The sequence below is a fragment of the Meridianimarinicoccus sp. MJW13 genome (assembly GCF_014901205.1).
In the GTDB taxonomy this organism is placed as follows: domain Bacteria; phylum Pseudomonadota; class Alphaproteobacteria; order Rhodobacterales; family Rhodobacteraceae; genus Meridianimarinicoccus.
Genome location: NZ_JACNMU010000009.1, coordinates 1 through 114926, shown reverse-complemented (window position 1 = coordinate 114926; position 114926 = coordinate 1). Strand labels below are relative to the sequence as shown.

Annotated in this window: 96 protein-coding genes, 2 pseudogenes and 1 other annotated feature (1 of these 99 running past the window's edge); of the genes and pseudogenes, 45 read left to right on the top strand and 53 right to left on the bottom strand. The window is 64.2% G+C overall.

Features of this window, described 5'->3' with window-relative positions; all coding sequences use genetic code 11:
- Nucleotides 1-4, bottom strand: partial view of a multiple monosaccharide ABC transporter ATP-binding protein gene (gene mmsA / locus H8B03_RS16375; protein ID WP_193142968.1) — the beginning only. The gene continues 1517 nt to the left of window position 1, outside the view; 4 of the gene's 1521 nt are visible here — the first part of the coding sequence; the start codon lies at nt 2-4; the stop codon falls past the left edge of the window.
- Between the two features lie 71 nt (nt 5-75).
- Nucleotides 76-1131, bottom strand: coding sequence for a multiple monosaccharide ABC transporter substrate-binding protein (gene chvE, locus H8B03_RS16370; RefSeq protein WP_193142967.1), 1056 nt, complete (start codon nt 1129-1131; stop codon nt 76-78).
- A gap of 154 nt (nt 1132-1285) precedes the next feature.
- Between chvE and H8B03_RS16365 the strand changes: the two genes are divergently transcribed.
- Nucleotides 1286-2203 (top strand): LysR family transcriptional regulator, encoded by a 918-nt coding sequence (locus tag H8B03_RS16365; protein WP_193142966.1) that lies wholly within the window; start codon nt 1286-1288, stop codon nt 2201-2203.
- Nucleotides 2204-2220: 17 nt separating this feature from the next.
- Here H8B03_RS16365 and H8B03_RS16360 read toward each other — a convergent pair whose 3' ends face one another.
- Together H8B03_RS16360 and H8B03_RS16355 are read right to left on the bottom strand one after the other, a co-directional pair.
- Complete coding sequence (locus H8B03_RS16360) at nt 2221-3651, bottom strand: aldehyde dehydrogenase family protein (protein ID WP_193142965.1); 1431 nt, start codon at nt 3649-3651, stop codon at nt 2221-2223.
- 97 nt (nt 3652-3748) lie between these two features.
- Nucleotides 3749-5125: a glutamine synthetase family protein gene (locus H8B03_RS16355; RefSeq protein ID WP_193142964.1), complete on the bottom strand. Its 1377-nt coding sequence runs from the start codon at nt 5123-5125 to the stop codon at nt 3749-3751.
- Between the two features lie 653 nt (nt 5126-5778).
- Here H8B03_RS16355 and speB point away from each other — a divergent pair.
- Nucleotides 5779-6747: an agmatinase gene (gene speB, locus H8B03_RS16350; RefSeq protein ID WP_193142963.1), complete on the top strand. Its 969-nt coding sequence runs from the start codon at nt 5779-5781 to the stop codon at nt 6745-6747.
- A gap of 96 nt (nt 6748-6843) precedes the next feature.
- Here speB and H8B03_RS16345 read toward each other — a convergent pair whose 3' ends face one another.
- The 6 genes from H8B03_RS16345 to H8B03_RS16320 are packed head-to-tail and all read right to left on the bottom strand — an operon-like array spanning nt 6844 to nt 18941.
- A complete protein-coding gene (locus tag H8B03_RS16345) occupies nt 6844-8016 on the bottom strand; it encodes an acyl-CoA dehydrogenase family protein (RefSeq protein ID WP_193142962.1) in 1173 nt (390 codons plus the stop codon).
- Between the two features lies 1 nt (nt 8017).
- Entirely contained in the window at nt 8018-11785 is a 3768-nt protein-coding gene (locus H8B03_RS16340; RefSeq protein WP_193142961.1) for a non-ribosomal peptide synthetase, read from the bottom strand.
- A complete protein-coding gene (locus H8B03_RS16335) occupies nt 11782-15945 on the bottom strand; it encodes a non-ribosomal peptide synthetase (RefSeq protein WP_193142960.1) in 4164 nt (1387 codons plus the stop codon). Before H8B03_RS16335 ends, H8B03_RS16340 begins: the two co-directional genes overlap by 4 nt.
- Complete coding sequence (locus H8B03_RS16330) at nt 15942-16196, bottom strand: phosphopantetheine-binding protein (protein WP_193142959.1); 255 nt, start codon at nt 16194-16196, stop codon at nt 15942-15944. Before H8B03_RS16330 ends, H8B03_RS16335 begins: the two co-directional genes overlap by 4 nt.
- Before the next feature lie 15 nt (nt 16197-16211).
- Nucleotides 16212-17744 carry an amino acid adenylation domain-containing protein gene (locus tag H8B03_RS16325; protein ID WP_193142958.1) on the bottom strand — a complete coding sequence of 511 codons (1533 nt, stop codon included), beginning with the start codon at nt 17742-17744 and terminating at the stop codon, nt 16212-16214.
- A gap of 9 nt (nt 17745-17753) precedes the next feature.
- Nucleotides 17754-18941, bottom strand: a complete 1188-nt coding sequence (locus tag H8B03_RS16320; protein ID WP_193142957.1) for a HupE/UreJ family protein — start codon at nt 18939-18941, stop codon at nt 17754-17756.
- Nucleotides 18942-19104: 163 nt separating this feature from the next.
- On the opposite strand from H8B03_RS16320, the gene H8B03_RS19130 reads away from it, so the two are divergent.
- The gene (locus H8B03_RS19130) at nt 19105-20187 is read left to right on the top strand and encodes a cyclopropane-fatty-acyl-phospholipid synthase family protein (protein WP_193142956.1); all 1083 of its coding nucleotides are present in this window, start codon (nt 19105-19107) and stop codon (nt 20185-20187) included.
- Nucleotides 20188-20322: 135 nt separating this feature from the next.
- On the top strand, nt 20323-22518 hold the full coding sequence (katG, locus tag H8B03_RS16310) for a catalase/peroxidase HPI (RefSeq protein ID WP_193142955.1): 2196 nt from the start codon (nt 20323-20325) through the stop codon (nt 22516-22518).
- Nucleotides 22519-22575: 57 nt separating this feature from the next.
- Here the strand turns inward: katG and H8B03_RS16305 are convergent, their stop codons facing one another.
- On the bottom strand, nt 22576-23748 hold the full coding sequence (locus H8B03_RS16305; protein ID WP_193142954.1) for a glycosyltransferase family 1 protein: 1173 nt from the start codon (nt 23746-23748) through the stop codon (nt 22576-22578).
- Nucleotides 23749-23985: 237 nt separating this feature from the next.
- On the opposite strand from H8B03_RS16305, the gene H8B03_RS16300 reads away from it, so the two are divergent.
- Nucleotides 23986-25116, top strand: a complete 1131-nt coding sequence (locus tag H8B03_RS16300) for a glycosyltransferase family 4 protein (protein ID WP_193142953.1) — start codon at nt 23986-23988, stop codon at nt 25114-25116.
- Nucleotides 25117-25125: 9 nt separating this feature from the next.
- Here the strand turns inward: H8B03_RS16300 and H8B03_RS16295 are convergent, their stop codons facing one another.
- The 4 genes from H8B03_RS16295 to H8B03_RS16280 form a co-directional block, all read right to left on the bottom strand.
- Nucleotides 25126-26181, bottom strand: coding sequence for an SUMF1/EgtB/PvdO family nonheme iron enzyme (locus H8B03_RS16295; protein WP_193142952.1), 1056 nt, complete (start codon nt 26179-26181; stop codon nt 25126-25128).
- Nucleotides 26172-27800, bottom strand: a complete 1629-nt coding sequence (locus H8B03_RS16290; protein ID WP_193142951.1) for a GMC oxidoreductase — start codon at nt 27798-27800, stop codon at nt 26172-26174. The genes H8B03_RS16295 and H8B03_RS16290 overlap by 10 nt, the downstream gene beginning before the upstream one ends.
- On the bottom strand, nt 27797-28717 hold the full coding sequence (locus H8B03_RS16285; RefSeq protein WP_193142950.1) for a glycosyltransferase: 921 nt from the start codon (nt 28715-28717) through the stop codon (nt 27797-27799). The genes H8B03_RS16290 and H8B03_RS16285 overlap by 4 nt, the downstream gene beginning before the upstream one ends.
- 99 nt (nt 28718-28816) lie before the next feature.
- A complete protein-coding gene (locus H8B03_RS16280; protein ID WP_193142949.1) occupies nt 28817-29869 on the bottom strand; it encodes a Gfo/Idh/MocA family protein in 1053 nt (350 codons plus the stop codon).
- Between the two features lie 180 nt (nt 29870-30049).
- Here H8B03_RS16280 and H8B03_RS16275 point away from each other — a divergent pair, with 180 nt between their 5' ends.
- The 4 genes from H8B03_RS16275 (at nt 30050) to comE (ending at nt 34293) form a co-directional block, all read left to right on the top strand.
- Nucleotides 30050-31111: an NAD(P)-dependent oxidoreductase gene (locus H8B03_RS16275; RefSeq protein WP_193142948.1), complete on the top strand. Its 1062-nt coding sequence runs from the start codon at nt 30050-30052 to the stop codon at nt 31109-31111.
- Between the two features lie 65 nt (nt 31112-31176).
- Nucleotides 31177-33108, top strand: a complete 1932-nt coding sequence (locus tag H8B03_RS16270) for an acyl CoA:acetate/3-ketoacid CoA transferase (protein WP_193142947.1) — start codon at nt 31177-31179, stop codon at nt 33106-33108.
- Between the two features lie 127 nt (nt 33109-33235).
- Entirely contained in the window at nt 33236-33742 is a 507-nt protein-coding gene (locus tag H8B03_RS16265; RefSeq protein WP_193143038.1) for a sulfopyruvate decarboxylase subunit alpha, read from the top strand.
- On the top strand, nt 33739-34293 hold the full coding sequence (gene comE / locus H8B03_RS16260) for a sulfopyruvate decarboxylase subunit beta (RefSeq protein WP_193142946.1): 555 nt from the start codon (nt 33739-33741) through the stop codon (nt 34291-34293). Before H8B03_RS16265 ends, comE begins: the two co-directional genes overlap by 4 nt.
- 8 nt (nt 34294-34301) lie before the next feature.
- On the opposite strand, the gene H8B03_RS16255 is transcribed toward comE, so the two are convergent.
- Nucleotides 34302-35075 carry an IclR family transcriptional regulator gene (locus tag H8B03_RS16255; RefSeq protein WP_193142945.1) on the bottom strand — a complete coding sequence of 258 codons (774 nt, stop codon included), beginning with the start codon at nt 35073-35075 and terminating at the stop codon, nt 34302-34304.
- A gap of 197 nt (nt 35076-35272) precedes the next feature.
- On the opposite strand from H8B03_RS16255, the gene H8B03_RS16250 reads away from it, so the two are divergent.
- Genes H8B03_RS16250 through H8B03_RS16240 form a run of 3 tightly spaced genes read left to right on the top strand, consistent with a single transcriptional unit; the run spans nt 35273 to nt 39455 of the window.
- Entirely contained in the window at nt 35273-36775 is a 1503-nt protein-coding gene (locus tag H8B03_RS16250; RefSeq protein ID WP_193142944.1) for an aldehyde dehydrogenase family protein, read from the top strand.
- A 7-nt stretch (nt 36776-36782) separates the two neighbouring features.
- Complete coding sequence (locus tag H8B03_RS16245) at nt 36783-38042, top strand: FAD-binding oxidoreductase (protein WP_226926028.1); 1260 nt, start codon at nt 36783-36785, stop codon at nt 38040-38042.
- Between the two features lie 24 nt (nt 38043-38066).
- Nucleotides 38067-39455: a VOC family protein gene (locus H8B03_RS16240; protein ID WP_193142942.1), complete on the top strand. Its 1389-nt coding sequence runs from the start codon at nt 38067-38069 to the stop codon at nt 39453-39455.
- A gap of 124 nt (nt 39456-39579) precedes the next feature.
- Here the strand turns inward: H8B03_RS16240 and H8B03_RS16235 are convergent, their stop codons facing one another.
- Nucleotides 39580-40041, bottom strand: a complete 462-nt coding sequence (locus H8B03_RS16235) for an Lrp/AsnC family transcriptional regulator (protein WP_193142941.1) — start codon at nt 40039-40041, stop codon at nt 39580-39582.
- A gap of 173 nt (nt 40042-40214) precedes the next feature.
- Here H8B03_RS16235 and H8B03_RS16230 point away from each other — a divergent pair, with 173 nt between their 5' ends.
- Genes H8B03_RS16230 through lpdA form a run of 4 tightly spaced genes read left to right on the top strand, consistent with a single transcriptional unit; the run spans nt 40215 to nt 45165 of the window.
- Nucleotides 40215-41450 carry a thiamine pyrophosphate-dependent dehydrogenase E1 component subunit alpha gene (locus H8B03_RS16230; RefSeq protein ID WP_193142940.1) on the top strand — a complete coding sequence of 412 codons (1236 nt, stop codon included), beginning with the start codon at nt 40215-40217 and terminating at the stop codon, nt 41448-41450.
- Nucleotide 41451: 1 nt separating this feature from the next.
- Nucleotides 41452-42465, top strand: a complete 1014-nt coding sequence (locus H8B03_RS16225) for an alpha-ketoacid dehydrogenase subunit beta (protein WP_193142939.1) — start codon at nt 41452-41454, stop codon at nt 42463-42465.
- Nucleotides 42466-43782, top strand: coding sequence for a dihydrolipoamide acetyltransferase family protein (locus tag H8B03_RS16220; RefSeq protein ID WP_193142938.1), 1317 nt, complete (start codon nt 42466-42468; stop codon nt 43780-43782).
- Between the two features lie 3 nt (nt 43783-43785).
- Entirely contained in the window at nt 43786-45165 is a 1380-nt protein-coding gene (gene lpdA, locus H8B03_RS16215; protein ID WP_193142937.1) for a dihydrolipoyl dehydrogenase, read from the top strand.
- A gap of 7 nt (nt 45166-45172) precedes the next feature.
- On the opposite strand, the gene H8B03_RS16210 is transcribed toward lpdA, so the two are convergent.
- From H8B03_RS16210 to urtA, 7 genes and pseudogenes are all read right to left on the bottom strand, one after another.
- Nucleotides 45173-46192, bottom strand: coding sequence for an NAD(P)-dependent oxidoreductase (locus H8B03_RS16210; RefSeq protein ID WP_193142936.1), 1020 nt, complete (start codon nt 46190-46192; stop codon nt 45173-45175).
- A gap of 200 nt (nt 46193-46392) precedes the next feature.
- Nucleotides 46393-46513 (bottom strand): annotated as a pseudogene (locus H8B03_RS19010) (molybdopterin-dependent oxidoreductase); the annotation flags it as partial.
- A gap of 162 nt (nt 46514-46675) precedes the next feature.
- Complete coding sequence (urtE, locus tag H8B03_RS16205; RefSeq protein ID WP_193142935.1) at nt 46676-47371, bottom strand: urea ABC transporter ATP-binding subunit UrtE; 696 nt, start codon at nt 47369-47371, stop codon at nt 46676-46678.
- 3 nt (nt 47372-47374) lie between these two features.
- Nucleotides 47375-48121 carry an urea ABC transporter ATP-binding protein UrtD gene (gene urtD, locus H8B03_RS16200; protein ID WP_193142934.1) on the bottom strand — a complete coding sequence of 249 codons (747 nt, stop codon included), beginning with the start codon at nt 48119-48121 and terminating at the stop codon, nt 47375-47377.
- The gene (gene urtC / locus H8B03_RS16195) at nt 48118-49350 is read right to left on the bottom strand and encodes an urea ABC transporter permease subunit UrtC (protein ID WP_193142933.1); all 1233 of its coding nucleotides are present in this window, start codon (nt 49348-49350) and stop codon (nt 48118-48120) included. The genes urtD and urtC overlap by 4 nt, the downstream gene beginning before the upstream one ends.
- Before the next feature lie 3 nt (nt 49351-49353).
- Nucleotides 49354-51309 (bottom strand): urea ABC transporter permease subunit UrtB, encoded by a 1956-nt coding sequence (urtB, locus tag H8B03_RS16190; RefSeq protein WP_193142932.1) that lies wholly within the window; start codon nt 51307-51309, stop codon nt 49354-49356.
- Between the two features lie 57 nt (nt 51310-51366).
- Nucleotides 51367-52647 (bottom strand): urea ABC transporter substrate-binding protein, encoded by a 1281-nt coding sequence (gene urtA / locus H8B03_RS16185; protein ID WP_193142931.1) that lies wholly within the window; start codon nt 52645-52647, stop codon nt 51367-51369.
- Between the two features lie 448 nt (nt 52648-53095).
- Here urtA and H8B03_RS16180 point away from each other — a divergent pair, with 448 nt between their 5' ends.
- Genes H8B03_RS16180 through crcB form a run of 9 tightly spaced genes read left to right on the top strand, consistent with a single transcriptional unit; the run spans nt 53096 to nt 58650 of the window.
- Nucleotides 53096-53863, top strand: a complete 768-nt coding sequence (locus H8B03_RS16180) for an urease accessory protein UreD (protein WP_319022496.1) — start codon at nt 53096-53098, stop codon at nt 53861-53863.
- A 1-nt stretch (nt 53864) separates the two neighbouring features.
- Entirely contained in the window at nt 53865-54167 is a 303-nt protein-coding gene (locus H8B03_RS16175) for an urease subunit gamma (protein WP_193142930.1), read from the top strand.
- Nucleotides 54168-54176: 9 nt separating this feature from the next.
- Nucleotides 54177-54482, top strand: coding sequence for an urease subunit beta (locus H8B03_RS16170; RefSeq protein ID WP_193142929.1), 306 nt, complete (start codon nt 54177-54179; stop codon nt 54480-54482).
- Complete coding sequence (ureC, locus tag H8B03_RS16165) at nt 54482-56191, top strand: urease subunit alpha (protein ID WP_193142928.1); 1710 nt, start codon at nt 54482-54484, stop codon at nt 56189-56191. The genes H8B03_RS16170 and ureC overlap by 1 nt, the downstream gene beginning before the upstream one ends.
- A gap of 8 nt (nt 56192-56199) precedes the next feature.
- The gene (locus tag H8B03_RS16160; RefSeq protein WP_193142927.1) at nt 56200-56643 is read left to right on the top strand and encodes an urease accessory protein UreE; all 444 of its coding nucleotides are present in this window, start codon (nt 56200-56202) and stop codon (nt 56641-56643) included.
- Nucleotides 56615-57280 carry an urease accessory protein UreF gene (locus H8B03_RS16155; RefSeq protein ID WP_226926026.1) on the top strand — a complete coding sequence of 222 codons (666 nt, stop codon included), beginning with the start codon at nt 56615-56617 and terminating at the stop codon, nt 57278-57280. Before H8B03_RS16160 ends, H8B03_RS16155 begins: the two co-directional genes overlap by 29 nt.
- Entirely contained in the window at nt 57277-57888 is a 612-nt protein-coding gene (gene ureG, locus H8B03_RS16150; RefSeq protein WP_193142926.1) for an urease accessory protein UreG, read from the top strand. Before H8B03_RS16155 ends, ureG begins: the two co-directional genes overlap by 4 nt.
- 25 nt (nt 57889-57913) lie before the next feature.
- The gene (locus H8B03_RS16145) at nt 57914-58294 is read left to right on the top strand and encodes a CrcB family protein (RefSeq protein WP_226926025.1); all 381 of its coding nucleotides are present in this window, start codon (nt 57914-57916) and stop codon (nt 58292-58294) included.
- Nucleotides 58291-58650, top strand: coding sequence for a fluoride efflux transporter CrcB (gene crcB / locus H8B03_RS16140; RefSeq protein ID WP_193142925.1), 360 nt, complete (start codon nt 58291-58293; stop codon nt 58648-58650). Before H8B03_RS16145 ends, crcB begins: the two co-directional genes overlap by 4 nt.
- Here crcB and H8B03_RS16135 read toward each other — a convergent pair.
- Complete coding sequence (locus H8B03_RS16135; protein WP_193142924.1) at nt 58647-59900, bottom strand: Hsp70 family protein; 1254 nt, start codon at nt 59898-59900, stop codon at nt 58647-58649. The genes crcB and H8B03_RS16135 overlap by 4 nt on opposite strands.
- A 133-nt stretch (nt 59901-60033) precedes the next feature.
- On the opposite strand from H8B03_RS16135, the gene H8B03_RS16130 reads away from it, so the two are divergent.
- Nucleotides 60034-60414, top strand: a complete 381-nt coding sequence (locus tag H8B03_RS16130; RefSeq protein WP_193142923.1) for a nuclear transport factor 2 family protein — start codon at nt 60034-60036, stop codon at nt 60412-60414.
- A 276-nt stretch (nt 60415-60690) separates the two neighbouring features.
- Here the strand turns inward: H8B03_RS16130 and H8B03_RS16125 are convergent, their stop codons facing one another.
- Genes H8B03_RS16125 through H8B03_RS16105 form a run of 5 tightly spaced genes read right to left on the bottom strand, consistent with a single transcriptional unit; the run spans nt 60691 to nt 64429 of the window.
- On the bottom strand, nt 60691-61524 hold the full coding sequence (locus H8B03_RS16125) for an amidohydrolase (protein ID WP_193142922.1): 834 nt from the start codon (nt 61522-61524) through the stop codon (nt 60691-60693).
- Entirely contained in the window at nt 61521-61949 is a 429-nt protein-coding gene (locus H8B03_RS16120) for an RbsD/FucU family protein (protein WP_193142921.1), read from the bottom strand. Before H8B03_RS16120 ends, H8B03_RS16125 begins: the two co-directional genes overlap by 4 nt.
- Nucleotides 61939-62985 carry an aldo/keto reductase gene (locus H8B03_RS16115; protein ID WP_193142920.1) on the bottom strand — a complete coding sequence of 349 codons (1047 nt, stop codon included), beginning with the start codon at nt 62983-62985 and terminating at the stop codon, nt 61939-61941. The genes H8B03_RS16120 and H8B03_RS16115 overlap by 11 nt, the downstream gene beginning before the upstream one ends.
- 8 nt (nt 62986-62993) lie before the next feature.
- Nucleotides 62994-63704 carry a GntR family transcriptional regulator gene (locus H8B03_RS16110; protein WP_226926023.1) on the bottom strand — a complete coding sequence of 237 codons (711 nt, stop codon included), beginning with the start codon at nt 63702-63704 and terminating at the stop codon, nt 62994-62996.
- A gap of 2 nt (nt 63705-63706) precedes the next feature.
- On the bottom strand, nt 63707-64429 hold the full coding sequence (locus H8B03_RS16105) for a GntR family transcriptional regulator (RefSeq protein ID WP_193142919.1): 723 nt from the start codon (nt 64427-64429) through the stop codon (nt 63707-63709).
- A gap of 131 nt (nt 64430-64560) precedes the next feature.
- On the opposite strand from H8B03_RS16105, the gene H8B03_RS16100 reads away from it, so the two are divergent.
- The 8 genes from H8B03_RS16100 (at nt 64561) to adh (ending at nt 74782) form a co-directional block, all read left to right on the top strand.
- Nucleotides 64561-66084 (top strand): UxaA family hydrolase, encoded by a 1524-nt coding sequence (locus tag H8B03_RS16100; protein WP_193142918.1) that lies wholly within the window; start codon nt 64561-64563, stop codon nt 66082-66084.
- 25 nt (nt 66085-66109) lie between these two features.
- Nucleotides 66110-66856 carry an SDR family oxidoreductase gene (locus H8B03_RS16095; RefSeq protein WP_193142917.1) on the top strand — a complete coding sequence of 249 codons (747 nt, stop codon included), beginning with the start codon at nt 66110-66112 and terminating at the stop codon, nt 66854-66856.
- A gap of 30 nt (nt 66857-66886) precedes the next feature.
- A complete protein-coding gene (locus tag H8B03_RS16090) occupies nt 66887-68407 on the top strand; it encodes a sugar ABC transporter ATP-binding protein (RefSeq protein ID WP_193142916.1) in 1521 nt (506 codons plus the stop codon).
- 1 nt (nt 68408) lies between these two features.
- A complete protein-coding gene (locus H8B03_RS16085; RefSeq protein ID WP_193142915.1) occupies nt 68409-69419 on the top strand; it encodes an ABC transporter permease in 1011 nt (336 codons plus the stop codon).
- Nucleotides 69420-69481: 62 nt separating this feature from the next.
- The gene (locus tag H8B03_RS16080; protein ID WP_193142914.1) at nt 69482-70420 is read left to right on the top strand and encodes an ABC transporter substrate-binding protein; all 939 of its coding nucleotides are present in this window, start codon (nt 69482-69484) and stop codon (nt 70418-70420) included.
- Nucleotides 70421-70600: 180 nt separating this feature from the next.
- Nucleotides 70601-71785: a M24 family metallopeptidase gene (locus H8B03_RS16075; protein ID WP_193142913.1), complete on the top strand. Its 1185-nt coding sequence runs from the start codon at nt 70601-70603 to the stop codon at nt 71783-71785.
- Nucleotides 71786-71789: 4 nt separating this feature from the next.
- A complete protein-coding gene (gene argE / locus H8B03_RS16070) occupies nt 71790-72950 on the top strand; it encodes an acetylornithine deacetylase (RefSeq protein ID WP_193142912.1) in 1161 nt (386 codons plus the stop codon).
- A gap of 308 nt (nt 72951-73258) precedes the next feature.
- Nucleotides 73259-74782, top strand: coding sequence for an aldehyde dehydrogenase (gene adh / locus H8B03_RS16065; protein WP_193142911.1), 1524 nt, complete (start codon nt 73259-73261; stop codon nt 74780-74782).
- Between the two features lie 167 nt (nt 74783-74949).
- Here adh and kduD read toward each other — a convergent pair whose 3' ends face one another.
- From kduD to H8B03_RS16050, 3 genes are read right to left on the bottom strand one after another with little or no spacing between them, the layout of a single operon-like run.
- Nucleotides 74950-75678: a 2-dehydro-3-deoxy-D-gluconate 5-dehydrogenase KduD gene (kduD, locus tag H8B03_RS16060; RefSeq protein WP_193142910.1), complete on the bottom strand. Its 729-nt coding sequence runs from the start codon at nt 75676-75678 to the stop codon at nt 74950-74952.
- Nucleotides 75675-76499 carry a 5-dehydro-4-deoxy-D-glucuronate isomerase gene (gene kduI / locus H8B03_RS16055; protein WP_193142909.1) on the bottom strand — a complete coding sequence of 275 codons (825 nt, stop codon included), beginning with the start codon at nt 76497-76499 and terminating at the stop codon, nt 75675-75677. Before kduI ends, kduD begins: the two co-directional genes overlap by 4 nt.
- 8 nt (nt 76500-76507) lie before the next feature.
- Nucleotides 76508-76819 (bottom strand): cupin domain-containing protein, encoded by a 312-nt coding sequence (locus tag H8B03_RS16050; RefSeq protein ID WP_193142908.1) that lies wholly within the window; start codon nt 76817-76819, stop codon nt 76508-76510.
- A 302-nt stretch (nt 76820-77121) separates the two neighbouring features.
- Here H8B03_RS16050 and H8B03_RS16045 point away from each other — a divergent pair, with 302 nt between their 5' ends.
- Nucleotides 77122-77826: a GntR family transcriptional regulator gene (locus H8B03_RS16045; RefSeq protein WP_193142907.1), complete on the top strand. Its 705-nt coding sequence runs from the start codon at nt 77122-77124 to the stop codon at nt 77824-77826.
- Nucleotides 77823-78731, top strand: coding sequence for a sugar kinase (locus H8B03_RS16040; protein WP_193142906.1), 909 nt, complete (start codon nt 77823-77825; stop codon nt 78729-78731). Before H8B03_RS16045 ends, H8B03_RS16040 begins: the two co-directional genes overlap by 4 nt.
- A 477-nt stretch (nt 78732-79208) precedes the next feature.
- Here H8B03_RS16040 and H8B03_RS16035 read toward each other — a convergent pair whose 3' ends face one another.
- Nucleotides 79209-81281: a hypothetical protein gene (locus tag H8B03_RS16035; RefSeq protein WP_193142905.1), complete on the bottom strand. Its 2073-nt coding sequence runs from the start codon at nt 81279-81281 to the stop codon at nt 79209-79211.
- A 202-nt stretch (nt 81282-81483) separates the two neighbouring features.
- Nucleotides 81484-83085, bottom strand: coding sequence for a DUF1254 domain-containing protein (locus tag H8B03_RS16030; protein ID WP_193142904.1), 1602 nt, complete (start codon nt 83083-83085; stop codon nt 81484-81486).
- 369 nt (nt 83086-83454) lie between these two features.
- Between H8B03_RS16030 and H8B03_RS16025 the strand changes: the two genes are divergently transcribed.
- Nucleotides 83455-84498 carry a helix-turn-helix transcriptional regulator gene (locus H8B03_RS16025; RefSeq protein WP_193142903.1) on the top strand — a complete coding sequence of 348 codons (1044 nt, stop codon included), beginning with the start codon at nt 83455-83457 and terminating at the stop codon, nt 84496-84498.
- 33 nt (nt 84499-84531) lie between these two features.
- Here H8B03_RS16025 and H8B03_RS16020 read toward each other — a convergent pair whose 3' ends face one another.
- Entirely contained in the window at nt 84532-85080 is a 549-nt protein-coding gene (locus H8B03_RS16020; protein WP_319022495.1) for a methyltransferase domain-containing protein, read from the bottom strand.
- A gap of 570 nt (nt 85081-85650) precedes the next feature.
- Here H8B03_RS16020 and H8B03_RS16015 point away from each other — a divergent pair.
- On the top strand, nt 85651-87087 hold the full coding sequence (locus tag H8B03_RS16015; protein WP_226926022.1) for an NCS1 family nucleobase:cation symporter-1: 1437 nt from the start codon (nt 85651-85653) through the stop codon (nt 87085-87087).
- A gap of 111 nt (nt 87088-87198) precedes the next feature.
- On the opposite strand, the gene H8B03_RS16010 is transcribed toward H8B03_RS16015, so the two are convergent.
- Complete coding sequence (locus H8B03_RS16010; RefSeq protein ID WP_193142901.1) at nt 87199-88341, bottom strand: DSD1 family PLP-dependent enzyme; 1143 nt, start codon at nt 88339-88341, stop codon at nt 87199-87201.
- 124 nt (nt 88342-88465) lie between these two features.
- On the opposite strand from H8B03_RS16010, the gene H8B03_RS16005 reads away from it, so the two are divergent.
- Nucleotides 88466-89383: a pseudouridine-5'-phosphate glycosidase gene (locus tag H8B03_RS16005; protein ID WP_193142900.1), complete on the top strand. Its 918-nt coding sequence runs from the start codon at nt 88466-88468 to the stop codon at nt 89381-89383.
- Between the two features lie 114 nt (nt 89384-89497).
- On the opposite strand, the gene H8B03_RS16000 is transcribed toward H8B03_RS16005, so the two are convergent.
- The 8 genes from H8B03_RS16000 to H8B03_RS15965 all read right to left on the bottom strand — a co-directional run bounded on the left by H8B03_RS16000 (nt 89498) and on the right by H8B03_RS15965 (nt 99685).
- Nucleotides 89498-90655 carry an MFS transporter gene (locus H8B03_RS16000; protein ID WP_193142899.1) on the bottom strand — a complete coding sequence of 386 codons (1158 nt, stop codon included), beginning with the start codon at nt 90653-90655 and terminating at the stop codon, nt 89498-89500.
- 259 nt (nt 90656-90914) lie between these two features.
- Entirely contained in the window at nt 90915-91766 is an 852-nt protein-coding gene (purU, locus tag H8B03_RS15995) for a formyltetrahydrofolate deformylase (protein ID WP_193142898.1), read from the bottom strand.
- A gap of 22 nt (nt 91767-91788) precedes the next feature.
- Nucleotides 91789-93210, bottom strand: coding sequence for an L-serine ammonia-lyase (locus tag H8B03_RS15990; protein ID WP_193142897.1), 1422 nt, complete (start codon nt 93208-93210; stop codon nt 91789-91791).
- Between the two features lie 3 nt (nt 93211-93213).
- Nucleotides 93214-94488 carry a serine hydroxymethyltransferase gene (gene glyA, locus H8B03_RS15985; RefSeq protein WP_193142896.1) on the bottom strand — a complete coding sequence of 425 codons (1275 nt, stop codon included), beginning with the start codon at nt 94486-94488 and terminating at the stop codon, nt 93214-93216.
- 86 nt (nt 94489-94574) lie between these two features.
- On the bottom strand, nt 94575-95105 hold the full coding sequence (locus H8B03_RS15980) for a sarcosine oxidase subunit gamma (RefSeq protein WP_193142895.1): 531 nt from the start codon (nt 95103-95105) through the stop codon (nt 94575-94577).
- Between the two features lie 12 nt (nt 95106-95117).
- The gene (locus tag H8B03_RS15975) at nt 95118-98123 is read right to left on the bottom strand and encodes a sarcosine oxidase subunit alpha (RefSeq protein ID WP_193142894.1); all 3006 of its coding nucleotides are present in this window, start codon (nt 98121-98123) and stop codon (nt 95118-95120) included.
- Nucleotides 98120-98419 carry a sarcosine oxidase subunit delta gene (locus tag H8B03_RS15970; protein WP_193142893.1) on the bottom strand — a complete coding sequence of 100 codons (300 nt, stop codon included), beginning with the start codon at nt 98417-98419 and terminating at the stop codon, nt 98120-98122. Before H8B03_RS15970 ends, H8B03_RS15975 begins: the two co-directional genes overlap by 4 nt.
- Before the next feature lie 12 nt (nt 98420-98431).
- Nucleotides 98432-99685 (bottom strand): sarcosine oxidase subunit beta family protein, encoded by a 1254-nt coding sequence (locus tag H8B03_RS15965; RefSeq protein ID WP_193142892.1) that lies wholly within the window; start codon nt 99683-99685, stop codon nt 98432-98434.
- 128 nt (nt 99686-99813) lie between these two features.
- Between H8B03_RS15965 and H8B03_RS15960 the strand changes: the two genes are divergently transcribed.
- Nucleotides 99814-100800, top strand: a complete 987-nt coding sequence (locus H8B03_RS15960; RefSeq protein ID WP_193142891.1) for a GlxA family transcriptional regulator — start codon at nt 99814-99816, stop codon at nt 100798-100800.
- A 51-nt stretch (nt 100801-100851) separates the two neighbouring features.
- On the opposite strand, the gene H8B03_RS15955 is transcribed toward H8B03_RS15960, so the two are convergent.
- From H8B03_RS15955 to H8B03_RS15930, 6 genes are all read right to left on the bottom strand, one after another.
- Nucleotides 100852-102417 (bottom strand): BCCT family transporter, encoded by a 1566-nt coding sequence (locus H8B03_RS15955; RefSeq protein WP_193142890.1) that lies wholly within the window; start codon nt 102415-102417, stop codon nt 100852-100854.
- A 73-nt stretch (nt 102418-102490) separates the two neighbouring features.
- Nucleotides 102491-103612, bottom strand: a complete 1122-nt coding sequence (locus H8B03_RS15950; RefSeq protein WP_193142889.1) for an ABC transporter ATP-binding protein — start codon at nt 103610-103612, stop codon at nt 102491-102493.
- Complete coding sequence (locus H8B03_RS15945) at nt 103609-104406, bottom strand: ABC transporter permease (RefSeq protein WP_193142888.1); 798 nt, start codon at nt 104404-104406, stop codon at nt 103609-103611. The genes H8B03_RS15950 and H8B03_RS15945 overlap by 4 nt, the downstream gene beginning before the upstream one ends.
- Nucleotide 104407: 1 nt before the next feature.
- Nucleotides 104408-105253, bottom strand: coding sequence for an ABC transporter permease (locus tag H8B03_RS15940; RefSeq protein ID WP_193142887.1), 846 nt, complete (start codon nt 105251-105253; stop codon nt 104408-104410).
- 75 nt (nt 105254-105328) lie between these two features.
- Nucleotides 105329-106447: a spermidine/putrescine ABC transporter substrate-binding protein gene (locus tag H8B03_RS15935; RefSeq protein ID WP_193142886.1), complete on the bottom strand. Its 1119-nt coding sequence runs from the start codon at nt 106445-106447 to the stop codon at nt 105329-105331.
- Nucleotides 106448-106510: 63 nt separating this feature from the next.
- On the bottom strand, nt 106511-107293 hold the full coding sequence (locus H8B03_RS15930; protein ID WP_193142885.1) for a creatininase: 783 nt from the start codon (nt 107291-107293) through the stop codon (nt 106511-106513).
- 94 nt (nt 107294-107387) lie between these two features.
- Between H8B03_RS15930 and H8B03_RS15925 the strand changes: the two genes are divergently transcribed.
- The 4 genes from H8B03_RS15925 to H8B03_RS15910 all read left to right on the top strand — a co-directional run bounded on the left by H8B03_RS15925 (nt 107388) and on the right by H8B03_RS15910 (nt 110188).
- Nucleotides 107388-108284 (top strand): LysR substrate-binding domain-containing protein, encoded by an 897-nt coding sequence (locus tag H8B03_RS15925; RefSeq protein ID WP_193142884.1) that lies wholly within the window; start codon nt 107388-107390, stop codon nt 108282-108284.
- Between the two features lie 117 nt (nt 108285-108401).
- The gene (locus tag H8B03_RS15920) at nt 108402-109613 is read left to right on the top strand and encodes a M24 family metallopeptidase (protein WP_193142883.1); all 1212 of its coding nucleotides are present in this window, start codon (nt 108402-108404) and stop codon (nt 109611-109613) included.
- Between the two features lie 19 nt (nt 109614-109632).
- The gene (locus H8B03_RS15915; protein WP_193142882.1) at nt 109633-109779 is read left to right on the top strand and encodes a hypothetical protein; all 147 of its coding nucleotides are present in this window, start codon (nt 109633-109635) and stop codon (nt 109777-109779) included.
- A gap of 106 nt (nt 109780-109885) precedes the next feature.
- Nucleotides 109886-110188: a hypothetical protein gene (locus H8B03_RS15910; RefSeq protein ID WP_226926021.1), complete on the top strand. Its 303-nt coding sequence runs from the start codon at nt 109886-109888 to the stop codon at nt 110186-110188.
- Between the two features lie 442 nt (nt 110189-110630).
- Here H8B03_RS15910 and H8B03_RS15905 read toward each other — a convergent pair whose 3' ends face one another.
- Nucleotides 110631-112208, bottom strand: coding sequence for a DUF1254 domain-containing protein (locus tag H8B03_RS15905; protein WP_226926020.1), 1578 nt, complete (start codon nt 112206-112208; stop codon nt 110631-110633).
- A gap of 76 nt (nt 112209-112284) precedes the next feature.
- The gene (locus H8B03_RS15900) at nt 112285-112902 is read right to left on the bottom strand and encodes a TetR/AcrR family transcriptional regulator (protein ID WP_193142881.1); all 618 of its coding nucleotides are present in this window, start codon (nt 112900-112902) and stop codon (nt 112285-112287) included.
- 532 nt (nt 112903-113434) lie between these two features.
- Here H8B03_RS15900 and H8B03_RS15895 point away from each other — a divergent pair.
- Nucleotides 113435-114653 (top strand): annotated as a pseudogene (locus H8B03_RS15895) (IS3 family transposase).
- Nucleotides 113722-113822, top strand: a sequence feature (AL1L pseudoknot). Its footprint overlaps the pseudogene before it by 101 nt.
- Nucleotides 114654-114926: the final 273 nt, after the last annotated feature.

Sequence of the window (114926 nt, the reverse complement as noted above, 5' to 3'; positions counted from 1 at the left end):
ACATGCCCAATCCTCATCTGTCATCGCGACCTGCCCGAAGCGGTGTCCGGGCAGGTCGGAAATTGCCCGTCGGGCTTACTGGATCTGGTCCATGGTGTAGTAGCCGGAGTCGATCAGACGCTCTTCCCAGTTGGCCGCGGTCACCGGCAGCGGCTCCAGCAGATACGAGGGCACCACCTTGACGCCGTTGTCATAGGTCGAGGTGTCGTTGATTTCGGGCTCGCCGCCCGCCAGCAGCGCATCGGCCATGCCCACGGTCACACCGGCCAGCGACCGGGTGTCCTTGAAGATGGTTGAATACTGCTCGCCCGCCAGGATCGACTTGACCGAGGGCACCTCGGCGTCCTGACCGGTCACGATGGGCATCGGCTGATCGCCCGAGCCATAGCCGACGCCCTTCAGCGACGACAGGATGCCGATGGACAGCCCGTCATAGGGCGACAGCACCCCGTGCACGGTCTGGTCGGTGTAATGCGCGGACAGCAGGTTATCCATGCGCGCCTGCGCGACCGAGCCGTCCCAGCGCAGCGTGCCGACGGTGTCCATGCCCATCTGCCCCGACGCGATGTTGATCGACCCGTCGTCGATCAGAGGCTGGATGACGCTCATGGCGCCGTTGTAGAAGAAATAGGCGTTGTTGTCGTCGGGCGAGCCGCCGAAGAGTTCCACGTTCCACGGCTTTTGATCGCCGAAGCGTTCGTTCAGCCCGTTGACAAGGTTGGTGGCCTGCAGGACGCCGACCTTGAAGTTGTCGAAGGTGGCGTAATAGTCGACGTTGCCGCTGTCGCGGATCAGGCGGTCATAGGCGATGACCTTGATGCCCAGGGCGGCGGCGTTTTCCAACGCGTTCGACAAGGTCGTACCATCGATGGCGGCAATCACCAGAACATCGACGCCCTTGGTGATCATGTTCTCGATCTGGGCCAGTTGGTTGGGGATATCGTCTTCGGCATATTGCAGGTCGGTCTCATATCCGGCCGCGGTGAATTGCTCGACCATCGAGTTGCCGTCGGAAATCCAGCGCGCCGAGGATTTTGTCGGCATCGCGATGCCGACCTTGCCTTCGGCATAGGCCCCACCAGCAAGCAGGACGACAGCACCGGCCGAAGCCAGGAGCGATTTGAAAGTCATGTTGTTCCTCCACATGTTGCGCCCGTTGTTCTTGTGTTGGCGCGGTCTCCCTCGAACCTTCACGAGGTCCGTTGGGGCAGCTAACAGCCGGTTGACATAGCAATCAATTCGTATTCTCTGCGATCTGCATACCATTTCTGTTATACGGTCATTCATGGACATCGCTCACCGCCTGAAACCGAACCAGTTGCGCCTGCTGATGACCATTGCCGAAACCGGGCAGTTGCTGTTGGCCGCCAACAGGATCTCGGTGTCGCAGCCTGCGGCCTCGCGCATTCTGGCGGATGTTGAGAAACTGGTCGGCGGCGCGCTGTTCACCCGGCATCCCAAGGGGATGGAAGCCACGCCGTTGGGCGCCATCTGCATTCGCCACGCCAAGGTGATCCTGGAAGAGATGGATGAACTGGCCGCGGATGCCCAGCGGTTCAACGAGGGCAAGATCGGCCATGTGCGCGTGGGCACGGTCACAGGCCCTGCCGTCGGCACGCTGATGCCGGCCATCCAGAAGGTGAAGGCCGAAGCTGCCGATATCGAAATGACGATCGAGGTCGGCCCCTCGACGGAACTGGTTCGGGGCCTGATCGCGGGCCGGTTCGACTTTATCATATCGCGGCTGCCGGCGGGCTATGACAGCCGCGATTTCCGCCTGCATCCGGCCCGCAGCGAGGAAGTGACCTTCCTGGTCCGGGCGTCGCATCCGCTGGCGGCGCAGCGCGCGGTCGCGTTGACCGACCTGCTGGACAGCGAATGGGTGGTGCAGGTGTTGGGCTCACCGATCCGCGAGGCGGTCGATTCCGCGTTTCTGACCCATGACCTGCCCGCGCCGTCGCGGGTGACCAACACCGCGTCGCTGCTGGTGGCACTGTCCATGGTGCAGGCGTCCGACATCATTGCGCCGCTTTCGCGCGAGGTCGCCGCGATGTTGTGCGAAGGCCGCTTGAACGCGGATGTGGTCACGCTTGACCTGGCCACGCCGATCACCGTGCCGCCCTGTTTCGTCATTCAGAACCGGGAACAGCCGGTGACCCGCGCCGCCGAAAAAGTCTTCGCGGCGGTGTTCGAATTTCTCTGAGGCGCGTGGCGGCGCGGTCAGCGCCCCGCGATGGCCTTGACCTCGCAGAAATCGGCGATGCCGTGGAGACCGCCCTCCCGCCCGTTGCCCGATTGCTTGTAGCCGCCGAAGGGTGAGCCCTGGCCCAAACCCGCACCGTTGATCAGCACGGTTCCCGCGCGCAGATCCCGCGCCACGGCCATCGCCCGGTCGGGATCGGCCGACTGCACATAGGCTGACAGTCCATACAGCGTGTCATTTGCCATCGCGATGGCCTCGGCCTCGCTGTCATAGGGGATCAACACCAGAACCGGGCCGAAGATTTCCTCGCGCGCGATGGTCATGTCGTTGCTGACGTCGCCAAAGACCGTGGGTCGGACGAAATAGCCATCTTCCAACCCGTCCGGTTTGCCGAGGCCGCCGGCCAGAAGGGTTGCCCCCTCCGCGATGCCCTTGGCGATCATCGCCTGAACCCGGTCGAATTGCATGTCCGAGGCCAGCGGGCCGATGTGACGCCCGGGTTGCGCGGGGTCACCGACCATCGTCGTGCGGGCGGTGTCGGCGGCGATCTCGGCGGCCTTGGCGTACAGCGCGCGGGGCACCAGCATCCGGGTCGGCGCGTTGCAGCTTTGCCCGGTGTTGTTGAAGCACTGGCGTACCCCGCGGCGCACGGCCTTTTCCAGATCCACATCGTCAAGCAGGATGTTGGGGGATTTGCCGCCCAGTTCCAGCGTCACCCGCTTGATGGTCGCGGCGGCGGCGCGGCCGACCTCGACCCCGGCGCGGGTGGAGCCGGTGAAGGACACCATGTCCACATTCGGATGGCGGCTCAGTTCTGCCCCAACCGTCGGGCCGTCGCCGTTGATCAGGTTGAAGACCCCGGCAGGCACCCCGGCCTCGTCCAGGATCTCGGCAAACAGCAGCGCCGACAGCGGTGTCAGTTCCGAGGGTTTCAGCACCATCGTGCATCCCGCCGCCAGCGCCGGAAGGACCTTCAGCGCGATCTGGTTGGCGGGCCAGTTCCAGGGCGTGAGCAGCGCGCAAACGCCAATGGGCTCATGGCGCAACAGGTCGCCCGCTGGGTTGATTTCCTCGAAGGCAAACCGCTTTGCAGCTGCAACCACCCCGTCCAGATTGCCAAGCCCGGCCTGCGCCTGCGCCCGGCGGCTGAGATCGATAGGCGCGCCCATCTCGGCGCTGATGGCTTCGGCCATCTCGTCGTAGCGCGCTTCATATCCCGCGCGGATCGCGGCCAGAAGATCCAGACGTTCGGCCAGGGTGCTGCGCGCAAAGCCGGGAAAGGCGGCGCGGGCGGCGGAGACGGCAGCCTCCACATCCGCGGCAGTCCCCAGTGCCACCGTGGCAATCGGTTGGGCGGTGGCGGGATTGATGACCGGCAGCGTGTCGCGGCCCTGTGGTGCCACCCATGCGCCGTTGATGTAGAAGCGGTCGGTGTGCAGTTTGGTCATCCCAGTCCCCTTGGTCGATGCGGCGGGCGGCCCCGCGGTTGTGATTCATAGAACCAGCCCCGCCGGACGGGCGCCAGCCGTAACCGCGCGGCAGGGTCTAGACGTTCAGCAGCAGGTGCTTGCGCTCCCACGGCGAGATTTCGCGCTGAAATTCGTTCAGTTCGGCCAACTTGATGGCGGACAGCACGGCGCAGAACTCGGCCCCCAGCAGCGCCCGCATCTCATGCGCCTCGTTGAAGGCGGCCAGCATATCGAACGGGCCCTCGGGCAGGATCGCGCCGTCGGTCCAGATCTCGCCCTGCGCGGCGCGGCGCGGCGCGATGCGGTCGGTCATGCCCTTCAGTCCTGCCGCCAGCGAAGCCGCCAGCGCAAGGTAGGGGTTCGCGTCAATGCCGATGACGCGGTTTTCCACCCGCCGGGCTTCGGGGCGGGCATTGGGGATGCGCAGACCGGTGGTGCGGTTGTCGTGGCCCCATTCCATGTTGGTCGGCGCGCTCATCCCGCCGGTCAGGCGACGGTGGCTGTTCACATAGGGCGCGATCAGCGGCATGACTTCCATCAGGTGGCGCTGCGAGCCGCCGATGAAGTGATAGAAAGCCTCGGACTCCGACCCATCCGGGTTCGAGAAGATGTTCTGTCCGGTGCGCTTGTCCAGCACGCTTTGATGAATGTGCATGGCCGATCCGGGCTGGTCGCGCATCGGCTTGGCCATGAAGGTGGCGAAGAACTTGTGCTTCAACGCGGCCTCGCGGATCGCGCGCTTGAAATAGAAGACCTGGTCGGCCAGCGCCATCGGGTCGCCGTGCATCAGGTTGATCTCGATCTGCCCGGCGCCGCCTTCCTGGATCAGTGTGTCGATGTGCAGACCCTGATCCTCGGCATAGTCATAGATCGTGTCGATGACCTCGCCGTATTCATCGACGGCCACCATGGAATAGGCCTGCCGGGCCGAGCCGGGGCGACCGGTCCGTCCCACCGGCGGCTTCACCGGATCGTTCCAGTCGAGGTTTGGCGAGATCAGGTAGAATTCCAACTCCGGCGCGACAATGGGCTGCCAGCCGTGTTCGGCATAGCGATCCAGCACCCGTTTGAGCACGTTGCGCGGCGCGATGGACACCGGGTTGCCGTGCCGATCCTCCAGATCGCAGATCACCTGTAGCGTGGCATCCGCCGCCCAGGGCACCGCCGAGGCCGTGGACATGTCCGGGCGCAGCACCATGTCGACCTCAGTCCACTGGTTCTCGATCCCCGCAATATCGACGTATTCGCCGCTGACGGTTTCATAGAACAGCGAGGTCGGCAGGGCATAGGTCTGCTCGGGCGAGAACTTGTGCGACGGCATCGCCTTGCCGCGGGAACTGCCGACAAGGTCGGGAACGATGCACTCCACCTCTTCCAGGCGGCGGTCGCCGCGATAGGTCAGGAACGGGGCTGGAAGGGCTGCCTGCCAGTCGGAAGAAGGGGCGGGGGCCATGGAAAATCCTTGGGATGGCCTGCGGGCGCGATCCCGGCGGGAGGGCGGCGCAGAGGGTACAGACTTCTGCAGATCTGGCGATCCGGTGCCGAGCAGACAAGGGCATCGAGTGATGATTTCAGACAGAATCGACGGATTTCACGCAAGGGCACGGACGCCATATGGGGCCATCGTGCATAAAAGACTATCACAAAGTTCGGCGATCGCGTGCAAAGGGCGTCGCGCGCCGCCGCGTGCCGGATTGCACCACCCGCGCCATGGTCTTCCGGCGGCAGAATGATCAACTGGTCATACGGATGACGGGAAAAATGCTGATTGCTCGGCGGCCCTTGCACTCCGCTGAGGTCGCGCCGTCAATTGGCGAGATCGGGTCTCATGGGCACGCTTGTTCAGCGGGAACCGGTTGACAAGAGCCCGATAATTGATACAAATAATCATAAGAGTATCACAAATCAGCAAAAGCTACAAGAAAAAGGGCCCGTGGCCAAGTCCGGCCTAGAGCCACGGCGTTCAGCACCGCCCGGGATTGACAGCTATCTGACGGTGGTGGGACGTCTGAACCGACGCTTGCCGACCAGCCGGTGGTCCGACCAACCTATACGGTGCGGGGGTCTTGGTGATACGCAAAACACGACCAGCTTGGAGAATGGTTCATGACAAAGGGCGATCAGGCGTTCCGCCGCAAGGATACCGCGCGCGGCCGCTGGCACGAGATGACCTATGGCGGTGCGCTCAGCTTCCTGCGGCGCAACTACAGCCGCGATCTTGCGGGCGTCGATGTGGTGGTGACCGGGGTGCCCTTCGACACCGCCGTGACCTTCCGCCCCGGCTGTCGGCTGGGGCCGCAGGCGATCCGCGCCGGATCGGTGCAACTGGCCGAACTGAAGGCCTTTCCCTCGGGCATCGACCCGTTCGAACTGCTGGACGTCATCGACTATGGCGATGTGCATCTCGATCCGCACCACCCGCAAACCGTGCCCCCGGCGATCGAGGCCCATGCCGACGAAATCCTCGCCAGCGGTGCCAAGTTGCTGACGCTGGGCGGCGACCATTCCATCGCCTACCCGCTGCTGCGCGCCCATGCCAAGCGCCATGGCCCGTTGGCCCTGATCCAGTTCGACGCCCATTGCGACACATGGGACGATGATGGTGTCAGTCTGGACCACGGCACCATGTTTGCCCGCGCGGCCCACGAGGGCATCGTCGATGTCAGCCGCTCCACCCAGGTCGGGCTGCGCACCTATAATGACAGCACCCATGGGTTCGAGGTGCTGACCTCGCCCTGGGTGCATCGCAATGGCATTCAGGCCGCCATCGACATCGCGCGGGCGCGGGCCGGGGATGCGCCGGTCTACATCAGCTTCGACGTGGACGGGCTGGACCCGGCGTTTGCTCCGGGAACCGGCACGCCGGTACCGGGCGGGCTTGCGTCCTGGCAGGCGCTGGAGTTCATTCGCGGTCTGGAAGGGTTGAACCTGGTCGGGCTGGACGTGGTCGAGGTCTCTCCGCCCTACGATCATGCCGAGATCACCGCCATCGCGGCGGCGACCGTGGCGCATGACTGGCTGTGTCTGCTGGCCCTTGCCAAGGGTGCCGAACGGCATCCGGTGGGCCGGGTCTGAAGCGACATGGGATGCAATGGCGGACTGCAGTCTGCGAACCGGCGAAATCCCGGATCGCGCCGCCGGAACACCGCCTGACGTCTGCGGAAACCGCGTTCAGCTCTTGGCGGCCCAACCGGGCAGGAACTGCGCGATGATGTTGCGCTGAATATCCGAGGTGCCGCCATAAAGCACCCCACCCACCGCGTCACGCAGATCGCGGGCGGCCTCGGCCTCCCACAGGAAGCCTTGCCCGCCCATGGTGCGCACCGCGTCCAGGCTCGAGGCCAGAAGCGCCTCGGAGATATGCAGCTTGGTGATCGCCGCCGCGGCCGCATCCCCGGTGCCGGTCTGCATCTGCCATGCCGCCCGGCGCTGCATCAGATGGCAGGTCTCATAGCGCACCCGCATGTCTGCAAGCCGGTTCGACACCGACTGGTGCCTGGCGATGGGCTGCCCGAAGACGCTGCGCTGCTGGCTGAAGGCGACGCAGGCTTCCAACTGTCGTTTCATGGCCCCGACATGCGCGCAAAGCACCATCTGCCGTTCCCATTCCGACGAACGGGCAAAGATCGACGCGCCTGCCCCTTCCGGGCCAAGACGGGCGCTGTCGGGCAGGCGCACATCGGTGAAGCCAAGGAACCCGGTGGGAATGGTGCGCAGGCCCAGTTTTTCGATCTCGGGGCCGCGCGTGACCCCCGGCAAGCTGGTTTCGACCAGAAATGCGCTGACCCCCCAGGCCCCCGCCGCCGGGTTGGTGCGCGCAAAGACCAGCGCAAGGTCACAACAGGGCGCCATGCCGATGAACGCCTTCTGGCCGTTCAGCACATAGCTGTCGCCGTCACGCACCGCTTCCGTCTGCAAGGCCATGGCGTCCGAGCCCGAGGCCAGTTCGGTCACCGCATCAGCGCCGATCCAGTCCCCCGCCAGCAGCCGGGGCAGGTAGCGCGCCTGTTGCGCCTCGGTCCCGAATTCCACCAGCGGCCGCAGGACGGTCCACAGCGTGGCATTCAGCGCCAGCAACACACCTGTGTCGCGGCACCAATGGCCGACCTCGTGCAACACATGGGTTGCGGTCATCAGGTCGGTGCCGTCGCCGCCATGGGCGGTGTCCAGGCCCAGCCGCAGCAGGCCGTGGTCGGCGGCGGCGCTCCAAAGGGACCGCCATTCGGCCGCCTCCAGCGTGCCGCGCCGGTCGCGTTCGGCCAATCCGGCGTTCAGATGGTCCTTGGCAAAGTGTCGGGCTGCGGCCCCGCGCTGTGCCATGTCATCGGTGATCGTCAAATCCATCTCAGGGCTCCGCCTCTTCCAACAGCATCCGGGTCAACAGCGCGGTCCATGCAAACAGCGCATCTGTGTCGTGCTGAAGGTCGAAATGGCTGACCTCCAGCCGGGAGTCGCGCCGGTTCGGGCAGGTCTTCGGCAGCCAGCCGCCGGGGTCCAGCAGCGCGGTGCCGTCCCGCGACATCACCAGGTGCACCGGACCGTCATAGCCCGCAGGCCGGTAAGCCAGGAGCGCCGCGCGGTAATAGTGGCCCACCGCCGATAACCGCAGGCGTTCGGCGTCCCCCAGCCCCAGCCGCGCACCGATATTCAGCGCGCGCGACAACAGCGCCGATTTGGCCCGATGGGCCGCTGTCACGGCGGCGGGCGCGTTGGTGCCGCCGCAATCCCACGACGGGTCCAGCAGGAAGACGAAGGGCACCTCGCAGCCCTCGTTGCGCAACTGGCGGGCCAGCTCGATGGCCAGCACCGCGCCCATCGAATATCCGCCCAGCCGCACCGGGCGGCCGTCAAACAGGGTGCGGGCAAGGGGCTTCAGCGCGGCCACCATCGCCGCGATATCCTGTCCACGGGGCACCGGCCCGCGCAGATAGCTGGAGAACTGGAACCACAGCGGCGTGTCCGGCCCCAAAGCATGACCCAGATGCGCGCACATCTCGGGGCTGCCGTGGATCATCAGGAACGGATCCGCGCCGCCCTCAGGGTGCAGTCGCGCCAGCAGCCCGTCATCGGTGGTGATGACCTGTCCGGCCGGTCGGGCCTCGATCCGGGCGGCAAGCTGCGACAGCACCGGATGGTCGAAGATCTCATGCGCAGCAAGGGGCAGGCCTGCGGCCTCGGCGGCAAAGACCGCCCGCATGGCCAGCAGAGAGTCGCCGCCAAGGTCGAAGAAATTGTCGTCCGGACCGACACGGTTGATGTTCAGAAGCCCCTGCCAGATCCCGGCCAGTTGAGCAGCGACATAGCCGTCCGGTTCCCGCACGTCGGGCGGCATGGCAGGGCAAAGCTCCAACAAGCCTCGGCGGTCGATCTTGCCGTTGGGCAGACGCGGCAGATCGGGGATCACGCGAATTTCGGCGGGCACCATATGGGCGGGCAGGCGGGCAGTCAGTGCGGCGCGGATCGCCGCCGGATCGCCGGTCTGCACCACCGCCACCAGCCGGGTGCCGCCGGGGGCATCCTCGGCCAGCACCACGCGGTCGCCCAGATCGGGCAGGGTGCCGAGGGCCGCTTCAACCTCGGCCAGTTCCACGCGGTGGCCCCGGATCTTGACCTGCGCGTCGCAGCGCCCGCGATAGAGCACGACCCCATCAGGCCGCCGCACCCCCAGATCGCCTGTGCGATAGGCGCGCGTGTCTCCAACGCCGGAAAACGCCCTGCTGTCGATGTCCGGCCCTCCCAGATAGCCTGCGGCCACGCCGGGGCCGCTGACGGTGATCTCTCCCAGCGTGCCATCCGGCAGCGGAGCGCCATCGCGATCGGTGATCGCGATACGACTGCCGGGAATGGCCCGGCCAATGGGCACGTCATCGCCGCCGTCATGCGCGGCCGTGTCGAACGCGGTACACCAGACCGTCGCTTCGGTGGGGCCGTATTCGTTGAACAGCCGCGCGCCCAGCCTGTCGCGATGCGCCGCGATCAGGGCGGGCGGCAGCGGTTCTCCGGCGACGATCACGGTGTCGAGTGCGGCCAGATCGCCCGCGGCGGCCGTGTCCAGAAGGTGCTGGTACAACCCCGGCAGGCATAGCATGTGCGAGGGTCCTGTGCTGTGGATCAGCCGCGCAAGGGCGGCAAGGTCGCGGGTGGCCTCGGGCGGTGACAGTACCGCCTCGCCACCGCTGGCCAGCGCCCAGTACAGCCCGGCGACGGAACTGTCGAACCCCAGTGGCGACAGGATCAGGAATGCAGCCGGATCGCCCCCGTAGACTTCGGTGCGCACCCTGGTCGAATAGGCCAGGTTGGCATGGCTGACCAACACCCCCTTGGGCCGTCCCTGCGAGCCCGAGGTGAACAGCACATAGGCGATCTCCTCCCCCGTCAGGGGCTCCGCCGGAACACGGCCCGGTCCGGGATGCAGGCGCGGCAGGTCGGTCCAGGCGATGAGGTCTTCGTCTTCGGGCCGGGTCAGCACCGCCTTGGCCGCCACCGTGTCGAGAATGTCCTGCAGATGCGCGCGCGGATAGCTCAGGTCCAGAATCACATAGGCCGCGCCGCGCAGCATCACCCCCAGCATCGCCGCGACGCAGGTCGTCGAACGCGCCATGGCCACCGGCACGATATCGCCGGGTCCGATCCCGGCCCCGGCCAGCGCGGCGGCCACCCCTTCGGCAGCCTGCATCAGCGCGCCATAGGTCATCTGTTCGTCGCCGCAGCGCAGGGCGGGGGCGTCGGGATCGCGCGCTGCATGGGCCGCAATGGCCTGTGGCAATGTGGGAAAGGACACCCGCGCGGCAGGTTCGGGGGCAGGGGGCTTGGCGATACGGCGGGCAAGGGCCGCAACCGGGGTTTCGGGGTGCTGCACCGCCTCGGCCACCAGGTCCAGATAGTCGCGGGCGAAGGCCTCGGCTGTATCCGGATCATGCACCTGGCGGTTCACATGCAGGTCCAGCGCCGGGGCCGCGCCGGGATGATAGAGCAGCGCCATGGCATCGGGGCTGGTCACATCGGTGGAAAGGTCGCGCAGGCGCAGCCCTGCGCCTTCGGGCGGCACCGGTGGCAGACCCTGGTAGACAAACAGCGTGTGATAGAGCGGCCCCCCCGCCCCCAACCCGGACCAGCGCATGACGTCGCGCAGCGCGGCGGTTTCGAACGGACGGCGGGTCAGCGCATCGGCGCTGGCCTGCCGGATCAGCTCCGCCACGGGTGCTTGCGGATCGATCTGCAAGCGGGTCGGCAGGGTGCTGACAAACGGGCCGACCATGGTGTCCGCCCCGGCCAGATCCGGCGGCCGCCCCGAGGCCGTCTGGCCGAACACCACGTCCTCGCCCGCGCCGAAACGGCGCAACTGCACCGCCAGCAGGGCCGAGAACACCGCTGGCGGCGTGACCCGCAGGTTGCGGGCCAGCGTGCTGACGGCGCGGTCCAGCGCCGGGTCCACCGGCAAACGCCGCACCTCGATCCGGGTGCTCGCGCCAGAGGGCGCGGCTGCGGGGATCGCCGCCGGCGTGGGCGGGGCCAGCCCGGCAAGATAGTCGCGAAAGAACGCCTCTGCGCCGCTGTCATCACGGCTGACCTGCCATGCCAGCAGGTCGCGAAACGGCGGGGCGGCAGGCACCGGCTGACCGCCGAGGCGGGACATGACCTCCTGCAACAGGATCCGGGCCGACCAGCCGTCGCAGATCAGATGGTGCAGAACCCAAAGGCAGACATGCCGGTCCGGGGCCAGCCGCAGCAGCACCGCGCGCGACAGGGGCGCCTGCCGCAGATTGCAGCCGCGGGCGCGCTCCTTTTCCGCCCTTTCGGAGATCTCGGCCTCTTGCCGCCCGGTCCAGTCTTCGATGATCACAGGAAGGTCGGTCTGCGGGTGCAAAAGCTGCACCGGCTGCTTCAAGCCTTCCCATTCGAAGGACAGCCGAAAGACATCGCGCGCCGCTGCCGTTGCGCGCAGGGCCGTGGCGAAAGCCTGCGGGTCAAGTGGCCCGTCCAGCGTGAAGCGCAGCACGCCCAGATAGGCGCCCTCGGGGGCATCGCCACGGGTCAGTTCCAGCAGCATCCCGGCCTGCGCCGGCGCCAGCGGCAGGATTTCCTCGACCTCGGGGATTTCGCCTGCGATCACGGGGTGTCCGCACGCGCCTTGCGCGCCCGTACCCGGCCAAGGGCGGCCATATCCTCGGCCCCCAGATCGATCAGCGGGGCGCGGGATTTGGTCACTTTCGGGGCGGGTTGCACCGGCGTGGCGCCGTCCACGGCCTGGGCCAGCGTCCGGATGGTCTGATGTTCGAAAACGGCGGTCGAGCCAACCGCAAGACCGGCCTCCCCGGCGGCCAGCGCGATCTGGATGGCCGCGATGCTTTCGCCGCCGATGTCATAGAAATTGTCGGTGACGCCGAAATCCTCGCGCCCGAGCATCCTCTGGTAGATCTCCAGAAGCGCCCGCTCGGTCGCAGTTTCTGCCGGTTCACGGGTGCTGTCGGGGGTGCTGAGCACCGGGTCCGGGCGCGGCAGGGCGGCGCGATCCACCTTGCCATTCGCGGTCAGGGGCAGGGCCGAAAGGCGCACCAGGTGCCTAGGCATCATCTCGCGCGGAAGGCGGGCGGCCAGATGCGCCCGCAACTCTGCCGAATCCACGTCGCCCGCCACATAGGCCACAAGGCCGCCGCGCCGGGGTGGCAGCGCGCGCGCCTCCAACCCGATCTGTGCCAGCAAGGCCTCGGCCTTGGCGGGATCAATGTCGTCGTCCAACTCGCGCAGGGCCTCGTCGCGGGTCTTGTGGCCCAGGCGCACGTCCCAGGCATAGGGCAGGGCATAGTTGTGATAGCCCTCGCGTCGGCTGTGCACATGAATGCCCAGATCGTTGATCAGGCAATTGGTGGACCGGCCGGTATCGCCAGGCCGCACCCAGGGCGCATGGGTGTCCAGGAAGCGGTAGATCTCGGTCACCGGCACGTCGATGTAGCGATAGAGGTCGATGAAGCGGATATCCTCAAGCACCTCTTCGTCCAGAAACTCATGGGTTCCCAGCAGCCGGGCGACGCTGTCGTCCATGCCGTGATAGGCCTTGCGGGCGCGCAGCACCACGGCCTCGATCTCGGCGCGGCTGGGGGTCCGGCCCCGGAACAGGTCGGGCGTCAGGCGGGTTTCGAAGAACTGCCCGCGGCTCAGCCCGGTGACGATGGCCGGAATGCCCTCGTCCCGCGCGACCTTCAGGGCCAGTGCGTAGATGGTCTTGAAACAGCCCTGGCAGACGTTCGAAAACCGCTGCAACGAGTCCCGGAAGATCTCGTTCATCGCCGGGGTGGTCAGGAACCGATGCTCCAGCCCCAGATCGGCGGTCATGCGGCGGATGTTGTCCTTGGCCCCTTCGGACAGAAAGCCGTTGTCCAGTGTCAGCACCAGAACGTCGCGGGTCAGATCGGCCAGACGATACAGGGCATAGGCGCTGTCCTTGCCGCCCGACAGCAGCATGATGGCGTCGTGTTTGCCGGTCTTGCGGGCGCGGGCGCGGGCCAGTTCGGCCTGCAGACCTTCGGGCGTGTCGAAATAGGCCTGCGCCGCATCGCGGATGCCTTCAAACGCGCGGCAGATGTCACAGATGCCCTCGACGTCCAGCGTGACATTGGGAACGGTGTCGCTCAACCCGCAGCGGGTGCAGCGCGCGGCCTTGCCGGTGCCGGGGGTCCAGGCCAGCACATGGGCGGCACTGACGGCGTCATGGCTCAGCAAGGCGGCCTCGACCTCGGCGGGTTCGATGCGCACGCCGGACAGTTTCAACTGCTGGTCGGCCCGGCCCAGATAGTTGACGGTCCCATCCGGGCACAGCCGTGCCAGATCGCCCGAGGCGTACAGCTTCGGGCCGGTGCCAAACGGGTCAGGCCGGAACACGGCGGCGGTCTGATCGGGGTCGTGGTAATAGCCGCGCGCCAGGCGATTGCCGCCGATGTGGATCTCGCCCACGACCCCTGCGGGTACCGGGTTGCCGCCCTTGTCGAGGATGGCGATTGTCATGCCGTCCGCAGGCTGGCCGATGGGCACATTGGCGCCGGTGTCGGTGGCCGGGTTGAACCGGTGCAGCATGCAGCCCACCACTGCCTCGGTCGGGCCGTATTCATTGGCCAGCGTCAGATGCGCGCCCAGCCGTGCCCGTGCCTTGCGACACAGGGCGGTGGTCAGGTTCTCGCCGCCCAGGATCAGCGTCGAGATGCGGCGCACCGGGGAGCCCTGCGCCACCGCCAGCGCCAGATGCGCCGGGGTCAGCTTGACCACATCCACCGCGTCCTGCGCAAAGACATCCAGAATGGCCAGATCGGTGCCGCCGGGGGTTTCCGGATAGACATGGATCGCCCCGCCGGTGACCAGCGGCACGAACAGCGCGGTCAGCGTCAGGTCGAACCCCAGCGCCGAGCACAACGGCATATCGGTTGGCCCCTGTGGTCCATGGCTGCGCGCGACCCAGTCGATGTAGCGGGCAAAGGCGTCGTGGGCGACTTCGACCCCCTTGGGCGTACCGGTGGAGCCCGAAGTGAAGATCACATAGGCCAGCGATCCCGGCCCCGGCGCGGTGGTGCCTTCGGGCAGATCCGCCTCAAGCGCCAGCAGCGGGGCAGTGTCGGATGGCAACAGGGCGCGCCCTGCCGCATCGGCAATGATGGCCGCGGGCTTCAGCCGGTTCAGGATCGCGGCAACGCGGTCGGGCGGCGTGTCCGTGGCAAGGGGCACGAAACAGCCCCCGGCCTTCAGCACCCCCAAAACTGCCGCCGGAAGGCGCAGGCTGCGCCGCGCGCAAATGGCCACCGGGCGATCCGGCGACACGCCAAGGGCCACCAGGGCGGAGGCGAAACGGTCCGACAGGCTGGCCAGTTCTGCGTGGCTGAGGCTGGCATCGCCACAGATCACCGCCGGGGCCGCGCTGCCTGCATGGGTGGCGATGGGGTCGAGCACGGAAGCGGGCGTAGCGGGACTGTCCGGGCCGGTCAGGATACTGTCGCGGTTGTCGGTCAGCGCCAATTGGTTCAACGGCCGCGAGGGACCTTCCAGCGCCGCGTCGATCAGGGACAGGAATTGCGCGGCGGCGGCTTCACCGGCCGGGGCGCTCAGCAGGGCCGCGTTCACATCCATTTCGACCGTAAAGGTGCCGGTGGCATTGAAGTCATAGACATGCAGCCGCAAGTCATGGGCGCCGTCATGGGCGCCAGCCTGCAGCCATTGCACATCCGTTTCCAGACCGGCCAGCGGCGGGATCTGCACCGGCATGAAGTTCAGCACCGCGTTGAACAGCGCCACGGTTTCCGGGGTGCCCGCGCCGGGCCGGGCGTGGCGCAGATAGTCGATGGCCGCGCTCAGGCAGCGGTCGAACAGGGTCTCCAGCGTGTCGCCTGCCTGCACCCCGACCGTCAGGGGCAGCATCTCGATGAACAGGCCGACAGTGTCCTGCTGCGCGGGGGTCAGGCGGTTGTGGAACGGTGCGCCGATGCGGATCACGGTGTCGCCGGTGATCCGGTGCAGCCATCCGGCATAAAGCGCGGCCCAAAGGGCAAAGGCGCCAAGGTCACGGCTGATCGCGGCGAAACGCGGATTGGCAAGGCAGGCGCGCAGGCGGGCGGATCGGTCGGCGCCGAAGTCCAGCCGCAGCCGTTGCGAGGCCGGCTGCCCCTGCTGCCGGGTGGCCCCGTAGGGCGGTGTCATCGGGCGGTGACCCTCGGCCTGCGCCTCCCAGAAGGCGCGGATCGCGGGGTCCGGCGGCGCGGCCCCGGCCAGCGCGCGGGCGTGGTCGGCGAATTGCGGCGGGCTGGGCAGATCGGTCCGGGCATAGGCTGCCCCCATCCGGCGCAGCAAGACAGCCCCCGCCGCCCCGTCGGTCGCGATGTGATGCTGGTTCAGGTACCAAATCCAGTCGCTGTCCCCCAGTTTCAGCAACCGGCTGCGCCAGGTCCCTTGGGTCAGGTCCACCGGGATCGCGGCATCGGTAGCAATCCAGTCGTCGGCGGCGCGTTGCGGGTCGGCCTCGCCACTCAGGTCCAGGACTTGCAGCGCAGGCCCGGCCCCGGTGACGGTCTGGACCGGTTGACCTTGCAGAGTTTCAAACCGCGCGCGCAGCATATCGGCACCGGTCACCACCTGCGCCCAGGCGGCGGCGAAACGGTCCGGGTCCAGCGCCCCGCGCAGTCCGATCCGCCAGACCATGTTATAAAGCGGAGCCTCGGGCGCCAGTGACTGGCCGGTCCAGATCAGGCCCTGGCTTTGCGTCAGCGGAATGGCGACGGTCTCCGGTTCGGTCATGCGCTGTCCTGCCTGTCCATATAGGCGCCGATGGCGTCCAGCGTGGTGAAGTTTTCGATCAGCACATCGGTGGGCGGGACCGGGCGGCCCGCGATGCGCTCGACCTCGGCCACAAGGGCCATGACCGCCAGCGAATCCAGCAGTCCCGACAGCAGAAGCTCCTCGTCACGGGCGACGGCGCGGCCCCGCAGCAGTGTCGTCTCGATAAAGGCTTGCACCTGGGACAGCCGCGCGGCCCTTGGGTCAGTCATCGCTCGGATCTCCGATCATTGTGCAGTGTCCACGGCCAACAGGCGGCGGCGGTCGATCTTGCCGGTGGCTGTGCGCGGGAATTGTGGCAGGACCCGAATGCTGGCAGGCACCGCGTGCGAAGGCAACCGCAAGGCCGCGATCTCGCGCAATGCAGCCTCCTGTGCCGTCTGTTCGGGCGCCAGGCGCACGAAGGCCAGGATGCGCAGCATGTCGGCGGACAGCAGGGCGGCAGCCTCGGACACGGCGGGGTGGGCTTCCAGCGCCAGTTCCACCTCGTCCAGTTCAACCCGGTAGCCACGCAGCTTGATCTGCCGGTCGGCGCGGCCCAGCAGCATCAGCGCGCCATCCGGGCCCCGGCGCACCAGATCACCGGTGCGATAGTACCTTTGCGGCGTCCCGTCGGTGCCGGGGCGGGTCACGAAACAGGTGGCATCCAGATCGGGACGGCGCCAGTAACCGCGCATCATGGCCGGGGTCGCCACCAGAAGCTCGCCGCTGTCCGCTGTCTCGCCATCGATCAACAGATCGGCATGGGCGCAGGCGTAGCCGATGGGCACCGGGGCAGTCGGACCGGTGCCGTCGGGCGCATGGTCCCAATGGGTGACGCCATTGACCTCGGCCGGGCCATAGAAATTGGAAAACCGCGCATGGGGCAGCACCGCGCGCAGTTCAGCGATGGGGCGCGGCGGCATCGGTTCACCGGCGTGGATCACCAGCCGCAGGGCGCGCAGATCCCGGGCCTCCAGCGCCCCGGCCTCGACCAGGCGGATCAACTGGAAAGGCACGGTATACAGCGTGGTGATGCGCTGATCTTCCAGCAATTGCGCCAGGCTGGCGGGCATCATGGCATGGGCTTCAGGGACCATGACGATGCAGGCGCCACTCAGCAGGCCCGCGAACATCTCCATGCAGGACATGTCGAAATGCAGGGCCGATGTCGCCGCCATCCGGTCTTTCGGACCCAAATCGTACAGGTCGGCGGCCATCCGGGCGAAGGACAGCGCGCTGGCATGGGTGTGCGTCAGCCCCTTCGGCACCCCGGTCGAGCCGGAGGTGAAGATGATGTAGGCAAGGTCGTCGGGGCCAAGGGTTTCACGATGCGGAGGGCTGTCCAGCGCCGCGTCGAAGGGCAGCGTGGTCAGCCCGTCCAGGGGGGCTGCGACCCCGATCACGCTGTGCAGGCCGGTGCCGGGCGCGGCCCTGGCAATCTGGTCGGCGCGGGCCTCCTGCGTGATCAGGACGCCGATGCCGCAATCGCGCAGGATGTGCTGCATCCGGTCCGGGGGCGCGGTCGGGTCAATGGGGACATAGGCCGCGCCCGCCAGCATCACGCCATAGACGGCCACCGGCATCTCGAGCCCGCGCTGCAGGCTGATGCCGATGCGGTCACCGCGCTGGACCCCAAGCGCCTTCAGCCTGCCGGCCAACCGCGCGGCGCGGTCGGCCAGACCGGCGAACGTCAGGGACTGATCGCCAAAGATCACCGCATCGGCTTTGGGCCGGTCCTGCGCCACGCGGGCCAGCCGATCTGTCAGCGAACCCTCCATGTGCGGCCCCTAGGTCCAGGCGGCCAGCAGCTGCTGTTGCAGGCGCCAGAAGATGCCCGAGCTGCGCTCGACGAACCAGACCGCCGCCAGCAGGATGAACACCACCGAGGCCAGCTGGGTTGCCAGCATCGGATAGACCGCCAGCCGCCGCAGCGCGAAGAGGATCGGGAACAGCACGATCACGATGGCCACTTGTCCGATCTCGACCCCGATGTTGAAGGCCGCCAGCCCGATGACCTTGGCCGACGGCTGAACCCCCAGCGGTGCCAGCACGTTGGCAAAACCGAAGCCGTGGAACAAGCCGAACACCAGCACCACCGCCAGCGTGTAGCGATGCATCGACGGGAAGAAGTTCATCACCGCCACCACGATGATCGACAGGGCAATCACCGCCTCCACCAGCGACACCGGCAGCGTCACGATCCCAAGCCCGGCCAGCGTCAGCGTGACCGAATGGCTGAGGGTGAAAACGGTGACGATCTTCAGAACATTGATGAAGGCGGCCCGGAAGTCGTCGACGGGCAGCCACTGACGGTTGTCGGCGCGCAGGACGGCGGGCAGCAGCAGCGCCACAAGGAACACCACGTGGTCGAAGCCCAGCCAGATGTGCCAGATGCCGTGGATCACGAATTCGACGAACACGGTCCACGGCGGGTCGCCCACCAGCGAGAGCCATTGCGCCGGGGCGTCTGCGTTGAAGATCACCGCGATATGGCCTTCGTTGTCCTCGACCCCGGTGCGGGTGTTGTTCTCGATCAACCCATAACCCAGATGGCCGGGGTCCGTGTCCTGGAAGGGCGAGCGGTAGACGACGTTCAGCCCTTCCGGCGTTTCCTTTATGCTCGGCACATCGAAATTCATCTGCACGAACACGCCCTGTGGCGTCGGCAGGAAGGTGTGATCGGTGAAAACGACCGGATGATCGGTGCTGCCGTCCTGAAGCGTCAGGCGATCTGCAAAGCGCGCCAGAACGGCGTCGGCCTGAGCTTCGAATTCTTCGGGCGTGGCCTGCCCGTCGCCATCGGCATCCAGCCCCACCAGCCCGTCGAGATCTTCCAGCCGCGCCTCGATCCGGCCCGACAGGGTATCGTCGGTGACCGTGAAATAGACATAGGTTTCATTGAGCCGATGTGCAGCAGCAGGCAGGGCTGCCATCAGCAATACGGCGCAAAGTGCAAAGAAGCCGCGCAATTTCATTCTTTCAATTCTCCTCAACCAGAACATTTCGCAGTGGTACCAACAAACATGTATCTTAAGGAAATATTAGCCTGAATATTTCAAATGTCCGCAAAAATTTGACAAAAAATTTCGCGCGGGCAACGGTTCGGCAGTCGTTCCCAGGGTCTGCCGAGGTTGCCGCGTGACACAGACAAATCATTCCGCCGCGCTTGTGGCGGCCATCCACGATCAGACGGCAGCGCAGGTGGCGTCCGAACTGGGGACTTCCGGGGTCGCGCGCGATCTGGTTGCAGCCTGTGCTGCGATTTCCCGGCGGATGCTGTCGGTGCGCGAAGACGTCACGCGGGCTTGCCAGGCCGCAGGGATAAGCGTTCACCCTGTGGTCGGGCCGGAAGATCACGGCGCTTTGCAGCATCACCAGACCGCCCTGCGCCTTGCCACGCCGGATCTGGGACCGGCGCTGACCGCGCTTGCTCCGCTGGGCTTTGACCTGCCGTTTCAGCCGACGGCGGGGCAGGTGGCCGCAATGGGGCGGTATCTGTCCCGTGTCACCCTTGTGCGCAGCGACCAGGTGACGGCGCGCGTGGTTCTGTATCTGGAGGGGTCGGGCAGCGGATTGCCGGACAAGATGCAGCCGCGGATGGCCGACATTGTGGCACGGCCCCTGCCGGCGGTCCTCGGCTGGGCCTATCCCGCTTTCCGTCTGGCGCGCGTGATGCGCAATCGCCTGTCGGGCCGCAAGGCGCCGCTGTCGGACATCGATTTCCTGGGTACGCCCGCCCCCCTGATCGCCCCGCTTCTGAACGTCGTGGCCCCCGGACCAGAGGATGTTCTGGTCGATCTTGGTTGTGGCGACGGGCGGGTTGTTCTGGCGGCCGCGCAGCAATTCGGGTGCCGCGCCATCGGGGTCGAGGCCAACCTGGTGCTTGTCGCCGCTGCGAAGGACGCCCGCGCTGCGCTGGACCCGGCCTTGCAAGACCGTGTCGAGATCCTGCAGGGTTTTGCGGAAGAGGCCGACCTGAGCCGCGCCACGATCATCTTCCTGTTTCTGCCGACCTATGTGCTGACCTCGATCCTGCCCCGCGTTCTGAGCCGCGCCCGCCCGGGTGCCCGCGTTCTGGTGCACGAACAGACACGGCTGGGCGATCTGCCCGCGCCAACCCGCACGCAGGTTGTGGTTTCCAGCGAAGGGATCAGTGTGGCCCATGTCTGGCAGGTTGCGGAACCGATGGCGGGCGGGTCCGATGGCGGCACCGCCCTATAAGGCAAAATTATTGATTCAATAAAAACATGCTAATTTTCGTTATCGACAAGACTTGATACCCTCACCTCAGAACACACAACGGCGCGATGCTTCGCGACACAAACTTCAAATGAACCGACGATGGGAGAGACGACAATGGACGGAAACGACAGCGGCAAATGCCCGGTCATGCATGGCACGCCAGTGATGGCGGGCAACCGTGGCACTTCCAACAAGGAATGGTGGCCGAACCAGTTGAACCTGAAGATCCTGCACCAGCATTCGGCCAAGCCCGATCCGCTGCGCGGCACGTTCAACTATGCCGAGGAATTCCAGAAGCTGGACCTGGATGCGGTAAAGGCCGATCTGACCGCGCTGATGACCGACAGCAAGGACTGGTGGCCGGCGGATTATGGTCATTACGGCCCGTTCTTCATCCGCATGGCCTGGCACAGCGCGGGCACCTATCGCACCGCCGATGGGCGCGGCGGCGGCTCGTCCGGCAGCCAGCGCTTTGCGCCGCTCAACTCGTGGCCCGACAACGTGCTGCTTGACCGGGCGCGGCGCCTGCTGTGGCCGATCAAGCAGAAGTACGGCAACCGCCTGTCCTGGGCCGATCTGTACGTCCTGACCGGCAACGTGGCGCTGGAATCCATGGGTTTGAAGACCTTCGGCTTCGCCGGGGGCCGCGAAGATATCTGGGAGCCCGAGGACGACATCTATTGGGGCAAGGAAACCGAATGGCTGGCGGACAAGCGCTATTCCGGCGAGCGTGATCTGGAAGACCCGCTGGCGGCCGTGCAGATGGGCCTGATCTATGTGAACCCCGAGGGCCCGGACGGAAACCCCGATCCGCTGGCCTCGGCCGCCGACATTCGCGAAACCTTTGCCCGCATGGCCATGGACGACTGGGAAACCGTGGCGCTGACCGCCGGGGGCCATACTTTCGGCAAGGCCCATGGCGCCGGCGACGCGGCACTGGTCGGCCCCGAACCCGAAGCCGCGCCGATCGAACAGATGGGCCTGGGCTGGGCCAGCAGCTACAAGTCGGGCAAGGGCGTGGATGCCATCGGCAGCGGGGTCGAAGGGCCCTGGACCTCGAACCCCACCAAGTGGGACATGGGCTATTTCGATGTGCTGCTGGGCTATGACTGGGAACTGACCAAAAGCCCGGCAGGCGCGCAGATCTGGCAGGCGGTCGAACTTTCGAACGACGACCACGCGCCGCAGGTCGACGGGTCGGACGCACCCGTCAAGCTGATGATGACCACGGCGGACATGGCCATGAAGATGGACCCGGAATACGAGAAGATCTCGCGCCATTACCATGCCAACCCCGAGGAATTCGCCGATGCCTTCGCGCGGGCGTGGTTCAAGCTGACCCATCGCGACATGGGGCCGAAGTCCCGCTACCTGGGCAAGGAGGTTCCGGCCGAAGATCTGATCTGGCAGGATCCGATCCCGCCGGTGGGTCACGACCTGATCGATGCCGCCGATGTGGCCGATCTGAAGGCAAAGGTTCTGGCCAGCGACCTGTCCAACGCGGCGCTGGTGTCGGCGGCCTGGGCCTCGGCCTCGACCTATCGCGATTCCGACAAGCGCGGCGGTGCGAACGGGGCACGCATCCGTCTGGCGCCGCAGAAGGACTGGGCGGTCAACCAGCCCGACCAGCTGGCACAGGTGCTGTCGGTTCTGGAAGGCATCCAGGCCGACTTCAACGGCGCACAATCGGGCAACAAGAAGGTCTCTCTGGCCGATCTGATCGTTCTGGCGGGCGATGCGGCGGTCGAACGGGCGGCGAAGAACGCGGGGCATGATCTGTCCCTGCCCTTCACACCGGGACGCACCGACGCCAGTGCCGAGGAGACCGATGTGGAGGCGTTCGAGGTGCTGGAACCGCAGGCCGATGGCTTCCGGAACTACGCCAAGGCCGAGTTCACCGTCTCGCTTGAAGAACTGCTGGTGGACCGGGCGCAACTGCTGGGCCTGGCGGCACCGGAAATGACAGTGCTTGTGGGCGGGCTTCGGATGCTGGGGGCCAACCACGGCGGCACCAAACACGGGGTGCTGACCGACAAGTCCGACGCGCTGACCAACGACTTCTTTGTCAACCTTGTGGACATGGACACCGAATGGGCACCGGCCGAGAACGGCATCTATGAAGGTCGCGACCGTGCCAGCGGCGATCTGAAATGGACCGGCACCCGTGTCGATCTGGTGTTCGGCTCGAACTCGCAATTGCGGGCGCTGGCCGAGTTCTATGCCCAGAACGACTCCAAGGAGCGTTTCGTGGCGGATTTCGCCGCAGCCTGGACCAAGGTCATGGAGGCGGATCGCTTCGACGTGAAGTGATCGCGATACACACGACAGGGGGCGTGCCGGGACACCGGCGCGCCCCTCTTTCATGGGTCAGGCGCAGCGAGCCGCCTTTCGAAAACTCGCCTCGGCCAATTCCGCCGCCTTGTCCCAGCCAAAGGTGCCCGCCTGCGTCAGCGCCTTGTTGCGCAGATCCCCGGCCAGCGCGGTGTCGCACAGCAGCCGGATCGCGGCCTTGGCCAAAGCCTCGGGATGCTCCGGGTCGAAATAAAGCCCGCCGTCACCCACAACTTCCGGCAGGCTGCCCCGGTCCGATGACAGAACCGGTGTGCCGCAGGACATGGCCTCCAGCGCGGGTAGACCGAAGCCTTCCCAGAGCGACGGAAAAACCAGCGCCTCGGCCCCCGACAGCAGGGTCGCCAGTTCGTTGTCGTCGATTTCTCCGGTGAAGGTAATGGCGTCCGAGGCGCGCGCATCGGCGCTGGCCCCGGCCTTCAATTCGTCCACATTGTCCCAGAAGCGCGCGCCGGTGGTGCGCCCGACGATGGCCAGATGCGCCTCGGGCACGGCGGCCAGGATCTCGGGCATCGCCTCGATCAGGCGCAGCACGTTCTTGTGGCGGTTGAAGCCGCCCACATAGACCAGCAAGCGGGCGGTGTCGGGGATGCCGTGGCGCGCGCGCACCTGCGACAGCACCGCCGCATCGGTGACCGGGTTGAAGACCTCGGACGCGCCTTCGGTGATGACGTCGATGTGGTTGGGCCGGATGTTCAGGATCGAAGACAGATCCTGCGCCGAAGCCTGCGAGATCGTCATCACCCGCGTGGCCTGTTTCTTGGCCAGCCAGCATTTGGCCTGCCACAGCCGGAAGTTCTTCTTCGACGGAAAGATCAGATCGGGAAAGCGTTCCGGAATGGTGTCGTGGAAACAGATCACGCTGGGGGTGCGCGCCAGCAGCGGGAAGTAGGAATAGACCGCCGGGTAGAAGAACACATCCGCCGTCAGCCCCCGTGCGGCTCGGGCCATGGTGGCCAGCGTGGCGGAATGGCGGGCCGAAGTGCCGGTCGCGGCCTCGGACATGGTTTGCCCGGCCCCGGCGATCACGACCTCGACATTGTCGGGCACCGGGCGGGTCGGCGGCTGGTCGAACAGCAGGGTATAGCGCATCCCGCTGTCGCGCGCCGCCAGTGCGGCGATCAGATCCCGCGTGAAACGCCCGAAACCGCGTTCGTTTTCCCAGGGGCTGGCATCGACGGCAATCTTCATGGGCGGTCCCTTTGTCTGCGCTTTCCCAAGTCCTAGGCGGTTTCGGGCAGGCCTCAAAGACCTGTTCGCAAACAGGGTCTATCGGGCGCAGGTCGCCACACGGTTGTGTGCGTCCCCGGCAACCGGGTGTTTACCCTGTGGCGCATTTGGTCGCTGTTCCCGCTGCGGAAGCTACCGCTGCGGCGCGCTTGCGGCTAAACAGGGCGGCAACGGCGGTTTAACGGTATGAGGGTGCGCATGGGCGGGGACAAACTGCGGGTCTTGCAGATGGGCACCCAGTTCGGGGTCGGCGGGATCACCCGCCACATTCTGGCGTTGCGCGACTGGATGCGCGGGCAGGGGCACGAGGTGTTTCTGGCCGGCACGCCGGATGTCTGGGCCAGCGCCGAAACCGAACCGGCCTTTCTGGACCTGCCCACCCGCTATGTCGCGGGCGAAGGCGCGAACATGCCGCATCGGCTGAGCAACCTTGGCAAGGCGTCATGGCGGTTGCGGCAATGGCTGCGGCAGAACCCGGTGGACCTGATCCACGCCCATGAAAGCGCGCCCGCTCTGGTGGCCGATCTGGCGCGCATGGGCCTGAACATCCCACTGGCGGTGACCTATCACGGCTCCGAGCCCGAGCGGATCGCCGCTTTCGGACGGATCGCGCGGCGTTGCGATCTGGTGATCACGCCCAGCCACCGCTCGGCCGAGGATCTGGCCACCATCGGCGGGGTGCCACAGGACCGGCTGAAGGTCATCGGTCTGGGGGTCGCCCCCGCGCCTGATGATCCCGACGCCGAGGTTGCGGCCCTGCGCGCCGAGCTTCTGGGGGACGGCACGCATCTGTTGGTGACCATCGCGCGGCTGATGTACCAGAAGGGCGTCGATATCCTGATCGATTGCGCGGTCGAGCTGAAAAAGACCAACCCCGGCTATCGCTTCGTGGTCGCGGGCGACGGGCCGGACGAGGCCGCCCTGCACGCACTGGCGGACGAAAAGGGCGTGACGGACGTTTTGACTTTCGTCGGGCGCACCAGCCGTCCGCATCTGTACCTGCGCGCCGCCGACATCTTCCTGCTGACCTCGCGGTGGGAGGCACTGCCTTTCACCATCGTCGAGTCGTTCCAAAGCGGCACCCCGGCCGTGGCCTCGGCCTGTTCGGGGGTGGTGGAGCTGATCGACGACAGCACCGGCAAGGTGGTGCCCATCGCCGATGTGCCCGCCATCTGCGCGGGCGTGCGCGAGGTGCTGGAGGATCCCGCGCGGCTGGCCGCCATGGGCGATACTGCGCTGGCGCGATCGCGCGAGGACCGCTTCCGCCCTGACTGGGTGCACGAGCAGTTCGAAAAGACCTATCGGGCGCTTGCCGGAAAAGGGGCCTGAGCCCGGCTCCTACATCTCGCGTACAAGGCGGATGACCGAGCCCGGCGCGTCATTGTCCGGATGCGGGCCGACGCGCATGGCCGACCGGTTCTGCCACGGAGGGTCTTCGAAACTGCCGCCCCGGAAGGTGACGAATTCGCACTCTTCGAACAGATGGGCGCTGCCGTCGGTTTTCACCGGGTCGTGCCACGGGGCGAAGCAATCCTCGACCCATTCCCAGCCATTGCCGATCATGTCGTAAAGGCCGAAACCATTGGGCGGAAACCGGCCCACCGGGCCGATGCTCAATCCGTCCGAGGCCGGGCCGCAGCCGGCGCAGGCCGCCATGTCGCTGCCGATCTCCATCCCCCAGGGGCGGGCGGTGACGGTGCCGGCGCGGGCGGCGTATTCCCATTCCGCATCGGTGGCCAGCCTATAGGTCTGCCCGGTCCGGGCCGACAGCCAGCGGGCGTAGGCCTGTGCGTCGTACCACATGAAGCCGGTTGCGGGCAGGGTCTCGCGGTTGTCGGCCTGATAGGTCAGGGCGCGTGGGGGCTGGCCGCTGGCGGCTTCCCAGTCCGGGTCGGCCTGTGCCGCATCCCATTCGGCAAAGGTGATCTCATGGCTGGAAAAGGCCAGCGGTGCGGGGATCCGCACCAGACGGCGCGGCCCTTCGCGGTTGATGAAGGGCAGTTGTTTGCGCCACGGGCGGCGCGAGACCACATGCACATAGCGGTCCCCCTCGATCAGGGGGGAACCCATCAGGTAGTAGCCTGCCGGGATCGCGACCATTTCGGGGCAGAGGTCAGGGCAATCGCGAAACACCTTCCCGGCCACGACCGTGGCCCCGCCGGGCTGGTGCAGGGGCAGCAGTTGCGAGGTTACGAATAGGCCCAGACGTTGCAGCCGGGACAGATCGACCGGGGGCGCCGCGCCTTCGGTGACGGCCAGGGCGGCGGCGTCATCCAGCTTGCGCAGGGCCGATTTCGCCGGGAAGTACAGCGCCACAAGCACCACGACGCTGAGCAGCACCAGATAGAACACCCAGCGAAAGACGGTCGCCACGAAGCGGAAGATCAGGCGCATGGGGGTCTCCTGTCAGGGTCGGCAAGGTCTTCGGCGATGCGGGCTCCGGCGCGGGCGGACAGCGCCATGATGGTCAGGCCGGGGTTCTGGAACGGGTTAGTGGGGAAGGCCGCGCTGTCGGTGACAAAGACGTTGGGCGCATCGTGCAGGCGGTTGTCGGCATCGGTCACATGGCGCGCCGGGTCGGTGCCCATGCAGGCGCCGCCGGTTTCATGGATCGACGAGCCCGGCACCAGCGCGCCCTCGGGCGTGTAGACCAGCGGCCCGGCGAACTTGTAGGCGATCTTTGCGATCAGGCTTTCCTTGCCCAGCAGATCGTCGGGCAACCCGTAGGTGGCGCAGATGTCTTTCAGGGTCTTGTCCATGTCGCGCGCCATGGCGCGTTCGTTGTCGGAATGGGTCAGGGTGACCTTCGCGGCGGGAATGCCCCAGGCGTCGCGCTTGGACGGGTCGATTTCGACCCGGTTGTCGGCGCGCGGCAGCACTTCGCCGATGGCCATGAAGAACCAGCCCGGTTCCAGCCGCCCGACCGAGCCCAGCAGCGCATAGCCGCGCAGGAAGCCCGGATCGTCGCCGGGGTCACGGTTGCGGAACGACGGCATATAGATCCCCGATTGCTGGCCGAAATCATAGGGGTCATGACCGCTGCCCATGCCTTCGATCTGTGGCAGGGTGCCGGCGCGGAACATCATCAGGTGATCGGACAGGTAACGGCCAAGATTGCCCGAGGAATTGCCCAGCCCCACCGGATGCCGCCCGCCCTTGGAGTTCAGCAGCAACCGCACGCTTTCGATGGTCGAGGCGGCGACGGCGACAGTGCGGGCGGTCACCGTGATCTCTTCGTGGGTGTCCGCATCGATATAGGTCACGCCGGTGGCCAAGCCGGTCTCGGGATCGGTCTCGATCCGCGACACCACCGCGCCCGAGCGCAATTCGAACCGCCCGGTTGCTTGCGCTGCGGCCAGCGGCGGCGGCGTGCGGTCGGGCATGTGATGGATGATGCGGCAGGTGGTGGCGGGGCGGTCGGGCCATTTTTCGGCCATCTCGGCCATCAGGTCGCGTTCGGCGCGGGTCAGCGGGTGGGGGCCGGAGTAATGACCGTCGGGCAGGTTCTCGATCCCTGCCGCTTGCCCGGTGACGCCCAGAAACGCCTCGACGCGGGCATACCACGGGTCCATCTCGGCATGGGTCACGGGCCAGGTATCGCCGAACCCGTCGCGGTCGGCGGCCTTGAATTCCTGATCCGACAGGCGCAGCGCATTGCGGCCCCACAGGTGCAGCCGCCCGCCGACCTGCCGCGACCGGTACCAGTTGAACCGCGCCTTCGCGCCGGTGGTATAGGGATTTTCACGATCGTTGACGAACAGATGCGACGTGGTCGGGGTGAAGGACATGCAGCGCGCCTGCACATGCTGGCCGCGCAGGATTGAGGTCACGCGCGAGACGATGGACACGCGCGAACCGCCTTCGTGGTCGGGTTGGGGAAAATCGGCCGGTGACAGCTTGCGCCCCGCTTCCAGCATCAGCGTTTTCAGCCCGCGCTCGGCCGCTTCCTTGGCCACCCAGCCGCCGGCCGCGCCCGAGCCGATGACGATGATATCCCAATCCGGCGTGGTCATGGCCGCTTGGTGATCGTGCCCCAGGCCTCGCCCAGGGTCCAGAAGACGGTCAGGATCATGACATAGGGCAGGGCTGTGAGATAGCGCAGCCCCTTGCCCTTGGACGCCTGCGTCAGCCCGTGGCGCACCCACAGCAAGGGCGGGATCAGCGGGCTGGTCAGGATATAGCCCAGCCGCTTCCACGCCGGCAGATGCACGGCCCGGATATGGCCGAACAGGCGGCCCCAATGGAACCGCTCGGGCAACAGGTCGCCCAGCGTGGCGGGGGGGCGGACGTGTTCAACGACCAGTTCATTGGACAATAGCAGCTCATCCCCGCGATCTATCAGGAACCAATGGACAACGGGTTCGCGAAACCGCTCCTGCCACAGGTGGCGGGTGTCTTCCAAAACCTTTCGCGAATAGGTGACGTTCACATCCGACACCCATTCCGCCGGGCCACTGTCGAAGGGCAGGCCATAGCGCCCGAAATCGGTGACGTAGAAGGCCCAGTTCAGCAGGCCCACTGGTTCCTTGCAGTCGATGGCACCGCCGATGACGCCATAGTCGGTCTCGGCGTGCAGTCGGACCACGGTGCGTGCCCAGTCGGGCCGCGGATGGCCGCGATCTTCCAGAATGGCGATGATGTCGCCGGTGGCGGCGGCCAGACCGGCGGCGCGGCGGCGGTCGAACAATTCGTGCTGGCCCGCTTCGGTGGTGATCGGCCGGGCCGGGGTGATCTGCCCGAGGTCCAGAAACTGCACCTGCGGAAACGCGTCCTGATATTGCAGCACATCCGCAACCGAAGCGTCATAGGGCACGATCAGTTCCAGCGGCGGGGTATCTTCCATCCGCTCGCAGGCGGCCAGGAAATCGCGCAGGTAAGTGCCGCCGTCGACGATGGTCACCACGATGGAAAGCTTGGGATCGGTACTCATGAAACTGGGTCTCGCTTTGAAAAATTGGCCGACGGGCGGATGATTCCCTCGGGCCAGCCTACCCCCTTGCGGGCGGCCATGGGACAAAGAACGCCCGTGTCACGGGATCATCGGCCCGAGGTTCTCCAGATGCACCTCTTGGCCCGTGCGGGAGCTTTCGGGCACCGCCGCCGCGATCTCGACCGCGCGCAGGGCGGCATGGCCATCGGCGATGGCAAGGCCGGTCTCACCACGGGTCAGGCGGATGAACTCGTCCAGCTCCTGCTGGAACGACGCCAGTGCCGTGGTTTTCCAGCTTTTCAGCTTTTCGCGCACCATGATCTCGGGAAATCGGTTGCGGTTGCGGGTCACCGGCCCACCGGGCTTGGCCATGGTCAGCAACAGGGTTTCCATCGGGGCATAGGCCCCGCGCACCATCCCGTGCGAGCCATAGACCTCGACCAGAGACTTGTAGCCCTTCCAGTCGGTCCATGTGGCCTGATAGATCGCGTTCACCCCGGACGGCGCCTTGAAAATCGCCATGGCATTGTCTTCCGAGCCGGGTTCCTGCCACACGTTTTCGGTGGCCACCCCGTAGACCGAGGTGATCTCGCCCATCAGGAAGCGCGCCATGTCGGTCATGTGGATACCCACGTCCCACAGCGCGCCGCCGCCGGACACTTCGGCCTTGTATTCCCAGTCGTAGGCGAATTTCGGCAGACCTTCGTGGCCGCCATAGATGCGGATGTGGTCGACCTGACCGATCTTGCCGCTGTCGATGATGTCTTTCACATACGAAAAGGCCGGGTAATAGCGCATGTTGAACCCTGCCCCCAGATGGCAGCGCGCGGCCTTGGCCGCCGCGACGATGCGGCGGGCGGCGTCGACTGTATGGGCCAGCGGCTTTTCCGACAGCACGTTCAGGCCTAGGTCGAAGGCGCGCAGGCACAGCGGCTCGCGCACATGGGCGGGGGTCGAGATCACCACCGCATCCATCGGCGTTTCAAAAAAGCGGTCCAGATCGGTGAAGGCCGGGGCGCCATTGGCAAAGGCCCGCGCCTTTTCCTCGGTCATGTCCATGACCGCCACCAGTTCGGCGTCCGAATGGGCCATGATGGTTTCCACCCGCATCTGGCCAATCTTGCCCGCAGATCCGATAACGCCGAATTTCATGAGGTTACTCTCACTCTCGCCAAACTGCCCGGGGGTCGCGTGACCCCGTACTCATCAGAAAAAACCTACAAAATCGGTAACACGTGGGGTTACAGTCGGGCTATCTGTCAGGCTGACGCATGGTTACGGCGCGCCTGAGGTGGTCTAGTCTGGGAAGTACAACAGGGCAGGGGCGCAAGGATGGGCGGGCAAAACGGGTTGGCCGGAACGAAGGTATTCGTCACCGGGGGCAGCGGGTTCATCGGACGGCGGCTGGTGGCAGCCCTGACAGCGGCGGGGGCCGAGGTGACGGCCCTGTCGCGCGCAGGGCAGGTGGCCGGGGCCGCCCGGACGATCACCGGCGGGCTGTCGGATCCCGCTGTCCTGAAGGACGGGCTGGCAGGGCAGGCGGTGCTGTTTCACCTGGCCTATGACGTGCGCGCCTCGGCGGCCGACAACCTGGCCGGGTTCGAAACCCTGCTGGCGGCAGCGACCGAGGCGAGCGTCGGCCGCATCGTGCACACCAGTTCCATCGTCGTCTACGACGGCTGGCCCGACAGCGACCTGACCGAGGACAGCCCGATGGAGCAACCCGGCGGCAGCCCCTACCGGCAGGCCAAGATCCAAATGGAACGCCGGTTGATGGCGGGCAGCCTGCCCGCCGCGATCCTGCAGCCGACCATCGTCTGGGGGCCGGGATCGTCGTTGTGGACCGATGCGCTGGCCGAGGCGCTGACCGGCGGTGACGTGATCCTGCCCGAACCGGAAGGCGTGCTGAACGGTGTCTATGTGGACGATCTGGTGCAGGCGCTGCTGCAGGCTGCGCAGGTGCCCGATCTTGGTCAGGAACGATTCATCATTTCCGGCCCCGAGGGCCAGACATGGCGCGGGCTGATCGAGGGCTATGCCGCGGCCATCGGGCAGGGCAGGGTTCGACTGGAACCCCATGACGCGCTGGCCGCGCGGCTGGGTCCAAAACCGCCCGAGGGCGGCGATTCCGGCCCTTCGGCGGCGGCTCGGGTCAGTGCCATTGCACGGCGCCTGCTGGGGCGGGAGCGGTTCGAGGCCCTGGTCCGACAGGTCAAGCGGCGTCTGTCCAGGGGCGGCGACTTCACCCCCGACCACCACCTGCTTGAAGTCTACTCGGGCACCGGGCGCTGTGCCACCGACCGGGCGCAGACGCGGCTGGGCTATGCGCCGCAATTCGGTCTGGCCGAGGGTCTGGCCGCCACCGCCCCCTATCTGAAGAAACGCCTGACCTGAGCGGGCACGGGCGCGCCTGAAACGGCGCGCTCTCGGAAATTCTGCACGTCTGACGGGAGAGAGACATGCGCAACAAGGTAGTCACCGCCGCCGAAGCGGCCGCACTGATCAAGGATGGCGACACCATCACCTCGTCGGGCTTCGTCGGGATCGGCGTGCCGGACGAGTTGCTTTGCGCCGTCGAGGACCGATTTCTGGCCAGCGGATCGCCCCGCGACCTGACCCTGATCTTCGCGGCGGGCCAGGGCGACGGCAAGGACCGCGGCCTGAACCGGCTGGGCCACGACGGTCTGCTGAAGCGCGTGGTCGGCGGCCACTGGGGCTTGATCCCCAAGGTGGCCGCGCTGGCGGTCGAGGGCAAGATCGAGGGCTGGAACCTTCCGCAGGGTTGCCTCAGCCAGTTGTTCCGCGACATCGCCGCCGGCAAGCCGGGGATGCTGTCGCGCGTCGGGCTGGAGACCTTCGTCGATCCGCGTCACGGCGGCGGCGCGATCAATGCCATCAGCACCGAACCGCAGGTGGAACTGATGCAGATTGGCGGCGAGGACATGCTGTTCTACCCGGCCCAGAAGCTGACCGTCGCGCTGCTGCGCGGCACCACCGCCGACCAGATGGGCAATATCACCATGGAGCGCGAGGCGCTGGTGCTCGACAACCTTGCGCAGGCCATGGCGGTCAAGGCCGCCGGCGGCGTGGTGATCGTCCAGGTCGAACGCATCGCGCGCAACAAGTCTCTGCCCCCGCGCGACGTGCAGATCCCCGGCATCCTTGTGGATGCGGTGGTGGTGTCCCGGCCCGAACACCATGTCCAGACTTATGGCACCACCTTCAGCCAGGCCTTCACCAACCGCATCCGTCCGCCCGATGGCGAAATCCCGGCGATGGAGCTGGACGCCCGCAAGGTCATCGCCCGGCGCTGTGCCTTCGAATTGCCGATCAACGGGGTGGTGAACCTCGGGATCGGGATGCCGGAAGGCGTGGCTTCGGTGGCCGCCGAAGAGGGGCTTCTGGATCACCTCACCCTGACCGCCGAACCCGGCGTGATCGGGGGTCAGCCCGCCTCGGGGCTGGATTTCGGTGCGGCGGTAAACACCGACGCGGTGATCCCGCAGAACAGCCAGTTCGACTTTTACGATGGCGGCGGGCTGGACATGGCCTGTCTGGGTCTGGCGCAGGCCGACCCCCTGGGCAACGTCAACGTGTCCCGCTTTGGCCCGCGTCTGGCCGGGGCCGGGGGCTTCATCAACATCTCGCAAAACGCCCGCGCCCTGGTCTTTGCCGGCACCTTTACGGCCGCAGGGCTGGACGTGGTGATCGAGGATGGGGGGTTGCGCATTGCGCGCGAAGGCCGGTTCCCCAAGTTCCTGCGCTCGGTGGAACAGATCACCTTTTCCGGTGCCCGCGCCGCGCGGCTGGGCCAGCCGGTGCTCTATGTCACCGAACGCTGCGTGTTCGAATTGACCACCCAGGGGCTGAAGCTGGTCGAGATCGCGCCGGGTGTCGATCTGGACGCCGATATTCTGGCCCATATGGAAACCGCGCCGCTGATCGACGAGATCCGGCAGATGGACATTCGCATCTTCCGCCCGGCGGCGATGGATCTTCGGGTCGATCTGCTGCATCTGGATCTGCCCATGCGCGTGGCGCTGGATGCCGAAGCGGACCGGCTGTTCCTGAACTTCGAGAAAATGCGCATCCGCAGCGCCGATGACGTGGCCATGGTGCGCGCCGCCGTAGAGCGGGTCTGCGCACCGCATCCGCGCAAGGTGGATGTGATCGTGAACTACGACGATTGCCGCATCGATGACGATCTGGTCAATCTCTGGGCCCAGATGGTCGAAGACCTGCAGCAGCGGTATTATGCCAGCGTGTCGCGCTATGCCGGGTCCGCCTTCATGCGGATGAAGCTGAGCGAGGCCTTCCCCAAGGCGCGCCCGCATATCTATGAAACCCGCGAACAGGCCAGCCGCTATCTGGAGGACAAATCCACAGACTGAGGCCAGCCTTTGGGCGTCATGCCGGAACTTGCGGAAAGCCCGAGGCCGGTCTTGCACCTTATTCTTGTGGCCGCCTAGAGACTGCCCCTCAATCTTGCCAGCAACAGGAACTGCCATGCCGCCTGACCTGACCATCGACCAGAAGATCGCCGGGGATCTGATCGCCAACGACGTTTCCTTCGTGACCACGGTGCCCTGCAAGCAACTGGCCGGGGTGATTGCCGAGATCGACCGCCGCCCCGAGATCCGCCATGTGCCCGCCAACAAGGAAGACGAGGGCATGGGCCTGTGCGCCGGGGCGTGGATGGGCGGCCAGCGCGCCGCGATCATCATGCAGAACACCGCCCTTGGGGTGACGCTGAACACGCTGGCCACGCTGATCCAGTTCTACCGGATGCCCTTGCCGATGCTGATTTCCTATCGGGGCGAGTTGCGCGAGCCGGTGGCTTGCCAGGTCGAGATGGCGCTGCACACCAAGGCGCTTCTGGCGCAGCTTCATATCCCGACCTACCATTTCCACACGCAGGCGGATGCGGCCGAGCTGGATACCATCCTGAAATACAGCTTCATGTGCAACAAGCCCGTGGCGGTGCTGACCGACGCGTCCTTCTGGGGAGGCTATGGCGACCAATGATCCGTTCCGAAATCCTGCGCGAAATCGCCCCGATCCTTCGCGATCACCTTGTCATCTGCAACATCGGCATTCCCAGTCAGGAACTGCATGCCATCGACGACCAGCCCAGCAATTTCTACATGCTGGGCACCATGGGGCTGGCCTCTTCCATCGGGCTGGGGCTGGCGCTGGCGCAGCCCAAACCGGTGATCGTGATCGACGGCGACGGCTCGGTCCTGACCAACCTCGGCACCCTGCCGACCATCGCCAACAACCCCGCCGACAATTATATCCTGATGATCATCGACAACGGCTCCTACGGCTCGACCGGCGACCAGCCGACCTATACCAGCGGCAAGACCTCGCTGGCGGGCATGGCGCGGGCGGCGGGCTGCGACCGGGTGGTTGAATGCAGCGGGGAGGAGACCGGCCCGGTTCTGCAAGAGGCGCTGGACAGCGGCCAGATGACGGTGATCGTGGTACGCTGCGACAGCGGCAACGCCAAGATGCCGGTGATCACCCTGGACCCGGTGGTGATCCGCGACCGTTTCATGAAAGCCGTGCGCGCCTAGGCGGCGCTTCAGGCCTCGTCGATCAGGGCACCCAGCCGCGCGGCGGTGGCATGCAGTTGCGGCACCAGATGCACCGCATTCTTCAGCGCCAGCCGCTGTTCAGGTGCGTGAAAGGACAGCGTCGACAGCAACCGGCCCGACCCGTCAAGCACCGGCACCGCCAGCGACACCATCCCGTTCAGGAATTCGCCATTGTCGATCCCGAAGCCGCGATCGCGCGTGCGGCGCACGGCTTCGGCCAGCCGGTCGGGATCGGTGATCGTGCGCGGCGTCCGATCCTTCAGCGCGGTGGTTGTGATATAGGTTTCCAGCGGCGTATCGTCGAAGGTGCTGAGAAACATCTTGCCACTGGCCGTGCAATACAGCGGCATCCGCGTACGCAACGGCAATTGGATGCGCAGGGCGTGGCGGGTTTCGGCCTGCTCCAGCCCGATCATCGCGTCCCGATCCGGCACCGCGAGCACGCAGGTTTCGTGGATCTCGGCGGCCAGCCGTTTCAGGATCGCCACCCGCGCCGTGCGCATCCTCAGCGATGACAGAACCCCGGCGGAAAGCTGCCGCAGCCTTGGGGCCGGGGCATAGCCGCGGCCGTTGAATTCGCGCTGGATGAAGCCTTCGTCCTCAAGCGTGTTGAACAGTCGGTGAATGGTCGGCTTGGGCAGGCCCAGCTGGCGGTTGACCTCGGTCGGGGTGACCGGCACGCCGGCCTCGGCCATGGCTTCCAGCACCAGCAGCAGCCGCAGGTTGGTGGGGATCGTCCCGTCCTTGTCCGTCTCGTCCATCAGGGATGCCCCGCTTTCCCGCGCTCCGGTGATCTAGCCCGAAGGCCGCGGGGGCGTCGATGGGGCAGGGCCGCGCGGGCCTTGGCATATATTTCGTTTTCCAAGCCCCGGCACGCTGTGTCACCATGGTCCGGACCGGCATCGCGCGGATGTTTCACGCCCACCCGCACAGGCCCAGACAAAAGGGACCCACGCCCATGGCCCATCAGCAGATCCTGACCGCCTGCGGCCTGACCACCGCGCAGACCACCGGCGGCGACCTGCCCGTGACCACCCCCGTGGATGGCAGCGAGATCGCCCGCGTGCACAGCCAATCCCCTGAGGAGGCCACCGCTACCATCGCCCGCGCCCGCACCGCGTTCGAGGCGTGGCGCCAGGTGCCCGCACCGCGCCGGGGGGAGTTGGTGCGCCTGCTGGGTGAGGAATTGCGCCGCGAGAAGGAAAACCTGGGCCGGATGGTGACGCTGGAATGCGGCAAGATCTACCAGGAAGGCCTGGGCGAAGTGCAGGAGATGATCGACATCTGCGACTTTGCCCTCGGCCTGTCGCGGCAGCTTTACGGGTTGACCATCGCCTCGGAACGTCCCGGTCACACCATGCGCGAGACCTGGCATCCGCTGGGGGTGGTGGGGATCATCACCGCATTCAACTTTCCCGCGGCCCCCTGGTGCTGGAACGCGGCGCTGGCGCTGGTTTGCGGCGATCCGGTGATCGCCAAACCCTCCGAGAAGACCCCACTGACGCAACTGGCGATCCAGCGGATCTGTGACCGGGCCGTGGCCGCCTTCGGTCCCGATGCGCCCGAGGGCCTGATCCAGACCCTGATCGGCCAGTCCGACCTTGGGCAGGTGCTGACCGCCTCGCCGGATGTGGCGCTGATCTCGGCCACCGGGTCGGTGCCCATGGGCAAGGCCGTGGCATCCGAGATTGCGCGGCGGCTGGGCAAGACCATTCTGGAACTGGGTGGCAACAACGCGATGATCGTCGCCCACTCGGCCGATCTGGAAATGGCGGTGCGGGCCATCGTCTTTTCCGCCGTCGGCACCGCCGGGCAGCGCTGCACCTCGCTGCGCCGCCTGATCGTGCACGCGGACATCTATGACGACCTGGTGCCGCGCCTGATCCAAACCTATGCGGGCCTGTCCATCTGCAGCCCGTTGGAGCCGGACACGCTGATCGGCCCGCTGATCGACGCAGGCGCCCTGACCGCGATGGAGGCCGCGCTGGACGCCGCGCGCGCCGAGGGTGGCACCGTGCACGGCGGTGGGCGCGCGCTGGCTGACCGGTTTCCGGACGCCGCCTATGTCCATCCGGCCATCGTCGAAATGCCCGCGCAGACCGCCATCATGCATACCGAGACCTTCGCCCCGATCCTCTATGTCGTGAAATACCGCGATCTGGACGAGGCCATCGCCCTGCAAAACGCCGTCCCGCAGGGGTTGTCGTCCTGCATCTTCTCGACCGATGTGCGCGAGACCGAGTATTTCCTGTCGGCGCAGGGGTCCGACTGTGGCATCGCCAATGTGAACATCGGCCCCTCGGGCGCCGAGATCGGCGGGGCCTTCGGCGGCGAGAAGGACACCGGCGGCGGGCGCGAAAGCGGCTCGGATGCGTGGCGGGCCTACATGCGGCGGCAGACCTCGACGGTGAACTATTCGCGTGACCTGCCGCTGGCGCAGGGCATCACCTTTGAAATCTGAGGCGATGATGGACGCGCCCCACAGCCTCTGGCGAGCGACGGTGCCCGAGCCGGGGTCTTTCCCGGCACTGGAGCGGAACCTGTCCGTGGATGTGGCGATCATCGGCGGCGGATACACCGGGCTTTCGGCGGCCTGCCACCTGGCCGAGGCCGGGGCCAGCGTCGCGCTGGTCGAGGCCCGCAGCATCGGCTTTGGCGGCTCGGGGCGCAATGTGGGGCTGGTCAATGCCGGTCTGTGGGTCCCCCCCGACTCGGTCGAGGCGCGGCTAGGGACACCTGCCGGAACCCGCCTGAACGCGGCGCTGGCCGAGGGGCCGGAGGTGGTCTTCGACCTGATCGCACGCCACCAGATCCGCTGCGAGGCTGTGCGCAACGGCACCCTGCATTGCGCCCATTCCGCCGCCGGGCTGCGTGATCTGACGGCCCGCTTCGCGCAACAGCAGGCGCGCGGTGCGCCGGTTGCCCTGCTGGATCCCGCACAGACCGCGTCGCGGACCGGCACCACCGCCTATCTGGGGGCGCTATGGGATGGCCGGGCCGGCACGATCCAGCCGCTGGCCTATGCGCAGGGGCTGGCACGGGTCGCCAGACAATATGGGGCGCAGATCTTTGAACACAGTCCCGCGCTTGCCGTGTCACGGACGGGCGACGGCTGGAGCGTGAGCACGCCCAAGGGGACGCTGCGCGCGGCGCGCCTGATCCAGGCCACCAATGCCTATGGCGCAGGGCGGGCCGGACAGAACCCGGTGATCCCCGCGCATTTCTTCCAACTGGCCACCGCGCCGCTGCCAGTCGCCTTGCAATCCGCGATCCTGTCCGGGCGGGAAGGCTGCTGGGACACAGCGCCGGTGCTGACCTCCTTGCGGATGGAGGCGTCGGGGCGCTTGCTCCTTGGCGCACTTGGCAATCTTGATGGACCGGGCCGGGGGCCTCATGCGGCGTGGGCACGGCGCAAGCTGGAAAAGCTGTTTCCGCAATTGCGCGGCATCGGGTTCGACCATGCCTGGACCGGGCGTATCGCCATGACCACCACCCATCTGCCGTGCGTGCACAGCCTGGGACCGAAGGCCGTTTCGATCTTCGGCTACAGCGGGCGCGGCATCGGTCCCGGCACGGTCTTTGGCCGCGCCGCCGCGCAATGGGCATTGGGCACCGGCGATTTCCCGGTGGCGATCACCGATCCCGCACCAGAACCCGCCGTCGCCCTGAAAGCCGCCGCACTGGAAACCGGGGCGGTCCTGACGCACCTTGTGGGCGCGCGCCACTGACCCGAGACCTGAAGGAACCTGCCCATGACCCGCCGTTTTCGCAGCCCAAATCAGATCCGCGCCGATTTCTCGGCAGCGATGTCGGCCATGTACCGGACCGAGGTGCCCGCCTATGGCGATCTGGTCAAGATCGTCGGCCAGACCAATGTCACCGTCCTGAACAGCCCGGCCCGCGACGCCCTGAACCTGACGCCGGATGAGGACACCACGCGGATTTCGCAGGAACGCCACGGCGCGATCCGGCTGGGTACGGCGGCGGAACTGGCCATGATGGCCCGCGTCTTTCGCGTGATGGGGATGCATCCGGTGGGCTACTATGACCTGTCGGTGGCCTCGGTGCCGGTGCATTCCACCGCCTTCCGTCCAATCGCACGGGCCGATCTGGCGGAAAACCCGTTCCGGGTGTTCACCTCGCTGCTGCGGCTGGAACTGATCGCGGACGCTGCCTTGCGGGAAAAAGCCCAAGCGGTGCTGGACCGACGCCAGATCTTCACCGAAACGGCCATTGCACTGACCGAAACGGCCGAGGCCAATGGCGGTCTGGAGGACGGTGATGCCGCCGACTTCGTGCGCGAGGTGCTGGAAACCTTCCGCTGGCATCCCGAAGCCTGCGTCGATGCCGAAACCTTCGCCGCCCTCATCAAGGCGCACCGGCTGATCGCCGACGTGGTGTCGTTTCGCGGCCCGCACATCAACCATCTGACCCCGCGCACGCTGGACATCGACGCAGCACAGGACGGCATGATCGCGCGCGGCCTCCCGGCCAAGGCGATCATCGAGGGGCCGCCACGACGCACCTGTCCGATCCTGTTGCGGCAGACCGCCTTCAAGGCGCTGGATGAGCCGGTGCGGTTCCCCACGCCTGCGGGCGGCTGGCACGACGGCCACCATACCGCCCGGTTCGGCGAGATCGAACAGCGCGGTGCGGCGCTGACCCCGAAGGGGCGTACGCTGTATGACCAGTTGCTGGCCGAGGTACGCGCGGCAGTTCTGCCGGCCGCTGATGGCACCAACACCGCCGAATATGACGCCAAACTGGCGGAGGTTTTCCGCAAGTTCCCCGATGATTGGCGCAAGCTGTACGATCAGGGGCTGGCGTACTTCAAGTTTGCCGTCACGGGGATGCCGCCACCGGGAACACCACAGGACGTGGCAGCCCTTCTGGACGCCGGTGTCCTGACCCTCAGCCCGATCATCTACGAGGACTTCCTGCCGGTCAGCGCAGCGGGCATCTTCCAGTCCAACCTTGGCGACGAGGCGCGGGACAGGGTGCAGCCGGTTTCCAACCAGCAGCAGTTCGAAGCGGCCCTTGGTGTGCCGGTGGCCGATGAGTTCGCGCTGTACGACGCCCTGCAAGCGGACTCGCTGGCGGCTTGTTTGCGACAGCTGTCTGGAACGACATCTTCTGGCTAGACGCCACCATCCGCACCCATTGTTTATACATAAGTCTGATTACAGCGTCTTCGCATAGGATCAGAGCCGTCCTGTGCGCCCACCACAACGTCGCCCCTGATCTTGCGCTGCGCCGCGCCGCGCGTCACAGCGGCAGCGCGGTGGTGTTTTTCACCACCTCCAGAATGACCGAGCTTTGCATTTCCTGAACGCCGGGCAAGCTCACGAGGCGATCCTGCATCAGCGTCTGGTAGTGATCGATATCCCGCACCACCAGCCGCATGTGGAAGTCGAACTCGCCCAGCAACAGCACGGCGGACTGGATTTCGGGGATCGCGCGGATCTCGCGTTTGAAGGCCTCTAGCGCCTTGCGATCATGGCGCTTCAGCTTCACCCGCGTCACGACCACGGCGTTGAACCCCAGCTTGCGGCGATCCAGTTCCACATGGCGGCGCAGGATCACGCCGGCTTCCTGCATCTGGTTGATGCGGCGGGAACAGGGCGACTGCGAAATGCCGGCGATCTCGGCGATCTGGGTGACGGTCAGACTGCCATCACGCTGCATCGCCCGCAGGATTCTCAGATCGGTTTCGTCGAGATTGAGCATGAATTCCCTAAATTACCGCGTTTCTTGGCTGAAGTATGCGCACACCCTAGGGATCCCGGCCCAATCGGGCAAGAATGCACCGGAAAATCGGCTATCATGGGGAAAGGCGGCGATTCTCGTGGGAGGAGACATGAGATCCCGCACCCCGGCCGTCGTTCAGGGAGGACGCAACCATGACCGAAACCCCCAAGCTGACCTTCCCGCATCCCCCGGCGCGCCCGGATCAAAGCCCGGATTTCTCGGCGATCGAGGTGCCAGAGGCCGGGATTCTGGACGTGCCGCCGCTCGACCTGACCTCCATCGACGCCCGCCCCTATGCCAATGGGATGGTGCGGGTGCTGAACGATGCGGGCGAGGCCGTGGGCCCCTGGGCCGACTATATCGCCGACATCGACGCCGAGGCCCTGTTGCAGGGTCTGCGGGACATGATGACCATGCGGGTGATCGACCAGCGGCTTCTGAACGCGCAGCGGCAGGGCAAGACCTCGTTCTACCTGCAATGCACCGGGGAAGAGGCCATCGGCTGCGGCTTCCAACGCCAGTTGTCCAAGGGCGACATGAACTTCCCCACCTACCGCCAGCAAAGCCTGCTGATTGCGGCGGGCTATCCGCTGGAAGTGCTCATGGGGCAGGTCTATTCCAACCAGCTTGACCCGCTGGAGGGGCGTCAACTGCCGGTGCTGCATTCGTCGCGCGACTATGGCTATTTCAGCATCTCGGGCAACCTGGGCACGCAGTACATCCAGGCGGTGGGATGGGCGATGGCCAATGCCCTGTCGGGCGATGGCACCATCGCGGCGGCCTGGATCGGCGACGGGGCAACGGCGTCGAACGATTTCCACTCGGCGCTGCTGTGTGCCTCGGTCTATCAGCCGCCGGTGATCCTGAACATCGTCAACAATCAGTGGGCGATCTCTACTTATACCGGCGTCGCCTCGGGCATGGCCCGCACCTATGCCGCCCGTGCGCGTGGTTATGGCGTGCCGGCGTTGCGGGTGGATGGCAACGACTATCTGGCGGTGGCGGCGGTGTCGCGATGGGCGGTGGCGCGCACGCGGGCCGGTCACGGACCCGTGGCCATCGAATGGTTCACCTACCGGGTGGCGGCGCATTCCACCTCGGACGACCCTTCGGCCTACCGGCCCAAGGACGAAGCCCTGGCCTGGCCGCTGGGCGATCCGATCACCCGCCTGAAGGATCATCTGGTCCTGACCGGTCAATGGTCCGAGGAACGTCACACGCAGGCAGAGGCCCAGATCCGCGACGAGATCATCGCGCTGCAACGCAAGGTCGAGGCCGAGGGCACCTTCGTGAACCCCAAGCCGATCTCGCCCGCCACCATCTTCAAGGGGGTCTATGCCGAGATGCCCCCGCATCTGCGCCGCCAGCGGCAGGAAATGGGGTACTGACATGGCCCGGATGTCGATGATCGAGGCGCTGCGCGACGCCATGGACGTGATGCTGGACCGTGACCCGAAGGTTCTGATCTTTGGCGAGGACGTCGGTTATTTCGGCGGCGTCTTCCGCTGCACCGCCGGATTGCAGAAGAAATACGGCGAGGAACGGGTGTTCGACACACCGATCAACGAAAGCGCCATCGTCGGCATGGCGGTGGGCATGGCGGCGCAAGGGATGCGCCCCTGCGTCGAGGTGCAATTCGCCGATTACGTCTTTCCCGCCTACGACCAGATCACCCAGGAAGCCGCGCGCATCCGCCATCGGTCGAACCAGATGTTCTCTTGCCCGCTGGTGGTGCGAATGCCCACCGGCGGCGGCATCTTCGGCGGTCAGACCCACAGCCAGAGCCCCGAGTCGCTGTTCACTCATGTGGCCGGGCTGAAGGTGGTGCTGCCCTCGACACCTTATGACGCCAAGGGCCTGCTGATCGCCGCCATCGAGGATCCCGATCCGGTGATTTTCCTGGAGCCAAAGCGCATCTACAACGGCCCGTTCTATGGCAATCACACCGGCAAATCGGTGACCTGGGCCAGCCATCCCGGCGGCGAGGTGCCCGAGGGGCATTATTCGATCCCCATCGGCAAGGCCGACATCCGCCGCGAGGGCACCGCCGTGACCGTGCTGGCCTATGGCACCATGGTCTACGTGGCCGACGCGGCGGTGGAACAGACCGGGATCGACGCCGAGATCATCGACCTGCGCAGCCTGCTGCCGCTGGACGTGGACACCATCCGCGCCTCGGTCGAGAAAACCGGACGTTGCCTGGTGGTGCATGAAGCCACCCGCACCAGCGGTCTGGGGGCAGAATTGATCGCCGAGGTGCAGGAAAGCTGCTTTTGGCACCTGCACGCGCCGATCCTGCGGGTGACGGGCTGGGACGCGCCCTATCCGCATGCCGCCGAATGGGATTATTTCCCAAGTCCCGCGCGCATCACCCGCGCCCTGCACCAAGTGATGGAGGCTTGAATGAAGGTTCTCCCGGTAAAACTTCCTGACGTGGGCGAAGGCGTGACCGAGGCCGAACTGGTCGAATGGCACGTCAAGGTCGGCGACATCGTGCGCGAGGATGACGTGATCGCGGCGGTGATGACCGACAAGGCGACGGTCGAGATCCCCTCGCTCTATTCCGGCAAGATCACCGAACTGGCGGGCGAGATCGGGCAGGTTCTGCCCATTGGCACCGATCTGGTGATGATCGAAACCGAGGCCGATGCGGTCGAGGATCAGACCTTGGCCGCCGATCCTGGCGAGCCAGCAGCAGACAAGGGAGCGGTCAATCCCGAGACCACGAAATCGGCTGAATCCAAGCCACCTGCTCAAACCGAAAAGGCGGCGAAACCCGTCCAACAGACCCGCCCCCGTCCGGTTGCCGGAACCAGCGCCAGCGCCCCCCGCACCGAAGGCGCGTTGCCCTTGGCGGCCCCGTCCGTCCGCGCCCGGGCGCGGGATGGCGGCATCGACCTGCGGCAGGTGCCCGGCACCGGACCGGCGGGTCGCATCACCCATCAGGATCTGGACGCGGTGTTCAGCCGGGCCGATCACCCGGCAGCCAGCAGCGGGCCCGGCCTGCCGCGCAGTCCCCGCATCGGCAGCGAGGATATCCCGGTGGTCGGGATGCGCCGCAAGATTGCCGAGCGCATGGCGCTGGCCAACGCCCGCATCCCCCATATCACCGTGGTCGAAGAGGTGGATGTGACAGCCCTGGAAGACCTGCGTGCCAAGTTGAACGACAGCCGGGGCGAGCGGCCCAAGCTGACCCTCTTGCCCTTTCTGGCCGCCGTACTGGCCCGCGCCCTGCCCGACCACCCCGAGATGAACGCCCATTACGACGACGAGGCCGGGGTCATCACCCGGCACGCGGGCGTCAATCTGGGCATGGCCACCATGACCGACGCCGGGCTGGTGGTGCCGGTCCTGCGCCACGTGGAAGCCCTGGGCCTGTACGACATCGCCACCGAGATCGCGCGGCTGTCCGAAGCCGCCCGCACCTCGAAAGCGCGGCGCGAGGAACTGACCGGCTCGACCATCACCGTGACCTCGCTGGGGCCTCTGGGGGCGCTGGCCACGACCCCGATCATCAACCCCCCCGAGGTGGCCATTCTGGGCGTCAACAAGATCGCCACGCGGCCCATGTGGGACGGCACCCAGTTCGTGCCCCGAAAGATGATGAACATCTCGGCCAGCTTCGACCACCGCGTCATCGACGGCTGGAATGCGGCGGTCTTCGTGCAGAAGATCAAGTCCCTGCTGGAAACCCCGGCCCTGATTTTCGTGGAGGTGTGAGGCATGAGACAGGACAGTTGCAAACTGCTGATCCTTGGCGCCGGTCCCGGCGGCTATGTCTGCGGCATCCGCGCGGGCCAACTGGGCGTGGACACCATCGTCGTCGAGGCCGACAAGCCCGGCGGCACCTGCCTGAACGTGGGCTGCATCCCCTCCAAGGCGCTGATCCATGCAGCGGATGAATTCCACGCCGCACGCAGCCTTGTGGGCGGCAATGCCCTTGGCATTTCGGCAGGCGCCCCCAGCATCGACCTGGCCCGCACCATGGCGTGGAAGGACGGGATCGTGAGCCGTCTGACCGGCGGCGTCGCCTCGCTGCTGAAGAAGGCCGGAACGCGCCATGTGCAAGGCTACGCCCGCGTTCTGGACGGCAAATCGGTCGAGGTCACGACCCCCGAAGGCCCCCTGCGCATCGACGCCGAGAACATCGTCATCGCCACCGGCGCGCGGCCCTTTGAACTGCCGTTCCTGCCCTTCGGCGGCCCGGTGATCTCTTCGACCGAGGCGCTGGCGCTGCCCGAACTGCCGAAACGGCTGTCGGTGGTGGGCGCGGGCTATATCGGGCTGGAAATCGGGATGGCCATGGCCAAGCTGGGGGTGCGGGTCACCCTTGTGGAAGCCGCCAAAAGCATCCTGCCGCAATACGATGCCGAGTTGAGCAAACCGGTGCTGGCCCGGCTGCAGGCGCTGGACGTGGCCCTGCATCTGGATGCCAAGGCGCAAGGTCTGACCGAGGACGGCACCGCATTGCGGGTGGAAACGCTGGGCGGGCCGCAGGAAATCCCGTCGGACAAGATTCTGGTGACCGTGGGCCGCGCGCCCGTGACCACCGGCTTCGGGCTGGAGGATCTGGGGCTGTCGATGACCGGTCCCTTTATCGCCGTCGATCGCTTCTGTGCCACCTCGATGCGCGGGGTGTTTGCCATCGGCGATGTGACCGGAGAGCCGATGCTGGCCCATCGCGCCATGGCGCAGGGCGTGGTGGTGGCCGAGCATCTGGCCGGCCTGCCCACGATCTGGGACAAGCGCGCCATCCCGGCGGTCTGTTTCACCGATCCCGAGATTGTCACCGTCGGTGCCTTGCCCGATGCGCAGGAGGGGTTGGCCGTCACGAAGTTCCCGCTGGCCGGCAATGGCCGGTCAATGACGCTGGGCCGCAGCGATGGCTTCGTGCGCATCGTGCATGATCCTGACAGCGGGTTGATTGCGGGCATTCAGGCGGTAGGTGCCGGGATCGCGGAAATGGCCGGCGAGTTCTCGTTGGCGATCGAGATGGGCGCGACCCTGACCGACATCGCCGCCACGATCCACGCCCATCCGACACTGGGCGAAACCACGCAGGAGGCCGCCTTGAAGGGCCTCGGTCAGGCCCTGCACATCTGAGGCCGGATCAGGCCGGTTGGCTGCGCGCCGGGGCGTCGTGGCCCCCCGGAACCTCCGGCACCTTTTCGACCGACAGTCCCTGGCCCTGGGCGGCCTCGGCCAGCGCGTTGGCCGTCGCGCCACCGGTCAGCCACACAACGTGGTGGCCTTGCTGGGCCTCGGACAGGATCACATCGGCAATGCGCGCCTCGGGCCATGCGATGGCACCGGGGCGCGGGCCGACGCAGACCCGCTCGGCATCGCGGCGGGCCAGTTCCAGCACCGCATCCATCCCGGCATCATGGAAAATCACATCGCATTCCTGCAGCTTGCGCACCGCCCGCAGGGTCATCAGATCGGCGATCCCGCCGCTGGCCGCGATCACGGCTATGCTGCCCAGCCCGGTGTCATCCGGCGCTTGTCCCTGCGCGATGGCCTCTTTCAACGCCTGCGCGGCCTCGCGTTCATTGCCGATGGCGTGCAGCTGGCGCGGAGGGCCGTCGAACACCCATCGCCAGAAGGCACGCCGACGCGCACGGTCGACCCCGCGCGCCACCGCCGGGCGCATCCGTCCCGCAAGGCTGGCCAGATGACCAAGGCGTGGCTCCAGCATCTGTTCGATGGCGGTCTTGACCTGGCGGCCCAGAACCGGCGCGGTGCCCTCGGTGCCGATGGCCACGACCAGCGGGTCGCGATCCACGATGGACGGCGTGAAGGCGTCGCAAAGCTCGGGCTGATCGACCACGTTCGCCGGCACCCTTGCCACGCGCACCAGATCGGCAAGTGCGGCATCCATGCCGGGACAGCCCGTCGCCACGAACGCCAGTGCGGCTCCGTCGATCAGATCGGGTGTGATGGCCCCGTCATGGTGCTGAACACGGCCTTCGCGCACCAGTTCGACCAGTTCATCGTCCAGATGCGGGGCGCAGAGCACCACCTCGGCCTCGGACTTCAGGATCAGGCGCGACTTCTGCGCGGCCTGTTCGCCGCCGCCCAGAACCATCACGCGGCGCCCGGCCACTTTCAGAAACATCGGAAAAGTCTTCATGGCGGTCGCCTCCCTGCTGCGCTCAACCTAGCGCTAGACTGTTCCGCCGCAAGATCATGTCGCAGCCCTTCCAGAAGCGCCTGCATCTCCGGCCGACAGGAGCCGCAATTGCTGCCCGCGCCCAGACGGTCCGGGATCAAAATCCGTAACAGGGCGCTACCGCGCGGCCTGTCCACCTGCGCCAGACCGGTGGGCTGCGGACCCAAGCGGGCGGCATCCGAGATGATCCGCCAGTCGGGCCGCGCTTTCCCCCGGTGCAGGCAGGAATTTGCGCTGGCGGCTGATGGTCCGGGCGAAACTGGTGAAGGTGCCGTCCTTCTCAACTCAGCCGGCAGCACGCAGCGATTCCATGATGAGAAGGGCCCGTTCCCGGTCCTTCTCGACAGCAACGTTGGTCAATCGATCTTTCATGTTTCGATCCGGGCCCCTAACATGCCCCAAACCCCCTGCCCGGTTCCACGGCAATTCATTGCGCCGGTCCCGTCAGACGGACACCAGCGCCTGCACTTCGTCGCGCGGCGAGTCTGCCTTGGTGCCGGAATGCACGACCTCGCCCCGGCGCAGTACGACGATGCGGTCGGCCAGTTCGTAGGCGAAGTCGAAATACTGCTCGACCAGCACGATCGCCATGTCTCCGCGAGCGCGCAGCTGCTTCAACACCTCGCCGATCTGCTTGATGATGTTGGGCTGGATGCCCTCGGTCGGCTCGTCCAGCAGCAACAGCTTGGGCCGGGTGATCAGCGCCCGCGCGATGGCCAGTTGCTGTTGTTGCCCGCCCGACAGGTCGCCGCCGCGCCGATGCTTCATCTGGTCCAGCACCGGGAACATCTCGTAGGTTTCAGGCGGGATCCTGTGTTCGGAGCGCGGCAGGCAGGAAAACCCGGTTTCCAGGTTCTCGCGCACCGTCAGCAGCGGGAAGATCTCGCGCCCCTGCGACACCAGCCCGACGCCCTTGTGCGCCATGCCATGCGCCGGCAGCACGCCCAGATCCTCGCCATCCAGCGCGACCTTGCCGCCCGATCTTGCGTGCCGCCCGGCGATGGCGCGGATCAGGCTGGTCTTGCCGACGCCGTTGGTGCCCATGACGCAGGTGATCTCGCCCTTCTCGGCGGCCATCGAGACATCGTACAAGATTTGCGAATGCCCGTAGTGCAGGGTCAGGTTTTCGACGTTCAGCATGGTCTAGCGCCCCAGATAGACGTCGATAACCTGCTGGTTCGACGTGACGTGATCGAGACTCCCCTCGGCAAGGACCGAGCCTTCGTGCAGGACCGTGACGCGGCAGTTCAGCCGTCGCACGAAATCCATATCGTGTTCCACCACCACGACCGCGCGGGTCTTGGCCGCTTCAACCAGCAGCGCCGTGGTGCGTTCGCGTTCGGCCAGCGTCATCCCGGCGGCCGGTTCATCCACCAGCAGCAGACGCGGTTCCTGCGCCAGCAACATGCCGATTTCCAGCCACTGCTTCTGGCCGTGCGACAACTCCCCCGACTTGCGGGCCAGTTCGTCGGTCAGCCCGATGGTGGCGGCAAGCTCGTTCACCCGGTCCAGATCCTTGCCGCCAGCCCGGTAGAACAGCACCGCCAGCGGCCCGCGCTTGTTGCGCTGCGCCATCAGCAGGTTCTGGTGCACGGTCTGGTCTTCGAACACCGTTGGCTTCTGGAACTTGCGGCCGATGCCTTCGCGGGCGATGCGCGCCTCGGACATGCCCCGCAGCGAGATGTTCTTTTCGCCCCAGGTGATGCGGCCGTCGTCCGGCTTGGTCTTGCCGGTGACGATGTCCATGAAGGTGGTCTTGCCCGCGCCATTGGGCCCGATGATCGCCCGCAGCCCGTGGCTGGGCATGGTGAAGGACAGGTTGTTGATGGCCCGGAAGCCGTCAAACGAGACGGAAACGCCGGAAACTTCAAGAAGGCGGGTGCTGCTCATTCCTGCGCCTCCTTCTCCTGAAGCGCGCCCATGTCCGGCCCAAGCGGGGCCCCATGACGATCCGGGTGGGTGCGATGGGCGATCAGATCGAACAGCCCGCCGATGCCCTTGGGCGCATACAGGGTGACCAGAACAAAGCTGAGGCCAAGCACGATCAACCACCAGTCGACCCATTTCACCGTGTAGAAGCCCAGGTTGACGTCGGGCACCTGCCCGCCGGTGAACAGCGACGAGAACAGCGTCACGAAGATTGCCCCGATCACCGCGCCGTACAGCCGCCCGCGTCCGCCGATGGCAACCCAGACCGCGAGGTAGATCGAGGCGATGGGCGCAATCTCGGCCGGGTTGATGATGCCCGCCTGCGGATAATACAGCGCCCCCGCGATGCCCGAGATCATCGCCGTGCCGGCAAAGATCACCAGCTTGTAGACCTCGACCTGGTAGCCAAGGAACCGCACGCGGGCCTCGTTGTCGCGAATGCCGCGAATGACCGAGCCGAATTTGCCCGACACCACCCAGGCGGCCAGCAGATAGCCCAGCCCGAGGGCTGCCGCCGAGGCCCAGAAGAACCACAGGGACACCAGCGCCTGCGGCACGTCATCGAGACCCGGCAGGTTTTGAAGCCCCGACAGCCCGTTGTTGCCACGCAGCCCGCTGTCGTTCTGGAACAGGTACAGGGCCAGCGCCAGCGTCATGGCTTGGGTCAGGATCGACAGGTAGACGCCCGTCACCCGTGCCCGGAACGCCAGCCAGCCGAAGACCAGCGCCAGCAGGCCCGGCACCGCGACCACCAGGATCAGCTGGATCACCAGACTGTCGGCGAAGCTCCAGACCAGCGGGAATTCGTTGGACCCCACGACGCCGAAGATCTGGGTGGCGATGGCCTCCTGTATCTCGGTGACAGTGGCCGGGATCGGCGCTTCGGCCAGCGAGGTGGCGACGATGTCGCGGGTGCGCTCGTACATCAGCCACATGCCGATCATGTAGCCGCCCAGCCCGAAGAAGGCGAAATGCCCCAGGCTGAGGATGCCGGTGTAGCCCCAGACCAGATCCATCGCGACAGCGATCAGGGCCAGGCACAGGGTCTTGCCCAGTGTCTTGACGAAGCTGGTGGACAGGAACCCGTTGCCGACGGCCTCGGACAGGACGGTCACGCCCAGAACGAACAGGCCAAGGCAGGCGAGGAAGATCAGGACAGATGGATTTCTGGCGACGAAACTGCGTTGCATGGCTCAATCCCCCGCTGCGCGGCCCTTCAGGGCGATGATGCCCCGCGGCCGGAATTGAATGAAGATGATGATGAAGACGATCATGTAGGTCTGCGCCGCCAGCGTGTTCGAGGGGTTCATCCATTCGATGCCCTTTTGCAGCCCGCCGATCATCGCAGCGCCCGCAAGGGTGCCCCAGATGTTGCCGACGCCGCCCACGACCACAGTCATGAAGCTTTGCACGATGTAATCCGACCCCAGTTCCGAGGTCACCTTGGCAAACAGGCCGATGGCCACGCCCGCGACACCGGCGATGCCCGAACCCAGCCCGAAGGTCAGCATGTTGACCCGGTCGGGGTTGATCCCCATCGAGGCCGCCATGGCCCGGTTCTGGGTGACGGTGCGGGTTTCCAGCCCCAGCCTTGTGCGCCGCATGATGAACAGGAACAGGCCCAGGAACAGCAGTGCCAGCACGAAGATCGCGATGCGGATGTAGGAAATCGACACCACGTCGTTCAGCACCAGCGCGCCGTCCAGCCAGCCCGGAGAGGTCAGCGGTCGCGCCTGCGTGCCGAAGATGTTCTTGGCCAGCTGCTGCAGCGCGATCGAGATGCCGAAGGTCGCCAGCAGGGTTTCCAGCGGACGGTTATAGAGCCAGCGGATCACCAGCCGCTCCATCAGCACCCCAGCGCCGAAGGTCACGGTAAAGGCCAGCGGCAGCGCGACAAGGATCGAGATCGTGTGATCGGGGATGAACTGCTGCACCACGTATCCTGTGTAAGCGCCCATCATGATGAATTCGCCATGGGCCATGTTGATGACCCCCATGACGCCAAAAGTGATGGCCAGCCCAATGGCGGCGAGGAAATAGATCGACGCCAGCGACAGCGCGTCCAGCCCCAGGTCGATGGCCTGGTTCACACCGACCTTAAGTTCGATCTTGGTCAGCGCATCCTGTGCGGCGGTGGTCACGGCGGGATCATCCACCTGGTAGACCTCGGCGAAGCGATAGTCGGCCAGGCTGGCCTCCACATCGCTTGCGGTCACCAGCGGCGGCACCAGACCCGCCTCGGACAGGGCCACATAGGCGCGGGCGCGTTGGAATTCGTCCGACAGGGTGTGCACCGAAATGCCACCGACCTTGCCATCGACGATATTGGCCGCCAGCGCGTTGCGGATGTCCGCGCCCGACACGCGCGGTGGCGCAAGATCCCCGTCAACCAGCAAGGCATAGGCGTCGGCGATGCTGAGCACATCGTCGCCCGGCTTGAGTTCCGCGCGGACATTCACGCCCTCGGGGATCGCTCCGGGAAAGGCCGCAAGATCGGTCACCAGCAGCGGGTTCAGGGTGGCCCGCACATCAACGCCCAGATCGCCCGCCATGTCTTCGATGGCGGCAACGCGGGTCGGTGTGTCGGCGTCATAGGCAATGGTCAGAAGCCGCTCGATCCGGGCCTTGCGGGCGGCAATATCCGGGTCGATCTCGCCCTCGATCGACAGGCGCAGCGGTGCCAGAAGCGAGGCTTCGGGCGCGCGTTCGATGGCGATCAGCGCCTCCATCCGGCGCGTGGGGTCGGGATCGGTCAACTGGAAGCGCACCAGCGCGGTCGAGATCATCGCGCGAACACCGCTGTTGGGCTTGATCTGCTTGATATCCGATTTGTCCGCCGTGCCCATGTCGGCCCCGGTGTCGAAATCGATCAGGCGATAGGTCTTGGAGTCCACCTTCTCGGCGCGGAAAAACAGCCCGTCATCCTTGCGGTACCACATGTCCTTGGTCACCCAGGCTTGCAGCACATCTTGCGCCGCCGGCGCCTTGCTGGCCACCACCGCGTCGATGGCCGGCCCGATGGTCTTGCGGGAGCTTTTCACGATCGTCTCGCGCTGCTCTTGCAGAACGGGTTGGATCAGGACGTCATCGGCCCAGGCAATGTTAACCTGTGCCAGGACGCACAGGCCCAGCAGGAGAAGTAATTTCATGATGGTATCTGTCCCCGATGCCAGAGGGGCGCGACCGCCCCTCTGGCGTGGTTGGGATTAGTAGTTCGACTTGGTCTGAACGCAGGTCTCGGTTTCGGTGTTGTACATACCGCAGCCGAGATCTTTCCAGTCGGACACCAGAACCGCGCTTTCCGGCAGGAAGTCGGTCCAGGCGTCGCCCGGCACCACGTCGGTTTCGCTGATGATATCGAACTGGCCGTCGTCCAGGATCTCGCCGATCAGCACCGGCTTTGCCAGGTGGTGGTTCGGCAGCATCACGGCGGTGCCGCCGGTCAGGTTCGGGAATTCCTGGCCGTACATGGCGCTGCGCACCGCATCCACATCGGTCGTGCCGGCAGCTTCGGCGGCGTTCACCCACATGTTGAAGCCGATGTAATGGGCTTCCATCGGATCGTTGGTCACGCGCTCTGCACCCATGCGGGCTTTCCACGCGGCAACCCATTCGGCGTTGGCTTCGGTGTCAGCCGACTGGAAGTAGTTCCAGGCCGCCAGGTGACCGACCAGGTTCGAGGTGTCCAGACCCGACAGTTCCTCTTCGCCGACCGAGAAGGCCACGACGGGAATGTCATCGGCCGAAATGCCAGCGGCAGCCAGTTCCTTGTAGAAGCCGATGTTGGCGTCGCCGTTGATGGTCGAGATGACGCCGACCTTCTTTCCGTCGGCGGCCAGGGCGACCACATCGGCCACGATCTTGGACCAGTCGGAGTGACCGAAGGGGGTGTAGTTGACGAAGATGTCGTTTGCGGACACGCCCTTGGACTTCAGGTAGCTTTCAAGGATGTTGTTCGTAGTGCGCGGATAGACATAGTCGGTGCCCAGCAGCGCGAATTTCTCGACGCCCAGTTCTTCCAGGAAATAGTCGGTGGCCGGGATCGCCTGCTGGTTCGGCGCAGCCCCGGTGTAAAACACGTTCTTCGAGCTTTCCTCGCCCTCGTACTGAACCGGATAGAACAGCAGGCCGTCGAGTTCCTCGATCACCGGAAGGACCGACTTGCGCGACACGCTGGTCCAGTTGCCGAAGATCACGTCCACATCGTGCACGGTCAGAAGCTCGCGCGCCTTTTCGGCGAACAGCGGCCAGTCGGACGCCGGATCGACAACCACGGCTTCCAGGTCGCAGCCCAGCACGCCGCCTTTTTCGTTCTGCTGTTCAATCAGCATCAGCATGGTGTCTTTCAGAGTGGTCTCTGAAATCGCCATGGTGCCCGACAGCGAATGCAGAACGCCGACCTTGATCGGGCAGTCTTCGGCGATGGCGGCGGTGGCCATGGCGGCCAATGCGGTGGTCGTGCAAAGCGCAGTTTTCAGGATGGTCATCTGTGTCTCCCCAGGGAAGGTCTGGTCCCGGTTGCGCGCGCGCCCCCGAAGCCCTACCCAGGCCCCGCAATTGTATTGCATCCGTGTGACGGTCGGTCCGTTTCCAGTCGTCTGACCGTCACACACCTGTTCGCTCGGCCCCTCAGCCGCAGGCAGGCCCACCGTTTTGACACAGCCGCTTTGAAGGCAACGAAACCGGAGGGAATTCCGGCAAGGCTGCAGCGGTTTGCGGAATACTTCACCTTTAACGGCTGTTGATGGCTCTTTTTTGGGCATTCGTCGCTTTGCGCAGCGCTCAACTGCGGATCCTTTTGGCACTCCAGCCCCAAGCTGCCATCAAACCACCACATCAGGACACGGACGGCTGGAGGGGCCTATCACACAGTTCAACACCATAACCCACGGTCAGCCCGTCAGCCCCGCGCCCCGCGCGCGTGGCACCGTGGTGGTGGCGACCAAGCCCACCGCGCGCGGAACCGGACTGGACGCGCTGCGGCAGGCGGGATCGCTGAAATGCGTGTTTCCGCGCCCGGTGGCCAAGGGCATCGACGCGGTTCTGGTCAATACCGCGGGCGGCATCACCGGCGGCGACAGGTTCGATGTGACCGCGACGGCCGGGTCCGGCACCGCCCTGACGCTGACCACCCAGGCCGCCGAACGCGCCTATCAGGCCAGTCCCGGCCAGCAGGGCCTGTTGCAGACCGGCCTGACCGTCGAAGCCGGGGCCCGCCTGCATTGGCTGCCGCAGGAAACCTTGCTGTTTCAGGGCTGTGACCTGAACCGCCGTCTGACCGCCGATCTGGCCCCAGATGCCCGCCTGTTGCTGTGCGAGCCGGTGATCTTCGGCCGCGCCGCCATGGGCGAAGTTCTGACCGGCGCCCGGTTCCGCGACCGGATCGAGGTGCGCCAGGATGGCAAGCCGCTGTATCTGGACGCAATGACCCTGTCGGGCGATATCGCGGCGCATCTGTCCGGCAAGGCCATCGCAGGCAAGGCCGGGGCGATGGCCAGCCTTGTCTATGTTGCCCCCGACGCCGAGACTCGGCTGACCGCCCTGCGCAAGTTGCTGCCACCCTCGGGCGGTGTCAGCCAGCCCGGCCCCAACCACCTGGTGATGCGCTTGCTGGCCCCGGACGGCTATGCCCTGCGCAAGCACCTGATCCCGATCTTGACCACCTTGAGCCGATCCGTGCTCCCGCGATGCTGGATGATCTGACATGAACCTGACCCCGAGAGAAAAAGACAAGCTGCTGATCGCCATGTGCGCCGAGGTCGCCCGCAAGCGGCTGGCGCGCGGCGTGAAGCTGAACCACCCGGAAGCGATCTCGCTGATTGCCGACGCGGTGGTCGAAGGCGCCCGCGACGGCAAATCCGTGGCCGACATGATGGAACAGGGCGCGCAGGTCGTGACCCGCGCGCAATGCATGGAAGGCATCCCCGAGATGATCCACGAAGTGCAGGTCGAAGCCACCTTTCCCGACGGCACCAAGCTCGTCACCGTTCACAACCCGATCCGCTGAGGTGTCCCGATGATTCCAGGAGAAATCTTTCCCGCCGAGGGCGTGCTGCTGCAAAACGCCAACCAGACATCCATCACCCTGCTGGTTGCCAACACCGGGGACCGCCCGGTGCAGGTCGGCAGCCACTATCATTTCGCCGAGGCCAACAGCGCGCTGGACTTCGACCGCGCCGCCGCGCGGGGCTATCGGCTCGACATCACCGCCGGGACCGCCGTGCGCTTCGAGCCGGGCCAGAAACGCGATGTTCAGTTGATCCGGATCGGGGGCGCCCGCCGGGTGTTCGGGTTCAACCAAGACGTGATGGGGAACCTCTGATGCCCGTCGAGATCAACCGGGCCGACTATGCGGCGATGTTCGGTCCCACCACCGGCGACAAGCTGCGGCTGGCCGACACCGATCTGGTCATCGAGGTCGAGCGTGATCTGACCACCTATGGCGAAGAGGTCAAGTTCGGCGGCGGCAAGGTCATCCGTGACGGCATGGGGCAGGCCCAGACCACCCGCGCAGAAGGGGCCGTCGACACGCTGATCACCAATGCGCTGATCGTCGATCACACCGGCATCTACAAGGCCGACGTCGGTCTGAAGGACGGTGCCATTGCCAAGATCGGCAAGGCCGGCAACCCCGACACCCAGCCCGGTGTCGATATCATTGCCGGGCCGGGGACCGAGGTCATCGCCGGCGAGGGCCGCATCCTGACCGCCGGTGGCTTCGACAGCCACATCCATTTCATCTGCCCGCAGCAGATTGACGATGCGCTGCACTCGGGCCTGACAACCATGCTGGGCGGCGGCACCGGCCCGGCCCATGGCACGCTGGCCACCACCTGCACGCCGGGGCCCTGGCACATCGGGCGGATGCTGCAAGCGGCGGATGCTTTCGCGATGAACCTGGCGTTTGCGGGCAAGGGCAATGCCTCGCTGCCCGCCGCGCTGGAGGAACAGGTGCTGGGCGGCGCTTGCGCCCTGAAGCTGCACGAGGACTGGGGCACCACCCCCGGCGCCATCGACTGCTGCCTGACCGTGGCCGACGCCATGGATGTGCAGGTGATGATCCACACCGACACGCTGAACGAAAGCGGCTTTGTCGAGAACACCATCAAGGCCCTGAAGGGCCGCACCATCCACGCCTTCCACACCGAGGGCGCGGGCGGCGGCCATGCCCCCGACATCATCAAGATCTGCGGCGAGCAGCATGTGCTGCCGTCTTCGACAAACCCCACGCGGCCGTTCACGGTGAACACGCTGGAAGAGCATCTCGACATGCTCATGGTCTGCCACCACCTTGACAAGTCGATCCCCGAGGATGTGGCCTTCGCCGAGAGCCGCATCCGGCGCGAGACCATCGCGGCGGAAGACATCCTGCACGACATGGGCGCATTTTCGATCATCGCCTCGGACAGCCAGGCCATGGGCCGCGTGGGCGAGGTCATCATCCGCACCTGGCAGACCGCCGACAAGATGAAGAAGCAGCGCGGACGTCTGGCCGAGGAAACCGGCGAAAACGACAACATGCGGGTACGCCGCTATGTGGCGAAATACACCATCAACCCGGCGATCGCCCATGGTCTGGGCCATGCCATCGGCTCGATCCAGGAAGGCAAGCGCGCCGATCTGGTGCTGTGGTCGCCCGCGTTTTTCGGGGTGAAGCCCGAGATGGTGCTGATTGGCGGCTCTATCGCCTGTGCCCAGATGGGCGATCCGAATGCCTCGATCCCGACGCCGCAGCCGGTCTATTCGCGCCCCATGTTCGGCGCCTATGGCCGGTCGGTCGAAAACTCGGCGGTGACCTTCGTGTCGGCCGCGGCGCAGGCGGATGGCCTTGGCGCACGGCTCGGGCTGGCCAAACAGACCATGGCCGTGGAGAATACCCGAAATATCGGCAAATCGGACATGATCCTGAACGCCGCGACCCCGGTGGTCGAGGTCAATCCCGAAACCTATGAGGTTCGCGCCGATGGCGAGCTTCTGACCTGCGAACCGGCCAGCGAACTGCCTATGGCCCAACGCTATTTCATGTTCTGAGGTACCCCATGACCGTTCCCGTCTGTCACGACATTCGCCGCAAGGGCCATTGGACCGAGGCTTCGGCCCAGGTGGTGCTGAGCTATGAAGACCGTTTCCTGCGCCGCAAGCTGCTGGAGGCCGGCAGCACAAGCTTCCTAGTCGATCTGGCGCAAACCACCTCGTTGAACCAGGGCGATGCTTTCGCGCTGAACAATGGCAGCTTGATCGAAGTGATTGCCGCCCCCGAAGCCCTGCTGGAGGTGAAGGGCGATCTGGTGCGGCTGGCCTGGCACATCGGCAACCGCCACATGCCCTGCCAGATCGAAACTGACCGGCTGTTGATCCAGCGCGACCATGTCATCACCGAGATGCTGCGCCTGCTGGGGGCCAGGCTGCGCGACGTGACCGAGCCCTTCACCCCCGTGGGCGGTGCCTATGGCCATGGCCGCACCCATTCCCATGCCCATTGATCGGGGCGTTCTGACGCTGACGCAATGGCTGTCGCCTGCCTATCCGGTGGGCGCCTTTGCCTACAGCTGCGGGCTGGAGGGGGCGGTGGATCTTGGACAGGTCGCGGAGGAGGCCAGCCTTGAGGCGTGGCTGCGGGATATGCTTCACCACGGCGCGGGCCATGGTGACGCGCTGTTTCTGGCGGCGGCCTATCGCGCCGACACGCCCGAGGACGTGGCCGAGGTGGACGCCACCGCCCGCGCTTTCGCCCCGTCGCGCGAACGCCTGCAAGAGGCCGCGCATCTGGGCGCGGCCTTCGGCAAGATCACCGGCGCGGTCTGGGCGCAAGATATTGACGGGCTGACCTACCCGGTGGCCGTGGGCCGCGCCGCCCGTCTGGCCGGGCTGCCGCAGGACCTGACCACAGCCATGTATCTGCAAGCGATGCTGAGCAACCTTCTGGCCGCCGCACAGCGCCTGATGCCGCTGGGCCAAAGCGCGGCGCAGGCGATGCTGCACCGGCTGACGCCCCTGTGCAGCGCGATTGCGGTGCAAACCGCGCAGGGCGATCTGGACACCTTGTCCTCAACCAGCTTTCTGGCTGATATCGCCTCCATGCATCACGAAACCCAATATTCGAGGATATTTCGCACATGAGCAGCCCCAACGGCCCGCTGCGGATCGGCATCGGCGGCCCCGTGGGCGCTGGCAAGACCACCCTGACCGCCGCGCTCAGCGCGCGGTTGAAGGATGTCCATTCGCTTGCTGTCATTACCAATGATATCTACACGCGCGAGGATGCCGAGGCGCTGATGCGGATGCAAATCCTGCCCGAAAGCCGGGTGCTGGGGGTGGAAACCGGCGGCTGCCCGCATACGGCGATCCGCGAAGATGCCTCGATCAACCTGGCCGCTGTGGCCGAACTTTCGGCCCGCCACCCGGACCTTGAGCTGGTGCTGATCGAATCCGGCGGCGACAACCTGTCGGCCACCTTCAGCCCGGAACTGGCCGATCTGACGATCTATGTCATCGACGTGGCCGCGGGCGAGGAAATCCCCCGCAAGGGTGGCCCGGCCATCACCCGCTCGGACCTGCTGGTCATCAACAAGACCGATCTGGCGCCGCATGTGGGCGCGAACCTGGACGTGATGGAACGGGATGCCAAGCGGATGCGCAGCGACCGCCCCTTCGTCTTTACAAACCTCAAGACCCGCGAGGGGCTGGAAGTGGTGGCCGACTTCATCCGCACCGCCGGAGGTCTCTGACACTCGCCACAGCAAGGATGCCCTCATGACGACCATCCTCATGTATGCCGCCGTGTTTGTCGGCGGCGCCGCCGGATCGCTTCTGCGGGAGCTGTTCGGGCTGGAGATCCCCGGCCTGCCCTTCCTGACCGCCACCTTCGGGATAAACGTCGCAGCCTCTCTGGTGCTGGGGTTTCTCTACGCGATCCGCCACCGGGTGCACGCCCATGTGCTGCACATGGGGGCAGTGGGGTTTTGTGGCGGGCTGTCGACGTTCTCTGCGTTCATGGCTGAAATCGCGCGGTTCGCCGAGGCCGGCAGCATCCACGTGCTGACTGCGCCTGCACTGGAAATCGCCTTTGGCCTTGGCGCGGCGGTTCTGGGCGAGGCCGTTGGGCGGCATTTCTACGGCGGGGAACAGGCATGAGCGAGATCTACCTGCACGCCGTCTTTGCCCTTGGCGGCGGTCTGGGCGCGGTGCTGCGCCATGCGGTGGCGCGGATCGTCACCCATGAATTGCCGCTGGCCACGCTGATCGTCAACGTGCTGGGCAGTTTCCTGCTGGGGCTGTGGATCGCCTATCTGGGCGAATTGCCTGCCGTCAGCGAGGAACAGCGCCGGATGGTCTTTGGCTTCTGCGGCGGCTTCACCACCTTTTCCAGCTTCGCCTACCAGACCCTGAGCCTGCATCGCGAGCGGACGCTGATCCATGCCGCCGGAAACATCCTGCTCAGCCTGCTGTTGTGCGGGATCGGCTTCTGGATCGGGTTGGTGCTGGGCTAGGCTTGTGCCGCTTCGCCGGTGGCCAGCGCCAGACCGTCGACCACGGCGGTGAACGCCTCGCTGCGTTCCATCCGGGCTAGCGGGCAGACCGCCTGGGCTTCCTCCGTCACCAGCGCCATCAGGCTGGAACCGCCCACCAGCACCACCGCGTCAACCTGCCCGGCAGCCACCCCGGCCTGAAACAGGGTCTGGCGCATGGCCGTCTGAAGATCGGCGCGGAAGCCCTGCAAGGCCGCATTCAGCGAGGCGGGCGAAATTGGTGCCGCCAGCCCGCGTTCGATGACCCCCATGTCGATCTTTGCCTGCCGCTCCCCGCCATTGGCCGCGATCTTGCCGCGTTCCACCGCGAAAGCCAGATCGTGGCCCAGATGATCCTCGACCACCGATTGCAGCCGCGCCATGGCCGTTGGATCGACCGCATGGGCGTGCATGTCCTTGACCAGTTTCAGCGTGTCACGGGAGTAGAGAAACGGGATCTTGGCCCAGGTCGCCAGGTCGGAGTAGATCGCGTTGGGCACCGGCAACAGCCCCTCGCCGAAAGTGCGCCGCAACTGTCCGCCATGGCCCAGCAGCGGCATGGCATGGGTCAACGACACCGCGTGGTCAAAATCTGTGCCGCCCAGACGGAAGCCGTGACTGGCCAGGATCTGCACCCCGGTCCCGGCCACCCGGAACACCGAGAAGTCCGAGGTGCCGCCGCCGATGTCGACGATCAGCCCGGTCTCGCCTTCGCGCCCCTGCCCGTGACTGGCCCGCGCTGCTGCTTCGGGCTCGAACAGAAATTCCACCTCGGAAAACCCCGCCGCATGCCAGCAGCCGCGCAGATCGGCCTCGGCCTGCGCGTCGCGCGCCGGGTCGGCTGTATGGAAATGCACGGGCCGCCCGGACAGTACGCGGTCGACCACCTGCCCGCATTCCGCCTCCGCCCGCGCCTTCAGCCGCGCCAGAAAGGCCGCGACGATATCGGCCAGGGTTTGCCGCCGCCCACCAACCAGCCGGGATTCGTGGAACAGCGCAGTGCCGAGAATGCTCTTCAGCGCCCGCATATAGCGCCCCTCGTCGCCGTCGATCAGCGCCCGCCCCGCGTCCCGCCCGATGCGCATCGAACCACCGCCTGCCGGGAAGAAGACGGCTGTGGGCAAGGTCTCGCCCCCTGCTTCGATCGCCAGGCGGTGAGGGCGACCGCCGTCAAGGATCGCGGCGGCGGTGTTCGAGGTTCCGAAATCGACGGCAAGCACGGGGGCGGCCATAGCGCATCTCCTGTCGCGGGGAAGGCGTGGCTGCTACCCCATCGGGCGGGGGAAAGGCAAGGGCGAGGACCGACAGCGACTGACCCGGCACAGTTTCCGCGCTAAGTTGGCTCGGCAGTCTGCAGGAGCCGCCATGACCCCCGACCAGAAGAAACAGGCCGTCATCGCCTTCTACGAGATGATGTTCAACGACAACCGCCCGCGCGACGCCATCGCGCGCTATGCGGGCGCCGACTACATCCAGCACAACCCGCATGTGGCCAGCGGCAAACAGGGGTTCATCGACTATTTCGACCGCATGGCCGCCGAATATCCCGGCAAGAGGGTCGAGGTGAAACGCGCCTTCTGCGACGGCGATCATGTCATCCTGCATTGCCACCAGATCTGGCCCGGCGGGCTGGAATATGCCGGCATCGACATCTTCCGGCTGGATGAACAGGGCAAGGTGGTCGAACACTGGGATGTGTTGCAGGAGGTCCCCGACCACAGCGCCCATGACAACGGCATGTTCTGACCGCGTGGGAATCCCGACCATGTAGGTGTTCCGGGTTCGGCCCCGGAACCCGTCGAAATACCCGGCGTGCGCTTGGCCATGCCGGTCCACTGGACGTGGTTGAAGATCAGGATGCGGTCGCCAAGCTTGCAGATGCGACCCGCATCATTGCCTTCGGTCAGCAGCACGCTGTCGGGAAAAGCCATGAAGGGACCGGCGATGTCTTCGGTGTGCCCGAAGTGGGTCCTGGTGTCCGCGCGGATCGAGCCGCCGCACGGACGCCGCTTGTCGCTTCGGTCAGACCCGCAAGCGCGGATAGGCCCGCCGCGCGGTGTTTCCCCAGATTGCGTGACGCTGATCCGGGGTCAGTTCCCCCAGAAGCGCCTCGGTCGCCGCCACCCAATCGCCATAGCTGCCCGCCAGCGTGCACACCGGCCAGTCGCTGCCCCAGATCAGGCGCTCGGGGCCGAACACGTCCAGAAGATGCGAGACATAGGGCGTCAGGCTGCGGGTGGTCCAATCCGGTCCGGCCTCGGTGATCAGGCCCGACAGTTTGCAGAACGCGCCGGTGTCCGCCGCCAGACGCGCCATATGGTCGGCCCAATCCTCGATCCGGCCTGTCGCGATCTCGGGCTTGGCGCCATGGTCGATCACCACGCGCAGGCCGGGATGGCGCGCCAATAGGGCCAGCAGCGCGTCAAGATGCCGGGGCAGAACCAGCGCGTCGAAGGTCAGCCCCGCCCCGATCATCGCCTCGAACGCCGGGGCCAGAGTGTCGCGCAACATCCATGTGTCGTCGGGCAGATCCTGGATCATCGGGCGCAAACCCAGCAGCCACGGGTTTTTCGCCAGCCGCGCGATCTTTTGCGCGGCGTCCGGGGCTTCGAAATCGGCCCAGCCGACGACGCCCGCGACCAGATCCGAGGTGTCCGCAATGCCCAGCAGAAATTCGGTTTCCGCCACCGTGGGCGCGGCCTGCACCAGCACCGTCGCCCGCACATCGGCTTGCGCGGCCAGCGGGTGCAGATCCTCCGGACCGAAATCGCGGTAAAGCGGCGCAAGGTCCGGCGTCAACCAGCCATAGTCGCCGCGATCCAGACGCCAGAAATGTTGATGCGCGTCGATCCTCATCCGATCACGCCCTTTGTCAGAAGGATGTTACCGTACAGCCGCCGCTCGCCGGTCTGCACCACGGCAAAGGCCGCGCGGGCGCGATCGTAGAAGGCGAACCGCTCGACCGAGCCCAGCCGGACCGGTTTGTCGGCGCAATCGGTCACCACCTGCTGAAAGGCGGCCACGGCCTCGGGCACGGCGGTCGGATCGCCCACCACTTGCATGGTCACCGCCGGTTCCTGCACGAATCTGTCCAGCGGCAACAGGCTGAGCACCGCGCGCAGCATGTCGGTGGCATTGCTCGCCTCGGCCCGGATCACGCGCTGGCCCATGCTGGCGGCGGGGAAATTCGCGTCGGCGATAACGATCGTGTCGCCATGGCCCATTTCGGCCAGGGTGAACAGCAGATCGGGTGACAGGATCGGGTCGATGTTACGCAGCATTGGAAGTCTCCTGGGGAAGGGGCGCGTCGGGGCGGATCAGCCCCTCGCTGCGCAGATCGGTCCACAGCGCGGGCGGGATCGCGCGCTCCAGCAGCGCCACGTTCTGCGACACCTCCGCCGCCGAGGTCGCGCCCGGCACCACCGTGCGCACCGCCGGATGGCCCAGCACGAATTGCAGCGCGGCCGCGATCAGGGGCGTGTCATGGGCCGCGCAGACGGCATCGATACGCGCCACGCGATCCAGGATTTCCGGCGGGGCTTCGGCGTAGTTGTACTTGGCGCCCGGCACCGCACCGGTGGCAAGGATGCCCGAGTTGTACGGCCCGCCCAGAATGATCCCCACGTCCCGCTTCACGCAGAGTGGCAGGAAGCTGTCCAGCGCCGCCTGCTCCAGCAGGGTGTAGCGGCCCGCCAGCAGGAAGCAGTCGAAATCGCCCAGCCCCAACAGCCGCTCGCAGACCTGCCATTCGTTGACCCCGGCGCCGATGGCCTTGACCTGCCCTGCCTCGCGCAACTCGATCAGCGCGCGGTAGCCGCCATCATCGAACAGCTCGCGCACCCGCGCATCGCTGGCCTCTTGCGAGCCCTGCGAGAAAGCGCAGACGTCGTGAACCAGCAGGATATCGATGTGGTCGGTGCGCAGCCGGGCCAGGCTTTCCGCGTGCGAGCGCATGACCCCGTCGTAGGAATAGTCGAACTGGATGCGTTTCTGCGGCACATCGACGAAGGCCTCGGGCGTGACCTCTTCCGGGGCGCAGTCCAGCAGCAGCCGCCCGACCTTGGACGACAGCACGATGTTGTCGCGGCCATGGCGCGCCAGCCCTTCGGCAAAGCGCATTTCGGACCGGCCCAGCCCGTATTGCGGGGCGGTGTCGAACAGGCGGATCCCGGCGTCGAAGGCTGCCGAGAACGCACCCTGCGCGTCTTCCTCGGGCAAGGCCCGGTACAGGTTGCCCAGCGGCGCACCGCCAAACCCCATGCGGGTAACAGCCAGACCAGTGCGATCTGTCAGGGAAACTGGGTCGGATACACGCATGGGATACCTCAGGGTTTGAACAGTCCGGGCTGGCTTTCGGACAGGGCGTCGATCAGCTTGGTCACCTGGTTCAGATGCAGCGCCATGGCGGCGCGTGCGGCGGCACCATCCTGTGCCTTGATGGCATCGAAGATCGCCTGATGCTCGGTGATCGTGTCTTCGATGCGGCGCTGGCCGGGCAACAACAGGCGGCGGGCGCGGGTCATGTGCAGGCCGACGATCTCGGTCTGGGCCGACAGACGGGCATAGCCGGTGGCGGCGTGGATCAATTCGTGAAACGCCTCGTCGGCAAGGTAGAATTCCTCGCGCGCACCATCGGCTGCCAGCAGTTTCTGGCGGTGCATCGAACGGGCCAGCGCGCCCAGATCGGCTTCGCTTCGGACCTCCGCCACCCGTTCAGCCGCCGCCTGTTCCAGTGCCGAGCGCATGAAGGCGGCCTCGTGGAAATCGGACAGCGACAGATAGCACACCCGCGACCCCGATTGCGGCGTGACCTCGACCAGCCCTTCCGCCGACAACCGCGCAATGGCCTCGGCCACCGGCGAGCGCGACACTTCGAACCGCGTGCACATCTCGGGCTTGCGCAGGGCCACGCCCGGCGGCGCATCCAGCGACAGGATCGCCTGTTTCAGGGATTGATAGACGCGCGCCGCCAGCGAGCCCTCAAAGTCCGACAGGTCGGCAAGTTTCTTGACATCGAACTCGGTGGACATGGCCATGGTTATCCCTCCCTGAAATAATGGGGATAGGTCTGTTCCAGCGGCTTCAGACGCGGCACCAACTGCCCAAGGTGAAAGCGCATGGCTTTGACGGCAGCGGGCGCATCCTGGCGGCGGATCCCCTCAAGCACCTCCCCGTGCTCGACAATCGTTTCGGTCGGACGCCGTGCTTCGGGAAGCAGGAGTTGTCTTGCGCGATGCAATTGCAATGTCACCTGTGCCGCAAATCCCGACAGTCGGTCAAGGCCGGTGAATTCCTGCAACATGGTATGAAACTCTTCATCAGCCTCGAAAAAGCCGCGGGTGTCGCCATCTTCGACCAGCAATTCCTGCAGCCGCAGGTTGCGCCCAAGCCGTGCCAGTTGCGCATCGGTTCTTGTTTTTGCCAGCCGTTCGACAACCGCGCCCTCGATCGCACACCGCAGGAAGGTTTCTTCGCGCAGGGCGGCCATGGACAGGGGTGTAACGCGGGCGGTCACTTGCGGCATGGCCTCGACCAGACCTTCGGCGGCAAGGATCGCGATGGCTTCGGTCACCGGCGCGCGCGAAACGCCGAACCGATGGGCCAGTTCGGCCTTGCGCAACGGCGTGCCGGGCGGGAAGGTCAGGTCTAGGATCGCGGTATGCAACACATGGTGGATACGCTGCGCCAGCGAGCCTGTGGAACTGCGCAGGTCGGGCAATTCGTCTACCCGGGACAGCTCGGCAACCGGCTTCACCCTCATGCGCTGTGTTCCTTTTCAAACGTGATAAAATCCTGCCATGGGCTTCCGCACCTGTCAACTGACATGCCAGTTGACAGGTGCGACGGCTTTCGTTTACGAGTCGTCAAGCTGCTGCAAAAAAGGGAAGCTCCATGCCCGCAAGTTCCCGCGTGATCAGACTAAGCCCGCAAGACAATCTTGTCGTGGCATTGGCCGACCTGCCGCAGGGCACCGTGATCGACGGGCTGGACACTGCACTGCCGCAACCGGTCGCGCGCGGTCACAAGATCAGCACCCAGACCATCGCCGCCGGCGAGAACGTGCTGCGCTATGGCCAGATCATCGGCCAAGCCAAGGCCGCCATTGCGCCGGGAGAACACATCCACACGCACAACCTCGGCATGGGCGAGCATCACCAGGACTATGCCTTCTGCGCCGATACCCGCGCGCTGCCTGCGGCCACAGGGACGGACACGTTCCAGGGCTATGCCCGCGCCGACGGGCGGGTCGGCACGCGCAATTACCTGGGCATCCTGACCTCGGTGAACTGCTCGGGCTCGGTGGCGCGTTTCGTGGCCGAAGCGGCCGAGAAATCCGGCCTGCTGGACGAGTTTCCCAATATTGACGGCATCGTCCCGATCACCCATGGCACCGGCTGTGGCATGTCGGGATCCGGCGAGGGCTATGCCACGCTGTTTCGCACCCTTCAGGGCTATGCCCGGCATCCCAATTTCGGCGGCATCCTGCTGATCGGGCTGGGCTGCGAGGTCATGCAGGTGGCCGATCTGGTGGGCAACCGGCCGATCCGGGCCGACGGCGCACTGCGCTACATGACCATTCAGCATCAGGGCGGCACCCGCGCCACCATCGACAAGGGGCTGGAAGAGCTGCGCGGCATTGCCGAGATCGCCAATCGCGCCACCCGCAGCCCTGCCCCCGCCTCGGCGCTGACGCTGGGCATGCAATGCGGCGGCTCGGACGGCTATTCCGGCATCACCGCCAACCCGGCGCTTGGCGCCGCCTCGGACCTTCTGGTGCGCCAGGGCGGCACCACGATCCTGTCGGAAACCTCGGAAATCTATGGCGCCGAACATCTTCTGACGCGCCGTGCCGTCAGCCCCGAGATCGGCGAAAAGCTGATCGCCCGTGTCCGCTGGTGGGAAGACTATTGTGCGCGCAACGGCGGCGAGATGGACAACAACCCCTCCCCCGGCAACAAGCGCGGCGGGCTGACCACCATTCTGGAAAAATCGCTGGGTGCCGTTGCCAAAAGCGGCACCGCGCCTCTGAACGGCGTCTACCTGTTCGCCGAGGCCATCGACACATCCGGCTTCGTCTTCATGGACAGCCCCGGCTTTGATCCCTGTTCGGTCACCGGGCAGGTCGCCTCGGGCGCCAACCTGATCGCCTTCACCACCGGGCGCGGCTCGGTCTCGGGCTACCAGCCGGTGCCGGGCATCAAGATCGCCACCAACAGCGAGATGTACGCCCGCTTGAAAGACGACATGGACGTGAACTGCGGCGACATCGTGACCGATGGGGTCTCGATCGAGGCCAAGGGACGTGAAATCTACGACCTGTTCCTGCGCATCGCCTCGGGCGAGCAAACGAAAAGCGAAGAGCTGGGCTTTGGCGGGGTGGAATTCGTACCCTGGCAAATCGGCGCGGTGATGTGAGCCCAATGGACGAGAGACAGACACAATGACACTTGCCGGAAAAACCATCCTGATGACCGCCTGCGGGCAGGGTATCGGCCGGGCCTCGGCCCTAGCAGCCGCCGCGCAAGGCGCACGGGTCATCGCCACCGACATCAATGCAGCCGCGCTGGACAGCCTCTCGGGCACCGAGGGCATCGAGACCCGCCCGCTGGACGTCACCGACGCCGCCGCCATTTCCGCGCTGGCCGCCGATCTGCCGGATCTGGACGGGCTGTTCAACTGTGCGGGCTTCGTCCACAACGGCACGATCCTGGACGTGTCGGACGAGGATTGGGCCTTTTCCAACGAGATCAACGTCACCTCGATGGTGCGCACCTGCCGCGCTTTCCTGCCCGGCATGTTGCGCCAGGCCGAAACTACCGGCACCGCCGCGATCCTGAACATGGCCTCGATGGCCTCTTCGGTGAAGGGCTTTCCGAACCGCACCGCCTATGGCGCCACAAAGGCTGCCGTGATCGGGCTGACCAAGGCCATCGCTGCCGATTTCGTGACCAAGGGCGTGCGCTGCAACGCGCTGTGCCCGGGCACGGTGGATACCCCGTCGCTGCGCGGCCGGATCGCCGCCGCCGCCGATCCGGTGCAGGCCGAAAAGGACTTTATCGCCCGCCAGCCCATGGGCCGGCTGGCGACGGTGGATGACATGACCCCAACCGTCCTGCATCTGCTGGGCGACGGCACCCGTTTCGTCACGGGGCAGGCCATTTTGGTTGACGGAGGCGTCACAATCTAGGCGCAGTTCTGGCAGGGGAGGGCTTGAACGATGACACCACTGGTTGAGATGACAGGGATCGAAAAGCGCTTTCCGGGCGTGCATGCCCTGCGCAACGTGCAATTCGATCTGTATCCTGGCGAGGTTCACGCCCTGATGGGCGAAAACGGTGCGGGCAAATCCACGCTGATGAAGATCCTGTCGGGCATCTACCCGCGCGATGGCGGCGAGATCCGGGTGGCTGGAAAACCCGCCGCCCCGTCCTCGCCGCGCGAGGCGCAGGATCTGGGCATCGGCATCATCCATCAGGAACTGAGCCTGATGAACGACCTGACCGCCGCACAGAACGTGCTGATCGGGCGCGAACCGCGGCGCAGCTTCGGACGTCTGGACGAGGCCGAGTTGAACCGGCAGACCGCCGAGATCTTCGACGCCATGAACCTGAAGATCGCTCCGAAGTCCCATGTCGGCGGCCAGACCATCGCGCGCCAGCAGTTGATCGAGATTGCCAAGGCGCTGTCCTATCGCCCCCGTGTCCTGATCATGGACGAACCCACGGCCGCCCTGAATGACGCCGAAATTGCCGAGTTGTTCGAGGTTATCGCGCGGCTCAAGGCCGATGGCGTGGGCATCGTCTACATCAGCCACCGCATGGACGAGATCAAGCGCATCGCCGACCGGGTGACGGTCATGCGCGACGGCTCCTGGATCGACACCGTGCCCGCCGCCGAAACACCGCTGTCGAAGATCATCGCGCTGATGGTCGGGCGCGAGGTTTCGGAAAAGCCGCCCGTTGTGCCCGACCTGTCCGGCGCCGAGGTGGCGCTGAAAGTCGAGGGGCTGAGCCGGGGCCACGAGATCAAGGATGTCGGCTTCGAAGTGCGGCGCGGCGAGATCCTGGGCTTTGCCGGGCTGATGGGCGCCGGACGAACCGAGGTCGCGCGCGCCATCTTTGGCGCCGACCCCAAGGACGCGGGCACCATCACCGTTCACGGGCGCGAGGTCCGCATCCGCGCCCCGCATGACGCGGTGGCCGCCGGCATCGGCTACCTGTCCGAGGATCGCAAGCATTTCGGCCTGGCGCTGGACATGTCCGTGCGCGCCAATATCGCCATGGCCAGCCTGGAGCGGTTCACCTCGCGCATGGGGGTGCTGGACGAAGCGCGGATGGAAACCACCGCCAAGGACTATATCCAGCGGCTGGGCATCCGGACTCCGTCGGACCAGCAACCGGCGCGGCTTCTGTCGGGCGGCAACCAGCAAAAGGTTGTCATCGCCAAATGGCTGGAGCGCGACTGCGACATCCTGATTTTCGACGAACCCACGCGCGGCATCGACGTCGGTGCCAAATCCGAAATCTACCGCCTGCTGGAACAGCTTGCCGCCGAGGGCAAGACGATCATCGTGATCTCGTCGGAACTGCCCGAGGTGCTGCGGTTGAGCCATCGCATCGCGGTGATGTGCGAAGGCCGGCTGACCGGAATCCTGCCCGGCGGCGCCGGGACATCGCAGGAACAGATCATGGAACTGGCGACACGGCGCGACGCCGTCATGGCGCCAACGGGAGACTGATATGACCGCAACCACAAATGCCCCAAACTCCCAAACGCTTCTGGGCCGCATCGGGGCCGCCGTGGCGCACCAACGGGTGCTGGCCTTTGCCTCGCTGATCGTGCTGCTGGTGGTATTCTCGCTGGCGTCGCCCAACTTCATGCAGATGTCGAACATGATCGCCATCCTGCAGGCCACCAGCGTCAATGGCGTGCTGGCGGTGGCGGCAACGCTGATCATCATCACCGGCGGCATCGACCTGTCGCTGGGCACCATGATGACCTTTACCGCCGTGATCGCGGGCGTGGTGCTGACCTATGCCGGGCTGCCCCTGCCGCTGGGCGTGGCGGCGGCCATCGGCGCGGGCGCGGCCTGCGGCTATTGTTCGGGCACCTTCATCGCGCGGATGAAGATCCCGCCCTTCATCGCCACGCTGGGCATGATGCTGATCCTCAAGGGCATGTCCCTGATCATCTCGGGCACCCGGCCGATCTATTTCAACGACACGCCGGGGTTTTCGGACATCTCGCGCGGGTCGCTTATTGGCGAGATCCTGCCCTTCGCCCCGATCCCCAACGGCGTGCTGATCCTGTTCCTTGTCGCCGGGGCCGCGGCCTATGTGCTGCAACGCACAGCCCTTGGCCGCTATACCTTCGCCCTGGGCTCCAACGAAGAGGCCGTGCGGCTGTCCGGCGTCAACACCGACCGCTGGAAGATCGCCATCTATTCGCTGGCCGGTGCCATCGTCGGCATCGCCGGGCTGCTGATCGCCTCACGCCTGAACTCGGCGCAACCGGCGCTGGGGCTGGGCTATGAACTGGAAGCCATCGCCGCGGTGGTCATCGGCGGCACCTCGCTGTCGGGCGGGCGCGGCTCCATCATGGGCTCGCTCATCGGGGCGCTGATCATGGCGGTCCTGACCAACGGGCTGCGGGTGCTGTCGGTGGCCCAGGAATGGCAAACCGTTGTCACCGGCGCGATCATCATCCTGGCGGTCTATGCCGACATGCTGCGCCGCCGCAAATCCGCTTGAATTCATCACAAGACGGGGGATCCAACCCCCGCGTCCCAGACACGCAACAGGAGGAAAATCATATGTTGTCTCGTCGTACCCTACTTGGCGCTCTTGCCATTTCCGGTCTCGTGGCCAGCCCGCTGGCCGCCCAGGAGATCTATATTCCGCTGGTTTCGAAAGGCTTTCAGCACCAGTTCTGGCAGGCCGTGAAGGCCGGCGCCGATCAGGCCGCCGCCGAGGCCGGTGTTCGCATCACCTTCGAAGGCCCCGACAATGAAACCATGGTCGACCGCCAGATCGACATGCTGTCGGCAGCCCTGGCCAATTCGCCCAAGGCCATCGGCTTTGCCGCGCTCGACAGCCAGGCGGCGATCCCGATCCTGCGCGAAGCCCATGAAAACGGCATTCCGATCGTGGCCTTCGACAGCGGTGTCGACAGCGACATCCCGGTGACCACCGCCACCACCGACAACGTCGCAGCCGCAGCCCTGGCCGCCGACAAGATGGCCGAGATGATCGGCGGCGCAGGCAAGGTGGCCGTGGTCGCCCACGACCAGACCTCGCGCACCGGGATCGACCGTCGCGACGGCTTCCTCAACCGCCTGGAAGAAGCCTATCCCGACGTCGAGGTCGTGACTGTTCAATATGGCGCCGGCGACCAGCTGCAATCGACCGAGGTGGCCAAGGCCATCCTGGTGTCGAACCCCGACCTGAAGGGCATGTTCGGCACCAACGAAGGCTCGGCCATCGGCGTGGTCAACGCGGTGCGCGAACTGGGCACCGAGGGTCTGGTGGTGATCGGCTATGACAGCGGCAAGGCACAGAAGGACGCCATCCGCGAGGGCCTCATGTCCGGCGCGATCACCCAGAACCCGGTGGGCATCGGCTATGAAACCGTGATGGCGGCCGTGAAGGCGATCAACGGCGAAACCCTGCCCCCGATCATCGACACCGGCTTCTACTACTACGATGCCACCAACATCGACGATCCCAAGATCCAGGCGGTTCTGTACGACTGATCCGACCTTGGCCATCGGCGGGCTTCGTCCCCGCCGGTCGCGACCATCCTACCAGACGGGCCCGCGCCACTGCGGGCCCGTTTTTCGTTTCACCTTGTCGCCCGGTCCCTGATTTCCGGTTGACGCGCTTTCGCCGTGCCTTCCACTGTGCAGGGGCACTTGCTGCAACCGGAGGTCGCGATGCCGATCGAAAACGCTCCCTTCTCGCAGGCCGAATACGACCGGCGTATCGCCCTGACCCGCACCGCCATGCAGGCCGCGGGCATCGACGTTCTGTTCCTGACCAACCCGTCGAACATGCACTGGCTGACCGGCTATGACGGCTGGTCCTTCTATGTGCATCAGGGGGTGATCCTGACCATGGAGGGCGCGCCGTTCTGGTGGGGCCGCCTGATGGATGGCAACGGCGCGCGCCGCACGGTCTGGATGGAGGATGGGCAGATCCTGCATTACGCCGACCGTTACGTGCAGGCGCCCGACATTCACCCGATGGACGATCTGGCCTCGCACCTGCGGATCATGGGCTTCGGCGACAAGAACATCGGCGTCGAGATGGAGACCTATTTCTTCACCGCCCGCGCCTTTGCCGCGCTGGCCGAAGGGCTGCCCAAGGCGCAATTCATCGACGCCTCGACGCTGGTGAACTGGCAGCGGCTTGTGAAATCCCCTGACGAGTTGGACTTCATGCGCCGCGCCGCGCGGATATCGGAACTGGTGATCGGGCGGGCGATGGAGTTGGCCGAACCGGGGATGCGCAAGCATGAATTGGTCGGCGAACTGTTCAAGACCGCCGTGCAGGGCGAGGATGACAGCTGGGGCGACTATCCGGCCATCGTGCCGATGCTGCCATCGGGCGAAGACGCCTCGGCGCCGCATCTGACATGGAACGGCGAGGCGCTGAAACAGGGCGAGGCCACCTTCATCGAGCAATCGGGCTGCTATCGCCGCTATCACGCGCCGCTGTGCCGGACGATCTTCTTCGGCAAGCCGCCGCAATTCATGCGCGACGCCGCCAGCGCGCTGACCGAAGGGCTGAACGCCGGGATCGAGGTGGCCCGCGCCGGCAACCGCGCCTGCGACATTGCCCGCGCACTGGACGCGGAACTGGTGAAGGTCGGCATCGATCGGCCCAACCGCTGCGGCTATGCCGTGGGGCTGAGCTATCCGCCGGACTGGGGCGAGCATACGGTGTCGCTGCGCGCCTTCGATGAAACCGTGCTGGAACCCGGCATGACCTTCCATTTCATGCCCGGACTGTGGATGGACAACTGGGGGTTGGAAACCACCGAAACCATCCTGATCCGCGACAGCGGCCCGGCCGAGCCGCTGTGCAACGTGGCCCGCAAGCTGTTCGTGAAGGATTAGGCGGATGGACGATCTGGAGCGATGCCGCCAGATCCTTGGCGATCTGGTGGGATTCAACACGGTCTCGTCGCGCCCCAACATGGAGGCCATCCACTACATCGCGACCCTGCTGGAAGCCGCCGGCGCGCGGGTCGAGGTCATGGTGGATGCCAGCGGCACCAAGGCCAACCTCTTTGCCACGCTGGGGTCGGAGGCGCCCGGCGGGCTGGTGCTGTCGGGCCATACCGACGTGGTTCCGGTGGCCGATCAGCCCTGGACCACCGATCCCTTCACCCTGACCGAAGGCGACGGGCGGCTCTACGGGCGCGGCACCTGTGACATGAAGGGGTTCATCGCCGCCTGCCTGACCAAGCTGGACGTGCTGCGCGACGCCGCCCGCACCCGCCCCATCCATTTCGCCTTCACCCATGACGAGGAAGTCGGCTGCCTTGGCGCTCGCCACCTGGTCGAGGTTCTGGCCGCCCGCGAAATCCGCCCCGGCCTTGCCCTGATCGGCGAGCCGACCTCGATGCAGGTGATCGACGGCCACAAGGGCTGCTGCGAATACACCGTGACCTTCACCGGGACCGAAGGCCACGGCTCGGCCCCGCACCTTGGCGTCAACGCGGTGGAATACGCGGCGCGCTACATCGCCCATCTGCTGGAGTTGCGCGAGACCCTGAAGACGCGCGCCGCCGGGGCCACGCAGTTTGATCCGCCCTACACGACCATCAACGTCGGGCGGCTGTCGGGTGGCCATGCCCACAACGTCATCGCCGGGCACGCCGAACTGGATTGGGAAATGCGCCCCACCCTGCCCGGCGACATGGACTTCGTGAAGGATCAGGTCGCCGCCCATGTGCGCGAGGTGCTGCTGCCCGCGATGCGCCAGGTGTCCCCGCAGGCGCAGATTCGCACCGAGATCGTCGGCGAGGTTCCCGGACTGACCCCGATGGAGACCAACGCCGCCCGCGACCTGGTGTTCCGGCTGACCGGTGCCAATGGTGCGGGCACCGTTCCCTTCGGAACCGAGGCCGGATTGTTCCAGCAGATCGGCATGGATGCGGTGATTTGCGGCCCAGGATCCATCGACCAGGCACATAAACCCGACGAGTTCGTGACTCTGGATCAATTGGGCCAGTGCCTGTCCATGCTGGACCGTCTGGGCCAAGGTTTCCGCGCGTAACACCCCCAACCACCTGAGAAATCAGCCAGACTTCCGCCCGGCGGGGCCTGCGACCGATGTTCGACCTTTGGCCAATATCGCCGCGTGATCTGGCGCTCTACCATCCTTGGCAGAGCAACCCTGCGGAGCACACCGCCATGCCCACCGACACTGCGTACCCCCAGCGGGCGATGACCATCGTCCGATCCTTCCCGGCTGCGCGCCACGTGTCTTTCTGGGTCTGGACAGCTGCCCCAAAGCGGTGCCGCGACGACAAGATGACACTTTAAATCCGGGATTTCTGGCCCGGAAACTTGAGGAGGAACCCCATGAACGAAATGACCCATACCGATACCGGCACCTATCAGTCGCCGTTCAAGCTGCGCTATGACAACTACATCGGCGGCAAGTTCGTCCCCCCGGTCAATGGCCGCTACTTCGAAAACGTCACCCCGATCACCGGCGCGATGATCAACGAAGTGGCCCGCTCGGATGCCGCGGACATCGAACTGGCGCTGGATGCGGCCCATGCGGCCAAGGGCGGCTGGGGCAGCACCTCGGCGGCGGAACGGTCCAACGTGATTCTGAAGATCGCCGATCGTATCGAGGAAAACCTCGAACTGCTGGCACAGGCCGAAACCTGGGACAACGGCAAGCCGATCCGCGAAACCATGGCCGCCGACATCCCGCTTGCGGCGGATCACTTCCGCTATTTCGCCGGGGTTCTGCGGGCGCAGGAAGGCAATATGTCGGAGATTGACGCCGACACCGTGGCCTATCACTTCCACGAGCCGCTGGGCGTCGTCGGCCAGATCATTCCGTGGAACTTCTCGATCCTGATGGCAGCCTGGAAACTGGCGCCCGCACTGGCGGCAGGCAACTGCATCGTGATGAAGCCCGCCGAACAGACCCCGGCCGCGATCATGGTTCTGGCAGAACTGATCAACGACCTGCTGCCCGCTGGCGTGCTGAACATCGTCAACGGCTATGGCGGCGAATGCGGGGCCGCGCTGGCGACCTCCAAGCGCATTGCCAAGATCGCCTTCACCGGCTCCACCGCCACCGGCCGCAAGATCATGGAAGCGGCCACCGTCAACCTGATCCCCGTTACGCTGGAGCTGGGCGGCAAGTCGCCGAACATCTTCTTCTCGGACGTGATGGCCAAGGACGACGCCTTCCTCGACAAGGCCGTCGAAGGCTTCGTGCTGTTCGCCTTCAACCAGGGTGAGGTTTGCACCTGCCCCAGCCGCGCGCTGATCCAGGAAGACATCTATGACGAGTTCATCGCCCGCGCTATCGAACGGGTGAAGGCCATCAAGCACGGTGACCCGCGCCATCCCGACACCATGGTCGGCGCACAGGCTTCGAAAGAGCAGCAGGACAAGATCCTGTCCTATCTGACCATCGGCCGCGAGGAAGGCGCCGAGGTTCTGGTGGGCGGTGATGCAGCCCGCTTCAACGGCGAACTTGCCGGCGGCAACTACATCCAGCCGACCATCCTGAAGGGCCACAACAAGATGCGGGTCTTCCAGGAAGAGATCTTCGGCCCGGTCGTCTCCGTGACCACCTTCAAGGACGAAGAAGAGGCGCTCGCCATCGCCAATGACACCATGTACGGCCTGGGCGCCGGCGTGTGGTCGCGCGATGCCAACACCTGCTATCGCTTTGGCCGCGCCATCGAGGCCGGTCGTGTCTGGGTGAACAACTACCACGCCTACCCGGCCCATGCGGCCTTCGGCGGCTACAAGCAGTCGGGCATCGGGCGTGAAAACCACAAGATGATGCTGGACCACTACCAGCAGACCAAGAACATCCTGATGAGCTACAACCCCAACAAGCTGGGTTTCTTCTAGGCTCCTCCCCGGCGGTGGCCCTTGCCGGGGCCGCCGCCAAAAAGTTTCCCCCCCTTCACCGCCGCCCCGAACGGGACGGCGGTGTTTTCGTTGCCGGATCAGGCCCGCGCGGCGGTGGCGTTTCGGGCGTGGGCCCGGCACGTCGCCACCACATCAGGGGTCAAGGGTCAGCGGGCAAGCCAGCCGCCATCCACGTTCAGCACCGCGCCGTGGATATAGCGCGCGGCGGGCGAGGACAGGAACACCGCCGCCTCGCCGATGTCGGAGGGTTCGCCCCAGCGCCCGGCCGGGATCCGTTCCAGGATCTGGCGGGAGCGTTCGGGATCGTTGCGCAGGGCTTCGGTGTTGTTGGTCTCGATATAGCCCGGCGCAATGGCATTCACGTTGATGCCTTTCGCGGCCCATTCATTGGCCAGCAGTTTGGTCAGCCCGGCCACCCCATGTTTCGACGCGGTGTAGGAAGGGACCCGGATGCCGCCCTGAAACGACAAAAGCGAAGCGATGTTGACGATCGCCCCCTTGCCCTGACGCGCCAGAACCGCCCTGGCGAAACTCTGGCAGGTGAAGAACACCGCCTTGAGGTTCACATCCATCACGTCGTCCCAGTCGGCCTCGCTGAAATCGGTGCTGTCGTCGCGCCGGATGATCCCGGCGTTGTTGACCAGTATGTCGATCTTGCGCCCCGCGAAGACGTCGCGCGCCGCCATCGGGTCGGCGAAATCCAGCAGCATCTCTTCGCCCGAGGAAATCTGCCCGACCGTCTCGGCGCAACTGCGGCGCCCCGCACAGATCACATGCGCCCCGGCCTGCCCCAGCGACACGGCAATGGCCTGCCCGATGCCGGTGTTGGCGCCAGTCACCAGCGCCGTGCGCCCTTCCAGCGAAAAGGGGGTCAACGCAGGTCCTCCATCGCCACCATGTCCATGTCGGTGAAATCGGCGTTGTCCCCGGCCATCGCCCAGCAAAAGGTGTAGGATCCGGTGCCAGCGCCCGAGTGGATCGACCACGGCGGCGAGATGACCGCTTCTTCGTTGGCCATGACCAGATGCCGGGTTTCCTCGGGGCGGCCCATGAAGTGGAACACGCGCGCATCGGCGTCCAGATCGAAATACAGATAAGCCTCCATCCGGCGATCATGAAGGTGGCAGGGCATGGTGTTCCAGACCGATCCCGGCAGGAACTGGGTATAGCCCATGGTCAGCTGGCAGGTTTCCTGAACGTCCGGATGCAGAAACTGGATGATGACCCGCTCGTTCGCGGTGTCCTTGCTGCCCAGTTCCAGGCGCTTGGCCTCGGACGGTTTGATCAGCCGCGTCGGGCAGACCCGATGCGCCGGGGTCGAGACCAGGTAGAAACGGCCCTCACCGGCGAATTCGACCGCGCCCGAGCCCATGCCGAGGTACAGAACATCGCCGGCCTCCATCGCATGGGTCTGGCCCGCCGCCGACACGGTGCCCGCTCCGCCGATGTTCAGAACCCCAAGCTCGCGCCGTTCCAGAAGGCTTTCGGTGCCGGTGTTTTCGACCTTGTCCAGGGTCAGCGGCGCGCCGTCGGGCACGACCGAACCAAGGATCATCCGGTCATAATGGCTGTAGACCAACTTGATCTGTCCCGGCTGAAACAACCCGCCGACATGGAAATGATCGCGCAGGGCCTGGGTATCCAGGGTCTTGCCGGTGGCAGGGTCGATGGCGTGGCGGATGGCAACAGGTGTCATGGTGGACCTCACAGAAAATCGTCGCGGCGGGGGGTGAAACAGTCGATCAACTCGCCGCTGTCCAGACAGCGGCAGCCATGTTCGGCGCCCGAGGGGATGACAAGGCTGTCCCCCGCGCCCACGTCGATGGTCTTGCCATCAACCTGAAACGAGAACCGGCCGGATTTGACATAGGTTGCCTGCACATGTGGATGGCTGTGCAGCGCCCCTACGCGCCCGGCCTCGAACGTGACAGACACGACCATCATGTCAGGCGCGTCGGCCAGAACCTGACGCATCACGCCCTCGTCGGCTTGCACTACGGGAAATACGGTTGTCATGGGGGAAACCTCGATTGGCGGTATGAGACGGGGGGCGGGTCAGCATCACGGCTGTGCATGTGGCGCACGCCTTGGACAAGGATGCGGATCGGGGAAACTGGCAGGTTGGGGGCATGCGGCACCCGCACTAAAACCAATGGTCCGGCGCTGCAAATCCGGCAAGCCTCGGTCACGATCCCGAACAGCCATGCATGTCCCCCATATTCGGGCTCTGGTTCCCGCTTGAAGAAGAGCGATCCGACCCGACGGTATGGACTAATATTCTAGTATGCTGTAGTTGTCAATCGGAAGGGAGGGCACCCATGGCCAACAGCGATCCCGGCGCATTGCCGATCGAACCGCGCCGCCCGTCGGTGGCGGATCAGATCTTTGACGACATGCAGCGGAGAATCCTGACCCTGGATCTGCCGCCAAACACCAAGGTGTCCGAGATCGAGATCGCCCGACAAGCCAATGTGTCACGCCAACCCGTAAGGGATGCCTTCTATCGCCTGTCCGAGCAAGGATTTCTGAACATCCGGCCGCAACGGGCCACGCTTGTCACCCAGATCTCGGCCCGCGCCATCCGCGAATCGCGCTTCGTGCGCACCGCGCTGGAACTGGAAACTTCGCGCATCGCCTGTGAAACCTTCGGGCACGAGGATATCGCCGCGCTGGACTGGATCATCGAACAGCAGGAAGAGGCGACCGTGCAGGATGACCCGGATCGATTCCATGAACTGGACGACGCCCTGCATGCCGCCATCTGCAATCGGGGCGGTCAGGGCTTTGCGTGGAAACTGATCCAGTTGCAAAAGGCTCACACCGACCGCGTCCGCTACCTCTCGCTGGCCTTCGCAGCCAAGGAAGCCATCGACGACCACAAGGCCATCGTTGACGGCATCCGCCATCACGACATTGACGCGTGCCACGCCGCCGTGCGACGCCATCTTGGCCGCATCCAGGGCCAGATCGCGCAAATCCGCGCCCAACACAGTGCCTATTTCGAACCTGAGGACACCCCATGACCCAACGATTTGTCAGCCTTGGCGAATGCATGGTCGAACTTGCCCCGGCCGGCGAGGGCAACAAGTTGCTGCAAGGATTTGCCGGCGACACGCTCAACACCGCCTGGTACATGCGCAAGCTTCTGCGCCCCGACTGGCAGGTCGACTATGTCACCTGCGTCGGCAGCGATGCGATTTCGGGCAAGATGCTGGAGTTCTTCCAGAATGCTGGGCTGAACACCGATCACGTGAAAAGCCGCAAGGACAGCACCGTTGGCCTGTATCTGATCACCCTGGACAACGGCGAACGCAGCTTCTCCTACTGGCGCAGCGACAGCGCCGCCAAACGGCTGTGCCAGGATCCGGGACTGGTGCCGGGGGCTTTGCAGGATGCCGCCGTCGCCTATTTCTCGGGGATCACCCTGGGGATCCTGTCCGCGGCCGATCGCGCAAGTCTGCTGGATCACCTGCGCACCGCCCGCGCTGCCGGGGTCGAGATCGTCTTCGACCCCAACCTGCGCCCGGCGCTGTGGGACAGTCCGCAGACCATGTGTACCGCCACCATGCAGGCGGCCGAGGTGGCCGACGTGGTCCTGCCCTCCTACGACGACGAAGCGTCGTTTTTTGGGGATGCCTACCTGAAGGCCACCGCCGAACGCTACGCTAAATGCGGATCGGGGCTGGTGGTGGTCAAGAACGGCGGCGCGGAAATGCTGACGCTGGACCGGGGGGCGTTTGCTGCGCATGTCTCCACCGCCCCTGAGGCTATCGTCGACACCACCGCCGCCGGTGACAGCTTCAACGCGGGCTTCCTGGCCACCCGCGCCCAGGGCGGCGCCCTGGCCGAGGCTATGCGCGGCGGCGCTGACCTCGCCGCTAAGGTCATCGCCCATCGCGGGGCGCTGGTGCAGGGGATCGCGCTTTAGCCAACTCGCGCCGGTCGCTGCAGCGCATTCCCTTTGTCAACGGTCTTGCGCCCCGCCAGCGCGCAGGGGCGCACCCCGGTTGATCCGACCGAGGTGCGCTGCAGGACCTTCCCTGACCCCCGTAACTGTCGGCTCGATGGCGGCAACATGATGCGGGTCTACGCGCAGGTCTGGGAAGGCAAGCCGCCCAAGCAGTTCTTGCAGGAATATCCTGAACGGCTGCCCCTGCGAGTAGAACTGCACAACGCGTTCTTCTCCCGGTAGATCCTCGTTCCCGAACACCCCGACGCGCAGGCCGGTTCAGCAATCACCACAAAGACACGATGCCTCGCCCCTCGCCTGCTTGCCACCGCCGCGTCGGCGGGTGCCCAAGAGCGCGGCTTGTCCGGTCCGCCCTTCGTCGCATCCGAGCTGACGCCGGGCGGTCGTTAGACAGACCCGTAGCCGGGGTGATTTCCGCCGCAACTCCCTGTTGGGCTACTGCGCCTCGACCGGCCCGATCAGCGGGGTTTTCACCGGTTTGGCGACCCCGAAGAAGACCACGATGGTATGGGCCGAGAACCGGGTGGATTGCGCCTCGGGCGGGTCTTGGCTGAAGCCCGCGTCGGTGTCACTCCAGCCGTTGCCGACCCAGGCATTGCCGGCGGGGTCGATGGCGATCGGGGCCACCGTTTCCAGCCCGCCGATGAACCCAGCCGCCGGGGTGATCGCATCGCCGGTTGTCAGCCCCTCTGGGCAAGTCTCGGTACGGACACCACAAAGCTGGGTGACCGAATGGCTGGTCGAACTTGCCACCCAGATGTTGTCGTTGCCGTCGATGGCAACGCCCCAGGGGCCGGTGATCGCGCCATTCGCGTTGAAGGGTCCGTGTACCGTGCCGTCAGGGGTGATCATCGAGATATCGCCGCCGGGATAGTTGCTGATGATGTCCCACAGGTCGATCCACATGTGGGCAGCGATGTCATCTGCCGACATCGTCCCTTTCCGCGCTTCCAGCTTGGCCTTGATCGTCTGCTGAACCAGATCCAGCTTTTCATGCGTGCCCGGATGCCCGACGAGGTTGCCGACCCAGGCGTTGCCCTGGCTGTCGATGGCAATGGCATGGGGGCTGAAGCCGACCTTGATTTCCTCGGCCTTGCCGGGATCGCTGGCCGGAAAGCGGGTCACCGTGTCCCCGCCACTGTTGGTGATCCAGATCCGATCCTGCTGGTCGATGGCGATGCCGAAGGGCGATTTGACCTTCAGCGTGCCATCCACGGGCTTTCCGTCAACGGTCTGGCCAAGGATGCGGCCCTTGGAGGGATCGCCGCCGGGGATATGGACGATCTGGCTGTTGCCATTGTCGACGGTCCAGACATCGCCATTGGGCGCAACCAGAATGCCCTGCATCTGCCCCAGCTTGCCATCGAAGTCATAGCCGCCCTCCGGCGACAGCGGCTTGCCGGTCTTGCGATCCAGCACCGAGATCGTGCTGCCGATCAGGTTGGTCAACCAGACCTTGTCATCGGCGGAAAAGGCCACGCCCCAGCCGGGACTGTCCAACCCGCCGCCGCGAAAGCCGGTGATCGCCGGGGACAAGGGTTTGCCGTTCGGGGCGAACTTGCCGCTGCCGGCGCCGAACTGGTGGAAGATCGTGGTCTGCGAGCCGACCAGCCAGTTGTTGTTGGTCCAGAAGTTGCCCTCGACATCAATGGCGGCCCCGCCCACGGCAAAAAAGCCGCCGCCGGAATAGACCAGCGACAGGGTCCAGGAACTGGGCGGATAGAAGAGGTAGGGGATCAGCGCCACGTCGCGATACCGCTTGCCCTCGGGGACCGGATAGAACTTGTCCAGAAGTCCAAAGAGCTTGGCGGCGTTATGCGCCGGGTGGCGGGCGATGTTCTGCGCCGCCTGCAGCGTGTCGGTTGGGGCGGCCCCGCCCGGCGGGGTGGCGGCCTCGAACAGCCTGGTGCAGGCGTCGGGGATCTGCGTGACGCAGGCCGACAGCAGCAGGCCCAGCGTGTTGAACTTGGCCAGCGTGGTGGTTTGCGGCGCGTTCAGCGGGTCCACGATCACCGGCCCAAGACCGCCGGATTCCAGATCCACGAGGTTCGGCACATTGCCGGCGGCAATCCCCAGGCCGGTCGCGTTGCCCTGCAAGGCGCTGCCGTCCAGAAACTGCGCCGCTGTCCACACCGAGGCCACGGTGGTCAACGCGTTGATCGTCACCCGCGCGGGCGGCTTTGCCCCAAGGGTGGCCATCAGGGCCGTGGCCTTGTTTGGCCCCGTCCCGGCAGCGTCCTGCGCGGCACCGCCTCTGGCGATCACGTAGACCACGCCGGTGTCGTCCCGCCCCTCGGCAAGGGTCAGCGCATAGGTGCCATCCTCTGCCGTGGTAGCCGTGGCCAGCCTCTGCGGGGCGTCGGGACTGGCCAGCCAGGCGGTCACCTCGGCCCCGGAAATCGGCAAGCCGCCGACTTGGACCTGCCCGTCAATACGCTCCTGCGCAGAGGCTGACAGGGCTGTCAGAGACACCGATGCGGCGAGGGTAAAACGTTGAAAGCGTCGCATCACGATGGTCTTCCTTTTTCTGCGATCTGAAACGGGCGTGATCCCGTGCAAGGGCGATAAGCAAACCGGCAAAAAGACGAACGGGGGTCATTGCGCTGTGCCTGTAGGAAAGCGACGACTGGTCAGGTGAACACCGCAGGGTGGTGGGCCCGCCAGCAAGCTGCACCTCGCGGGCAGGTTGTTTGTCTGGCGGGTCACCCGATCATTCCACGGGCGTGATGTCGGTCGGTTGCCAGCTCTTGTCGAAGAAGGCCGGCATCGGGCTGTAAAGCCGCAACAGGGTGACCCAGCCCTTCTTGGGATCGGTCTGGATCCAGTTGCCGCGGGCAACGCCCTCGGGCTGCTCAGGCGCGAACCAGATGGTGGTGGCGCCATCTTCGGCCACCTCTGCCGCGGGCGAAGGATAGCTCTGCGACCCCGCGCGCGGATACTTTTGCGGCGTCTTCAGCATCGACCGGGTCTGGTTGTCATAAAGGGTGAAGGACCAGAACGCCTCGGCCGGGATGCCCTTGGGAAGGGTCACCTTGTAGGTTCTGGCCCCGTCGAACCAGTTGCCGCCCGCATCCTTCGTGGCGAACAGATATTGCGAGCCGACGCCGGTCAGACGCATCGCCATTGCCGGGGTGATCCCGGTGGCGTTGTAGAAGAACGACGTGCGCGCATCGTTGTGCTTGTAGCCCGTCGGCGGATAAGGCTTGGCGCCGTCCTTGGTGATTTCGGGCAGCGGGGCCTCGAAGTTGTAGCCGCCCTGGAACAGGGGGTTCCACCACTGCAAGCCCTCGTACCAGAACCAGTCCGGATCGCGCGGTGCGAAACCCAGCGTCCGGCCGGTGGCATTGCCCAGTTTCACGGCCTCTTCAAGAATGCCTTTCATCCGGTCGTCGGGGGCAAATGCCTGTCCCTTCCGGATCCCGATGGCCGCGACCGGCCCCATCAGTTCGGGATCGATCACCGTCGCGGGGTTGTCCTGCACCAGCCGGTTCAGCATCTCGAAATAGCTGTAGTCGCTGGGCGGGATGGTGTTGATCGCAAGCCCCGTGCCCTCGTGGAAGACCGTCGCCTTGGGCTCGGCATTGCGGCCCAGTTCGACCCCGCCCTCAAGGAAACGGGCGATGGACATGCCGACGCCACCGGGCGCGTAGGGATAGATCTTCAGACTGTCCTTGACGACCTTGACCGTCGGCGCCGGATCATCCTTTGTCAGGAACGACCGGCCCAGCACCAGCACGCGGTTGGTCTGGGAACGGCTAAGGTAGAAGCCGTCTTCCGGCAGGTAACCGTCGTAATCCGGCCCTACCAGAAGGTATTTGCCACCCTCGCCGCGATCCGGTCCCGGACGGCCAAAGTCGGTGACCCAGCGAAACCACATGTCATCGATGGTGCCAAGCGCGTCGGGCGGTGTCTCGATCACCATCGGCCCGTCGGCCAGGTTGACGAAACCAAGGTAGTACACTGTGTCGGCATTGGCGGTCAGAAACAGCGATTCCGAATCCATCAGTTCCGAGAACAGCAGCATCTCGTTGTCCTTGATGCCCGCCGCCTGGAACCCTTCCAGCGCCGCCTGCACGCTGACCCCCTTGAAGGTGTCGGTGAAGGCCCGGAAGGCATAGACCGTATCAAGATTGTCATAGACCGCCGAAACCGTATCGGCACTTGGCGCGCCATCCTTGAAGCTGAGCGGTCCGATGGTCGACTCGACACTGTCCGGGGTCGAGATGGAGGCCAGCGACTGTTCGGAGACCTGCGCGACCGCCGTCGTCGCGGCAAGGAGAGAGGCGGCAGCAAGCGGTGAAATCAGCTTCATTCGGGGTGATCCTTGGTGAGTGTTCATTCAATTGCGCAACGGTAGCGCCACAATCGCGCACCGTGCACGTGTTTTCCCTTCGACAGGCGCAAGGCCGATGGCGAGAAATTCCGGGAAATTGTTAACAGAGGCATCGCGATCCCCCTTACCATTTCCCGCCAAATTGTCGTTGCGGACACCAGCGCAACCGTGACCGGACCCTGTCGTCATGGTCGACACCGGCCCCAGCCGCCCCGCCCCTGAAACGCGCCGGAATACCAGCCACTATCCTGTCGCCTTTGACCCGCGTCGGCCTTATAGTTACCCGGCGTCAGAAAAGCGTTTTCCGTTTGTCCTGCCGTGCCACGCGGCAAGTTCCTGGAGACCCCCATGCGCAAAGTGCCGCTTGTCCGGGCCGCACATCTGAATGTCTACCTGGAGGTCCTTCGCGATCTGGGGGTGCCGGTCCACAAGGGCCTTGATCGCGCGCGGCTTCCGACAACCGTGGATGAGACCCCGAACTACTATCTCAGCGTGCCGCTTGTGCTGGATTTCGTGTCCGCCCACGGCGGCTACGGCGCCGCCATGGAACTTGGCTTTGCCGCCGCACAGTCGATGGGACTGGAAGGACTGCGACCGCAAACCCAATCGGCCATCCTTGCCGCGCCCAGCGGGCTGGCGCGGGTGCAGGCTGCGGCAACGCGCGCACAGCAGGAAAACGGCGCCCTGTTCGCCCGCATTTACGCGCATGGAGATGACCTGCGCGTGGTGTGCGATATTGCCGGCTTTGATGACAGCCCGGCGCTGGCCTATGCCGAGTGGTTGCAGGTGCAGGCCTTCGTGTCGATCGTGCGCAGTGTTGCCGGCCCGTTCTGGTGCCCTGCCGAGATGACTTTCATTTCGAAACGCGCCCCGCCCGCCGCCGCGTGCGAGGCCTTTCCGAACACCCGCATTCTGATGGGCCGCCCGCATACCACCATCCTGGTTCCACGGGAGCTGCTGGGCCGCCCCTGCCCCGTGGACCCCGCAACATTGGCCTTGGCGAAGACACCGCCGGCGCCGGGATATCTGGCAACGGCCGAGATGATCCGGGAAATCCTGAAGACCTATCTGCACGACCGGCCCCTTCGCATCGGCGACCTGGCAGAGATCCTGGGCACCAGCGAACGCTCCCTGCAACGCCACCTCGGCGCGCAAGGCCTGAAGTTCTCGCAACTGGTTGCCGAGGCCCGCTATCAGGTGGCCTGCGAGATGCTCGCGCAGCACGACGTGAGCATCACCGATGTCGCCTACTCGACGGGTTACGAGAACCCTTCGCATTTCTCACGTGCCTTCCGGCGGTTTTCGGGGGTGTCGCCCAGGCAATACCAGTGTTCCCTTCATCCGCATCCCGCGGAGCGCCGCAATATCGGCGCGTCGGCCAACGGGCGCTGACAGCCCGTCGTGCAGTAGGGGCGGGCCGCTGCCCTAGACCGGCGCCGCACCGTTGCGGACCACGTAGATGAACGCGGGTGGCAAGTTTCGAAGTTCAAAACCAATCTCAGGTTCGGTGCCAAAAAGATCCCGAAGATCGTTCCGCGACACCAGGGAATACTGAAACTGAAGGAGTTTTCCGTTGGGCCCAAGATGTTCGCGGATTTGGGAAAACACGTTCAGCGACACCTGCCTTGGCAGCGACGCAAAGGGCAAGGTCGATACGATGTTGTCAAACCTCTTGCCCGGAAAATGGTCGGATATCCTTTCGGCGGATGCCTCGACATAGGTCACCCTGGGATCGTCAACCATGAAGGCCCGGCATCTCTCGTCAATCTCGAAGACGGTAACGGTGCTGCGCGGCGTCATTCTCCTGACAATTCCTTCGGTGAAGACCCCTGTACCGAACCCCAGTTGCAGCAGCTCCATGTCCTGGGAAAAGTCCAGCCTTTCCAGCATCCTGCGCACCAGGAATCTAGAACTCGGGGCGATGGTCCCGCGTCGTCTGAACCAGTCGAAGCGGTTTGCAACATGAGTCAACACGGGGTGCCTCCTTGTGCTTGTGGCCTGCCCCCAGGCATCCCTCGTTCAAACGAAAACATGCATATGGAATTCTGGTAGTCCGGCGTGCCGTCCCGTGCAAGCGTTCGATCCGGCACTGTGCTCCACTTGGGCGGTGGCGGCAGGAATTGGCCATTTCCGAACATCAGGAAAAGTTGGGGATATGGGATCCGGGCCAGGGTGACGGGTGGTGACAGGTCCAAATGGCTTGGCCGCTGGTTCGGGCCTTGTTGCACAAATCGGCCGATGTCCGAACTTCACTTTCCCCCGGCCCGGCGCATCCCACGGCATCTGCGACGGATATGCGCGGGGCGGTCTAACGGTTGAGTAGGGGAACACGAGCGATCTTCTGTCCGGATCACGCTTGGCAAGGCACGTCGATGCCCCCTTCCCGAAAGCCCGTCTGTGTCCAACACCGGAACCAACGACGGGGTTCCGCCAAGACCTGCTTATAGAAGCATTGATACTATAAATGCTGAAAATGTCCCCCCTGTGCGAATAAGTGGCGGAATCGTTAACTCCGCCTCGTTGGCGGGACATTGGGAGGACAGCATGGCTTCGATGGATACTGGGCAAGTGACGCATGGCGGCACGATGGATGCAGAGGGCAACACCCTCAACCCAGCGGGCGCTGATGAAAAGACATGGGGATCGTTTGCGATCTTCAACATCTGGGCCAACGATGTTCAGTCTCTGTTTGGGTATTCGCTTGTTGCGTCGCTGTTCATTTCGTTCGGTGTCGGTGGCTGGACCGCCTTTGCCGCGCTGATCACAGCTGGCCTGTTCGTCATGTGGATGGTCAACCTGTCCGGTGCGCCGGGTGAAAAATACGGCATCCCCTACCCGGTTGTCGCCCGCGCAAGCCTTGGCACGCAGGGCGCGAAGCTGCCCGCCATTCTACGCGCCATCGTTGCCGTGTTCTGGTACGGCGTGCAGGTCTATTTCGCGTCAACAGCCGTTGCCCTGCTGATCTATTCCATCACCGGCGTGACCGGCGGCACGGAGTACTTTGGCTTGACGGTCGTTGACTGGATTTCGTTCCTGATTGTCTGGTTCTTCCACATCGTCATCTTCTGGCGCGGCATGAACTGGGTCGAGACCTTCCTGAACATTGCGGGGCCGTTCGTGTACCTTGTGATGATCGGCCTGGTTATCGTGCTGTGGCAGCGCTCTGACGGTCAGCTGCTTGAGGCAACGGCCACGATCTTTGCCAATCCCGAAGGCACCTTCTGGACCGAAGCCAAGGGCTTTATCGCGATTGTCGGTACCATGGTGGCCTATTTCGCGGCCGTCATGATCAACTTCAGCGACTTCTCGCGCTATGCCAAAGACAAGAAAACAATGGTCGTTGGCAACCTGCTGGGCCTTCCCTTCAACATGATCCTGTTCTCGGCGCTTGCGCTGTTGACCACCGGCGGCGCGGCCGTCGTGTTCGGGGAAGAGATCATCAACCCCACCGAAATCGTCGAGCGGACCGACAGCGTTCTGCTGGGCATCATCGCCGCGATCACCTTCTTCGCGGCAACGGTCGGCATCAACCTCGTTGCGAACTTCATCCCGGCGGTCAACGGCATTGCCAACCTGTCGCCCGAGAAGATCAGCTTCCGCAAGGCCGGCCTGATCACGTCGGTGTTCGCCCTGGTGATCGGTGGCATGTGGGTCAGCTTCATCAGCCAGGTCGGCATCGGTGGCTTTGTGAACACGCTTGGCGCGGTGCTTGCCCCCATCTTCGGCATCATGATCGTGGACTACTACGGTCACCGCAATCAGCAGTTGAGCGAAGCCGACCTCTACAACATGAACGGTGGCATCTATCACTACAACAACGGCTGGAATTCGGCCGCGGTGAAAGCCTTCGCGGCCGCAGCGATCTTCTCGGTCGCGACGGTCTGGGTGCCCTGGTTCTCCGTCCTGTCCGGTTTCAACTGGGTGATCGGCGCGGTTCTTGGTGGCGTCATCTACAACGCGATTGCGAAAAAACCTGCCTGACGACGGGCGCAGGACCAAGCAAGAAAATGGCCGATGGGGAGGCATCCCCATCGGCCTTTTCAATGAAAACGGAACGTCTTCCCAAGCCGGCCGGCAGACCGCTCGGCCTTGCTACCACCCGCCGAACCGCGACCACGTGGCCAGCGGCGCGCCATCCTTGGCGGGAATGACGTGGTACTGACCATGTTGCGCCGCCGTGGCGCAGGCGTGATTGGGCAAGATACGCAGTTTCGTACCCAGCGGCAGATCCGGGGCCGTGCCGTCGAACCCAGGGCGCGGCGCGATCACCCCATGCTCCTGATTTGCCTGAATGACGATCAATCCCGGAATGACACGGCCCGCGTCATCACAGACAATCCCATAGCCCTGATCCACCTGTTGGCTTGCTGTACCACGATCCCGCGACATCGCCATCCAACCTGCATCGCAGATCGTCCAGCCGCGCTTTGCCTGGTGCCCTATGACCGTGGTCAGCACGCTCAACGCGATGTCATCCAAGTCGCAAACGTCAATCCCCGCCATGACCAGATCAAAGAACACATAGACGCCGGCGCGCAGCTCCGTGACGCCGGTCAGATCATGGGCCGCATGGGCCGTGGGGGTGGAACCGACGCTGACCACCGGACAGGGCAGCCCCGCCGCGCGCAGCCTGTCGGATGCATCGACCACCGCGCGCCGTTCCTGTTCGGCGAAGACGGCCTGTGCGCCGCGCCCAACAGCGCCATAGCTTTCGCCGGCGTGGCACAATACGCCACACAACGCTGCACCCCCTGCATCCAGGACGCGCCCGACGTCGATCAATGCCGGGTCGTCCGCCGTCAACCCGCTGCGATGACCATCGCTGTCGATTTCTATCATGGCCGGGATCGCGACCCCGGAGTCCCTGGAAGCCGCCGCAACGGCTTCGGCCTGGGCGACGCTGTCCAACAGGACGATCAATCGACACCCCGCACGGTGCAGGGCAACGACGCGCTCCAACTTGTCCGGGCTGATGCCCACCGCATACAGGATGTCTGTGATCCCTGCGTCGGCAAAGACCTCCGCTTCCGCCAGCGTCGACACCGTCGCGGGACCATTGCCGTCCGCCAGAACATAGCGTGCGGCCGCGACGCTCTTTGTGGTTTTCAGATGCGGCCGCAAAGCGACACCAAGAGACGCCGCATGTTGCGAAAGGCGATCAATGTTGCGCTTCATGCGGGCTTCGTCGACCAGCAGGCAAGGGGTGGGCAAAGCAGACAGGCGGGCGTCGGGCATGGGGCACTCCGGCATGGTGGGTTCGAGAGATCATATCGGCAAATCAAGCCGGAACCACACAAGAGTTTCTTTCTGTAACGCTTGCCAATAGACTTTCGAAAACCTGCTGAAAGAGAAGAAGAACATGGCTCCCCTACCCGGCTTTATCGATATCCACGCGGATGTATTGAACGCCCTGGACAACGGCAAACCCGTCGTCGCCCTTGAAAGCACCATCATCACACATGGCATGCCATTTCCCGACAATGTCGACATGGCAAAGAACGTCGAAAGCATCATACGCGACCGCGGCGCGGTTCCCGCCACCATTGCCGTGCTTGATGGTCGCCTGAAGATTGGCCTGAGTGAGGATGAATTGCAGCGTCTGGCCAGAACCGAAGACGCGCTGAAAATCTCGCGCGCAGACATGGCCTTCGCGATCTCTCAGGGGAAAACAGCCGGAACAACCGTTGCCGCCACAATGATCGTGGCACGGATGGCTGGCATTCGGGTGTTTGCGACGGGCGGAATCGGCGGCGTTCACGCCGGCGCCGAAACCAGTTTCGATATCTCGGCAGATTTGACCGAACTTGGCAGAACGGATGTGATTGTCGTGGCAGCGGGCGCCAAGGCCATTCTTGATGTTCCCAAGACACTGGAAGTGCTTGAGACGCAGGGCGTCTCGGTCGTCGGCTACAAGACGGATACCCTTCCGGCCTTCTGGACAAGCGGCTCTGACCTGGCGGTTCCGCTCAGGTTGGACAATGTCGCTGATATTTCCGCATTTCAGAAGGTTCGCGACGAGCTTGGCCTTGGGGCGGGGCTTCTGGTCGCAAACCCAATTCCGACGGCAGATGAAATCCCGGTCGATATCATCAATGGATACATCCGCACGGCGCAATCAGAGATGGAAGCGCGGGGTATCTCGGGCAAGCAGGTGACGCCGTTCCTGCTGCAACGGATCTTCGAGCTTTCGGATGGGCAAAGTCTGAAGGCGAACATTGCCTTGGTCGAGAACAATGCCCGGCTGGCCGCTGACATCGCGGTCGCGTTCCACGCCTAGGATCCATCGTTGTCCCAGCCCAGCGTGCGGACAACGACCCAGGCATCTTCCGTAACGTGCCCTGTGCTGCGGGCAGCAATCGCGTGAAGCCCGCTGGCCGCCGCGCAGAAGCGCCTAGGCCAAGGATCGTCGAAGCGCCAAGGTTGCCTCGATCAAGGCCAGAACCGCAATGAAAACCAGCAGTGGCCATGTTCCGAATTCTACGATCATCCAGCCTGCAATCAGCGGGAACCCGAATATGCCAATGAAATAAGTGAGTGCGAAGAGTTGAAGGGTCTGTGCACCCAGGCTCTCGTCGGCATCGTTGGCGGCCATGGTGACAAGGATCGGATAGGATATTCCGTACCCAATCCCAAAAAGGACTGCCACGACCATGTACAATGGGAAACTTGTTCCGCTGAAAATAAAGATCACCACGCTGAAACACATCACGTACAAAAGAAGTGCAATCGTGCGATAGGGGTTATTGCCCCCCTTGAAGCGTGCCAGGATCAGACGGAAAATCACCACCGTAACGGTGTAGAGCAGAAAGAAGCTGGCGTAGTTCAGACCTCTTGCGTCGGCGAATACCGTTTGAAAATTGATCATTCCCGCAAAGACACTTGCGCCGAGACAGATCATCAAGATCGGCAGAAGAGAACGCGACGCCATCACGCCGGAGAGCGATGCCAATGTAATCCTGGACGGCGCCTCGGCACGGGGGCTGATCGCATGAGCCTTGATCGGAAGATCAAGAACCAGAAACAGGAAAGCGCTGATGACACAAAGGGCTGCGGTCACATAGAAGGCATGGCGGACGGAGAATCCCGCCCCCTCAAGAACAGAGGCCAGGACCGGAGAAAGGCCAAAGCCCGCCATGACGAATACTGAAAGCAGTGTGAAATAGCGCACCCGTGCGTCTGCGCTGACCAGCCTTGACAGAACAACCGGGCCCAAAGAATACGTAAGCCCCCATCCAAATCCCAGAAGCAGGCTGGCCGTGACCAGACCGACCCCTACCGTATCAAGGTAACCATAAAGAAAAAGGGACGCGGCAATCGCAATGCAAGCCCCGCTCAATGTGCGAAGCCGTCCGAAGTAATCCGATAAATGCCCCGAGAAGTAGACGGTCACGACCGTTGAGATCGTCGTCGCAAACAACATGCCGCCGACAATCTTTTCGTCGGCCCCGAAACTGTCAAACAGTCTGGGCAACATGAAGGTCAGCCCATAGGCTCCGGCTTGCAGGAAAATGGCGGTGAAGAATAGGAAGAAGAGAAATCCTCGTGACATGTTCACCGCCCTGAAGTGTGCTTTTCGCACAGCAAATCGAATGTAGACGTGCGGACCGGCAACGTACCGAATTTTCGAATCTGCGGAACTCGCCTGAACAAGACCTATCCCGGTCCGCCCTTGAACATCCACTTCCCTTTTGGAATTCGCCCCTCAATTGTCGGGAGTCGATCAGAGTCCACACCCTGCTTCCGCGGACACAGCCCGCAGCAGCATTGTTGTCCCCTCCCCCAGGACATTCGTCAATGATTGTCTCGGGTCACATGAAGACCAGCGTCCGTTGCCCGCTGAGCATGACGCGTCCTTCAAGGTGCATCTTGACTGCCCGCGCCAGAACCCGCGCTTCGATGTCACGTCCGACAGCGACCAGGTCGTCCGCCGTCATGGAATGGGCGACGCGTTCTGCCTCTTGCTCGATGATCGGCCCTTCGTCGAGATCTGCGGTAACATAATGCGCGGTGGCCCCGATAAGCTTGACCCCTCGTTCATGTGCCTGGTGATACGGCTTGGCCCCCTTGAAGCTGGGCAGGAAAGAGTGGTGAATGTTGATCACCCGCCCCGACAGCGCGCGCGTCATTTCGTCGGACAGCACCTGCATGTAGCGCGCCAGAACCACCAGATCAGCGTCTGTTTCTTCGACCAGCGCCAGCAGTTCCGCCTCGGCCTCGGCCTTTGTCGCGCGGGTGACCGGCAGGTGGTGGAAGGGCAGCCCCTCATGCTCGGCGATGCGGCGTGCATCGGGATGGTTCGAAACGATGGCAACGACTTCCGCATCGAGCCAGCCAACACGCACCTGGTAGAGAAGATGCAGCAAAGCGTGATCGAAGCGCGACACCATGATGAGGATGCGAGGCTTGCGCGCTGTATGCGTGAGGGTCATCTCCATCTCGAAGCGCGCCTTGATCGGGGCAAGCGCGTCGACGATGCGGCTTTCGTCGTCTTCCGGGGCCAGAAACGCCACGCGCAGGAAAAAGCGATCGCTCTGGCGATCCCAGAACTGCGCAGTTTCGACAAGGTTCGCGCCCTCGGCTGCCAGTGCGGACGTGACCGCCGCCACGATCCCCGGTGCGGCGTCACAGGACAGTTTCAGGATGAACTGCGGCTCGGTCATGACACCTGTGTCCGATCTGGATTCAGCATTCGGGCAGGTTGACGGCAAGGCCTCCAAGGCTCGTCTCCTTGTATTTGGTGTTCATGTCTTCGCCGGTCTGGCGCATGGTCTCGATGCAATTGTCGAGCGGCATGAAATGCGTGCCATCCCCGCGCAAGGCCAGACTTGCGGCGCTGACAGCCTTGATGGCCCCCAGACCGTTGCGTTCGATGCAGGGAACCTGCACCAACCCGCCCGCCGGATCGCAGGTCATGCCCAGGTGATGCTCCAGCGCAATTTCGGCCGCATTTTCGATCTGCTCGTTGGTGCCGCCAAGGGCTGCGCACAGCCCCGCCGCCGCCATGGCTGAGGCGCTTCCCACTTCTGCCTGACAACCGCATTCAGCGCCCGAGATCGAGGCCCGGTGCTTGATCAGACCGCCGATGGCCGAGGCTGTCAGAACCATGATCTCCACGCCCTCTTCGGTGGCACCGATGCACTGGTCGCGATAGTAGCGGATCACCGATGGCACCACGCCCGCCGCCCCGTTGGTGGGTGATGTCACGACCCTGCCCCCGGCCGCGTTTTCCTCGTTCACGGCCATGGCGTAGACCGACAGCCAATCCGTCGCCGCGTGCGGCTGGCGCAAGTTGCTGCCCTGTTCCGCCAGAAGCTGTTCGTGGATCGCCTTGGCGCGCCGCTTGACGCTCAGCCCGCCAGGCAAGATACCCTCCATCCGCAAGCCGCGGTCGATGCAGGCATTCATCACGTCGCAGATGCGGGTGATCTGGGCCGACAGTTCACGCGCCGAGATGTTCTGATGAGCACATTCATTGGCGCGTTTCATCTCGGCAATGCTCTTGCCCGAAGCGCGGCCCATTTCCAGCATCTCTGCCGCCGACCCGAACGGATAGGGATAGCCCATTGCCTCTTTCTCGGCATGCAGCGTCTGGGTCTTTGCGGATTTTTCGGCCTCAAGCTCGGCCTCGGTCAGGACAAACCCACCGCCGACCGAATAGTAGGTCTGCGTCAGGTAGGGATTGCCGCGCTCGTCGAAGGCGCGCAGCACCAGGCCATTGGCGTGGCCGGGCAGTGGCGGGCCATAGTCGAACACGAGGTCGGTTTCAGGGTCGAAATCAAGCGTGCCAAGCCCCGGCGGGCTGATGCGCTTGGTCTTCCTGACCTCGGCTACCAGCGCTTCTGCCGCGTCCGGATCAAGCGTGGCAGGCAGATAGCCGATCAGCCCCAGGATCACCGCGCGGTCGCTTGCATGGCCCTTGCCGGTGAATGCGAGAGAGCCGTGCAAGGAAGCACCCAGGCGGGCAAGCGTGCCCGCGCCGGGGATTTTTTCGGCCCCGACGCGCAGATCATCCAGGAAGCGCGCAGCGGCGGTCATCGGCCCCATCGTATGTGACGATGAGGGGCCGACACCAATCTTGAAAATGTCGAAGACCGACAGGAACATGGCTTACACGCCGTCGCTGTAGATCGGGTGCGCGGCACACAGGGCCTGCACCTCTTTCAGCACGGAAGCCTCGACATCGGCATCCCCTTCGGGATTCGCGGCGAGCGCGTCGATCACGCGCAGGATCAGTTCACCGACCTTGCGGAACTCTGCCTCGCCGAAGCCACGCGTTGTGCCTGCGGATGTGCCAAGACGGACGCCGGAGGTAACGAACGGTTTTTCGGGATCGAAGGGGATGGCGTTCTTGTTGCAGGTCAGCCCTGCCCGCTCTAGCGCGATCTCGGCGACCTTGCCGGTCACGCCCTTGGGGCGCAGATCGACCAGCACCATATGGCAATCGGTGCCACCCGACACGACGCCCAGACCACCCGTCACCAGCACGTCGGACAGCGCACGGGCATTGGCGACCACATCCTTTGCATACTGCTTGAACGAAGGCTCCAGCGCCTCGCCAAAGGCCACCGCCTTGGCCGCGATGACGTGCATCAGGGGTCCACCCTGATTGCCCGGGAAAACGGCCGAGTTGAACTTCTTGGCCAGGGCTTCGTCATTGGTGAGGATGATGCCGCCGCGCGGGCCGCGCAGGGTCTTGTGCGTGGTGGAGGTCACGACATGGGCATGGGGCACCGGATCGGGATACTCACCGGCCGCGATCAGACCCGCATAGTGCGCCATGTCGACCATCAGATAGGCGCCGACTTCATCGGCAATGGCACGGAACGCGGCGAAATCCATGTGCCGCGGATAGGCGGACGCCCCCGCGACAATCAACTTGGGTTTCGTCTCCAACGCGACCTTGCGCACATTGTCCATATCGATCAGCAGATCGTCCTTGGACACTTCATAGCTGACCACGTCGAACCATTTGCCCGACATCGTGACCGGCGAACCATGGGTCAGGTGCCCGCCATGTGCCAGATTCAGGCCCATGATGCGGTCGCCGGGCTGAAGCAGGGCCAGGAAAACGGCCTGGTTGGCCTGCGCGCCGGAATGCGGCTGAACATTGGCAAACCCCGCGCCAAACAACTTGCGCAGCCGGTCGATGGCGATCTGTTCGACGGTATCCACATGCTCGCAGCCACCGTAGTACCGGCGCCCCGGATAGCCCTCGGCATATTTGTTGGTCAGCACCGAGCCCTGTGCCAGCAGCACGTCGCGGCTTACGATGTTTTCGGACGCGATCAGTTCGATCTGGTTCTGCTGGCGGTCCAGCTCGTGGCTGACGGCTTCGGCGATGGCCGTGTCAGAGATGCGGGCAGTTTCGGCTTTGGCGAGCATGAAAAGGGTCCTTTCAGGCGTAGCAAGGGGATCGCACCCCAAGGCGGGGCGCGGTCAAGAGAGGGTCGAGTAAATTGAGTGGGCCGTCAAAGACCCAGGGCAAGCTCTCGGGTGGCGACTTCGAGCAGACCGTGAACATGCGGGAAATAGGACCGCCAAACCTCAAGGCGGAACGCGTCCTCGCCATCGCGGATCAGCGTGACCTGCGCATAGTCGAAAACGGTGCGCTTGGCGCCGCCGACGGGAATGCGCGACAGGTCCAGCGGACAGGCCACCGACAGCAGCTCAGCCGCAGCAGGCCCGGTGATGCCGATCGTCAACTCGCGATCGGAAATCACGACAAGGCTGTGGGGGGTGTTCGCGCGGACCTCGTCGAAGGCCGCCACGATGGCTTGCTGGTCAGCTTCTGCGGCATGCAGCAACCATTCATCCGGCCCGATGCAATAGGCGCCGCGATCGGCATTCTGTTCGCCCTGGCCGATTTTCGTCGGCAAGGAGAGACCAAATGCCTGGGAAGCGGCTGCCAGGTCGCTGGGCGCGATGCGCAGGTTGAAGCGGGCCACCGGCGGCAAAATCGTCACGGTGACGGCATCGAAAGATGTTGCGGGAGCATTCATGATCTCACCTCCTCATTCGACCTTCAGGCGGTCGCCCGCCGGGTCATAAAACACGGTGCCAGTGACCTTCGCCGGAATCGGGGTTCCGTTCGCGTCGGGGACGTAGAGCGTCTGTTCCATCCGGTCGAACCCGCCCTCGACCACTGCCATGGCGATGGAGCGGCCCAACGACTCGGACCAGTAGGACGAGGTCACATGGCCGATCATCTTCATCGGCTTGGGCTGCTTCGGATCATCGACGATCTGAGCACCTTCGATCAGCACGGTCTTGGGATCTTCCGTCAGAAGACCGATCAGCTGCTTGCGTCCGGGCGCCACGATGTCCGGCCGATCCAGCGAGCGCTTGCCAACGAAATCGGGCTTCTTCTTGCCGATGGCCCATCCGATCCCGGCATCCTGTGGGGTGACGGTGCCGTCGGTGTCCTGGCCCACGATGATGAAGCCCTTCTCGGCGCGCAGAACGTGCATGGTTTCGGTGCCATAGGGGCAGATGTCGTACTGCTGGCCCGCCTCCCAGAGCTTTTCCCAAAGCGCCTTGCCGTGACGGGCGGGCACGTTGATCTCGAAGCCCAGTTCGCCGGTAAAGCTGATCCGGAAGAGCCGCGAGGGGAAGCCCGCGACGGTGCATTCCACGACCGACATATGCGGGAATGCCTCGGCCGAGATATCCGCGCCCTCGACAAACTGCTCCAGCAGCTTGCGTGCATTGGGGCCATTCAACGCGATGGTCGCCCATTCCTCGGTCGTGGAGGTCAGCCATACCTTCAGGTCCGGCCATTCCGTCTGGAGGTAGTCCTCCATCATGTTCAGAACCCGCGGCGCGCCGCCCGTGGTGGTGGTGACATGGAACAGGTCATCGCGCATCCGGCCAATGACGCCGTCGTCGCGGATGAACCCGTCTTCGCCCAGCAACAGGCCATAGCGCGCGCGTCCGACACCCAGCTTGGTCCAGGGGTTGGTGTACATGCGGTTCATGAATTCCGTCGCATCGGGGCCAGAGACCTCGATCTTGCCGAGCGTCGAGGCGTCGAAGATGCCAAGGCTCTCTCGCGTGGACTTGCACTCACGGGCGACCGCCTTGTGCATGTCCTCGCCGGCCTGCGGGAAATACCAGGCCCGCCGCCACAGCGCGACCGGTTCGAATTCCGCGCCATGCTCTTCGGCCCAGCTGTCGATGGGCGTCTTGCGCGTGACTTCGAAATGGGCGCCCTTGTGATAGCCCGCAAAGGCACCGAAAGTGGTCGGTGTATAGGGAGGACGGAAGGTCGTCAGACCCACCTGCGGTGCTTCCTTGCCCAGGGCGTCGGATGCGATGGTCAGGCCGTTCATGTTGGACAACTTGCCCTGATCGGTCGCCATGCCGTTGGTGGTGTAGCGTTTGACGTGTTCGATGGACCGCATGCCTTCGCGCACGGCCAGGCGGATGTCCTTGGCGGTCACGTCGTTCTGGAAGTCGACAAATGCCTTCGCCTTGCCGGCGCTGCGGTCTGTCGGCAGTTCCTTTTGCGTGATGCCGGTACCGGTGCGATCCGCGGTGACCTCAAAGGCGACAACGTCCGCCTTGCCACCCAGCGACCCGATGGCCTCGGCACCGGCCTTGGCGCCATCCTCAAGCGCCGCGGCAATACCCCAAAGCCCGCGCCCCGCACCCGCGATATGCACGTCTTCGGTCTTGTGACCGGGCAGGTAGACCTTGGCCTCAGGATCCCAGTCGAGCGAGCCCTTGGTGTGCGAGAACAGGTGCAGCGAGGGCGTCCAGCCACCGCAAACCAGCACGGCATCGCACGACAGATGTGTCGCATCGCCCGCCTTGCCGTTGCTCACGGGATTGACGCGCAACGCCTTGACCCGCAGCCGGCCCTTGGTGCCGGTGGCGGTGTAGCCGAGATGTGTCTTGATCCCGCGCTTCTGCGCCTCGTCCTTCAGGGCCTGCGCAACCTCGTTGCGGGTGTCGACAATGGCAACCACCTTTGCACCGGCGTCGGCCATGTCGAAAGCGGTGTACCACGCGCTGTCATGGCTGGTCAGCACGACGGGTTCGCGGCCCACAAGCACGCCAAAACGGTTCAGGAAGGTCTGCGCTGCCCCGGCCATCATCACGCCGGGCACATCGTTGCCGTCAAAGACCATGGGGCGCTCGATAGCACCCTGGGCCAGCACGACCTCTTTCGCGCGCAGCCGCCACATGCGTTCGCGGGGCGCCCCGTCGGGCACATCCGCGATGTGGTCGGTCAGTTTTTGCACGAGACCGATCATGTTCTGGTGGTAATAGCCGATCGCCGTGGTGCGCGTCATGCGCGTGACATTCGGCAGGCGGTCCAGCTCTGCCATGGCCCCTTCGAGCCACTCCCAGGCGGGCTGACCGTCGATGGAAACCGAGGGCTCCGACAGAAGCGTGCCGCCCATCTCGGAGTTCTCATCCACCAGAACGACCTTGGAACCGGCACGTCCGGCAGCCAGCGCGGCAGCAATGCCGGACGGGCCGGAACCGATGATCAGAACGTCGCAGTGCAGATAGCGGCTTGCGTAGATGTCGGGATCGACATGCGTGGGCGCCTTGCCCAGACCGGCGGCCTTGCGGATGATCGGCTCATAGACGCTGTCCCAGAAGCTGCGGGGCCACATGAACGTCTTGTAATAGAAACCGGCCGAGAACAGCATGTAGAGCCGGTCGTTGATCGCACCGAGATCGAACTTGAGGCTTGGCCACTTGTTCTGGCTTTCGGCCGTCAGACCCGGATAGATCTCCTGCATCGTGGCGCGGGTGTTCGGCTCGAACCGGCCCTCGCCGGCACGCGTGGTGCCGATCAGTGCGTTTGGCTCTTCCGAGCTGGCAGTCACGACGCCGCGCGGACGGTGGTACTTGAAGCTGCGCCCCATCAGGTGCACGCCATTGGCCAGCAGCGCCGACGCAACGGTATCACCTTCGAACCCCTGGTAGGTCTGGCTGTCAAAAGTGAACGTGACGGGTTTGCCGGTGTTCACACGGCCTCGGCCGTTTACACGATACGTGGTCATACTGCGGCCTCCAGGTCGGTGGTATCAGGGCGGGCCTCGCCGGCCTTGTAGGTGGTCAGGAAGCGGTCGCTTACCGTGTCACGCAGGGCATTGAAGAAACGGCCGCAGCCGTTGATGTGCCGCCAGCGCTCTGCGTGAACGCCCTTGACGTTGGTGCGGATGAACAGGAAATCGCGCCATTCTTCGTCACTGAGCTTCGAGGGATCTTCGGGACGCGCGATATGGGCTTCGCCGGCATAGGCGAATTCCAGTTCGGGAAGCGTGTCGTCGCAATAGGGGCAATGGATCAATAGCATGGTCTTGTCTCCTCAGTGCGCAACGGCGGCAGCGGCGGCTTCGTCGATCAGCCGGCCCGTGGTGAATCGTTCAAGCGTGAAGGGGGCGTTGATCGGGTGCGGCTCGTCCTTGGCCACGGTCCAGGCCAGCGTATGCGCCGCCCCCGGTGTCGCCTTGAACCCGCCGGTGCCCCAGCCGCAGTTGACATACAGTCCCTTGACCGGCGTCTTGCCCAGAATGGCCGAGCGGTCCGGCGTGACATCGACGATGCCGCCCCATTTGCGCAGCATCCGCATCCGGTTGAAGATCGGGAAGACCTCGCAGATCGCCGCGACCGTATGTTCGATCAGCGGCAAGCCGCCGCGCTGCGAATAGCTGGTGTACTGGTCGGTCCCCGAGCCAATCACCAGTTCGCCCTTGTCGGACTGGCTGATATAGGCGTGCACGGTGTTCGACATCACGACGCAGGGGAAGACCGGCTTGATCGGCTCGGACACCAGCGCCTGCAGCGGGTAGCTTTCCAGCGGCATCCGCACGCCCGCGCTGTCCATCACCACGCTGGTGTGACCGGCAGCAGAAACCGCGACCTTCTTGGCCTTGATGAACCCCTTGGCGGTTTCGACACCTTCGACCGACCCATCGGCCCCGCGGCGGATCGAAATGACCGGGCAGTTCTGGATGATATCGACGCCGCGCTTGGCGGCCGCGCGTGCATATCCCCAGGCGACCGCATCGTGGCGCGCGGTGCCCGCACGCTTTTGCAGGGCGGCGCCCATGACGGGATAGCGTGCATCCGGAGAGATGTTGAGCGGCGGGCAGAATTCCTTGGCCTGCTGGGGGTTCAGCCACTGGTTGTCGACGCCGTTCAGCCGGTTGGCGTGGATGTGACGCTGGAAGGACTGCACATCATGTACGTTGTGCGCCAGCATCATGACGCCGCGCTTGGAATACATCACGTTGTAATTCAGCTCGGTCGACAGGTTCTCCCACAGATCGAGCGCGTGATCGTAGAGTTTCGCACTTTCGTCATAGAGATAGTTCGAGCGGATGATCGTGGTGTTGCGGCCCGTGTTGCCGCCCCCCAGCCAGCCTTTTTCGATGACGGCGACATTGGTGATGCCATGTTCCTTGGCAAGGTAATACGCCGCGCCAAGGCCATGCCCACCGGCACCGACGATGATGACATCGTATTCGTCCTTGGGCTGTTTGTCCGGCCATTGCTCGGGCCAGTTCTTGTGGCCTGTCAGCGCGTTCTTGAGCAGCGAAAAGCCGGAAAAGTGGGTCATTTGCGAAGCCTCGAATGTCTAGGGAAGCGGTCTAGCCAAGCATGTCTCATGCCCTGCGGGAAAATCATTGTATGATTGCGCCGGGTGCGTGGTATATTTGCGCCAATACCCTTGCCGGAAAGACTGACATGACCACCAAACCCGTGCTGAAAATCGGCTTCATTCTTGCCCGCCGATTCACCTTGTCTGCTTTGGCAAATTTCGTGGACGTTCTGCGGCTGGCAGCGGATGAAGGCGATCGGTCGCGACCGATCCGGTGTTCCTGGCGCATTGTCTCGGCAACAATGAATCCGGTGGTCTCGAGCTGCGGCATCCCGGTGCAGCCCGATGAGCGCCTCGGCGACCCGCGCGAGTTCGACTATGTGGTCGTGGTAGGCGGGCTGATACCGGCAATCCAGGATCTCAACCCGGACTATCTGGTGTATCTCAAGCGCGTGGCACAGGCCAATGTTCCGATTGTCGGTGTCTGTACCGGCGCGTTCATCCTGCACAAGGCAGGCCTGATGGACGGCTACCGCTGTTGTGTCAGCTGGTTCCACCACAATGATTTCCTGGAACAATTCGAAGGGCTCATTCCGATATCCGACCAGATCTACGTTGTTGATCGTGATCGATTGACCTGTTCCGGGGGGGCAAGCTCTGCCCATCTGGCGGCTTTTCTGGTGGATCGGCACATCGGGCAGGCTGCGGCAAGAAAAAGCCTGAACATCATGATCATCGACGAAGCCCAGACATCTGAAAACCCGCAGCCGGGCCTGCCGCTTGAATACAACACGTCGGACATTTTGGTGCGCAAAGCCCTGCATCTGATTCGGCAGAATGTGGCAACGCCATTGACTGTCGGGGAATTGTCCACACGGTTGAAGGTTAGCAGACGCCGGCTTGAACGTCACTTCGGCGAGGCGCTGAAACTCTCGCCGGCCGAGGCCGGTCTATCGGTCCGGCTGAATGTCGCGCGCCACCTGCTGAGCGAAACAGACCGGTCCGTGACGGACATCGCGACGGCAACCGGATTTTGCGACGCCTCGCATTTCGGGAAGGTGTTTCGCACCCGCGAGGGACTCCCGCCCGAGGCCTGGCGGCAAAATCTGGCGCAAGTCGGTCAGGAAACGTAAAACGGGCGAGCGCCGTGGCGCCCGCCCGTTCTGGAAGTCCGTTCAGATCGTCTAGCTGACGTCGGAAGCGTCGCTGCTCGAATGCTCCTGTGACAGGCAGCGCACGATGGCCACACACATCAGCACCATGATGATCGAGAACGGCAGTGCCGCAATGATGGCTGCGGTCTGCAAGGTGCTGAGCGCCGCGCTGCCTCCGGCCACCAGCAGAACCGCCGCGACCACGCCCTCGAACGAGCCCCAGATCAAGCGGTGACGATACATCGGGTGTTCGTTGCCCTCGCTGAGGATCGTCGCCACAACCAATGTGCCCGAGTCCGACGAGGTCACGAAATAGGTTGTCACAAGGATCGTGCCAAGCACGCCGGCCACAACACCGATTACGCCCACATCCATCGCTTCGAACGTCGCGAAAAGCGCCATCGAAACGTTGCTGCTCACGGCATCGGACACGCCGCCGGGACCGAAAAGCTCCGCCCAGAGCGCGGTTCCGCCATAGGCCACAATCCAGACAAAGGACAGCAGGGACGAAACACCGACAACTCCGAAGATGAACTCACGAACCGTTCTGCCCCGCGAAACGCGCGCGACGAAGACCCCGACGAACGGCGCCCAGGAGATCCACCAGCCCCAGTAGAAGGTCGTCCACCAGCCCTGCCACATATCGCTCCAGCGCGTGGCCTCGTTCGGGACGCCTTCGATATAGACGTTGAACTTGAACAGGTTCATCAGGTAGGAAACCGTGGCTTCTCCGAGGCTTACCAGCAGATAGCGCGTCGGCCCCCAGGCGAAGAAGAAGACCAGCAGCACGATCGTCAGCCACATGTTGACCTGGGACAACCACTTGATGCCCCGGTCAAGACCCGACAGAACCGAGCAGAGGGCGACACCGGTGATCGCTGCGATCAGCACGAGCTGCACGCCCTTTGTGATCGGGATACCCCAGATGTGATTCAGGCCCGCATTGATCTGGGTAACGCCCAGGCCAAGAGACGTCGCGATGCCGAAGATGGTTGCGAAAACCGCGATCACGTCGATCACAACGCCCAGCTTGCCTTCCACGTGATCCCCGAACAGCGGGTAAAGCGTATAGCGGATGCCCAGCGGCTTGTTCAGCCGGTAGCTGACCAGACACAGGGCCAGCGCAACAATGCAATAGATTGCCCATGCGTTCAGACCCCAGTGGAAAAAGCTGACCTGGAGCGCCATGTCGGCCGCCTCGGCGGTTCCCGTTCCCTCTGCAAACGGCGTGCCGCCGGAATAGTGGAAGATCGGCTCTGCGATGGACCAGAAAATGATGCCAATCCCCTGCCCCGCCGCGTAGAGCATCGCGAACCAGGTGAAGTAGCTGTATTTCGGCCGCTCATCCGCGTCGCCAAGCCGGATCGCGCCATATTTGCTGACCGCGATGGCAATCAGAAAAACCAGAAAACTGCCTGACATGATAACGTACCACCAATTGAAGTAGAACGTTACGATGGTCCGGGCGGAATCGATCCACGACGCGGAATTTGTCGGGAATGCAAGAACCAGGAAAATGAACAGCAGAATGACCCCTGCTGATATCAGGGACGAGTACGGATTCACCCCCCTGAATATACCCGATCGAATAACCATTGTTTCTCCTCTAAGTAATCTTCCTGATCAGAACCGGCTCCATTCATCCCTCGGCTCTGGTTTTTCTGTCGGATCAGAGATTCTCGCCTGGCAGAATGTGGCAGCTCTCCGGCGCCCAATGAACGATGACTTTTGAGCCCGCATGCAGATTGAGCAGGGACAATTCATCATGGGACTTCTGAACCTTGAGTTCGTGACCGGTTTCCGTCTCCAGGAAGACCATGGCCGTCCCGCCGATGAACTCCTCGCCTGCCACACTGGCCAGGATACCCGGCTGGCCGCTGTCGGGCGCGCTCAACTGCATGTTCTCGGCGCTGACGATGAAGGTGACGGCTTGCCCCTGTACGGCATTGGGCAGTTCGTCCTTGGACAGACTTGTTTCACCGCCTTCGAAATCGACCTTCCAGCCGTCGGAACCGGACGGGCCGGTAATGACGCTGTCAAAGATGTTGGCCGACCCCAGAAACTCGGCAACGAACCGATTGTAGGGTTCGCGATAGATTTCCTCGGGCGTGCCGATCTGCTCGATCTGCCCGCGGCTCATGATGACCACCCGATCCGCCATCGAAAACGCTTCAGACATGGAGTGCGTCACGTAAACGAAGGTGATGCCCAGATCCTTCTGCAGATTGGACAGCACCGCTTGCATCCGCACCTTGAGGTGTGCGTCCAGCGCCGAGAGCGGCTCATCCAGCAGCAGGATCTTCGGCTCTGTCACAAGCGCGCGCGCCAGGGCCACACGTTGCTTTTGACCGCCCGACAACTGGTTGATGTTGCGGTTTGCGAACTCGGTGATCTGCATCTTCTCGAGCCATTTTTCCGCGCGCTGTCGGCGTTCTTCCTTGCCGACACCGCGCATCTTGAGCGCAAACTCGACGTTTTCCTGAACCGTCAGGAACGGGAACAGGGCCAGGGATTGCCAGACCATGGGGGTGTCCCGGTCCCAGGTGGCCTTGCCGTTGACCTTTTCCCCGTCAAGGTAGATCGCACCTTCGGTCGGGTCTTCAAGGCCGGCCAGCATGCGCAATGTCGTGGTCTTGCCGCAGCCGGAAGACCCCATGATGGCCAGGAACTCGCCGCGCCCGATTTCGAAATCGGCCTTTTCGACTGCGGTGAAATTTCCAAACCGCTTGACGACATTGTCGAACTTCACGATGGCTTCGGACTGCTGTTCCATTTCTGCGTTCACTTTCATGACTTTTTGTCCTCCGGGCTCCGCAGCAGAAGCTGGGCAAGTATGATCAGCGTCATTGAGCTGAGGAAGGCGAGGGAGCCGATGGCGTTGATGCGTGGGCTGACCTGGCCTTGCAGGAAGCCCAGAATTTTCACAGGCAGCGTTTCGTTGAGACCGGACACGAACCATGCGACGGCGAATTCATCGAAGGACACCGCCATGGTGATGAACAGCGCCGCAAAGATCGCAGGTTTGGCGAAAGGAATGATGACGTAGCGCAGGGTCTGCCACTGGTTTCCGCCCATGTTCCATGATGCGGCTTCCAGGTCAGGATCCATCTGCGACAGGCGCAGCCGGATGATGGCCATGGCAAAGGGACTGCACATCACACCATGCGCGATGATGACCGAAATCGTTGTGCCGGACAGGTTCACGCGGCTCAGGAAGGCGAGCATGGCCAACCCCATGATCACAACCGGGATGGTCGGCGGCAACATCGCCAGGGCGAGGTAGAAAGACTTGCCGGTGAAGTTGTACCGGAAGTCCGTATAGGCCCCGCCAAAGCCCAGAAGGGTCGCAATGACGGCGACCGTCAGACCCACGACCACGGTATTGGCAAAGCCCTGCCAAACCAGCGGATCCTCCCAGATCAGGCGATACCATTCGGTCGAGAACTCTCCCAGCGGGAGGGACGGGAACCGGTCCGAGTTGAGCGAGAAGACGAAGCTTCCCGCGATCGGAGCGAAGATGAACAACAGGCACAGCGCGATATGCAGCTTCAGAAGTCCGTTGACGATGCGGTTTTCGTTCCCCATCTTATTTCCCCCGCTCTTTGTAGGCATAGGTGATCGCCGCGAAAGCAACCGTCAGAAGCGTGACGATCATCATGATCGCCACCACGGCGGCGCGGGGCCATTGCTGGCCGGATTTGGTGAAGTCCGTGATCATGATCGACAGGGTCGGAGGGTTGCCACCGCCCAGGTAAAGCGGGCTGACGAAGTCCCCGAAACTCAGGATGAAGGCAAACAGCGCCGCAACGACAAGGCCCACCTTGGCCGACGGCACGATGACCGCAAAGACCGTCCGCAACCGCCCGCAGCGCAGGTTGTGCGCAGCCTCGATCAGGTCGCGGTTGACGAAATTCAGGCTGAATGTCTGCAGCAGGATGACCAGGGGCAGCGTCAACGTGATCATGCCCACAATGACACCAAACGCGTTGTTCAACATCGGAAACGGGCCAAGACCCACATAACCGAAGACGGCGTTCACGATGCCCGCGTCCGACAGGAACACCTGCAACGAATAGACCCGCACAAGATAGCTGGTGAAGAACGGGATGATCAGGATGAAGATCATCCAGCGCTTGGCCTTCTCGCTCATCTTGAAGGAGATCGCATAGGACGCCGGGAAGGCGATGATACTGGTGATCGCGGCAGCAGCCGTGGCCAGGACCATGGTCCGGAAATAGGCATCCCAGAAAACGCCGCGCGTCAGAACGCGCTCCCAATTGCCGAAGTTGATATCGGGCTGCATCTGGAAGTTGCGCACGGTCCAGAAGCTGATCGCGACAAGAAACAACAGGGGAAACAGGAAGAAAGTCAACTGCCAGATCAGAAGCGGCATCGACAAGATCAGTGAAAACAGGGTTGGTCGCTTGGTCATGTCAGTTCCCATGGCTCTGCAGGCGGAACGCAGATCGGGGCGCGTTCACGTACCGCGCCCCGAAAAGAATGCGCTTTACGCGCCTTTGTAGTCGGACCAGAAGTCGTTCCAGTCTTCGAGGCTCTGCTGAACCGGAAGCTGACGATACTGGATCAGCCCTTCGCGGATCATGTCCATGGCATTGCGCTCGCCCAGCACCATGTTCTGACGCTTGGCTTCTGCGGGGTTGGTCTCGTTCAGCACTTTCCAACCGGCTTCCGACGGCACGATGGCGGGATAGGCCGCCATGTCAGCGGATTTTGCCTGGCCTTCCGGCGAGGTGATGTACTGGATCCACTTCTTGGCCATCTCCTGGTTCTTGGAGCCTTTGCCGATCGAGAAGCTCTCGGTCCACTGCAGGCCGCCTTCCTTGGGAATGACGCTGCGCACCGCGCTGCCGTTCTTTTCCAGGGTGCCCGTGATCCAGTCGCCGATGCCCGCAAAGGCCAGCATCTGGCCGTTGTCGAGCGACGAGAAGGTGCCGCCGTAGTCAAAGAAGCCACCCGCCTGACGACGCAGACCCATGGTGTGCTCTTGCACCTTTTCCCAGGCCGCTTCGTCGATGTCGTAGGGCGAGGAATTGCCCACGTGCAGGCTCATCTGACCCAGGTTGGGCAGGTGCCAGTCGAAATGGCCGAGTTTTCCGGTCAGACGCTCGTCCGCGAAAAGATCGTAGCTGGATGCTTCCTCTTCCGTGAACGCATCGGTGTTGTACGCCACACCAAGGAAGCCAAACCGGGTGATCACGGAATAGAGCTTGTCGTCCTGCCAGTGGCCCGGGAATTTCTGGAACTCGGGGAAGAAGTCGTCGAAGGCATAGTCAGCCGGGTCAAGCTCTTCGATGTATCCGGCGGCATTGAGCTGCTGAACATATTCGCCATCGGACAGGATCACGTCGAAGGTCCCGCGCGGAGATTGCGCGATCAGCCCCAGCATGTTGTCGCCGCCGGTATAGTACTTCGGCACGAACTTGACGTTGTTGGCTTCTTCGAATTCACCCACGATATCGGGCTCTGCGTGGCCGTACCAGGCGAGCATCGAAAGCTCTGTGGTCTGCGCCGCAGCGCGAATCGACAGGAATGGCGTGGTCAAAGCCGCTGCACCGGTCATTTTCAGAAGGCTGCGACGGCTGGGTCTGATCAGTTTGGATGTCATTGGGTTGCTCCTTGTTGGGGTCACATTTTTTTTACGGATCGATCAACTCGCACTTGCCGGCGCTCAAGGCTGGCCGAACTCGGCTTTAAGGGCTTTCACGATCCCCTTGGTGCAGACATCCAGAAGGATATCGCCCTTTTCGGCGGTCGCTTCCTTTGGCGAGGACAGCGTGCCACTGGCCGGCGTCCAGTCCGGTTTGGCCGGGTAGACGTCATAGGGGGGGAAGGTTGCGGGCGCGTGCTCTACCGCGTCCTGCAGGGACACGAGATCAGGGTGCAGGCGCAGCATCAGGGAAGTTTCCAGAACACCGCCATGCTCGATGTCCCAGCCAAGGAAACCGTTGGGATACAGCTTCTCGATCGAGGCCTGATCCACGAAATCCCAATAGGAAAGGACCACGACCTTGACGTCGTGGATGTCGGCCCAGCCCAGTTCGCGCAGGGCAAGGTCGATGGCTTCGGTGATGAACCAGGAGTTTTCGAAATGACCGTTGACGATGCACAGGTTGCGCACACCGTGGCGTACGAATTCCTTGACCACGTCCTTGAGCGCATTCACGAGGCTCGCGCCGTCAAGGCTGGTGGTGCCCGGAAAGAAGTTCCCGCCACCCGATTTCTGGTGTGACTTGTATCCATAGGTGAAGGGCGGCGCGACGAGAGCCCCTGCCTGTTCGGCAGCGCGACGTGCGAATTCCGTCGGCAAAAGCACATCCACATGCATCGGCATATGATGGCCGTGCTGCTCCATGGACCCGAGCGGAATTAGTATTGGCACATCCCCGTTCTGCACCCGTTTTTGATAGTCGGGCCAAGGCAATTCAGCGGCGAAAACGGTAGAATATGGCATTGAACCCCCATGGACTGTTGATCTTCAGACCCTAGGGCAGCTTGCCTTCTCTCGGAAATTCATAGTAACAATGCATGAATAAGGATTGTTTATGATGCGCAAATTCACAAACCTGCAGACCGATCTGTTGCGGACCTTCGTGACCGTGGTGGACCTGCGCAACTACACCGAAACCGGGAACGTCCTGGGACGGACCCAGCCGGCGATATCCCTGCAGATCAAGCGCCTTGAAGAAGTTGTCGGTGCGAAATTACTGGAGCACAAAGGCAAACAGGTCGAGTTGACGCCGAACGGACAGACCCTTCTGGGCTACGCCCGCGAGATGCTGCGCCTCAACGACCGGGCCGTCGCGAACCTGCAGCAGACAGCCGCCCTTGGAACGCTTCGGATCGGTCTGCCAGTCGACTATTCGATCGATTTCTTCCAAAGCATCATCGCCAGGTTCTCCCGCGAAAACCCGGCTGTTCTGCTGGACATTCGATGTCATCGAAGCCGGGAACTGCTCTCTGCCCTCCATATTGACACCCTCGACATGGCCATTGCCATCACTGACGTGATGCCGGCACCCCATGTCTCTATCTACTGGTCGGAACGTCCGGTCTGGGTCTGTGCCCGCGATCACAAGATCGACCCCGACCACCCGCTCAAGGTGATCGCCCACCCCGATGGCTGCTTCTATCGCAAGCGCATGATCGATGCCCTGAATGCCGAGGGGCGCGACTGGCGCGTGTCCTTTGAAAGCCTGGGCGTGTCAGCCCTCCAGAAGGCCGTTCTGGATGGCATGGGCGTCACCGCGCTGACCAGAAAGACCCTGCTGCCCGGCATGCGGACCCTGACCCCCAGCGATGGCTTCCCGCAATTGTCCAATATCCACATCGGGCTGTTCTACAAGCACATCAAGATGTCGGATGCGGCGCTGAAGCTGATCGAACGGATCACGGAAGACGTGTCGAGCTTCCGCCTGCCGATGCGCGCCCGCGCCGGATCTTAGGCCAACACGCAAGCCTGATATGAAATTCTTATGGTAGGATGATTGCAATTAATTTTTCGCGACGCAGCCTGACTGCTACGCATTCTGTGTCACTGATAGCAGAGAGGACTTTCGACAATGGACGACATGCTCCACGTCATGGAATGGCACAACGGCGAGAAGGAGTTTTCGCCCTTTTCGGACAACGAGATGGCCCGCCGGCAGAACGAATTGCGTGACTGGATGGGCAAGAACGACGTCGACGCGGCGCTGTTCACCTCGTACCACTGCATCAACTATTACAGCGGCTGGCTCTACTGCTATTTCGGCCGCAAGTACGGCATGGTCATCGACCAGAAGAATGCCACCACGATCTCTGCCGGCATCGATGGCGGTCAGCCTTTCCGCCGCAGCTTTGGCAACAACATCACCTACACGGACTGGCGCCGTGACAACTTCTACCGCGCGATCCAGCAACTGACCCAAGGCGCCAAGCGCGTCGGGATCGAATTCGATCACGTGTCGCTGGAATACCGGCAATTGATCCAGGACGCTCTGCCGGGCGTCGAACTGGTGGACGTCGGCCAGCCGGCCATGTGGATGCGCACGATCAAGTCGGCCGAAGAGATCAAGCTGATCAAGGAAGGCGCCCGCGTCGCCGACGTCGGCGGTGCTGCCGTGGCAAATGCCGTCAAGGCAGGTGTCCCCGAGCACGAAGTCGCCATCGCCGGGACCAACGCGATGATCCGCGAGATCGCAAACTCCTTCCCCTTTGTGGAACTGATGGACACGTGGACCTGGTTCCAGTCGGGCATCAACACCGACGGCGCGCACAACCCCGTGACCAACAAGAAGGTGCAGTCCGGCGAGATCCTCAGCCTCAACACTTTCCCGATGATCTTCGGGTATTACACCGCCCTGGAACGCACCCTGTTCTGCGACCACGTGGATGATGCCAGCCTCGACATCTGGGAAAAGAACGTGAAGGTGCACGAGCGTGGACTTGAACTGATCAAGCCCGGCGCCCGCTGCATGGACATCGCGATTGAACTCAACGAGATGTACCGCGAATGGGATCTGCTGAAGTATCGTTCGTTCGGTTACGGGCACAGCTTCGGCGTTCTGAGCCACTACTATGGCCGCGAGGCCGGTGTCGAACTTCGCGAAGACATCGAAACGGTGCTCAAGCCCGGAATGGTCGTTTCCATGGAGCCCATGGTCATGATCCCCGAAGGACAGCCCGGCGCTGGCGGCTACCGCGAGCATGACATTCTGGTCATCGAAGAGGACAAGGTCGAGAACATCACCGGCTTCCCCTTCGGCCCCGAGCACAACGTCATCAAGAACTAAGGTCAGTTCATTCTCGGTAGTGAACAACCTGGTCACGATCAGCGCCTTGATGGCGCTGGTCGTAGCGGTGGCCCTGCTGTCGCGTGCAACCCAACAGCGCGGTTACACCGCGTTTGCACGCGGGGCGGGCGTACCGATCTTCTTTCAAATGAACAGCAGCGACTGATCCATTGCAGGCATGAGTGTCGGCGATACGGTCGCATGGGCGGTCACCATCGATTTGCGTGTGGCCGGGAAAACCCCACCAAACAAGTGACCCAACTGGCAGCTGGGTGTTTCTCCATCAGTGTATCGGTCAGGGCGGGTACCTGTTTGGCGCGACGCTGCACTACAAGGTGAATGCCAGTACCTCGGCCCGGATGAGCGGGCGGCTGGTGCTGAATGGGGCGACCGAGATCAAGGGATCATATGGCGAGGTTTTCGGGACGCATGTGTCGGGGGCTACTGCGCTCTGGTTGCAGACGATGGTCGAATTAGCGGCCGGCGATACCGTCGAGCTCCAGGGATACTTCCGGGTCGCGGATGGCTACCTCGCTGCCGACCACACGTCCTTCTGGGGTGCGAAGGTAGGGTGACGGACGGGAAGCACTCGGCCTGCTACCAATGAGCGACACTGAGCCCAATCATCCAACTTTGACCTTCATTGCAGGAGTACGATGGGTTGATCCGGCACCGCGGCATTGTGCAGGAAGGGCGGAGAGCGGGCTTTCTCTGCAGGCGCGAACCGCTCATGGATTATCGTCAAAAGCCGACATCCACATTCGCCTGAGTCCGAGATGCTCACTGCGCTGCCGCAAGTCGGCTCGGAGCCCGCCATACCAAATGCTGCACCTTGCAACGCAGGCTGCTATGCCGACTTCGGCGCAGTCGAGTAATCTCAACCTTTGTGGGCGCCGATTTCAGAAAGCAGGACGGGACGTGTCTTCGTTGCGACCGGTGCAGAGATAGATATCATCGCGCCATTCTGACCCAAGTGGGCTGTTGGAAGCAGCGACAGGCTGCTTCCAACATTTTCGATCACTTCGCTTCTTCTTTAGCGCCACAAGCACAGTCGTTTGCACTGCTGGCAAAATCGATCAACACGATCTCGCCTGGCCGCCAGGTCTGGTCGAACCAGGACTCGAGCGGGCCATACAGGCGGAAGATCGTGTTCCAGCCCTTGCCGGGAACGGTCTGGACCCAATTGCTTTCCTTGCCCTTCGGGGCCTCCGGCGCAAAGTAGATGTCGTAGGAGCCGTCGTCATTCTGGGCGACGCTCGTGTCGTTGCTGCCGATCCCAGGGAACTGGGCGTCGGTCTGCAACATCGATCGGGTCTGGTTGTCATAGAGCGTGAACGACCAGAAATCCTTGGCCGGCACGTCCTTTGGCACATTCACCTTGTAGGTCCTCGCACCATCCAGCGGGTTGCCCTTGGAATCGAGATAGGTGAAGGCATATTGCGAACCTTTGCCGACCTTCTTGAGGGCCATCGCAGGCGTGATCCCGGTCGCGTAGAAATGGAAGCCCGCGCGGATGTCGTGCAGGGTCACACCGTCCAGCTCCCATGTGTAGGCGCTGCCCGGGAACGCCGTCAGCCAGTAGCTCTCACCGGGATACCAGTAGAACCGCTCGTCGCGCGGCTTGGAGACGATGGTCTTAACGGTGACCGAGCCGGCGCTTGCTGCGGCCTTGAGGATCGCCTGCATCCGCTCATCGGGCGCAAATTCCTGTCCCTTGACGATCCCGATCGCCGCGAGGTGCCCAAGAAGCTCGGGACGTTCGCCCATCAAGGGTTCGGCCTGAACAACGTCGTTGATCTCGTGGAAGATATTCTCGTCCATCCGGTGGATCGTGTTCATAAACTGACCAGACGCATTCACGAAGGTCATTTCCGGCGGGGTCTCCGCCTGGGAGAGCGGATAAATCTTGAACTTCTCCTTGGTGTTGTTGACCGCGTCATCCGTCGAGCCATCCTTCTGATACCCGCGCCAGATCACCCAGTTGCCATAGGTGGAGGTCGGCGCAACGTGGTAGCCTTCGGGAACATCGCCCTCGTAACCCGGCGGCAGGACAAGGAACTTGCCGCCCTTGCCTTCATCCGGTCCCAGGTTTCCGAAATCGATCACATAGCGGAACCAGTGATCGTTGATGAACCCGAGCACGTTGGGCGGTGTCTCGATCACCATCGGTTCGTCGCCCATCTCCAGCCAGGAGAACATGTAAACGCTGGTGGTGTTGGCGGTCAGGAACAGGGCTTTCGAATCCATCAGCCCCTCGAACAGAACGGCCGTCGTGTTCGCCGGACCAAATTCCAGGATGCCTTTGCGGATTGCGTCCATCGAGGCAATCTTGGTGCCATCAAGAAAGGCTTGGTAGGCGTGGGTGAAGTCCAGCAGGTTGTACACCTTCTGTGCGGACTCCACGTCCGGCACGCCGTCAAAGAAGTTCAGAGCTCCCACGCGGGTCTGGATGTTGTCCGGTGTAGTTATGCCTTCCGGTATCTCCGTTGTCATCTCCATTGCCGGCACTTCCTGAGCCGCCAGCGGAGAGACCCAGAGCCCCCCAGCCATCGTGGCAATTCCGGCTGTGGTAGCCAGTGCCCTTGTGGAAATCATCTTTCGGCCTCCCTTTTTTCGTTTGGCGCAAGCATGCCCTTTTTCAAAAGCACATCTGCCCTTGCGGAATTGGTCGCTATCGTCCGATTTGTTCAATCGATGCGGCTGCGTCGAATGGGTACAGCGTCGAGAGCCAAACTCGCATGATTGCCGAAAGCACCACGTCTTTCGGGGCTTTCTCGCCAGAACCAAACGCCTGAATGAGCATGCCGGCGTCCATTCTATTCAATGCGCGCGCAACCGGCAGCGGTTCAAAGTCTGGCGTAAGGCCCGCAGCCTGATCCTGTGCAATGCGGGCCGAAACCACTTCATCAAACGATCCCAGGAACATCTCCCAGACACGTTCCAGTCGGGCATCACCCGGCGCGGCATCCGCAACGGCTTTCAGGATCGGGCCATGCTGGTGGGCGACATCGACCAGGGTTGTCAGGCTCTGCCGCAGGCCCCCAACCGCATCCCCCTCATTGGAGAGCCAGGCACGCGCCCCTTCGACGATCCCGACTTTCACTTCGTCCAGAAGCGTTTCCATGAATCCGTGGAGATCGTTGAAATAGAGATAGAAGGTGGGGCGACTGTACTCTGTCGTTGCCATGAGACCGCCGACGGTGAGATCGCGAAATGGCCGGGTTTCCAGGAATACGGATCCTGCATCGAGAATGGCGGACCGCGTTATCGCGGCCTTGCTCGGCGGCATGGGCCGAACGCTCTTGGACGCTGAATCGGTGGCGAACGTATCTGACATCCCGTCACTAAATCTGACAGAGCGTCAGAAGTCGAGAGTATTCCTTGCAACTCTTTCGGGATGTCTTTTGCCCGGAGCCCTGTATGAACCTCCGTTCGCTTGTACATTCGCTTCCGGTTTCACCGAGAATTGGAGCAAACCTCTTGGAATCGGAAATTCACCAATACACCGTCAATGCTGGCTATGCGCGGGTTGCCGTTGCTAGCGGTGATTGATCGAAGGACGGCAAGGTCCGCGATCTGAGCGTCGACCCAATCCGGGTGTTGCGCTTGCAGCGAAAGGCGGCTTCGACGGGCCGCACTGCAGCAATATGCAAGGTTGCCGAGGTCGGGATTGGGCCGCTCACGTGGTTGCCGATGCGCCCCATTGGGCAAGCGATCCGTACTCCTCCGTGTCCGCTTTGAGTCGTTCTGACTCGATGTGGCCGGTCGCATTGAACCGCCCCGGGTTTACCGGAGAGTAAAACACTCAAAGGATGAGCCCTATGACGACAAGACGATTCACCCCCGCCTATCCGGCCGAGCTTCGCGAACGCGGTGTTCGGCTGGTTCGTGAGAACCGTGCCGATTACAGCAGCGACAGCGCTGCATATCGGGCAATTGCACCGAAGTTGGGATGTTCGCCGGACAGCCTGCGCGTCTGGTGCCAGCAGGCCGAGCGTGATGCCGGTCAGCGGGCGGGGCTGACGAGTGCGGAGGAGGACAGGATCAAAGATTTGGAGCGGGAGAACCGTGAGCTTCGAACCGCCAACGAGATCCTGAAGAAGGCCAGCGCATATTTCGCGGCGGCGGAGCTCGACCGCCCGTTCAAACGATGATCACCGAGGGGCTTTTGGTGTCGGGCCGATCTGCCGGGTTTTGGGGATCGCACCATCCACGTTTTATGCGCACAAGGCCGTTGAGCGTGATCCCTTGTTGGCATCTGGTCGTGCAAAGCAGGATGCTGTTGATCGGGCCGCCATCCAGGATGCCTTCGACAACAGTCGCAAACGCTATGGCGCCTGCAAAGTCTGGCACCAGTTGCGCCGCGAAGGGCGGGACATCGCCCGCTGCACCGTGGAACGGCTGATGAAGGTTATGGGATTGCAAGGCGTTGTACGCGGCAAGAAGGTCATCACGACCAACCCCGATGCAGCGCAACCTTGCCCGGACGACAAGGTGAACCGAGCCTTCTTGGCAGCCATGCCGAACCAGCTCTGGGTTTCGGATTTCACCTACGTCTCAAGCTGGCAGGGCATGGTGTACGTCGCCTTCGTCATCGACGTCTTCGCCCGGAAGATCGTCGGCTGGCGCGTTTCGACCTCGATGACCACCGGCTTCGTCCTCGACGCACTGAACCAGGCGATCTGTCAGCGGGCGCCATCCGAAGCCGACAAGCTGATCCATCACAGCGATCGGGGCAGCCAATACCTGTCGATCCGTTACACCGAGCGTCTGGCCGAGGCCGGGAACGACACCTCGGTCGGCAGCGTCGGCGACAGCTACGACAACGCCTTGGCCGAAAGCATCATCGGTCTGTTCAAGACAGAGGTCATCAATTTCCTCGGCCCCTGGAAGTCTACCGGCCAAGTCGAATTGGAAACCCTGAAATGGGTCGACTGGTACAACACCGGCCGACTGCACAGCGCCATCGGATATCTCACCCCGCAAGAAGCAGAGGAGGATTTCCACGCAAGCTTGAACGCTGCCGAAAAAGCAGCCTGATCATTGAACCAGAAACTCTCCGGTAAACCCGGGGCGGTTCACAGTGCTGGCATCCTGCCATCGTTTGCTTGTCGCAATGAGGCACCCGAAGAAGCCGACCACGGCACATGTGCCAATCCTGGTCAGCGATTCCCACAGTTCCAAATATTGGACTCGTCCAACGTTGATGTGGCGTTGATGTAAAACGCGACATCAAAAACTTGATCGGCTGGAGCCGACTTCAAGTCTTTGATATTCTGTTAAATTTTTGGTTGCGGGGGCAGGATTTGAACC

What these genes read in the sequence shown, in the direction of transcription:
- chvE (WP_193142967.1), bottom strand. Translation starts at nt 1,131, where the DNA reads ATGACTTTCAAATCGCTCCTGGCTTCGGCCGGTGCTGTCGTCCTGCTT.
- H8B03_RS16365 (WP_193142966.1), top strand. Translation starts at nt 1,286, where the DNA reads ATGGACATCGCTCACCGCCTGAAACCGAACCAGTTGCGCCTGCTGATG.
- H8B03_RS16360 (WP_193142965.1), bottom strand. Translation starts at nt 3,651, where the DNA reads ATGACCAAACTGCACACCGACCGCTTCTACATCAACGGCGCATGGGTG.
- H8B03_RS16355 (WP_193142964.1), bottom strand. Translation starts at nt 5,125, where the DNA reads ATGGCCCCCGCCCCTTCTTCCGACTGGCAGGCAGCCCTTCCAGCCCCG.
- speB (WP_193142963.1), top strand. Translation starts at nt 5,779, where the DNA reads ATGACAAAGGGCGATCAGGCGTTCCGCCGCAAGGATACCGCGCGCGGC.
- H8B03_RS16345 (WP_193142962.1), bottom strand. Translation starts at nt 8,016, where the DNA reads ATGGATTTGACGATCACCGATGACATGGCACAGCGCGGGGCCGCAGCC.
- H8B03_RS16335 (WP_193142960.1), bottom strand. Translation starts at nt 15,945, where the DNA reads ATGACCGAACCGGAGACCGTCGCCATTCCGCTGACGCAAAGCCAGGGC.
- H8B03_RS16330 (WP_193142959.1), bottom strand. Translation starts at nt 16,196, where the DNA reads ATGACTGACCCAAGGGCCGCGCGGCTGTCCCAGGTGCAAGCCTTTATC.
- H8B03_RS16325 (WP_193142958.1), bottom strand. Translation starts at nt 17,744, where the DNA reads ATGGAGGGTTCGCTGACAGATCGGCTGGCCCGCGTGGCGCAGGACCGG.
- H8B03_RS16320 (WP_193142957.1), bottom strand. Translation starts at nt 18,941, where the DNA reads ATGAAATTGCGCGGCTTCTTTGCACTTTGCGCCGTATTGCTGATGGCA.
- katG (WP_193142955.1), top strand. Translation starts at nt 20,323, where the DNA reads ATGGACGGAAACGACAGCGGCAAATGCCCGGTCATGCATGGCACGCCA.
- H8B03_RS16305 (WP_193142954.1), bottom strand. Translation starts at nt 23,748, where the DNA reads ATGAAGATTGCCGTCGATGCCAGCCCCTGGGAAAACGAACGCGGTTTC.
- H8B03_RS16300 (WP_193142953.1), top strand. Translation starts at nt 23,986, where the DNA reads ATGGGCGGGGACAAACTGCGGGTCTTGCAGATGGGCACCCAGTTCGGG.
- H8B03_RS16295 (WP_193142952.1), bottom strand. Translation starts at nt 26,181, where the DNA reads ATGCGCCTGATCTTCCGCTTCGTGGCGACCGTCTTTCGCTGGGTGTTC.
- H8B03_RS16290 (WP_193142951.1), bottom strand. Translation starts at nt 27,800, where the DNA reads ATGACCACGCCGGATTGGGATATCATCGTCATCGGCTCGGGCGCGGCC.
- H8B03_RS16285 (WP_193142950.1), bottom strand. Translation starts at nt 28,717, where the DNA reads ATGAGTACCGATCCCAAGCTTTCCATCGTGGTGACCATCGTCGACGGC.
- H8B03_RS16280 (WP_193142949.1), bottom strand. Translation starts at nt 29,869, where the DNA reads ATGAAATTCGGCGTTATCGGATCTGCGGGCAAGATTGGCCAGATGCGG.
- H8B03_RS16275 (WP_193142948.1), top strand. Translation starts at nt 30,050, where the DNA reads ATGGGCGGGCAAAACGGGTTGGCCGGAACGAAGGTATTCGTCACCGGG.
- H8B03_RS16270 (WP_193142947.1), top strand. Translation starts at nt 31,177, where the DNA reads ATGCGCAACAAGGTAGTCACCGCCGCCGAAGCGGCCGCACTGATCAAG.
- comE (WP_193142946.1), top strand. Translation starts at nt 33,739, where the DNA reads ATGATCCGTTCCGAAATCCTGCGCGAAATCGCCCCGATCCTTCGCGAT.
- H8B03_RS16255 (WP_193142945.1), bottom strand. Translation starts at nt 35,075, where the DNA reads ATGGACGAGACGGACAAGGACGGGACGATCCCCACCAACCTGCGGCTG.
- H8B03_RS16250 (WP_193142944.1), top strand. Translation starts at nt 35,273, where the DNA reads ATGGCCCATCAGCAGATCCTGACCGCCTGCGGCCTGACCACCGCGCAG.
- H8B03_RS16245 (WP_226926028.1), top strand. Translation starts at nt 36,783, where the DNA reads ATGGACGCGCCCCACAGCCTCTGGCGAGCGACGGTGCCCGAGCCGGGG.
- H8B03_RS16240 (WP_193142942.1), top strand. Translation starts at nt 38,067, where the DNA reads ATGACCCGCCGTTTTCGCAGCCCAAATCAGATCCGCGCCGATTTCTCG.
- H8B03_RS16235 (WP_193142941.1), bottom strand. Translation starts at nt 40,041, where the DNA reads ATGCTCAATCTCGACGAAACCGATCTGAGAATCCTGCGGGCGATGCAG.
- H8B03_RS16230 (WP_193142940.1), top strand. Translation starts at nt 40,215, where the DNA reads ATGACCGAAACCCCCAAGCTGACCTTCCCGCATCCCCCGGCGCGCCCG.
- H8B03_RS16225 (WP_193142939.1), top strand. Translation starts at nt 41,452, where the DNA reads ATGGCCCGGATGTCGATGATCGAGGCGCTGCGCGACGCCATGGACGTG.
- H8B03_RS16220 (WP_193142938.1), top strand. Translation starts at nt 42,466, where the DNA reads ATGAAGGTTCTCCCGGTAAAACTTCCTGACGTGGGCGAAGGCGTGACC.
- lpdA (WP_193142937.1), top strand. Translation starts at nt 43,786, where the DNA reads ATGAGACAGGACAGTTGCAAACTGCTGATCCTTGGCGCCGGTCCCGGC.
- H8B03_RS16210 (WP_193142936.1), bottom strand. Translation starts at nt 46,192, where the DNA reads ATGAAGACTTTTCCGATGTTTCTGAAAGTGGCCGGGCGCCGCGTGATG.
- urtE (WP_193142935.1), bottom strand. Translation starts at nt 47,371, where the DNA reads ATGCTGAACGTCGAAAACCTGACCCTGCACTACGGGCATTCGCAAATC.
- urtD (WP_193142934.1), bottom strand. Translation starts at nt 48,121, where the DNA reads ATGAGCAGCACCCGCCTTCTTGAAGTTTCCGGCGTTTCCGTCTCGTTT.
- urtC (WP_193142933.1), bottom strand. Translation starts at nt 49,350, where the DNA reads ATGCAACGCAGTTTCGTCGCCAGAAATCCATCTGTCCTGATCTTCCTC.
- urtB (WP_193142932.1), bottom strand. Translation starts at nt 51,309, where the DNA reads ATGAAATTACTTCTCCTGCTGGGCCTGTGCGTCCTGGCACAGGTTAAC.
- urtA (WP_193142931.1), bottom strand. Translation starts at nt 52,647, where the DNA reads ATGACCATCCTGAAAACTGCGCTTTGCACGACCACCGCATTGGCCGCC.
- H8B03_RS16175 (WP_193142930.1), top strand. Translation starts at nt 53,865, where the DNA reads ATGAACCTGACCCCGAGAGAAAAAGACAAGCTGCTGATCGCCATGTGC.
- H8B03_RS16170 (WP_193142929.1), top strand. Translation starts at nt 54,177, where the DNA reads ATGATTCCAGGAGAAATCTTTCCCGCCGAGGGCGTGCTGCTGCAAAAC.
- ureC (WP_193142928.1), top strand. Translation starts at nt 54,482, where the DNA reads ATGCCCGTCGAGATCAACCGGGCCGACTATGCGGCGATGTTCGGTCCC.
- H8B03_RS16160 (WP_193142927.1), top strand. Translation starts at nt 56,200, where the DNA reads ATGACCGTTCCCGTCTGTCACGACATTCGCCGCAAGGGCCATTGGACC.
- H8B03_RS16155 (WP_226926026.1), top strand. Translation starts at nt 56,615, where the DNA reads ATGGCCGCACCCATTCCCATGCCCATTGATCGGGGCGTTCTGACGCTG.
- ureG (WP_193142926.1), top strand. Translation starts at nt 57,277, where the DNA reads ATGAGCAGCCCCAACGGCCCGCTGCGGATCGGCATCGGCGGCCCCGTG.
- H8B03_RS16145 (WP_226926025.1), top strand. Translation starts at nt 57,914, where the DNA reads ATGACGACCATCCTCATGTATGCCGCCGTGTTTGTCGGCGGCGCCGCC.
- crcB (WP_193142925.1), top strand. Translation starts at nt 58,291, where the DNA reads ATGAGCGAGATCTACCTGCACGCCGTCTTTGCCCTTGGCGGCGGTCTG.
- H8B03_RS16135 (WP_193142924.1), bottom strand. Translation starts at nt 59,900, where the DNA reads ATGGCCGCCCCCGTGCTTGCCGTCGATTTCGGAACCTCGAACACCGCC.
- H8B03_RS16130 (WP_193142923.1), top strand. Translation starts at nt 60,034, where the DNA reads ATGACCCCCGACCAGAAGAAACAGGCCGTCATCGCCTTCTACGAGATG.
- H8B03_RS16125 (WP_193142922.1), bottom strand. Translation starts at nt 61,524, where the DNA reads ATGAGGATCGACGCGCATCAACATTTCTGGCGTCTGGATCGCGGCGAC.
- H8B03_RS16120 (WP_193142921.1), bottom strand. Translation starts at nt 61,949, where the DNA reads ATGCTGCGTAACATCGACCCGATCCTGTCACCCGATCTGCTGTTCACC.
- H8B03_RS16115 (WP_193142920.1), bottom strand. Translation starts at nt 62,985, where the DNA reads ATGCGTGTATCCGACCCAGTTTCCCTGACAGATCGCACTGGTCTGGCT.
- H8B03_RS16110 (WP_226926023.1), bottom strand. Translation starts at nt 63,704, where the DNA reads ATGGCCATGTCCACCGAGTTCGATGTCAAGAAACTTGCCGACCTGTCG.
- H8B03_RS16105 (WP_193142919.1), bottom strand. Translation starts at nt 64,429, where the DNA reads ATGAGGGTGAAGCCGGTTGCCGAGCTGTCCCGGGTAGACGAATTGCCC.
- H8B03_RS16100 (WP_193142918.1), top strand. Translation starts at nt 64,561, where the DNA reads ATGCCCGCAAGTTCCCGCGTGATCAGACTAAGCCCGCAAGACAATCTT.
- H8B03_RS16095 (WP_193142917.1), top strand. Translation starts at nt 66,110, where the DNA reads ATGACACTTGCCGGAAAAACCATCCTGATGACCGCCTGCGGGCAGGGT.
- H8B03_RS16090 (WP_193142916.1), top strand. Translation starts at nt 66,887, where the DNA reads ATGACACCACTGGTTGAGATGACAGGGATCGAAAAGCGCTTTCCGGGC.
- H8B03_RS16085 (WP_193142915.1), top strand. Translation starts at nt 68,409, where the DNA reads ATGACCGCAACCACAAATGCCCCAAACTCCCAAACGCTTCTGGGCCGC.
- H8B03_RS16080 (WP_193142914.1), top strand. Translation starts at nt 69,482, where the DNA reads ATGTTGTCTCGTCGTACCCTACTTGGCGCTCTTGCCATTTCCGGTCTC.
- H8B03_RS16075 (WP_193142913.1), top strand. Translation starts at nt 70,601, where the DNA reads ATGCCGATCGAAAACGCTCCCTTCTCGCAGGCCGAATACGACCGGCGT.
- argE (WP_193142912.1), top strand. Translation starts at nt 71,790, where the DNA reads ATGGACGATCTGGAGCGATGCCGCCAGATCCTTGGCGATCTGGTGGGA.
- adh (WP_193142911.1), top strand. Translation starts at nt 73,259, where the DNA reads ATGAACGAAATGACCCATACCGATACCGGCACCTATCAGTCGCCGTTC.
- kduI (WP_193142909.1), bottom strand. Translation starts at nt 76,499, where the DNA reads ATGACACCTGTTGCCATCCGCCACGCCATCGACCCTGCCACCGGCAAG.
- H8B03_RS16050 (WP_193142908.1), bottom strand. Translation starts at nt 76,819, where the DNA reads ATGACAACCGTATTTCCCGTAGTGCAAGCCGACGAGGGCGTGATGCGT.
- H8B03_RS16045 (WP_193142907.1), top strand. Translation starts at nt 77,122, where the DNA reads ATGGCCAACAGCGATCCCGGCGCATTGCCGATCGAACCGCGCCGCCCG.
- H8B03_RS16040 (WP_193142906.1), top strand. Translation starts at nt 77,823, where the DNA reads ATGACCCAACGATTTGTCAGCCTTGGCGAATGCATGGTCGAACTTGCC.
- H8B03_RS16035 (WP_193142905.1), bottom strand. Translation starts at nt 81,281, where the DNA reads ATGCGACGCTTTCAACGTTTTACCCTCGCCGCATCGGTGTCTCTGACA.
- H8B03_RS16030 (WP_193142904.1), bottom strand. Translation starts at nt 83,085, where the DNA reads ATGAAGCTGATTTCACCGCTTGCTGCCGCCTCTCTCCTTGCCGCGACG.
- H8B03_RS16025 (WP_193142903.1), top strand. Translation starts at nt 83,455, where the DNA reads ATGCGCAAAGTGCCGCTTGTCCGGGCCGCACATCTGAATGTCTACCTG.
- H8B03_RS16015 (WP_226926022.1), top strand. Translation starts at nt 85,651, where the DNA reads ATGGCTTCGATGGATACTGGGCAAGTGACGCATGGCGGCACGATGGAT.
- H8B03_RS16010 (WP_193142901.1), bottom strand. Translation starts at nt 88,341, where the DNA reads ATGCCCGACGCCCGCCTGTCTGCTTTGCCCACCCCTTGCCTGCTGGTC.
- H8B03_RS16005 (WP_193142900.1), top strand. Translation starts at nt 88,466, where the DNA reads ATGGCTCCCCTACCCGGCTTTATCGATATCCACGCGGATGTATTGAAC.
- H8B03_RS16000 (WP_193142899.1), bottom strand. Translation starts at nt 90,655, where the DNA reads ATGTCACGAGGATTTCTCTTCTTCCTATTCTTCACCGCCATTTTCCTG.
- purU (WP_193142898.1), bottom strand. Translation starts at nt 91,766, where the DNA reads ATGACCGAGCCGCAGTTCATCCTGAAACTGTCCTGTGACGCCGCACCG.
- H8B03_RS15990 (WP_193142897.1), bottom strand. Translation starts at nt 93,210, where the DNA reads ATGTTCCTGTCGGTCTTCGACATTTTCAAGATTGGTGTCGGCCCCTCA.
- glyA (WP_193142896.1), bottom strand. Translation starts at nt 94,488, where the DNA reads ATGCTCGCCAAAGCCGAAACTGCCCGCATCTCTGACACGGCCATCGCC.
- H8B03_RS15980 (WP_193142895.1), bottom strand. Translation starts at nt 95,105, where the DNA reads ATGAATGCTCCCGCAACATCTTTCGATGCCGTCACCGTGACGATTTTG.
- H8B03_RS15975 (WP_193142894.1), bottom strand. Translation starts at nt 98,123, where the DNA reads ATGACCACGTATCGTGTAAACGGCCGAGGCCGTGTGAACACCGGCAAA.
- H8B03_RS15970 (WP_193142893.1), bottom strand. Translation starts at nt 98,419, where the DNA reads ATGCTATTGATCCATTGCCCCTATTGCGACGACACGCTTCCCGAACTG.
- H8B03_RS15965 (WP_193142892.1), bottom strand. Translation starts at nt 99,685, where the DNA reads ATGACCCACTTTTCCGGCTTTTCGCTGCTCAAGAACGCGCTGACAGGC.
- H8B03_RS15960 (WP_193142891.1), top strand. Translation starts at nt 99,814, where the DNA reads ATGACCACCAAACCCGTGCTGAAAATCGGCTTCATTCTTGCCCGCCGA.
- H8B03_RS15955 (WP_193142890.1), bottom strand. Translation starts at nt 102,417, where the DNA reads ATGGTTATTCGATCGGGTATATTCAGGGGGGTGAATCCGTACTCGTCC.
- H8B03_RS15950 (WP_193142889.1), bottom strand. Translation starts at nt 103,612, where the DNA reads ATGAAAGTGAACGCAGAAATGGAACAGCAGTCCGAAGCCATCGTGAAG.
- H8B03_RS15945 (WP_193142888.1), bottom strand. Translation starts at nt 104,406, where the DNA reads ATGGGGAACGAAAACCGCATCGTCAACGGACTTCTGAAGCTGCATATC.
- H8B03_RS15940 (WP_193142887.1), bottom strand. Translation starts at nt 105,253, where the DNA reads ATGACCAAGCGACCAACCCTGTTTTCACTGATCTTGTCGATGCCGCTT.
- H8B03_RS15935 (WP_193142886.1), bottom strand. Translation starts at nt 106,447, where the DNA reads ATGACATCCAAACTGATCAGACCCAGCCGTCGCAGCCTTCTGAAAATG.
- H8B03_RS15930 (WP_193142885.1), bottom strand. Translation starts at nt 107,293, where the DNA reads ATGCCATATTCTACCGTTTTCGCCGCTGAATTGCCTTGGCCCGACTAT.
- H8B03_RS15925 (WP_193142884.1), top strand. Translation starts at nt 107,388, where the DNA reads ATGCGCAAATTCACAAACCTGCAGACCGATCTGTTGCGGACCTTCGTG.
- H8B03_RS15920 (WP_193142883.1), top strand. Translation starts at nt 108,402, where the DNA reads ATGGACGACATGCTCCACGTCATGGAATGGCACAACGGCGAGAAGGAG.
- H8B03_RS15905 (WP_226926020.1), bottom strand. Translation starts at nt 112,208, where the DNA reads ATGATTTCCACAAGGGCACTGGCTACCACAGCCGGAATTGCCACGATG.
- H8B03_RS15900 (WP_193142881.1), bottom strand. Translation starts at nt 112,902, where the DNA reads ATGCCGCCGAGCAAGGCCGCGATAACGCGGTCCGCCATTCTCGATGCA.